Genomic DNA, 115,343 nt, shown 5'->3' with positions numbered 1-115,343 from the left:
TCTGTCCGTCTGACATCTCAATGATTCTATCACTCCCTTTAGCAAAATCAGGATCGTGTGTTACTGTAATAATGGTCTGATGGTTGTCGTGGGCAATCTGTTTGAAGATATTAAACACAATCTCTGAATTCTTCTTATCCAGATTACCTGTTGGCTCATCACCCATAATAATGGTCGGGTCGTTAATCAAAGCACGGGCTATGGCTACTCTTTGTTGTTGCCCGCCCGAAAGTTTCGAGGACTGCTTCCGTGCATGGCTTTCCATATCCACTAACTTCAATTTCTGGTAAGCGCGTTCTTCTACCTCTTTGGCTGAATATTTCCCTAATTTCAGCGCAGGAAGCATTACATTCTGCAATACGGTAAATTCGGGTAGCAAGAAATGGAATTGGAATACAAAACCTAAGTGTTCGTTCCGAAAAGCAGCCAGCTGGTCTTGTGATCTACCCGTGAGCTTCTCTCCGTTCATTTCCAATACTCCTTCATAATCAGTATCCATTGTCGAAAGGATATACAGAAGCGTAGATTTACCGCAACCCGATTTGCCAACTAAAGACAAAAACTCTCCTTTTTTGACATCAAATGATATATTTTTCAGAACCTGAAATTTTTCTGGTTCGTAGAAATACTTGTTTATATGACTTGCTGATAAGACTTTCATTGGTCGTTACTAAATAACAATTATTAATTTTTTAATTTGTCCCACACGCCGTCCACTCCTTTTTCCAAAGGAGCGGAAACTATAACTGTATAATCTAACCTCTTAATATCGCCACAGGGTCTATTTTTGCCGCTTTCCGGGCTGGCATGTATCCGGCCAGAATAGTTGTGATTACTCCAAAGGCAAGCCCCATCATATAATACTTGACATTGAAAATAACAGGAAAGGTTTTCACATCTAAAAAATCACCAGCGTTAAATGGCGTAATTGATAACAGATAACTCAACGAAAACCCTATCATCAACCCTAATAAAGCTCCTAATACACCAATAATGATTGATTGAATCAGAAAAACGGCTACAATATCTTTACCGCCAAAACCTGTGGCTTTTAATATGGCAATGTCTTTCATTTTATTAATTACGTTCATATTCATGATATTGTAAATACCAAAACCTGCCACAACCAGTAGTGTGATAGATACAATAACCACCATCGCATTACGTATCTTATCGCCTGTCATAAAAGCTGAGTTTGCCTCTGCCCAGTCCTGAGTCTGATAGCCATACTGATTTTTTAATACTTTAGCATAGTCAATAGCAGCCTGGGAGTCTTTCATTTTGATGTGAATATCCGTCACATAGCTTTTATCTTTCTGCAAAATCTCTTGTACCATCGACATATTTGCATAGCACCTTACGCCATCCACTGTCTGAATACCAAAGCCGTAAATACCTACAACTTTCACTAATTTGAGATTTCCTGTCGGTGTAGTAATAGTTAATTTATCGCCTATTTTTACATTGAGGTTTCTGGCTAAGATAGCCCCCATCAGAATACCATTAGGATTCGAAAGCAAGGCTTCCATGTTACCCGATTTAATACGTCGCTTGATGCTATAAAGTTTATCTTCTTTCAGAATATCCACCCCGGCAATCTGTCCGGCAACCGGTATCGGCCCTTTATTGAAAAATACCTGTGAGCCTATCTGTGGAGAAACACCCAGAACGCCAGGGTCTTTTTCGATATTAGCCACTATCTGTAAGCCGTTTTTGATATTAGCCAGTTCGTTTTTAGGCAATTGATGGTGAATCACGTTAAAAGCCGTTGGATTGGCTTCTTCTATCAGGCTTGGGTGATTACTCGTAATTTCTTTATAGATTCTTACATGAGGCGTGGCATCAAGGGCAGAATCTTCAAGAAACTTATTAACACCCTTGATAAATGATATCATAACAATAAACATGGCAATACCAAAGGTTACTCCTAACATGGCAATCAGGGTCTGCCGTTTTTTGGTAAGCAAATGCGTTTTTGCTATTTGAAGAGATATTCGTATGTTCATCTGTTTGCTGTTAAATATCCGCAATGCTTAGTTTCCTCTTACAATCACTGACTTGTCGGTTAATCCGCCTTTTACTTCTACGAGGTCAAGATTTTCTACCCCCTTAGTGATTCTGATTTTCTTTTTATCACCGTTTTCTTCAATCCAGACCGAATCTGTTCCTACCAGATAATTTTTGGGGATTGTCAACACATTCTGATTCTGAGAAATAATAATATTACCTTCTACAGTCATACCGTAATAAGCATTAGGTTTGTCGTCTGCAAATTCAGCATCTACCCTGAAAGTCTGGTCGGCTTTATTTAGTTTTGGGTAAAGCTTGCTTACTTTTGCTTTAAATACTTTATTTTTATAGACATCTATTTTTATCAGTACCTCCTGTCCGGTTTTTACTTTCGAGAAATCGCTTTCATCAATAGCCAACTGCGCATAAATCTCGTTAGCATCGCCTATCAGAGCTATCTGCTCACCCCTTCTCACCAATTCGCCTTGCTTTTTATAGATTTCATAAATCTTTCCGGCTTCAAAAGTTTTGATTCTGAAATTATCCCCCTCTCGGGCATTGACACGGAAGTTAGATTGAGAATTCTGTAAATCTACATACAACTGGCTTTTGGTTCTTTGCAGTGCCTTCTGGCGGGCAAGCACATCATTTTTCGAAGTCTGGAAAGCCAGCTCCGCACGCTCATATTCTATTTTGGTTGTTGCATTTCGGTCATATAGTTCTTTCTGACGATTAAAATTGACAGAATCGTTGGCCAGTTTTGTACGTGCGTTACGTAGCTGAGTGTTAAGTTCTGCTAACACCGGAGAATTATCACCATAATTAGTTTCTGCCTGACGCAGAATATTACTCGATGCCTCCAGACGTGCATCCTGCGATACACTCTCTAATTGAAAAATCAATTGATTTTTAGTGACCACATCTCCTTCAAAGGCTGTCTGACGTACCAAAAAACCATCGGCATTGGCTGTGAGTTTATATTCATTGGCAGGATAGATATTCCCCGAGGCATATACCGCTTCGGTCAGAGATTTATATTGAGGTGAAGTAGCCTGGTCGTTACCTTTGTTACAAGAAATCAGAAACGTTGTAGTGCTAAAAAGAAAAATGATGGTCTTCTTCATGTTTTGATGTCAATGAGACGATTTACGTGTCTTATAAAAATTGAGGAACACACCTTATTCGGTGTTCCACCATACAAATTGAGGGGTAATTTAGAAAACCATCAAGAAATTATGAATGAAACGGAAGAAAATATTCCTGAGACCAACCACAAGCCTGACGACCACCCCATAGTAATCAAATCAATTTCAGAAAACATCATTGTAGAAAACAAGCATAGTAGTATATTCGCATCAACTTAACCAATTTTTCATCCAAAGATAATTTTCATGAAAGCTTCTTTAGTAATCCGCAAATTAACGGTTCTGCTTGTATTATCAGCAATGGCATTGTTTGTTATGAACTGCTCAAAAAATGATGATGATAGCCCTGCTCCTGACGCTTCTTTAAGCACCCAGATAAAAGCAACTTGGAAAGTTAAAAACGTATATGAGAAACAAGGGTCTGCTGCCGAAACTGACCAGCTCCCTGTTTACTTGCTTTTATACCCTTGTATAAAAGATGCAAGTTTTACCTTTCAGGATAATGGTAATTTAACCGGAACCTTCAGTAATGATTGCAAACTGGCTATAGGATTAATTCTTGGAGGTAGCGAAAATTTAAAATACGAAATTAAAGATAATAAGCTTATTATAACCGCCAGTGGTAATACTTCAACTTCTTTTGACTTGTCTTTCAGTGGTAGTGATATGATATTAGCTGCAACAACTTCGGGCGTTACAAGAAGAATTGTTTTTACCAAACAATAAAAATCAACGAATATAAAACAAGAACGCCAGGCAATAGTCTGGCGTTCTTGTTTTATTGCTTTATAAGCAACCTTCCATGCCAACAAGAAAGCAATGAAAAACAAAACAACCGACCGCTTGATAAATAATTATATGTCTTTTGTAACAAACATTCTTGCATAAGATAGGTGAGCCGTATATTCGTGGCAGTTTATTTTTTTTTAATCCAAAGACAATTTTTCATGAAAGTTTCTTCTGTAATCCGCAAATTTACCGTATTGCTCGCCTTGTCATCATTAGCATTAACAATGATGAACTGCTCAAAAAAAGATGAGGATACTCCTCAGGCTCAGATAGTTGGTACCTGGAAATTTTCTAACTTCTTTGTGAAAGAAGGGAATGGTCCTGAAACGGATTATTTCCCGATAGCTTTATTCGGTGCACCTTGCCTGGCTAATGTTACTTTTACTTTTAATTCAAATGGCAAAGCAACTACTTCTATACCGAATGATTGTAAAGATGTAGCTGAAGATTTTGTACCTGACGTTGACCAGGCCACTGTTGAGGTAAAAGACAACAAACTGATTGTTACTTCCTCTGGTGGCACAGAAGAAATTCCTGTTTCTTTTGAAGGCAATAAAATGTTCTGGACATTCAGTGATACTGACAATGGTGTAACTACAACTGTCAGAATGGGTTTTACCAAACAATAAAAACGCTTAAAACCAGTAGCAATAAAGCCAGACTATTAATAGTCTGGCTTTATCATTTCTCCAGTTTATTTATAATATTCCATACTAAATCTCCTTCAAAACCTTTACTCATAGCATAGCGGGCTAATTTCTGTCTCAAAACCAAGGGTTGTTTTTCGGCGCGTAACTCCCGTTTTTTCTTTTCAATCAAAGTACACAGCGTTTCTATATATTCATCCTCATCAATTTCTGCCATCCCCTCTCTGATTGAGTGTTCGGATAATTTACGGGCTTTTAATTCATACAGAATCTTTGTCCTTCCCCAATGTTTTACCCGAAACTTGCTTCCGGCAAATATTTTAGCAAACCGCCCTTCGTTCAGATAATTTTCTTCTATCAGATAAACAATCATCTCATTGGCTTCATCCCCTTCCACACCCAGTTTTTGTAGTTTTTCACGTACTTCTGCCTGTGTACGTTCCTGATACGCACAGAAATTGGCAGCTTTTACGAGCACATCTTTCCGAATAATCATAGCCTTATAAGGTCTGCATCAAACTCAGTTTTTTATAGAACCCATCCTGAATTTTAAGTAAATCTTCATGCGTGCCACGTTCGATAATCTCCCCTTTATGAATCACTAAAATCTCATCAGCGCTCTGGATAGTACTTAAACGATGGGCAATCACTAAAGTTGTGCGGTTTCGCATCAGATTCGTCAGGGCATTCTGCACTAATTTCTCTGATTCCGTATCTAAGGCTGAGGTAGCTTCATCTAATACCAGTATCGGAGGGTTCTGCAAAATGGCTCTGGCAATAGACAAACGCTGGCGTTGCCCACCAGAAAGTTTGGTACCTCTATCGCCAATAACAGTCTGATACCCTTCAGCCTGTTGCTCAATAAAATCGTGCGCATTGGCAATTTTTGCAGCCTGTATTACTTCTGACTCTGATACATTTTTACCGAAGGCTATATTATTGAAAATGGTATCATTAAACAAAACAGCTTCCTGTGTTACAATCCCCATCAAATCACGGAGCGATTGCTGCGAGACCTTTTTCAGGCTAATACCATCTATCAGAATTTCTCCCGTTGATGGGTCATAAAACCTTGGCAAAAGGTCGGCAATGGTCGATTTTCCACCACCTGATGAACCCACCAAAGCAATGGTTTTGCCTTTGGGTAATGTAAAATTAATATCCTTCAGTACCTGAATATTTTCATCATAAGAGAAGTTTACACCTTTAAAAACTACTTCACTTTTGAATGATTTTATTTCCAATGCATCAGGGGCATTCCTGATTAAAGATTCGCTATCTATTAAACTCAAGACTCTTTCACCAGAAGCCAAACCCCTTTGTGCCGAACTAAAGGCATTAGAAATATCTTTTGCCGGACGCATCACCTGTGAGAAGATAGCTATATAGGTAATAAATTCTGCTGCTTCAAGGCTTGAATCATTAGAAAGAATCAGTGAGCCTCCGTATAACAGAATACCAACAACCACAAATACTCCCATGATTTCAGAAAAAGGAGAAGCCATTTCACGCCTTGCAGCCAAGCTGAAAATTGCCTTACGATAACCCTGGTTTTCTTGTCTGAATTTTTCGGTCACAAAATTTTCAGCTACAAACCCTTTCACAACCCGCATGCCTCCAAATACTTCATCCATCAGGCTAATCAGATTACTCAATCTTTGTTGCCCTTCTCCGGCATTATGCTTCATTTTCTTAACTAAAGTGGCAATGAAAACCCCAGAAACAGGAATAACCAGAAGTGCAAAAAGAGTGAGATTCCACGATATAGCAAACAAAGAATAGATATACGCCAGAAACAAGAATACTTCTTTGGTAGCTGCCGAAAACGTATTAGCTATCGAGTTTTCAACTTCCTGCACATCTGTCACGATACGTGAAATCAGGTTGCCTTTGCGTTCATTACTGAAAAAACCTAAATGCAGGTGAATGGCTTTATTGAATACTGTCTGGCGTAGATTAGCCACCATGTTAGATTTGAAATTCTCTAAAAGCCTGATACTGATATATTTGAATACATTTGATAATATAATTGTAACAGCCACAGTACCGCACACAAACTGTAAAGCCCCTTGCTTTCCGTATTCTTTCAGAAATGTAGCAAAATAGAAGTTAAACTCCTTGATAGGGTCAAAACCAGAAGTAGGTTTCAGCATTTCGCCTAATTGCTGGGCATCAACCTGATCAAAAAGTACTCTGAGCAAAGGTATTAGTAAAGTAAAATTCAGTACGCCAAAAATACTTGCTAACAAAGAAGTAATCAGAAAAGGAACAACAAAATTTCCTAAAGGTCTGGCATACGAAAGTAATCTGAGGTAGTTCTTCATTGAGGCTCACATCAACTCTTTTTTCAGAGTTTCTAAATACTACAATTTTAAAAGCAGCAAAGTTCGGAAAGAAGCAAGGATAATACCAAGAAACAATTTGAATTAACACTAAAAAAACGACTGTGATCAATTAAAGACATTTTTCAATTACCTACGCAACTCTCTTATTTAAAAGTCCGTAATAGGTTTATTAATCATCTAAAAGCGTTTATTAGCCATGAAAAAAATTCTTATGATTGCCTCTATTCTTTCAGTTATGTTCGTTGCCTCATGCAAAAAAGAAGAGGTAAATTCTAATGAAGTGAAATTCGGTGCTTCTCTTTGGGGTGCAGAGGAAGTTCCGGCTGTTACTACCAATGCCACAGGTACTTTTGATGCCACCTACAACAAAGAAACCAGGATTCTGACTTATACGGTTACTTATACAGGTATAACTCCTACTGCCTGGCACATACACAAAGGGGCCGCAGGTGTGGCTGGCCCGGTTGTTTTCAATTTCGGACAAACGTTTACCTCTCCTTTCAACGCTGCGACAGTTGCTCTAACCACTGACCAGGAAACAGACTTAATGAATGGTATGTATTATGTAAACATCCACTCATCAAAATCCCCTTCCGGCGAAATCCGAGGGCAACTTTTGAAAAAGTGAGTTTTATAAAGCCCATCGCATCACACGATGGGCTTTATTTTTACATCAGCCTGATTTTTCATCTGCAAAACCCCATGCCCCTTGCCCTCTGCTATTTACACCTGCTTGGTTTTCCATTTTCCCCTTCTGAATACAAAAATGGCAATAACAGCCAGTATTGACTCGCTGATAGCTATTGACCAGAATACACCTGAAGGCCCCCAATCAAGCACTTTCGCAAAAAGGTATGCCAATGGTATTTCAAGAGCCCAGAAGCAAATCAGATTCATGATAGTTGGTGTTCTGGTATCGCCTGCTCCATTCAATGCCTGCCCGATCACCATCCCATAACCAAAGAAAATATAGCCCAGACAAATAACCTGAAGGCACAGTACACCTGTTTCAATTACTTTAGGATTATCGTTAAAAATACTGATAAATTCCCTCGCAAAAACAGAAAAAATAATACCTATCAATAATAAGAATCCCATATTATAAACAGCAGTTCGCCAGACTGATGCTTCTGCACGTTCTGGTTTTCCGGCACCTAAATTCTGCCCTACTAATGTTGAAGCCGCATTTGACAACCCCCACGATGGAAGAATAGTAAATACGATGATTCTGATCGCAATGGTATAACCTGCTACTACATCGCTTCCGAAACTTGAAAGGATGCGAGTCAGGAAAATCCAACTGGCTGACTGGATCAGGAATTGACCCGTCCCCCCTGCTGCAATATTAATAAGACTTTTCATCACTTCTCCATTAGGCGAAAACTGGCTTTTTTCAATCTGCATATTGCCATTTCCTTTAAGAATGGCATATAACTGATAAACCACCCCAATAGTACGTCCAATAGTAGTAGCAATGGCCGCCCCCTCCACACCCATTCCCAGTACAGGAATCAATAGAAAGTCCATACTTATATTAATAAAATTGGCCAGGATAATAGACCGCATGGCAGTAGATGCATCGCCTGCACCACGTAAAGCACCGCTTAAAGTATATAACAGAATAATAGACGGACTACTCGCAAAAATAATACGCGTAAAGCTTGCACCTTTATCAATCAGATGTTGGTCGCCACCCATTAGACGTAAAATATCTTCAGCATACACAAAACCTAATATACCCACGATTACCCCAAAAATTAATGAGATAATGATTACCTGAGCCATAGCCACTCCGGCTTCTTTTTTATTGCCTTCTCCTACACGACGAGCTACAACAGCAGTAGCAGCTGTACTTAAGCCAATAGCCACTGAATAAATTAACGTTAGCACTGATTCTGTAAGCCCTACTGTAGCTACACCCTCAACGCCCACATAACGAGCCACAAAGAATGCATCAACAATGGCAAAGAGCGATTCTCCCACCATTTCTAAAATCATAGGCACTGAAAGGAGGAAAATAGCACGATTGATGTTTAATTCTGTATAGTTTTGTTCTTCGCCACGAATGGCTTGTATCAACAAGTCAAAAAATTTCCGCATGGAATCAAATAGTTTACAGCCAATAAAAAACGGCACAATACCGCCTGTTGGCTGATATAAATAATAGTTCTAATGAAAGGATATAAGAGATAATAATACCAAAAGTTAATAATGTAACTTTGGTAAACAGAGAGAAAGAAAATTGTTCGTCCTTAACGGATACGAACCAATGCGGACATATACATGGGCTTTTTCAGTTTTACAGCGCAAAGATAGACTTTTGCTTTTTGTGAAGCAAAAGTTTAGAAAATAAAATTTCGTATATACTAATCAAATAAAAGCGTACACCTTCGTAGTTGATGATGTACACTTTTGTTCAATATGATTCAATTAATACTATACCTTTAACTCTTTAATCAACTTCAAAGCATGGCCAACAATAGTAGTAACCTCAGCAAAATTTTTACTCGCCAATACCTCTTTAGGCACTAATTGTGACCCGATTCCAACAGCGGTTGCCCCTGCACCAAACCATGCTTTCAGACTTTCACTTGTAGGAGATACACCTCCTGTTACCATCACTTGTACATCAGCCATCGGTCCTTTTAATGCTTTTACAAAAGCAGGCCCTAATACCTCACCCGGAAATATCTTGATAAATTCTGCTCCGGCCACACGGGCATTATAAATTTCTGTAACGGTCATTACTCCCGGCATCCACGGAATACCTGCTTCCTGACAAACCGCGCCTACTTCGGGATTCATGATTGGGGCTACAATAAAATTTGTACCCACCTCTATGTATTTTTTAGCAGTAGCTGCATCGTAGATAGTACCAATTCCTAAAATCATTTCAGGCATTTCGGTTTCAGCTATACGAATTAATTCCTTGAAATTAATATAAGAATTTTCAGTACGATTCGTAAACTCAAAAACCCGCACACCAGCTTCATAACAGGCGCGTAATACGCCCAGACAAATGTCAAGGTCATTGTGCGTAAATAAAGGAACCAGACCTGTTGCCTGTACTTGTGCCAAGGTTGCATTTTTATCAAATCGTGCCATTGCTATCCTGAATGCTTAGTTTTTTTGTAAATTCTTTGTATAATTAACGTTTTAAACGACCTGATTTGTCACCCCCCATTACAGATTCTACTTCGGGTACAGTTACTAAATTCTGGTCACCTTCAATCGTATGTTTTAATGCGCCTGCCGCTACACCAAACTGTAAAGATTTAAGATCATCCTGTAATACTATTTGTCCATAAATAAAGCCCCCTAAAAAAGCATCACCCGTACCGATTCTGTCTACAATATGGGTAATATCCTGATAGTCGGTTTCTATCAGTTCTTCACCTGTCCACATTTTAGCATTATACTGGTTATGCGAAGCACTTACCTGCACACGATCAGTATCAATTACTTTCTTTATATTCGGATACGCCTCCATCAGCATTTTACAGGCCTCTACAAATTTACCTTTTTCGGCTGTCACTTTCATTGAGAATATTTCTTCAATGTTCTTCCGGCTTGCCAAAATAATATCAGAGTAAGATGCTAATTCGGGTAAAATATCTTGTGGGGTCTTGCCGTACTTCCATAAGTTACTGCGATAATAAATATCTGATGATACAGTTATACCCAATTTCTTTGCGGTTTTTACAGCCTCTAAGCAAGCCTTAGCTGCGCCTTCTGACAAAGCCGGAGTGATACCACACCAGTGAAACCAGTCGGCGCCTTTCAGAATCTCTTCCCAATCAAACCACGAAGGGTCAAGGTTGGCAAAGGCAGAGTCCATGCGGTCATAGACTATCTGGCTGGCTCGCATCACAGCACCGGTCTCTAAGAAAAAAACGCCAATTCTATCGCCTTGTAGTTTTACATAAGAAGTATTTATGTCTAAAGAACGTAAATAAGCTTTTGCTTTTTGTCCCATCAGGTTATTGGGGAAGCAGGTTACGTGAGTAGCGTCAAAGCCAAATTTCACTAACGATGCCCCTACGTTCATTTCAGTACCACCAAAGGTTGCATTGAATGATTGAGCCTGCTCAATTTTCTGAAAATTAGGAGTCGACAGACGAAGCAGTATTTCTCCAAAGGTTACGATTTTAGGCATTTTCTTATTGTGCTGTATCGGTATAGTAAATCTTATTCCACAAAGGTAAAAATTAATCCTACTTCTTAAAGTAAGTACGGGTAATCCCCAACTCTAATCCCCTTAATTCGGCCAATCCACGTAAACGTCCAATGGCAGTATATCCAGGATTCGTTCGTTTACCTGCATTCAGGTCATCAAGCATTTTATGGCCGTGGTCAGGTCTGAAAGGTAGTCTTATATCCTGCCGTCCTTCATCTACTCTTCTTTGCTGTTCAGTAAGTAAGGCTTTCATTACTCTAAACATATCTACATCACCCGTCAGGTGGTCTGCTTCGTAGAAATTCCCCTCAGCATCTCGTTTAGTAGCACGCAAGTGAATAAAATTAATTCTATCACCCAATCTATCCACCATTCCCACAAGGTCATTATCATCTCTTACACCATAGCTGCCAGTACAAAAGCATAACCCATTATATTTGCTTTCAGCAGCGTTTAAAAGTGCTTTAGCATCAGCTTCGGTACTCACTACACGTGGTAAACCTAAGATCGGATAAGGGGGGTCATCAGGGTGAATAGATAATAAAATCCCATTTTCTTCTGCCACTGGAGTAATAGCTTTGATGAACAAATATAAATTTTGTCGGAGCTCAGTATCACCAATATGCTTATAGGTATCCAGCATATCTCGAAAAGCCTCTATTGTAAAGCTTTCTTCACTACCTGGCAATCCGGCAATGATATTTCTGGTGAGTCGGTGAATTTCAGCATCAGTTGCTTTCTCAAACCATTCTTTTGCTTTTTTGAGCTGGTTTTCAGAGTAAGATTTTTCAGCATCTCTTCTTTTGAGAATGTGTACTTCAAAAGCACAGAACTCATTCATATCAAACCTAAGGGCAGTTGAACCGTCAGGCATTGAGTAATCTAAATCTGTACGTGTCCAGTCAAGAATTGGCATAAAGTTGTAGCATACAGTATCAATGCCACAACTTGCCAGATTTGTCAGGCTTTCTTTGTAGTTTTCGATGTATTGTTTGTAGTTACCTGAAGCCTTTTTGATGTCTTCATGCACAGGTACACTTTCTACCACCGACCAAGTAAGACCGGCTTTTTCTATCTCTGCTTTTCGGATTTCTATTTCAGATTTTGTCCAGACTTGTCCGTTTGGAATATGATGAAGAGCCGACACGATTCCTGTAGCACCTGCCTGTCTTACATCAGATAAACTCACAGGGTCGTTCGGGCCGAACCAACGCCAGGTTTGCTCAAGAGCCATAAGTATAAGGTTGAAATGTTATGATGCAAAATTAGGTTTTAGTACCTAAGTCTTCAAATAATATTCTGTTAAAAATAAGTACTTTTTTGACAGCGATGAGACTTATTTTCTTATAAAATAAGACAATTATTGTACTCAATAAATTCAAAATATAATTTTACAAAGAAAATAAAGAATTTTGATTTTTTTTTGAGAGAATATTTGGATAAAAAAAAATAAGACTGCACCTTTGCAGTCCCAAATCACAACGGGGATATGGGAGTTTAGCTCAGCTGGTTCAGAGCATCTGCCTTACAAGCAGAGGGCCGGGGGTTCGAATCCCTCAACTCCCACACTGATAATCAAGCACTTAGCAGTAATGTTAAGTGCTTTTTTGTTCTTGTTGCATAACAATTGAATAATCTCCTTAATTTAGAATTAGCCCAAAAATCTATGGGAATGATCCGCAAAAACTTTGTTATTGATAACTTTCACTTCGTTTGGTCTGCTTTTCTCCAGTAAGCAATTGTTGCAAAATAACCCATAGTTCCAGTTAAAATCAGAATTGAATAACTATAGTTGTTTAACAGTTTTTTGTATTCACCTCCTGCTCCGCTGAAAAGGCCCGGAATAGACCAGGGAAAATACGTTCCGTACCCGGTTGCTGCAATTATTTGAGAAAATACAAGAGTCAGAGCTACAAATGCCAAAGGTGCAAGATAACCTTTACCCCATATTGCAAATAAAGCAATGGGAAACCCCACTATAATTGTCATAAAGGCTGTGATGAAATAGTCGTTTAATAATAAAAAAATACCCCGAACATCGGTAAGAGGTAAACGCAAAATAGCTGCGATCAGAAATCCAATCAGAAGGTTAGATAGTACAAGAGCTAAACACCATAATACATATACAACAAATTTAGCATTTAATATTTTTGTTCTTGATGTTGGCAAGGAAAGTAAATCTTTTGCAGTACCTTCAGAATATTCTCTTCCAAAAATCCAACTGGCCACAAAACCAAATACTAATACACCCCCAACAGCTACAGCTTGTGTTAATAAGCCCATGTATGATTTCCAGTTAGCTTCAAAGTTCATGGCATTTGCTTTCAAGGCAAGGCTACCTGCCTTTGCTAATGCATCAGTGTCCTGAATAATCAGAATAAAAACACCCCCGATAACCGGAGCAATTCCGAAAGCAATAAAAGTACCCCAAAGCATATTTGAGTTTCTATTCTTGATTATCTCTGCCTGAAATGCCCGTATCTGATATTTCATAATTCCTTAGTTCTGATTGTTCTTAAAAAATACATTTCTAAATCTTCAATAAATAAATAAATTTGCCTGGGGGGCAATTTTTTTTCAACTAATAATTGTGAAATAACCTCGGGGTTAGCAATAGCGTCAGCACTCATAATTTCTATTTCTTCCTTCAGGTTTAATTCAGCAATATAATTTACATCAGTTAATACATTTAATGCAGCTGAATTATCAGTTGTTTTTACAATTAACTTTTTAGTAAGCTGTCTTGTAAGTTCATCTGTTGCAAGCTCCTTCACTATTCTTCCTTCATGGATGATACAAATTCGATTAGCAAGTTTTGAAATTTCTCCAAGAATATGGCTTGAAAGAAAAATAGTTGATCCTTCATTTGCAAGGGCTTTAAGCAGTTCTCTGACCTCTACGATACCTTCTGGATCCAACCCATTAATTGGTTCATCTAAGATCAGAAGTTTAGGTCCATGCATCAGAGCCTTTGCCAATCCGAGTCTTTGTTGGTTGCCAAGTGATAATTCTTTTGCTTTTTTTTCTTTATATTTCGTCAATTTCAACTTTTCTATAATACTGTCAACCAGGGATTCATTTTCTAAGCCTCTGAGTTTGTAATAAATTTTCAGATTTTGAGTTACCGTAAGATTTGGGTAAGCATATGGCGTTTCGACCAAATACCCTACATCATTCCATAGATTAAAACCCGAATCAAGCTTTTTCCCGAAAAGCATTATTTTTCCATTATCAGGTTTTATCATGCCCAAAAGCATTCTTATCAGGGTTGTCTTTCCAGCCCCATTTAGCCCAAGAAACCCATAAATTTCACCCTCCTTAACATCTAAAGAAATATTATCTGTCGCCTTGGTTTCTCCGAAAAACTTTGTCAGAGAATTGGTTTGAAGGACTGTTGTCTGGTTATTCATAACTATTATTTTCTTCTTTTTTACCCGCAATTCCCGTCTTGAAAATTTCAATAAACGGTTTAGCTACATTTAATATTTCCTGCTCAGGTAGGTTATAAAATGGTTTTTGATTTTTTATATTCTGACGAAAATCCAGTTTATGCTTTAATTCGAGGTATTCTAAAATTGTAAACTGCATTCTATAAACCAAAAAAGAAATGGCTTCTATATCAATATCTCTTCTGAATACATGGTTCTTAAAAGCTTCTGAAACTAATGGCTTAACTGCCTCTAATGCTTTTAATTTTACTGTAAGTTGAATATTTCCGATTTCATCATTGTTTTTTTCCTGCATTACATTATACAGAAATGCACTATGTAAAGGGAATCTTTTATCAAACTTTGCCTTTGCTTTGAGGTGTTCTATCATTAATTCAAAAAAATCAGTCGGTTTTACAGTTATAGCTTCCTGATCATTCTTCAATCTGGTTTGAATACAATGGTCAAGCAAGAAAAAATATAATGATTGTTTATTTTCAAAGTATCTGTAAAAACTCCCTTTAGCGAGGTTCAGCCTTGAAACAATATTTGAAAGTGAAGCAGTTTGATATTCATGAAGTGCAAACTCTTCGAGACAAACAGAGATGATTTCTGTTTGCCGTTCTATTGATAGATTATTAAAAGTTTTTAAAGCGACCATACATTAGCGACTATACAGTCGCTAATGTAGTTCAATATTTTTTTGTCGCCAAGCTTCCCTGCTATTTTTTCTGTTTTTTTTTATTTAATGAACTTAACTAAGGTCTATCCTGCAATTATCTCTGTTCATCAAAGATGATATAAAAAGTAACGATACTCGTGTAATTATTTTCTTGACTTCCTGTCAGTCCAACCAGAAACAAAAGGTTTCGGGTAATCTGCTTTTGCTGATTCTTTACAATGTTTCCTACGAACTTACCTACTATATCAATTTGTCATCAGCTATCATAGATAAGTACAAAGTAACTATCAGTTTTTCCTTTCTTTTCCAGGCCCATACCACCATTTTTCTCTTGAGTCCGTCTATGCTTTAGAAAACCGATAAATTTTTTAAAACAATCACCAATATGAATAGAAGAGGATTCGCGGTAGTCAGTTTATGGCTGACAATAGTTTTAATTTTTCACTCCTGCAAAACTGATGACATATTAAAAGCACCCGGTATTTCTGCCCTTAATTGTTCAGATGCCACATTTTCGGCAACGGCCACAAGTGGTGTATCTTACACAGGTACTGCCAGTGTACCTTATTCGGGAGGAAATGGTATTGCTTATCCAGCCGGAACAGCCGTGGCTTCGTCAGGGGTAATGGGCCTTATAGCCACTTTATCAGAGGGCACACTGGCTACTGGAAGTGGTGCAGCCAGTTTTGTTATTACAGGCACACCTAACATGGCCGGAACAGCAAGTTTTTTAATAGAATTAGGCGGACAGTCATGTATATTAGCCTTACCTGTTGTTCAATCCAAAGCCAGTATTTCGACCTTAACAGGTAGTATTTCGCCAGCCAGTGGCACAAGCGGAACTGCTTATACAGGTACTCTTACCTTAGATTATACCGGGGGGAATGGTGGAACTTATGATGCATCTACAGCCTCATCAACAGGTGTTGAAGGTCTGACAGCCACTTTAACAGCGGGAACATTGACTAATGGCTCAGGTAAACTCACCTATGCTATTTCAGGCACTCCTGCCTCAGCAGGTACTGCTACCTTTAACATTAGTTTTGGTGGGCAAACTTTTACTGTCACCTTAACAATAGCTACAGGCACTACAGGCACGGCCAATCCTGCTAAAGATACCGTCGTGATAGTCTATTCAGGTACAAGTGCGGCCGTCAATAATGCCTTTGCCAATGATGGCGTAAATGTAGCTGTAAGCGGTGCTGATGTAATCGTAACCTCCAAAAACACAACTAAAGAGATAGTATATCTTTTATCGGGTAATGCCACAAAAGGTAGTTTCAAGATTTATAGCGACTATAAATTTAATATTACCATGAAAGGCGTGAGCATTACCAATAGCACAGGACCGGCCATCAATATTCAATCAGGTAAAAAAGCTACAATTAATGTATTGAGCGGCACAACTAACAACCTGACCGATGGTACAACCTATGCCACAAGCAGCGAAGACCAGAAAGGGGCATTCTTTAGTGAAGGTCAACTGAGTTTTATGGGCACAGGTACACTGAATGTAACCGGGAATAACAAGCATGGCATTGTATCCGACGATTATATTGCCATTAGTGAAAGTAATATTATTATAAAATCGGCAGTGAAAGATGGTATCCGCGCCAACGATTATGTTACGATGGATAACGGCACATTAAATGTAACAGCATCAGGCGATGGGATTGTTGCTGATGAGGGCTATATCACTATCAACGGGGGCTCGGTAACTGTCAATAGTGTAGACGATGGCATCACCGCCGCTTACGATGGTACAGATACCTCAATTACTCCTTATGTTTTAATAAAAGGAGGAACAATTAAAGTAAGCACAACCGGAGATAAAGGGAATGCCATTAAAAGTGCCAGTTATACTTCAATAGGCACTGCCGATGCTGTAACCCTGAACGTGACTGGAAAAGGTGCAAAAGGAATCAAAACTGATGGAGACTTCAACTTATCGGCAGGGACAGTAAAAATCACGGTTTCAGGTGCTGCCTATTATGTAACTGCTGATGCCGACATTGCTGCCTCTGCCGGAATCAATTGCGATAAAAATTTAGCGATCAAAGGTGGGAATCTCAGTATTACTAATACGGGTACAGGCGGAAAAGGTATCAGTGTAGATGGTACCGCAACCATTAGCGGAGGCACAATTACAATTTCGGCCACAGGTAGTACTTATACTTATACCAGTTCTATGACCAGTGAGGCCAAAGGCTTTAAAAGTGACGGAGCCTTTACTATCACAAATGGTGAACTGAATATTGCGGCTACCGACGATGGCATAAAATCAGAAACCTCAGTTACTGTAAGTAATGGTACTATTAATATTACAAAATCGAAAGAAGGAATAGAAGCACCTATCATTACATTTGATGGCGGTATAACTAATGTCGTATCTTCAAATGATGGTATTAATGTAACAAAAGGAATCGTTAAGGGCGGAACAGAATCGAATGATGGAAGTAATCTGTTTATCAATAACGGGATTATAATCGTGGCTGGCAGCGATGCAATAGATAGTAACGGAAATATTACAATCAAAGGCGGAACAACCATTGTATGCGGCCCGAGCAGTTCGCCGGAAGAAGGAATTGATGTGAATGGCAATTTTCTTGTCAACGGAGGAACCTTAATTTCGGGTGGGTCAAATTCTAATATGACAAAAGCAATGGGAGCCGCCTCTGCGCAGGTGAGTATGTACCTTAAATCAGGTACCCAGTTGGCCGCCTCATCTGTAATCCATATCGAAAATGCCACTGGTACAGAAATGGTAACATTTAAGCCTAAAAATGCCGTTTCTTATTTTCATTTTTCTTCTCCGGGTTTATTAAAAAACACGCAATACAAGATCTATTTCGGTGGCAGTTACACCGGAGGGACTTTCGTAGGTAATTCATCAGGATGGGGTCTATACACCGGTGGTGCCTATTCTAATTCAGGTGGTACATTAAAAACAACCACAACTACCTCAACTACGAATACCGTAAACTCCATTACTTTTTAAGAATATAAATTAAAAAACACTAAAAAGACTGCCTCAAAAGGGTAGTCTTTTTTAATATTTTCACCTACTACACAAATTGTATAGACACTATTACACGTATTGTCCATAACTTTATGGCATAATCCCGGAGGTGCTATCAAACAGCCCCTGCTAAATCCATACATTTTACCACACACTTTTATGAAATCCGCTCAGCTTGAGTTATTCGAGCTATTCGTGAACAGAGAGGAGAAGGAGCGACGAGAGAAATTCGGGCAGGCCAGTGTTTCTTATCATCAGGCCTCCTCGATTCTAACAGCAAGTAAAGGCGCAATGGGAGATTTTGATTTTACACTCAATCCTTACTCCGGTTGCACCTTTGCCTGTAGTTATTGTTATGCCGCTTTTTTTACAAAAACCGATGAAGAACAAAATAACTGGGGGCGTTGGGTAAGGGTAAAAGAAAATGCCTTGCAATTACTGATAAAGTATAGAAAAAAGCCTCTGTACCGCAAGTCAATCTATATGAGTAGCGTGACAGACCCCTACCAACCTATAGAACGTGAATTGGAACTAACCAGAAGCCTTTTACAGGAATTTATCAAATACCATGATATCCGGCTCGTAATACAGACCCGAAGCCCTTTAGTGGCACGTGATATAGAATTATTCAAACAGTTCCGCGATATTCAGGTAAATATGTCTGTCACGACCGATACCGAAGAGGTCAGGAAAGTTTTTGAACCCGTTTGTTCTTCTATAGAAATGCGCTTAAAAGCGATTCGACAAGTCCGTGAGGCCGGGATAAACGCCTGTATCTCTCTGGCTCCTCTATTACCTATCCATAATGCCGAACAATTTGCCGACAGGCTCTTGGATACCGGCATTCAGAAATATTACCTCAACAGTTTTCACATGAACAATAGCAAGTTCGTGTCCGGCACACGCGAGGGAGCTATCAAATTAGTGAATGATTTAGGATGGAATGACTATAAACTCAACAAAACAGTAGTCACTTTAAAAGAGCGTCTGCCTGAGCTTAGAGTTGGAGGATGTTGAGCCATATGACTACTCTTCCGGCACAACTACATCAAGCGCATTAGCAATGAGTTCGACTTTCAGGCTTTGTATTTTTCCGAGATATTCTCCATCAATCTGAAAATGTACTCTCTTTTTTGTGTGCATAGATAATGAAGTAGTCTGAAAAACTTCAGTTTTATCCAAATCGTACGCTTTATGCGTAAAAATCATTTTGAAAACTTCCCGAAAGGATATTTTTTTTATCACTACCACCTCAAATAACTCATCATCCAACCGCCCAACCGGATTAATAACCGCACCAGTACCATATTTGGTGGCATTAGCAATCACAATCATTTCAGCTTCCATTTTCACCGCCTTTTTATCAATATGCATACTTATCTCCATTGTTGGATTCTGCATCAGCACTTTCAGCGAAGCTATAAAGTAGCCCCACATACCCCTAACCTTCTGATTATTAAACCTCTTCATAGCATAGGCATTAAGCCCAATATCACTTAAATGAATACAGAGTTGACTATTAATATTGGTTAAATGGATTTTCTTTGAATAACCCTTAGCTATTACATCCAGCGCATTGTGTGCATTGATCTTAAATTCAGCGGCCATTCCGTTGGCTGAACCTGCCGGAAAAATCCCTAATTTAATATGAGTATTGAGCAGGCATTCGGCCACTAATTTGATGGTTCCATCGCCTCCCACGCCCACTACCTGCTCAGGAGCAAATAACTTAATCTGTTCTTTTATGGTTTCTATATTACAGTTTTTTGTCAGCTCATAAATTTGAATAGCATTTGGCTTTGATTTAAAATAATCTGTTATTAATTCAGTCCGGTTTATGTTATTTCTGCCAGAAACAGGATTGACTATAAATAGAATCTTAGAATTAGTTTGTGTCATATGGGAAATAAAAATTCAGACGCTTTCGTAAAAGTATATCATGGGTACGGGCACACCCATAATCTGGTTGTGTATGGCCATGTGCTGACAGGAAAACCAGCCAGGCCTGATAAATTTAGTGATAATATTCTCACAAATCTGGTACAGTTAGTCAAACTGTTTTTTGTAAAACCATTAGCCAACGTTCGTGTAAATCTACAATGGGGTAATCAACAGTTATACAGCTCAACCGAATCTGATGGTTTCTTTAAATTTGAATGGCAATCCGACACCGAAGTAACTGCCGGATGGCATGAGATAACTATTCATGTAGTAAATGAGCAAAACGAACGAATTGTTTCAGGGCAGGGTAAAATTTTTGTTCCACACTCAACCCAGTATGGTTTTATTTCGGATATTGACGATACCGTTCTCGTTTCTCACTCGGCCGATACGGGCAAAAAACTACGTACCATGTTTACTAAAAATCCCCGTAGCCGCAAAACTTTTGCTGATGTAGTCAAGTTTTATCAGTTGCTTTCATTGACACACACAAGCCCCGATTTACTCAATCCATTCTTCTATGTTTCAAGCAGTGAGTGGAATCTTTATGATTATCTCAATGAATTTTTTAAGCATAACGACCTCCCTAAAGGTGCTTTTCTGTTAAATCAGATAAAAAAGTGGTATCAGTTGCTTAAGACAGGAAAAACCAAACATGAAGGAAAACTGACACGGGTAATCAGAATTTTGCAGGCATTTCCGAAACAGAAATTTGTCTTGCTCGGCGATAACTCACAAAAAGACCCCGAAATTTATATGACCCTTGCCAATAAATACAGCGAACAGATTGCAGCAATCTATATCAGAAATATTAGCTTGGAAAAAGAAATTGCAACCTTAGAAATGCTGAATACTATTACAAACAAAAATATTCACACCTGCCAGTTTAAGCATACAGATGAGGCTATTTTGCATGCGAGGGGGGTTGGGTTGTTAAGGTAGGGAGGTATGGGGTATATCATGAAGTAAATCTTCTCAGATATTCCCCTCTTTCAGTAAAACCTTTTTTGCCTAACCTCTTCTCTTTTGAATAAATGGTTAAATTTCTGCTATTCTGATTGGATATTGGGCACTGGGGTAGGTATCGGTTTTAAGGTAGTTATTTACAAAAAAGGGTTTGTTAAGAAACAGTAGGTAAAATTCGAAACTTACTTCAAAGCTTTTCGTTCCCTCAAAGTCTGCAGTGTTTATAAGCCAAAGGACTCTCAGGGCAAGGGTTGATGCGAAAAGTTTAATAGATTAAACACCAATTTAGATTTTTATTGCTGCTCTTATAGCTCAAGGCACGGCAGAGTCCCCTTGCTTATCGCTTTTGCATGCGCTCACAGGAGACTCTGCCGGGGCAAATTATCCGTATTGGCTTTTGCCAAACAGACCAATTCTTCTCCCCAACAGTTTGATTATCCCAAAAACATCTCCAGATACTTTGAAAACATAATCAAAAACCGGAAATTTAGAATATCAGTCTTGGATAACAATTCACAATAGCCCTCCGCATAACAACTATTAAAATGAAGAAAAAGAAAGTCAGAACCTGCAAAGAATTAGCCTATATAAAGGTAACCGGAAGTAGTAGAGCCGTATTTAAAAGAGTGATTGGCTATACCTACCAACAAATAGTTTCGGAGTTTGTCAAAATAACAGGGGCTAAAACGTTCCCAGAAAAGGTTACCAATATGGTGGGAACCTTTTTGAAAAAAGAGTCTATGATAGCAAAATTGAGTAAAATGTAACCCAAAAAGGTTACCAATACTGTGGGAACCTTTTAAAAAAAAGAGGCTATGAAAGCAAAAGTCAGTAAAAATGAACTCCAAAAGGTTACCTGTACGGTGGTAACCTTTATAAAAATAGAGGATGTGAAAGCAAAAATCAGTAAAAATGAACTCCAAAAGGTTACCTGTATGGTGGGAACCTTTTGGAAAATAGCGTCTGTGAAAGTAAAAATCAGTAAAAATGAACCCCAAAAGGTTACCAATATGGTGGGAACCTTTTTGAATGAGGACAGCCCTGGTTTAAATAAGTTCCAATCCGTCGCTATTCATTTTTTCCTTATCTTCGCAAAAAAGTTTTCAACAAACAACACCTGAGAGAATTCTATGAAACGAGCGTTTTGTCTTTTGCTTTCCCTTTTACCCTTGCTGGCTTATACCCAAAAGCCTTTAAGTAATGAAGTTTTAGCCGCTATCAACCAGATTGATACCAACCGTATTAAAGCCCATGTAATATATCTGGCCGATGATAAACTAAAAGGCAGACAGCCCGGCAAAGAGGGGTATATGATGGCAGTAGAGTATATAGAGAAGCAATATAAAGAAATTGGCCTGCAACCTGCCGGAGAAAACGGCACCTATCTGCAAAAAGTAACGCTGAGAAAAAGCAGATTGAATAAAGATAAAACAGCATTAGTCCTGACTCTGCCTAACGGTGATAAAAAGCCATTGTCATTAGGCAGTGATTTCTATGTGTACCCACACCCCGAAAAAAAATCGGTCGACTTTGATGCGCCTTTAGCTTTTGTAGGCACAGGTTTTGATGCGCCAAAAATCAATATACAGGATTATAAAAACCTCGATGTAAAAGGCAAAATTGTGATTATCCTTCGTAAAGTACCTGATAATCTTTCGGCCAATGTGAAGTTGCATTTGCAGTATCCGGCTACTTTGCAGGAATACGCCGCAAAAAACGGAGCTATTGGAGTCTTGGTTTGCAACTATACTACCAATACGGTTCAGTTCAGAGCAATCACCAATAATATGTCGGTCAATGGTATTGGGGCATCTATTCTGCCTGATGGCAAGAGAGCCAGTTCGGCCTCCGCTTACGGCGGCAAGATACAGGTAGCAGGCGGTATAACAGTAGCTTTATTGAAAGAACTGATGCAGGCTGAGGGCGAAGATTTAGATACAATCTGGAAATCGTTAGAAAAAGGTGAATATGTGAGTAAAACCCTGAAAAGTGTCATTAGCGGGCATTATGAATCGAGTTTTGATGATATTGAAAGCTACAACGTAATAGGTAAGTTCGAAGGCTCTGACCCTAAACTGAAAAACGAGTTTGTGATTCACTCAGGCCACCTCGACCATGTCGGCGTTGGCAGACCAGTGAATGGAGATTCTATCTACAATGGGGCGCATGATAATGCCTCGGGTGTAGCCTGTGCATTGGAGATTGCCCGCGCTTACTCAAAACTAACTACTAAACCAAAACGTTCAATCGTATTTGCCTTAATGACAGCCGAAGAATTAGGGCTGTTAGGCTCGGGCTATTTCACAGCTTTGCCCACTTTACCAAAAGATAAAATTGTAGCAGACATTAATACAGATATGCCTACCTTGATTGCACCTTTAGAGTCGGTAGCACCGCTCGGGGCCGAACACAGCAGTTTGCTGAAAATAGTAGAAGAGGCCGCCAGTTATGTAGGCTTGAACGTAGAACCTGACCCCGACCCGACAGAAGGACGTTTTGTAAGAAGCGACCAGTATAATTTTGTAAAAGCGGGTATTCCTGCACTACATATCAAATACGGCTACAAAAAAACCACAATTGAGAAAGATTTAGCTGCTAAAGTGAAAGTATGGAGGGAAGCGAACTACCATAAACCGTCTGACGAAGTAAATGATTCTTTCGTATGGTCGGCAGGAAAGAAATATGCGCAGGTAAACTTTCTGGTAAGCTATCTGGTAGCACAGAACCCAGATAGACCCACCTGGAATAAAGGAGATTTTTTTGAGACAAAGATAGGAAAATGATACTTTTGTAGTATCGAACAATATAATCAGAACTAATGGCTCATCACTGCTACTTTAATGGCAAAATAGGCTCGGCAGAGCAAACCAGTGTGCATATTACTGACCTTGGGCTTCTGCGGGGCTATGGTCTTTTCGATTACTTCCGTACCTATAATGGGCGTCCGTTTCAATGGGATTGGTATTGGGAAAGATACGAGCGTTCGGCAAGGCTTCTCAGATTACCCAACCCGGTTCAGAAAGAAGAAGCCTACAAGATAGTAATGGAGTTGGTAGAAAAGTCAGGTCTGGAAGATTGTGCCATTCGTTTTATACTCACAGGTGGTTATTCAGAAGATAGTGTATCGAGTAACAGTCCGAATTTATTGATTATCAGCGAAGATATACACCCTGTGAAACCTGAAGAATATCTGAATGGGATAAAGGTAATTACTTATGATTTTGTAAGAGATTTGCCGGAGGTGAAAAGCACTGACTACAAGCATTTCATGATATTGCAGCAAGATATTAAAGCGGCAAAGGCCTCTGATGTGCTATTCCACAAAAATGGCTATATCAGCGAACTGAGCCGAAGCAATGTTTTTATATTTAAAGGCGATACTTTGATTACCCCTGATACAGATATTCTAAAAGGCATTACCCGCCGGACAACATTAGCCTTAGCAGAAGGGCATTTCAAAATTGAAGAAAGAGGGGTGACATTCACCGAATTATTAGAAGCCGACGAGGTATTTACAACCAGTACTACCAAAAGAGTATTGCCTATTACCAGGGTAGATGACCATGTTTTAGGCTCAGGACGTATAGGGCAAAAAACACAGTTTCTATTAGACCTGATTAATGAAAAAGTAAAAAATTGGTAAAATTTTAGTTTTTTTCTTTGGCACTCTTGCTTCATTAATCAGAAAATACTACTTTTGCACTCACATTTCAGGATTGACCCATAGTATAAGGGTAGTACAACAGATTTTGGTTCTGTATGTCTAGGTTCGAATCCTAGTGGGTCAACAACAAAAAGAGGTAGTTATTTGATAATCAAGTAATTACCTCTTTTGCTTTTATAGATTGTAAAACAGGAGAACAAACGTACTAAGCAGAATCCGACAGTATTCAGGATTCGGACTAATGATAACAATTCTTCATCTTAAAATATCAGATATGAAAAAATTAGTTTTAGCAGCAATATTGAGTAGTTTAGTAAGTGCCGCTTATTCTCAAACCGATACCCTTACTACTGATAAAGTAGCGGCTTATGTTGACAAACAAGTAATCGTGAAAGGCGTAGTAGCAGGTGCCCGACGTTTTGAAACAGGCGAAAGAGCTCCGCTATTACTGATAAACTTGGATGAAGCCTATCCTAATACTCCACTGACAGTTGTATTATATAAAGAGGTATTAGAAAAAGCTACTATCAACGAGCAGGAATTAACAGGTAAGAAAGTAGTAGCCAGCGGAAAAATAAGTGTTTACAGAGGCCGCAATCAATTAGTGATTGAGAAATTAGAGGATTTGAAGATTGGAAATTAATCTATTACGATTTTAAAAAGGCGATGCATTTAAAACAACAAAGCCACAGCTATTCCAAACTGTGGCTTTGTTTGTATGAAACCCGATATTTCTAACCAATCATTAAAGACTCTCTTCGTCTCATTTTACCTGCCGGAATACCGAACATCATTTTAAAACGACGACAGAAATAAGCTGTATCCTTATATCCTACTTCATGACCAATGGCACGGATACTTTTCTTAGAAGTACGAAGTAATGTTACCGCTGCTTCCATACGCTGATACTCGATATAATCCTGTGGATTAATACCAGTCAGCATTTTAAAGTATTGACCTACATAATCTTCCGATACGTTAGCCACGTTGGCTAATTGCTTGTTAGACAAATCACCGGCCAGGCTATTTTTTATATAAGTAAAGATGTCAATCAGACGTGGGTCTTTGAAATAAGTACTATTGGTTGCCAGTTGCTCTACAAACATTCTGTGTTTTAAGATATGGCGCACAATCTCAATAACTATTTCTTCGGTTTTATTTCTGATTACCCGTCCACGACCAACTTCATCTGAAAAATCTTCTTTCAGAATATCATGAATTAATAAACCAAGTTTTGAGTGCTGCTTTATAAAGAACGGCGGAATATCTAATGAAGTAAAGAAGTTAACAGAGTCAAAAACTTTCGCTTCAAAAGCTATTAAGCCAAATGAATTAGGCACTCTACCAACATTCGACGAATCGGTCATGGTTTCCCAATAACTCTCGCGACGAGTCATAAACTCTTCGAACGAAATATTTTTTGGTTCCCCTGCGCCATAGGTAATTGTAGCGGCTTTTCCGCCGGGTATAAAAAGCAAATCGCCGGGTTGTACACGTTCATCATTACCCGCCAGTTTCACATCACCATCATATAATATAAGAATAGTGTTTTCAACGTCATACACATTTTTAATCTTGACAGTTTGCAAAATTCTGATATGGCGTGCTTTGGCAAATTTTACACCAAGAGATTCGATAATCTTATTGTAATCTTCCATTTTATAGGAGCATTTTCGTGATAGCTTAGAATTCTAAACGCAATGTATTAACTAATATTGGACAAAACTAATATTTTCTCGTTTTTTTTCAAACAAATAAAAAATAAAAGATGTTCCTTTAGTTATATTTTTTTACAAAAATCAGTACATTTTTCTCAAAAAAGTCTAATTTAATTTATATGTATGTACATGAGCTTTATTGTATTTTTAAGTAAAATTCCAATATTTTACCCCCATTCTATACAAAAAAAGGCTCAAAAAGAGCCTTTTTTAATACAATGAATTATAAGTTTTGTGCTACTGACTCATTAATCATTTCAGGATTTCACGAGCAATTACCAGTTTTTGTATTTCAGAAGTTCCCTCATAAATCTGAGTAATCTTTGCATCACGCATCAATCGCTCTACATGGTATTCTTTCACATACCCATATCCGCCATGAATCTGTACTGCTTCTGTAGTGGCCCACATGGCTACTTCGGAGGCAAATAATTTTGCCATTGCCGCAGCTTGTATAAAATCCTTATGTTCGTCTTTCAAACGTGCCGCCTTATATACCAATAAGCGAGCCGCTTCTATTTTTGTAGCCATTTCAGCCAGTTTAAACTGAATAGCCTGATGTTCGCTGATAGTCTTACCAAAGGCTTTACGTTCTTTAGAATATTTCAGTGCCAACTCATAGGCACCTGCCGCAATACCCAATGCCTGGGCCGCAATACCGATTCTACCGCCATTTAGAGTTGTCATGGCAAACTTGAATCCGAAGCCATCTTCGCCTATTCTGTTTTCTTTAGGCACTTTTACATCAGTAAACATTAACGAATGTGTATCTGATGAACGAATACCCATTTTATCTTCTTTCTTGCCAACTACAAAGCCATCCCAGCCTTTTTCTATAATCAATGCGTTTATGCCTTTGTGTTTCAATTCTACATTAGTTTGCGCTATTACTAAAGAAACCGAAGATGTACCACCGTTTGTAATCCAGTTTTTTGTACCATTTACAAGATAATGGTCTCCCATATCTACAGCTGTAGTACTTTGCGAAGTGGCATCAGAGCCGGCTTCTGGTTCTGATAAGCAGAATGAACCAATGATTTTTCCACTTGCAAGAGGAGTCAGATATTTTTGTTTTTGTTCTTCTGTTCCAAAGGTCTCTAATCCCCAGCACACTAAAGAGTTATTTACAGACATCACTACCGAAGCCGACGCATCTACTTTAGAGATTTCCTCCATCGCCAATACGTATGAAACCGTGTCCATCCCACCACCTCCATATTCAGGCGATACCATCATGCCTAAAAATCCCAACTCTCCCATTTTTCTGATTTCTTCCGTCGGGAATTTAGAATGAGTATCACGCTCAATTGCGGTAGGGAGTAGTTCAGTTTGGGCAAATTCACGAGCGGCTTCTTTTACAGCTAAATGCTCTTCTGTTAAATTAAAATTAAGACCTTCTATTGTTGCGGCTGCCATTGATTTATAGTATTTGATTGATGGTTTGTGATAGATTTAACAAATATAAACAAGAGAAGAATAGTATGCAAGCATACTATAATACAGTTAATGCAGAATTAATTTCAGTTGATGGTTCTGTTATAACAGAAAACCACCCAATTAATTGAGTGATTTGGTAAAAATGTGCTTCAGATAGCTAAGCTTATCAGATTAGCTGTTAGATTCTCTATCTTATAAATCTTTCAGGATATTCTTTAAAACTGCCTGTGCCGACCACTCTCTGTTAGCAGCTTGCTGAATAACCACCGATTGATTATCGAGCACCCAATCAGTTACTTTCAGATTTCTACGTACAGGTAAGCAGTGCATAAATAAACCATTGTTGGTCAGTTCCATTTTTTGCTGTGTAATCATCCATGAGGTATCCTGGGTCAGAACTTGTCCGTAATGCGTATATGACGACCAGTTTTTACCATAGACAAAATCGGCATCTTTCAAGGCTTCGTTCTGGTCATAGATTATTCTGGCATTCCCAACAAATTCTGGCGCTAATTCATAGCCTTCCGGGTGGGTAATTACAAAGTCATAGTCAGTCTGGTTTACCCATTCGCAGAAAGAATTAGCTACCGCCTGTGGTAGTGGCTTAAAATGAGGCAGCCAGGTTAAAACTACTTTAGGTCGTGCCACTTTCTTGTATTCTTCTATGGTAATCAAATCGGCCAGAGATTGACATGGGTGACGAGTAGCCGATTCAAGATTCACAATAGGCACACCTGCATATTGCACGAATTTCTCCATCACAACCTCCTGATAATCAGCCGCGCGGTCTTGTAGTCCGGCAAAAGCTCTCACAGCTATTATATTGCAATAGCTGCCTATTACAGCAGCTGCTTCTTTTACATGTTCTGCTTTATCGCCATTCATCACCACACCATCTTCCATTTCCAACTGCCAGCTATCTTGCCCTACATTCATAATCATCACATTCATACCCAGATTTTCGGCTGCTTTTTGTGTACTCAGGCGTGTTCTTAAACTCTGGTTAAAGAAGATTAAACCTATGGTTTTGTTTTTCCCCAATGCTTGCTCGGCGAAAGGTGCTTTTTTCTGACGAATTCCTTCATTTATTAATTCCTGAACATTCTCAACATCTTTCAACGAAATAAAATTTCTCATCTTTCTTTGGTAAATAATCGGATACTACAATTAACGATATAACAACTGTCTATCAACTTTAGCGGGCAATGGCCCTAAAGTATTTAATTTCAAAGCGGCAATATTAGCGCCGGCTCTGGCACATATTTCGGGCGAAAATCCATCAATATAAGCTGTCAGAAATCCTGCCCAATACGAGTCTCCTGCACCTGTTGTATCTATCACTTTTATTTTCTTTCCCTCGATTAAAATCTTCGATCGCCCCTGGTTGCTCGATACGATACTCCCTTTACTTCCTAATGTAAAACATATCAGTTTTGCTCCCCAGGAATGAAAATCTGCAATGGCTTCATCCGGTTCGACAGGCCTGTTGTAGAAACGTTCGACATCATCTTCACTCATTTTCACAAAAGCCCCATTGGCTACATAGGCTTTTACAATTGCATGCGCATTGTTTCTGTCGGGCCATATTTGCGGCGCATAGTTTAAATCTATACTTAGCTGACAATTGTGCCTGGCGGCCCTTCCTGCCGCCTCTACAATGCTCTCCTGCGCAGGATTTCTACTTAATGCGAAACAGGTAGTATGAAAAACTGATACATTCTTCAGTAAATCATCCGATATATGCGCCGATTGAATCCGGCAGTCGGCTTCACGGTAAGTAATAAAATCAGGTGTTCCTTTCGAGCGCGAAACCACTACTATGGTAGTAGGGGCTATATTATCAATTACTACGTAAGCAGTATCAACTCCTGTTTCCTTAACCTTATCTATCAGATAAGTTCCAAGATTATCTTTACCTACACAAGAAACAATGGCTGTCTGATTGCCTAAGCGGGCCATATTAGCTGCCAGATTCGATGGGCTCCCTCCCTGAAAACGCTGAAATTTTTCTGTGGTAAGCAGATTATCTGTCAGGTCGGTACCAATAAAATCAGCCAGCAATTCTCCAACGGCCAGAAGGGCATATTTTCTCTCGCTCATAGGTCACGAAATTTGCCACAAATATGGCTATTTGAAAAACAATAACAAGAAGCTATTGATTTAATTTTTTAGTCAATAAGAACAATGGGTAACTGATAACCAGGAAGATTAGCGCATAACCACTACTCTCGATGTCCTGATACACGGCCCCTGTCAAAAACAAGAGAGAGATGATAATTAATAGCCATGGTATAAACGGATAACCTATTACTTTATAAGGTCTTGGCAATTCTGGTTCTTTTTTACGCAACATAATTAAGCTGGCGAATCCGGCAATGTAGCATAATACAAAAAAGAAAACGGCAATATCAGAGAGTTTCTCGCAAGTATCTTTCCCACTTAATATTAATAGTATAGAGCAGATTCCGGTTAATGGCATTGCAATAGCTGGTGTACCACCACTGTTTACTTTTTGTGCGGCTTTAAAGAAAAGCCCATCTCTACTCATAGAATAAATAACCCGTGGTGAAAACATAATCTGGGCATTCAGAATACCGAAAATAGACAGCGTAAGAAAGAAAGTAACTACCATTGCCGATTTTTCGCCAAATATGAGCTTAATGGCATCTGAAGCCGCCAATTTTGAGTTAGCCAACACATCCATCGGCATAATATATAAGATTGCTATATTAACCAACAGATAAATAGCCACAATAACTAATACACCACTAATCATCGATTTTGGCAAATTTTTGGCAGGGTCTGTATTTTCTTCTGAAAAATAGGCGGCTGTATGCCATCCATCAAAGGTATAAAATACCGATTGCAGAGAGACGATTAGCCCGGTCAATAAAGCCGGTTTGCTTACTCTTTCAGTAGTAGCTATCAACTCAGTATTTTTTACATCTCCACCATAAACGAAACAGATTAGCACAAAAGCAAATAAACCAACTGCCTTCAAAAAAGAAAGGATTTCCTGCGAACGCCCTGCTGATTTAGTACCCAACCAATGGAACGACATCAACAAAATCAAAATAGCTATTGCCATAAACCTGATTACAGGTTCTGTATCTGGCAACATCAGTGCAATAAACTCACTCATGGTATAAGCTCCGAATCCGAGTGCGGCTACTGTACCCATCCAGCTTGTGATACCCGTAATAAACCCCACATAATCGCCAAAGGCTCTGCGGGCATATATATACCAGGCTCCTGCTTTGGGAATGGCTACTCCTAACTCAATAGCACACAAAACTCCTAAAAAAGCATAGATGCTCACCAGAAACCAAACCAACATAATAAGTGAAGGATCACCGAGGTTAGCAGCAATAGGGCCGGGCTTCCGTAAAATACCTGTACCGATTGTTCCACCAATAGTTACTGCTATACCAAAACCAACACCAAGAAGTTTGAGAAGTTCACCTTTATTTTTTTCAGGGGCCATGCTTTCGTTTTATTAATTTTAACGAATATAGCAATTAAACAAATAAATGAAACAAATAGAAGAAAAACAAGATTTAGCTTTTCTGAAATAATGCGCAGAAATAATAATAGGTTAGCACGTAAATCAGTAAAAGTCAATTCATTAGGTTTGAAAGATTTTACTTATAAAACGTTAACAAAAATTAGTTTATTTTGATATTGCTGAAAAATTTTATCATCAGGTCTTAAACAATTGACAATGCTATAAAAACAAAAAGATCGAACCAAGCGTTTCGACCTTTCCCATAAACCATCTATTTAACTAAGGTAAAAAAAGTGTATATAACATCAAAAATTATATCAAACGCAAAAAATCTATCTACTCATAAAATCATCTCTTTGATGAAACCTTTGGAATCACTGTTAAATCAGTGATTTCCAAAGGTAATTTTTTTCATCATAAGTTACAGTATAGGTTAATTGATGCAAATATATGCAAAAAAATAATATGATGCAAGCAAATATTGCAAAATTTTGCAATATTTGCAAAATACTTTGCAAAACTATGCTTAAAGAAGAACGACAATCGCTCATTTTAGAAAAACTTACCACCGACAAGAAGATTAATTTCAACGATTTAAGTAAGTTTTTAAAGGTTTCCTACGATAGTATCCGACGTGATATTATTGAACTTGAAGATAAAGGGCTGCTGAAAAAAGTTCATGGCGGTGCTGTTATCAATTCTTATCTGCCATTGGTTAGTGACTCAAAAAAAGGAACCGGTGGGAGCGAAGAAATAGGCATATTATCGAAGAAAGCCCTTACTCTATTTGAAAACCACCAGACTATCATTATGGATGGCGGCACAACTAATTTCTTTATGGCACAACAATTGCCAAAAATGCTGGAAGCTACCGTTGTAACCAATAGCCCTGCTTTAGCTATGGTATTAAATGACCACCCCACACTTGATGTAATCCTGTTGGGCGGAAGCTATTTTAAACGCTACCAGATTACCTTAGGTACTGAAGTGTATCATCAACTAGAACACATTAATGCCGACTATTATTTTATGGGAATTAACGGGGTTGACGCAGAAAAAGGTTTAAGTATCAGGCATTACGAAGAATCTCTGATAAAACAGAAAATGATGCGTTCGGCCAAGAAAACTGTCTGTTGTGCCATTGAAGAAAAACTACATGTGAAGGAAGCCTATAAAGTGTGTGATTTTGCAGAAATAGATTATCTGATAACACATCTGAACCCGACTGACGAAGCTTTGCAAGCATTTCAGAACAAAAGAGTGGAGATAATATAAAAAATCTCATCTCTGGCTCTTTCTGCCGATAGGACAAATCCTTTGCAGAAGAATCAGAGATGAGATTTAACACTATTCTATTTACACATTAGATTCTTACTCTTACAGCAAGCAAGAAATTAGCTCCCGCTTGTGGGTAGTAAAAGTTTTCAGTAACCACCTGTCTATCATATATGTAGCTATAAGTATAGCCATTAGACTCATATAAATGGTTGAAAACGTTATTGGCTAATAAGCTAAAGGTGATTTCTTTAACAATTTTTGGCCTGATTGTATAGTTGGCTCGCAAATCGTTGACAAAAAAGGCATTCAACTTACGGTTATCGTCTGAGGTATTGTCCATATATTGTTTTCCTACATATTTTGACAACCAGGCGAATTCCAGGTTTTTAACGGGCGAATAAGATAACTGCCCCCCTGCAATTACATTTGGAGAGAACGAAATATCGGTTTTGGCAAAACTATTAATTTTATCAGCCTCACCATCATAATTCACAATGGTTTCAGTAAAGTTTTTAATCTTGTTCTGGCTGAAGGTTGCATTGGCATTCAGACGCCACTGTGTGGCAAACTTCCAGTTAGCAACCAGCTCAACTCCTGCCCTATAGCTTTTCGGCACATTAACCCGAATCGCCTCTCCGACACTATTTACCTGCCCTGTTAATACCAACTGATTTTTATAGTTCATATAATAGAAGTTTCCATCAAAACTGAATGTCTGGCTTGCCCATCGGTAACCGGCTTCCAAATCTTCTAAATGCTCAGCCTTAGGTGCTTTTACATTATCTATAAAATCAGTACGATTAGGCTCTTTATTTCCTACTGCATACGAAGCATATAATGACGCTTGTGAATTTAGCTGATAATTCAGCCCCAGCTTAGGGTTAAAAAACTCAAAAGAAGTATTACGGGTAATATCCTGCAATTTGTCTGCAATACCCTTCCTATCGTATCCTACTGTACGGTACTGAATATCGCCGAAAAGATTAAATTTGTCGGTTACCTGATAGAATATTTTGCCAAAGATATTAAAATCGGTTTTGATAGAACGACTTTGATACCACCGATAATCGTTTGAAGGCAACATGGCAAATTTTGTCCAGATTACTTCGCCGAAATGATGCCCATCATAACGGTTCCATGCGCCACCGATATTGGCTGATAATTTTTTATGGCTTTGGTAATCGAATGAATATGTGATTCCATAAAAATGATTATCCAGCCATTTTCTTCGTACCAGGTCGGTACTTGATATGGTATCTCCACCAATAGTTACATCAGGCAGATTATACCCAGCCAAGTCGGCTGCTTCTTTAAACTCTTCATAATACCCTTTACCTCTGGTATAATGTAAAGTAGGGTTGAATGTCCAATGGTTAGTCAATTTAAAAGAAGATATCAACTGATAATGATCTTGCTGATAATTATCAACCTGATTAGGATAGGTATAAGTGTTATATCTGCGATCAGTTTTCAATAAATTTTCAGGTACTCCATTCCACGACTGATAGGTAATTTCTTTGCCTGAAAAGACATTGAACCTGACAAAATTGCTTTTGTTATAATAGCCCGCAGAAACATAGAAAGATTTCAAATCTGAACTGGCTCTATCGACATATCCATCCGATTGTAATTTTGATAAACGAGCATCTACCACAAAATGGTTATTTAACAAACCTGTGCTTGCCAGTACATTTGCTTTCATTGTATTAAAAGAACCATACGAAAGATTAGTCTCTCCAAAAGCTTCTCGGTCATACCCTAAAGTATTGATATTCAAGCTCGCACCGAAAGCCCCTGCACCGTTGGTTGAAGTGCCTACCCCACGTTGCACCTGAATGCTTTGCACACTTGAAGCAAAATCGGGCATGTTTACCCAATACGTACCTTGTGATTCAGAATCGTTATAAGGAACACCATTGAGAGTGATATTAATGCGAGTAGGGTCTGAGCCTCGGATACGGATACCTGTATATCCTACTCCGGCTCCGGCGTCAGAGCTAACTACTACTGAGGGTAATTGATTAAGTAAAAACGGCATATCTTGCCCCAGATTCTGCTTCTTGATGTCTCGCTGATAGACATTCGTAAAGGCCATACCAGTTTTTTCGTTGGCACGGGTAGATTTTACCACCACTTCATTTAATTCTTTGATTCGGGTAGAATCGTCTTGAGCCCAAACGTAAATAAAAACCGCATGACATAAGATAAATACCGAAATAGTTTTTCTAAGGAATTTTTGTTGTTTGATAAGAATTCTTAGAACATTTTTTGTTAATTTTTTCATTGCATAACGAAAACTTTAACAAGGTAAAGGAGTAAAATCTTGTGAGCCAAAACGGCTCTTTGGTGAAACAAAATTTTAATTGGAAATCGTAAATAGTTCTGTAGCTGCGCACACTATAGTACTATTCTCTCTCCCTTCGGCAGAATTACCTGCATCAGGTTCGATGGGTATAATCTCAGCCCGTTATATTGAGGCACCCCTTTTGAGATAAGTTTTGCAAAGAAAACGTTTTTTAAGGAAAACTTGTTTATATTAGTGAAAAGAAATTTATACCTTACCGAAATTATTGATAATTGAGAGTCAAAAGTAGGTAAATGAGTGTGGTATAGATTTTGTGTATTGTTTTATTAAAATCAGGAGAGATTATGACTCAATTTATGGTGGAATTTGATTTGCCAGTACCTTTTCCAGAAGGTTTCATTGCCAAAATTCCCTATCAACGAATTGCTGTAAATCAATTGTTAGAAGAGGGAAAACTACAATCATACGCGCTATCGTCTGACAGAAGTCGACTCTGGTGTATTGTGAATGCTCAAGATGAATTAGAAGTAATGGATATCATTGCAGAATTTCCATTAATTGATTATATGCGCCCAACTATTACAGAATTGATGTTTAATAATTCTGTTGTAATGAAAGTGCCGACTTTTTCATTGAACTAAAGCTACGTGGTCTACTTCAGGCCACGTAATACATATTATCTGCTAACCGAGCCCATGCCGAATTTTCTTGTTACCAAAAATTTAGAACTTCCTGACGATTACTCAATCATTGAACTTGATGGCCATAAAACGCTTACTTTAAGGGGGTTTTATGAAGAAATAGGCGATGCCCTTGCTTTTCCGGAAGAGTTTGGTTTTACCAGCGAATCGCTTGATGAAATGCTAAGTGATTTATCATGGCTGGAAGACGATAAAATCGTTGTCTATATTTCCCCGTCTAACCAGTTCATAGAAAAAGAACGTAATCCCGAAAAAATAGGCACTCTGCTCAATCTTCTGGATGCCATTTGTGAAGATTGGCGCTGGGAAGACGATAGTGAGGATTTGCCAAAGAAAGAACTCATCTTTGCTTTTGCAGATAGCCCCCGCATCCGAGAATTGTTAGACAAACAGGAAATCAGCTACCGAAAAGATACCAAATGAATTTCTTCCTGAGAAAATGGCAGTCGGGCGATGAACAATCATTGGTCGAAAACGCCAATAACTACAATATCTGGAAAAACCTGAAAGATATTTTCCCGCATCCTTATACCATTACAGATGCGTATGAGTGGGTAAATATCGCTTCAGATTCAGCAGAGAGCTTTGCTATTGAGGTAGGCAACAAAGCAGTGGGTGGCATTGGCATCTTGCTGAAAGATGATATTTATAGAAAAAACGCCGAGATAGGTTACTGGTTAGGCGAAGCCTACTGGGGCAACAAAATTATCTCAAGCGCAATATCTGATATAGTCAATTATACTTTCGCCAATTATGATGTTTATCGCATTTATGGTGGCGTATTTGAATATAATACCCCCTCAATGCGAGTGCTCGAAAAAGCAGGCTTTGAAAAGGAAGCTATCCTGAAAAAATCACTTACCAAAGAAGGAAAGCTCTATGACGAACATATTTATGCCAGATATAGGGGTTGATTAAATCCCCTCTATCTTAATATGCTTCGTTTCCAGATATTCATAAACCGCATTTCTTGAAAGTTCTACGCCATAGCCCGAATCTTTCCAACCTGCGTAAGGCGCATAATTAGTATTTACAGCACCATTATTGATACATACTGTTCCGGCCTCCAATTGCTCACCTAAAAGCATACTGGTTTTAAAATCTCTTGTAAAAGCATACGCTACCAGACCATAGTTCGTATTATTCGCTTTTTCAATCGCTTCATCCAATGTTTTAAAAGTCTCTATTGGTACTACACAACCAAAGGTTTCTTCCTGCATGACTTTCATTGTTGCATTGCAGTTATCCAGGATAGTTGGCAGGAAATAATGGCCTTTTCCATATTGCTCACCTTCAGGTGCTCTGCCACCTGTCACTAATGAAGCACCTTTGCCAATGGCATCTTCTACGTGCTGTTTTGAAGTCAATACACCATCCGCTGTAGCCATTGGACCTAAATCTACTGACCCATCACTCACCCCATCACCAATAGTCAGTTTTTCAGCATGATTTTTCAATTCTGCTACAAATTGCTGATGTTTGGATATGTGCACATATACTCTATTGACACTACTACAAGATTGCCCCATATTTCTGAATCCCTTGTAAGCCACTACAAATGCCGCATTCTTTATATCTGCATCTTCACAAACAATGGCAGGGCATTGCCCTCCTAATTCTAAAGATATTTTCTTTAAGTATGGTGCTACTGTTTGCATCAGTTTTTTACCTGTTTCGGTAGAGCCTGTCATAGCTACTTTTTTTACGAGAGGGTGTTTTGCAAGACTATCGCCAACTACTGCCCCCTGGCCCGTTACTACACTAATAACCTTAGCCGGAATTCCTCCCTCAACCAAAGCCATACAAAAAGCCATCGGCGATAGCGGAGTAACCGTTGTAGGCTTTACCACCACCGAACAACCTACCGCTAAAGCAGGCCCTAATTTCCATGATAAGAGCGAAACCGGATAATTCCATGGAGTAATCAAAGCACATACCCCAACCGGATAATATTTTACCATTGAAAACAACCCTGCTTTCTCTGTTTGATTAATATATCCCTCTACTCTTACCCCCTCCGCTGCAAAATAATCTAAGGTATCGCAAGAACCGATAATTTCTGATTTAGACTGATTGAAAGGCTTGCCCTGTTCTAAAGCCATAAGCATACCAATCCGGTCAGCCTGGGTACGCACATAAGCCGTAGCTTTTTTAATAATGCTCTCCCGTTGGTAAGCTGTCAGTTTCGACCATTCTTTAAAGCCTATCTGCGCTGTTTTTACGGCTTTGTTTACATCTTCAGTGGTTGCCCGTGCAATAGTAGCAACGGCTTCACCATTAGCCGGAGATTTAATAGTTAATGTAGATTCATCTGCTGCCTGATTTGATTTCCCATCAATAAACAATCCCCATGTTTGCCCTTTCACCTCAGCTATTAATTCAGTATTCATAGAATATCTTACAAATTAGGTTTAATACTTACTTTCAAAGCCTCGCCCGACTCCATTAAGGTAAATGCTTCGGTGATTCTGTCTAAAGGTAAAATATGAGTAACTATCTTATCGGAGGGAAAATTCTTCTTTTGAACCAAGGCGGTAGCCGCCTGAAAATCACTCATTTTCTCTGAATAAGAGCCACTAATCCGCAATTCTTTATAATGCAGGTGGTTGGTATTCAATGTAGCAAAAGGATTTGTTTTTGGTAATCCACCAAAGAATTCAACTCTTCCTGCTTTTCCAGCTATTTCAAGGGCTTCAACCTGAGCTTGCGCTGAACTGACAGCTACTATTACTACATCGTATCCTAAGCCTTCTGTCAATTCAAGGGCTTGTTGCAAATGCCCATTTTCTTTATCCACCTTCACCACATGATCAATATCAAATTGTGTTGCTTTTTCTAAGCGGGTTTGCATCACATCATATATATCTACCTGTTGTGCCCCCTGAAAACGGGAAACCAGCGCATGCATCACACCAATTGGCCCCGCACCAATAATAGCTACTTTATCCTTTAATCCAACTGCTAATCTTCCTTGTCCATGTGCATTAATCACGCAGCCTAAAGGCTCGGCCAGGCTCAGATATTCTGAAGGTATTTCTTCGTTTACCTTAAACAATTGTTTCCGCCGAACAGCCTTCGACGGAACTTTCATATATGTTGCAAATGCTCCATCTAAATGATAAGACATCGTAGTTCGATTCTGACATAAATTCTCACGCCCGGCTTTGCAATATCTACATTCTCCACAAGACAATACAATGTACATCAACACTCTATCGCCCACTTTTAAATCTGTATCAGAGCTTCTTGACTCTATTACTCTCCCACAAAATTCATGGCCTAAAATACGGGGAGGTGTGATTTTCATATCTCCGTGCCGATAGGTTCGTAAATCTGTTCCGCACACATTACAGGCTTCTATTTCAAGCAATACCTCCCCGTCTTCCAAACCTGGAATATTTACTTCTTCTACCAATATTTCTTCTTTTCCGCGATAAACTGCTGCTTTCACTTTGTTGTATTTTAATTGATTTAAATTGATGAAAGGGTTATAAATACAAAAGGTTCCCACCATATTGGTAACCTTTTATGGTCTGCTTTGGTCACCTTTCCTGCCCATCATTTCTTCTATACCTATAGTTGTTATGTGGATTGTAATCAAGACTTGTTGTCCCTGAACAGGCTCTGCTAAATTTCTGACTTAAGTCTGTGTTTTCAAAGTATCCGGGAAAGTTTTTGATATAATTGAACTGTTAAATCTATTTCGTTCAACTAATTAATTTTAATAATTCTTAAACCTAACTTGTCTATACAAGTTGGAGTTGCAAATGTAGCTACACCTAAAAGGATAGACAAGTTTTTCAGGAAGAAAATTTAATAAAAATGACTTTCTGAAATAGGATAATCTGAAAAAAGAGTAGTAAAAATAGACTTCGTTCGATAAAAATTTTGCTTTTCATAGATTAGTATTATCTTTTTTTCGATAGTTTTGGAGAATATACCATAACAAACATCTAAAACTCAAATATCTACATATCCATGAGTAACTCACTTTTTCGCAGGAAAGATGTCAACAAAGCAATAGAAGAATCAAAAAAAGGCAATGACGGACACTCTCTGGCTAAAATTCTTGGCGTAAGAGACCTGACTACCCTCGGGATTGCCGCCATCATTGGTGCCGGAATTTTCAGTACCATTGGTCTGGCAAGTTTTAATGGTGGCCCTGCGGTATCGCTCCTGTTTGTATTTGTTGCGGTTGCCTGCGTTTTTACCGCTTTGAGCTATGCACAATTTGCCTCAATGGTGCCTGTGAGTGGTAGTGCCTATACTTATGCCTATGTATCTTTCGGAGAAGTCCTGGCATGGATTATCGGCTGGGCTTTGATTCTCGAATATGCTGTTTCTAATATGGTGGTAGCCATTTCGTGGTCAAGCTATTTTATTTCCATGCTCGAAGGCTTCGGCATTCATTTCCCGATGTGGCTGGCCACCGATTATACCTCTGCCAAAGAAGCCTTTGAAGTGGTTATTGCCAACGGAAAAGATATTACAGAGGGCCAAAGAATATTGGGCAAAGCTTTTCAGGATGCCCCGGATTTTGGTTTTACCAAATTGATTTTCAACCTGCCTGCCGGATTGGTAACGGTTCTGATTACCTCCCTCTGTTATATTGGTATCAAGGAATCACGCAATGCGAGTAATATATTAGTTGCGCTTAAATTAGGGGTTATTTTATTGGTAATTATCGTGGGCGTATTTTATGTAAAACCTGAAAACTGGTCTCCTTTTGCACCAAATGGTGTCAATGGGGTATTGAGTGGGGTTGCTTCGGTTTTCTTTGCTTTTATTGGTTTTGACTCTATTTCTACTACTGCTGAAGAGGCCAAGAATCCGCAGAGAGATTTGCCAAGAGCCATGTTATTGTGTTTATTGATTTGTACGGTTTTATATGTACTGATTACTACGGTATTAACCGGAATGGTTAATTATAAGGAATTAAATGTTGCTGACCCTCTGGCTTATGTATTTTCAAAGGTTGGTTTTGATTTTGTTGCCGGGGTTATTTCGGTAAGTGCCGTAGTAGCTATTACAAGTGCGCTATTAGCCTATCAAATCGGGCAACCTCGTATCTGGATGACTATGAGCCGCGATGGGTTGTTAGGTAAAAAGTTTGGTGAGATTCACCCTAAGTTTAAGACTCCAGGCTTTGCTACTATCATCACAGGTATTTTAGTGGCAGTTCCTTCGCTTTTTTTTAAAATGAGCTTCTTTGTTGACCTTACCAGTGTGGGTACATTCTTTGCTTTCATATTGGTTTGTGCGGGGGTTTTATTTTTAGATGCTAAAGGACTAAGCAAAGATGCTAAATTTAAAATTCCTTATCTTAATGCCAAATACTTTGCAGTACCTCTACTGCTTGTTGCTTTATATCTTACCTATAAAGAAGGAAACGTAATGCAACATTTAGAAGAAAAACCGCTGCTTTTTGTTTTCTGGATAGTATGGTTGGTGTTGGCCGTTATGAGCTTCAAATATAACTTTTCACTATTGCCTGTATTGGGTATTTTAACCAATCTGTATCTGATGACCGAATTAGGTTGGTCTAACTGGCGTATGTTTATCATCTGGATGATTATCGGTCTGGTAATATATTTTGCTTATGGCTATCAAAATAGTAAATTAGCGAAGAAATAATTGCATGCGATGGATAGATAAAATTGCCTGGCTCTATATCAGAGACCGTAAGGTTTTAAGCACGCGAAGCAGAGGGAAAGATACCTTGTATTTTCCGGGGGGTAAGCGTGAGGCAGGAGAAAGTGATGAAGAAGCTTTACTTCGGGAAATAAAAGAAGAATTGACGGTTGACCTGATACCCGAATCTCTGCAATTCTTAGGAAAATTTGAAGCACAGGCTCATGGACACCCTAAAGGTATTATGGTTATCATGACCTGTTATCAAGCAAATTATCGGGGAGAATTGAAAACCGATTCTGAAATTGAAGAATTAGCCTGGTTGACCTATGCAGATAAAGATAAAAGTTCTGCCGTTGACCAGCTTATTTTTGACCACCTGAAAAATCATAATTTCATCGATTAACTCAAGAATATGCTTAACCATTATGATTCGGCATACAAAGACATCTTTTTAAGCAATACTTCGTTGTGTTTTTTCGTCGTAGCTGCTTGCTACGTCTACAAAACACGCCTTGTCTTGCTCAAAAATCTGTTCTTTTCAGCCAGAATAACCATATTCAAACATATTCTATAAATCCTAACCCCTAATTAAATTGGCAAATTTTAAGAAAGAAATCCGCTTGTACGATGCTGTGATGCTCGTGTCAGGGTCTATGATTGGCTCTGGAATCTTCATTGTAAGTGCTGATGTGGCGCGTCAGGTTGGCTCTACTGGTTGGTTATTAGCCTCGTGGCTATTGGCTGGCGTACTGACCATGATTGGTGCCTTATGTTATGGTGAATTGACAGCCATGTTTCCGCACGCGGGTGGGCAATACGTTTTTCTGCAAAAAGCTTATGGCAAACTTACTGGTTTCCTGTATGGCTGGTCATTCTTTGCAGTAATCCAGACGGGCACGATTGCAGCAGTAGCAGTAGCATTTGCTAAATATTCGGGTGTCCTATTTCCTGATTTCATTAGCGATAAACACGAATTTTTTGCTATTGGTGATTCTTCTTTCAAACTCACCTCGCAACGTTTACTGGCTATTGTCAGTATTATTATATTGACTTATGCTAATACCAGAGGGGTAAAGGAGGGAAAAATTATTCAGAATATTTTCAGCACAACCAAATTAGGTGCTATTGCTTTACTTATCATTTTAGGTTTTATATTAGGTGCGAATGCTGATGTGATTTCTCAGAATTTCTCTCATATGTTTGAAGCTTCAAGCACTATCAGAATAGGTGATGAGTGGGTAACAACTGCCATAGGGGGCTTTACGATTATATTAGCCTTAGGCGTAACACAAGTAGGGACTTTGTTTTCGAGTGACGCCTGGAATGGCTTAACCTTTGCCGGAGACGAGGTGGTGGAGCCAAAGAAAACGATTCCAAGAGGCCTGGCGATCGGAACAATGGTTGTAACAGTTCTGTACCTATTAATGAACGTAGCTTATTTGTGTATTCTGCCCCTGAAAGGAGACCCTAACGGTGCTGATGTAATGAGTAGAGGTATTCAGTTTGCCAGTGAAGACCGCGTAGCTGCCGCTGCCGCTAACCTGATTGGTGGGCAAGGGTTTTCGATTGTGGTTGCCTTGTTGATTATGGTATCTACTTTTGGGTGTAACAATGGGTTGATTCTTTCTGGAGCCCGGGTGTATTATACAATGGCTAAAGATGGTTTGTTCTTTAAAAATTTTGGTAAGCTTTCAGATAGATCTGTACCTAAAAATGCACTTTGGTGGCAGTGTTTCTGGGCTTCTTTCTTATGTTTAACGGGCAAATACGGCGACTTATTAGATTATCTGATGGGCGTTGTGATTCTGTTCTATGCGTTTACTATATACGGGATATTTATCCTGCGCCGGAAGATGCCTGATGCTGAACGCCCAATCAAAGCTCCCGGCTTCCCGGTTATTCCGATGCTATATGTAATTATAGCCTCTGTTATTGTGTTAATATTAATTAAAGAAAAACCACAGTTTACTTATCCCGGTTTAGGGATTGTAGCTATCGGGATTCCGGTTTATTTCTGGTTTAACCGACAAAAATAAAAGTTTGTTATATGACTCAAACGCTCTTTCTTTGCAAAGGAAGAGCGTTTTTTATTATTATTTATGAGAAAAATTCTGTTTTTTGACACCGAAACTACTGGCTTACCTCAAAATTATAATGCCCCTATCAGCGCAGTTCATAACTGGCCGCGAATGGTGCAGTTAGCATTTTTAGAATATTATGAAGACGGCTCGTTAACGAATCAGCACAATTATATTATCAAGCCAGAAGGTTATGTGATTCCGGCCGATGCCACCAGGATTCATCGTATTACTACCCAGCAGGCATTGGCTAAAGGGTATGACTTAGCGCAGATACTTAATTTATTTCATCAGGTAATCAGTGAGTCTGCTATTCTGATCGGGCATAATATTGCGTTTGACAGATCTATTGTAGGTGCGGAATTTATCAGAAAAAAGATAGATACAAATGCTTTACTATCTAAGCGCAGCTTTTGCACCATGAAAGACAAAAACATTGTGAATTTCTGTAAGATTCCGGGCAAATTTGGCTTTAAATGGCCGACTTTGGAAGAGTTACATTTCAGGCTTTTCAATGAGCAGATTACCGAAGCCCACGATGCAAGCATTGATATTGAATCTACTGCGAGATGTTTTTTTGAATTACTGAAGCGGCGGGTGGTGAAATAAAAAATGGCGAGATATTATCTCACCATTCTTTTTACCTTATAAATTATCTATTCTTAAGCATACACATTCAATGCAGAAGCCACTTCACGTACGCCTATCATCATCATATTAGATAAGTGTGTACTCACGTTCTCTGCAAAACCTGAGAGCTGGGTTAAATCACTGCCCCAAAGTTCTTTGTTTGCCAATACTTGTTGTACTACCTCATCGGCTGAATGATTTTGCCATACCTGATAAAAATAAGCAGCTGCATCGCACTGAATCGGGTAATACTCATCTCCTTTTTTGCCAAAATATTTGCCGTTTTCTTCTTTTACTGCTTTCATAAACAATAAATAAGCAGCAAAACCCCGGGCAAAATATTGGGGTACAGTATTAAATTCCTTGTAATAATTCAGTAATAAAGGGATATTCCGCATACGCATCTTCATGGTGTATTGCAAAGTAATGCTTATCCATTGATGCTCTAAGTATGGGTTACGGAAGCGGTCTAATACCTCTCTGCCATAACGTTGACAAACTTTTGCCTGTATCTTGTAAGGGATTGCGGGAACAATCTCGGTTGTCATCAGGATTGTGATAAATTTCTCAGTAAGTTCATCTGCCAAGGCTTCTTTTACAGTCTCAAAGCCAGACAAATATGCCATGCCACACATGAGTGTATGTGTACCATTTAGCATACGCAATTTTAATTCGCGATACTGCTCTATATTTTTCTCAATTTTTACTCCCTGGTCGGCTTCATGGAAGGATAAGACATCTTTTACTTTTTCATCTCCCTCAATCGCCCATAATCTATATACTTCGGCAATAGTCAATAAGTTATCCTGATAGCCCAATTTTGCCTCTAATTCTTTCAGACTCTCTCCTTTGGGTTTACCTGGCACGATTCTATCTACCAACGAATTGCAAAAGCTATTGTCTTTCGTAACCCACTGTACGAAACCATCAGATAGTTGGTTGAAGGCACATAGTTGCAGAACAATTTCTTTCAGCTTATCACCGTTGCCAACTATCAGTTCTGTCGGAATTATCACAACACCCGAAAGCCCTGCCTGAAATCTTTCGTATAACCAGGCTGTTAATTTAGCCGGAAAAGACAAAGGAGGAGATTGGCTGATGCTTTCTTCTACATATTGCAAGCCTACTTCGGTAGTATTAGAAATGACTATGCTGATTTCAGGTTTTTTGGCAGTTGCCAGAATATCTGCCCATTGGCTTTGTGCAGATAAAACCCTGCTGATTGCCGCAGAAATGATGTTTTCTTCTTTGGCAACACCTTTGTCGATTCCTCTTACACAGATAGTATAAAGATTATCTTGTACGGCAAAAGCATCTGCTCCGCCTGAGTCGGTTGATTTAACAACAACAATTCTACCATTAAATATACCTTCTTTATTGGCTTTGTCAATAAAATAATCACATAAGCCACGAAGTAAAACACCTGTACCAAATTGTAAGACTTTTTCCGGGAGTTGCGTTAAAGAAGGGTCAGAGAGTAAAGATTGATTAAGTTTCATTAAAGGTTAACGTAAAATAGATTGAATAGAACAAAAATAGAGAATCATATAGCTTATATCAACTAATATTCCATTTAATTCTAATACTTTTTTGCGATAGGTTTTGTTTTCATCAGGTTTTTAGATGTTATTGACTTAATTTATAACCTTTTATCAAATTCAGATTTGGGTGTAAGCCCGAAAACTGATAATTTCGCTTTCAAATAAACCGTAAAAAATAAAGAATGGAACAAATTCTAACAACCGCTGCGTTGACAAGTATAGTAACACTTACACTTTTAGAGATCGTATTAGGAGTAGATAATATTATTTTCGTTTCTATTATATCTTCTAAACTCCAAAAAAATGAGCAAGGAAAGGCACGTCGCATAGGACTTATCATGGCTATGGCTATTCGTTTGGGCTTACTTTTTGTGTTGGGTTTCATTTTAGGTTTAGAAAAAGAACTATTTAACCTTGAAGATATTGGGTTGCCATTCAACATTGGCTTTAGCGGTAAAGATCTCATTCTGTTAGCAGGTGGTATTTTCTTATTATATAAATCAACTTCGGAAATTCACCAGAAACTGGAAGGACATGAGGAGAATGTATCGGGGAACAAAACAGCAGCCAAACTCTCAAAAGCTATTATTGATATTGCAGTTATTAACCTTGTTTTTTCGATCGACTCGATCATTACTGCTATTGGTATGACGGATAATATTATTGTGATGGCAGTTTCAGTAATATTGTCAACAGTGGCCATGCTTTTATTTGCAGGTGGTGTAGGCGAGTTTGTAGAAAGACACCCTACTGTGAAGATGTTAGCCCTGGCTTTCTTGGTTATGATTGGTACTCTGTTAATAGCTGAGGCATTTAAAGTACATGTACCTAAAGGTTATATTTACTTCTCTATGGCTTTCTCATTCTTTGTTGAGGTATTGAATATAAAAATGCGTAAAAACGCTAAACCTGTTGATTTACACGACGAGATAAAATAAGCTGAAAATTACAAGGGGGAGTGATTAAAATATATATTTGTGTAATCATTCCCCTGAATATACCCTGATGCGAGGTTTTTTAAAACTATTGTCCTGGCTTTATACTGCCTGGTGTCTTTTCTGGTTCTTACTCATTTTCTTTTTACTTTTTCCAATTGTCTTTATCAGTCTGCAAAAAGAAGAGTGGAAAATCATGGTTCATTATTGCAACCGTATCTGGGGACGCATCTTTTTTTTTATGGCGGGTATGCCTGTCAAAATTACTTATGAATCAAAACTTGACTCTAAAAGAGCATATGTATTCTGTGCTAATCATTTCAGCTATTTAGATATTGCGCTGATGGGAGCCATTATTAAAAACTACTTTGCATTTTTAGGCAAAAGTTCAGTAAAGAATGTCCCGTTGTTTGGTTATATGTTTGCTAAAGCGCACATTCAGGTGGACAGGAGTGATAAAGGAAGTAGAACCAAAGCATTGACGAGGTCAATTAAAGCGCTTAAATCGGGCCGGAGTATTATGATTTTTCCTGAGGGCGGTATTCATACAACTGATTTTCCACAGATGGTTCAACCCTTCAAAGACGGTGCTTTCTCTATGGCTATCGAAAATCAGGTACCTATTGTACCTATCTCTTTATTAGATAACTACAAAGTAATGCCTAATGTGCTTATGAGGTGGCATCCTATCAGGGTTATTTTTCATACCCCTATCGAAACCAAAGGCAAAACCAAAAGTGATATTGAAACGATCAAAAAGCAGGTGTACGATATTATTCAGCCTACTTTAAATAAATATAAGGATTAGCTGTACATTTGTAGTAGCAAATAACTATGATTTAATTCTGATAAAGAAGCAGAAAATATCAGCATGAAAATAGAACAACAGACTGTAAGAAAAATAGCGCATCTGGCGCGATTGGAGTTATGCGAACAAGAGGAAGCTAAAATGGTAGAGGATTTATCTAAAATTTTAGACTGGATGGATCAGCTGAAAGAATTAGATACCACCGAAGTAGAACCGCTTACCCACATGAGCGAAGAAGTGAATGTTTTCAGAGAAGATGTAGCTATGAATCAGCTCTCGCGTGAGAAAGGGCTAAAGAATGCACCAAAGCAAGATGGTGAGTATTTTTTAGTGCCTAAAGTAATTGAGCAATAATCAATGTATCTGATGACGTGCGGCTTTTCCGAAACAAAAAAGACTAATGGCTAATAAATAATGGTAAGTATCTATATTATCAATAATAGAGTTAGCCATAAAGCTTTTGTTATAAGTGCCCATAACCAGGGCTATAACTGCTAAAATCAACCATGCTCCTACCGAACGCTCTCCTTTAATTAATGCCCATATCCCCAGAATTAAAACTGCGGGTACACAAACAGTCAGGATAGCATTTAGAAGGTGTAGATTGTCTGTTAATCTTACTACTGCGAAGGCTACAAACCCTAAAGCTACTGCAATGTAAGCAAAATTGACCGGAACTGGCTTTTTTAGTACTAAAAAAAGCGTAACAAATACGAGACTGAAACCTCCTACGGTTCCTGCCAGATGCTGAAAAAATTCTGAGATAATTAAGGGGTAAGGTGAGAAACCGAGGAAACGAAATGCACCGAACAGTGCTGCTACTGTTACTGATAATACAAAAGCCTCCCAAAGCAGACAAGCTACTAAATCAAGTTTGAATAGATAGCGAAAGAAAACAAAAAAGCCAACTAAGGCTAATACGAAGTCAGAGATAGCATGAGAGAGTTCCATAGTTAACAACACAGCATAAAGTGGGAAATGAATAGAAACGGGAAGTATCACAGTAAATACCTCCCTTAATATTGCAATATCAAAAACACAAGCTTGCTGCACCTAATAACCCGGCATCGTTACCTAAAGTTGCTTTCTTGATATTTAATGTTTTGATATAATATGGTGTCAGCCAATATTCTAATTGTTTGTTGACGGCAGGCATGATGTAATCGAATGATGCTGACAAGCCTCCTCCAATCAGAATAGTTGTAATATCAAGGATTCTGATCATTGAAACCAGACCACTACCTAACATTTCGCCTACTTCATCAAATACTTTTTGCGCCAATTCATCGCCTTCGCCTGCGGCAGCTACCAACCCGGTAGTTGAGATAGTGCCATCATCCGGCAATTGAGTTTTACCTGGATAATCCTTTCTCATGCTATTGGCTAAGTCAAGTAATTCGTTTTTACCTATATTACGTTCTAATACTTTACCATGTTTGGATGGGATATGGCCAGGTTCCATAGCATTACCTCCACCGCCTTTAAACACCAGTTTATCTATAATAGCTGCGCCACCGATACCGGTTCCTAAAGTAATCATGATATAGTCTTCCGGGATATCACCTTCGCCGAAGTAGTATTCGCCTAATGCTGCTGCATTGGCATCATTTTCTAAAAAGAAATCATGATTCGGGAAACGCTCTTTTAAATCAGGGATAATAGGAATACCGTTAATTTCTGGTATTGCTGTAATTTCAATGAGGGTTGAACGGTCTCTTGTAATGAGACCCGGAACACCAATACCTACTTTCTGAACATCCTTATTTTCGAGTAATTGAATTGCTATGGCATCGCCCAAGCGTTCTACAAAATGTCCTGATTTTCGCCAACTTGCTGTATCGTGGCTATAAAAATTAGAAAGTTTACCTGTTTCTGCTTCTACAATGCCCATTTTGACATTTGTGCCGCCAATATCAATTCCCAAATATTCAGTTGCCATTTATTATAGTTTTGTTATTTTATTCGGTAAGTATCTATAAAATCTATTTTAAAACAGGTTTTTTTATATTTTCCTCAAAATTAAAAATAAATCTCACTTCAAGACAATTTGAGCAAGGAAATATTGTATTTCTGCATTAAATGTCTATAAAATCGGTTACAGGAGATAGTTCAAATTCCATTCCAAACAATTCGCTTATATGTCTTTTCAGTTTATCTGCCACCTCTTCTACTTCAATCAGCCGACCTAATTCTAATGCTATTGAAGTTACGGCTTTATCATCAATGCCACACGGTATAATGTTATTAAAATAATTCAGGTCAGTATTTACATTCAGTGCAAACCCGTGCATAGTTACCCATCGGCTCGATTTTACCCCCATTGCACATATCTTTCTCGGATTTTTCTGTTCTTTGTAATCTACCCAGACACCGGTCAGTCCCTCAATTCTACCTGCATCAATGTTATAATCGGCCAACGTTCGGATAATACACTCCTCTAAAAACCGCATATAGCGATGTATGTCTGTGAAGAAGTTTTCCAGATCGAGAATAGGATAACCAACCAGTTGTCCGGGTCCGTGATAAGTTATATCACCCCCACGGTTAATTTTATAGAATTTTGCTTGATTGATTGAAAGGCTTTCTTGGTCGAGTAAAAGATTTTCTATTTTTCCGCTTTTCCCAAGGGTATATACGTGCGGATGCTGGCAAAACAAAAGATAATTATGCGTAGAAAATTGAGTCTCTGGTTCCAGGTGTCTGTTTTTTACTTTAATATCTATAATCTCAGCGAAGAGTTTTTCCTGAAAATCCCAGCCCTTCTGGTAGTCAATTAGCCCTAAATCAATAAACCTTACTTTTTTATTAAGAATATTATTCATCAGTTTTGTAACTTTGTAGTATGAATACAGGTGCAAATGTAACAATCAGGTGCGGTACAGTTGCTGAATGTGTAGCTATTTCTCAATTAATTCCGGAATTTTCTGATGGAATTTATGATGAGAAAATCTACGAAACCCGATTATTCAACACCAAATCTCTGATTTTAGTTGCTGTTGCCGGAGACACCCTTGTTGGTTTTAAAGTTGGGTATAAAAGAGATAATGATGGTAGCTTCTATACTTGGATGGGGGGTGTATTACCCAATTACCGGAAACAATCTATTGCACAACAATTGGCCGATGCACAGGAAAGATGGGTAAAACAGGAGGGTTTTAATGCTATTGTGATGAAAACCCGTAATCGTTTCAAAAGCATGCTCTTATTTGCCCTCAAAAACGGCTTTAATGTAGAAGAAGTAGAACAAAAAGGTGCGATTGAAGATCATAGGATTATTCTTCGCAAAAAATTAAACAATAAATAATATACAATGATTTATCCTATTGTAGCCTACGGCGACCCTGTGTTAAGAAAAGAAGCCCGTGATATTGTTCAAGGCGAACTTGATATAAAAAAACTTGCTGATGATATGTTTGAGACCATGTATGCCGCGGCAGGTGTGGGTCTTGCAGGGCCACAGATTGGTTTAGACCTCCGTATTTTTGTAGTTGACGGAACCCCCATCAATGAAAGCGCGGAAACAGAAGAAGACATTGACCAATCATTAGTAGGGTTTAAAAAAGTATTTATTAACGCCGAAATTTTAGAAGAAGAGGGTGAGGAATGGGCGTATGAAGAAGGCTGTTTGAGTATCCCTGGTATCCGTGCGGATGTGTATCGTCCTGAATACGTAACTATCCGCTATTTTGATACAGATTGGGTAGAGCATACTGAAACCTACGAAAGTATGGCAGCCCGTATTATTCAGCATGAATATGATCATATAGATGGCATTTTGTTTACCGATCATCTGACGCCTTTGAAAAAACAAATGCTAAAGAAAAAATTAGCCAATATCACTAAAGGAGATGTAGACGTAGAGTACCGCATGAAATTCCCTAAATAATATCCTAAGCATTCATAAGATGTCCGAACAAAACGCTTCTCGTCCCGATTTAAATGTTACACTCGTACAAACCAATATTCATTGGGAGGATGCAACCGCTAATATGGCGATGTTGGAAGAAAAGATTTTCGGCATTTCAACCCCTACCGATTTAATCATACTGCCGGAAATGTTTACCACCGGTTTCACTATGGCTCCGGCAAAGGTAGCTGAACCGATGAACTTGCACACTACCCGCTGGATGAAACAAATGGCTGCCCAGGCAGGGGCAGTAATAACAGGCAGTATTATTATTAAGGAAGATCATTATTATTATAACCGCCTTTTATGGGTAAGCCCTGACGGTGAAGTAGATTCTTATGACAAACGACACCTTTTCAGAATGGGGAAAGAGAATGAAGTGTTTACCGGGGGCGATAAAAGGATTATCAAAAAACTTAAGGGTTGGAAAATCTGTCCGCTTATCTGCTATGATTTACGTTTCCCTGTCTGGAGCCGAAATGTTGACTTAGCCTATGATCTGCTGATTTATGTAGCCAACTGGCCGCAGGTAAGAATGTATCCATGGGATTCACTCTTAGTTGCAAGAGCTATCGAAAACCAAAGTTATGTGATTGGGGTTAATAGAATGGGCCTTGATGGTAATAATATAGCTCATGCGGGTCATTCAGCAGTTATTGATTTTGCTGGTCAGGTGCTTTTCCGTGAAATTAATAATGAAGTGATACATCAACATTCTATCTCCAGAACTGCCTTAGACGTATTCCGTCAGAAATTCCCTGCTTATATGGATGCTGACAGTTTTGATATAATGTAATTAATCATAAAGTGGTGCGGGCTGAAAACTCGCACCACATTTATTGACTTACGAATACAGGCTTAGCGTTTTTGACAGCAAACTTCACTTTATATTTTTTCAAAATTCTTGAAGCAATTATGCCTACTACTACTCCTGGTAAAACCCAGGTCAGAATAAAAACGAATGAGGGAGTATTTTTTGGCATATACCTTGGCACTACATTCACAAAGAAAGCAGTTAAAGCCGCAGAATAAGCCCCCATCATTTTACCACCATGCCCCAAAAACCAGTGCATTTTCTCAGGTTTCTGAAAACCCAGATATACTTTCAAATCTCCATAGGCATTTACCAGACAAACTACACCAAAAATGGCAAATAAGATAGCCATTCCATTGAATCCGACAGGATTCATAAACCCATAAACTGAATAGCCAATCATCACGATTCCACAAATGCCTACACCCCAGGCAGCTATCCAGTCAGTCAGTTTCGGAACAATCGCTTTTTTCATGCTCAATAATCTTTTGCCCGAAAAAGTCGGATAAAAACTGATAACCCCTATTGTGAGGAAGAACTGATACTTTAATTGGCCTGGGTAGATAATAAAGAAAATAATAGTAGTAATAAATATTCCCATCATCGACCAGTAAAATATTCTGCCGCTTAAATTATGTATTCTTTTACCTTTCGGGGCAATCATGGCTACTAAGCCACTTGAAAGCGATAAAAAACCACAGATTATGTGTATAACCAAAAAGAAATTAAATAGTAGCTTTTCCATAGTTTTGTCTGTTTGAATGTTGATTAATCAGGCACATGAATCGAAAAATCAGAAAGCCATTAAGCCTATAGCTATCGTTTTATTTTCGTTTAAATCAAAAGCGCATTGCTCAAATGACGGAGGTCCCATCAGCATTGTCACATTCGAGAAACCAAAGGGTTCGGCTGGCATTTCACCATTCATATCCAGTTGCTTATTATCGTTCAGATCCTGATATAATACAATGGCATATTTACCTTCTAAAACATTATCAAATTTTAAAGACATCTCGCCTTCGGGTGTGACTTCTGCTATGGCTGATTTGATGCCCCCTCCTCTTGGAAAGGCGTTTGTATCATTAGTAATTGAGGCATAAATTTTGCCATGGCGTTGTTGCATTCCTTTCACTACTACTGTTACGCTATACTTGCTTTGTGCAAAAGAAAAAGTAGTGATGAATCCTGAAATAGTTATTAGTACGATTGATTTTATCAGATTTTTCATTTGTGTTATAGTTTTTGTTTCGATGACACAAATGTATAGTGACCGGCAAATAATAGTCAAATGAAAGGGCTGACTATCAAGCCTTTGGGGAGTTTGACAAAAGATAGGGAAGAATGGCGTGTTTCAGGGGAGAATGACAAGGGTGGTGATCAGGATTTCATCATCAGAGGTTTTCAAAATTATCGGATAAAATCTAATACTTACCTAAAGCAGAGACAAGGCAATGCCCTGTTTTTACTAATCCTGACATTTATACTGCGTTTATTTGAGAAAAGTTTATTAGAAGCACTATTTAAACCTCTCGACAATCTCTGAATATTTCCGGGCAACCGGAACGGTTAAATCAATTGATTGTAAATGTAGTTTATAGCCTTGGGCATTGCCCGTTACTTTCCCGACTTTATCAAGATTAACTATATAAGACCGATGGCAACGGACAATATCAGGTAGTTGTATCTGCGCTTCCAAACGTGTCAGGCTACTTCGGAGTAGCTCTTTTTGAAGTACGTTATTCTTCTTATAATAAACAGTTGAATAGTTATCTGAAGATTCTATGAAAAACAAATCATCAGGATTTATCTCTACAATATCTTTTTCATTTTCGGCAATCAGTTTAATCGGACTTGTGGCGTTCTCCTCTTGCCTTGTGGTTTCATGCGGCTGTACGACTATGGTCTGATTATACTTTTTAAGCTGAAGGATATAGTTGGACATTACTCCAAATGAAATCGGAATCAGTCCAATTAATGCCACAATCAGGAACATAATAATAAAACCTAAAGGTGTAAGCGGCAGGTAATGAAAGAAGACTTTTGAATAGAACATATTGGCACAGGTAATAAGCAAAAGCAGACATAATATATCTGCTATTTCTTTCCATACTAACCATTTTTGTTCATTGAAAAACTCTGGAAAAAGCAAGGGCAAAATTAACCGATTGAATGAAGTGCATATACTTACAATAGCACCAAAACCAATAAGCACCCATAATTTATGCGGATGTTGCCATTCATTCAGACCAAAGGGCTGAAAAATGATAAAAAATAAAGCGACGCCTGTTCCTTCAATCAGACTTTTGCGTAAGCAAACGCCCACGGACTTATGCGGAAAAGGATAAGGTTGCTGTAATATTTTAAACATTAGCGGAAACTATCGGCAATTGTTTGAATGAAATGCTGAACAATAGGCGGGTAAGTAAGAATTAAAAAGACAACACCCCAAAGAGCACCCCACATATGAGCTGTGTGGCCTATATTATCATATTGTTTCTGAGCCATATATCTTGAATATAACAGATACAAAATTCCGAATATCCAGGCCGGAATAATAGGTGGAAGAGGAATAAAGCCCATTTTTGCCGTAGGCTGAAACATAATAAAAGCAAACACTACTGAGGCTACACCGCCTGAAGCCCCTAAGGCATTATATCCTGAATTGTTTTTCTTAGTAAAAGTGTCTGGTAAATTAGCCACGATAATCCCTAAAAGATACAGCAGAATGTAGAAAAAATCGGCTTTATTACCAAATATCTGACGAAAATAGGCTTCTACCCCCTCTCCAAAAAGATAAAGGCTAAACATATTGAAGAACAAATGCCCGAAATCACCATGTAAAAAACCTGAGGTAAGCAATCGCCACCATTCATTTCGTCTATGCACCGTATAGGGGTTCAGAATATATTGATGCATCAGGCGACCGTTATTAAATGCCGCAATGCTCACAACTACTGTAATAGCAATAATAATTACCGTTAAAGACATATTTTTCTAATTTTCTCGTTCTATTAACATTTCTATCAGGTCAAGCAAAGGTTTTTTTCTATCGGTTGTTGCTGCCAATTTCTCCAAATCACTTAATCCATCAGTAAAAAATTTATTCATTTTATTTTCAGCCATTTGTTTAATACCTAAAGCATCATAAATCGCTGTAACTGCTTTTACTTTCTCATTTTTGTCAAATTCTTTGGCAGAAAGCCAGTATGCCAGTTCCTTTTCTTCTGGTTTGCCTTTGGCTTGCTCCAGTGCCTCTATAAGCAGAAACGTTTTTTTGTTTTCGATAATATCTCCGCCTACCTGTTTACCGAATTTCTTAGGGTCGCCATAAACGTCTAAAATATCATCTTTTAACTGAAACCCTATGCCCACATTTGTTCCTATTTCATAGAGTAATTTAGTATTGGTTTCTCCTGCATGAGCAATCATGCCACCCAACTCTAAGGCAAAGCCCAGAAGAACTGAAGTTTTGAGGCGAATCATATCAATGTATTCTTCTTCTGTTACATCATTACGTGAGGCAAAGTTCATATCTAACTGCTGCCCCTCACAAACTTCTGCGGCTGTACGGTTGAATCTTCTGATTACCTGTTTAAAAATTCCATCATCAACCGCCGTCATTAATTCATAGGCACAAACCAACATGACATCACCTGAAAGAATAGCAATATTAGGGTTCCATTTTTCATGTACTGTAGATTTACCGCGGCGCAACGGAGCAGCATCCATAATATCGTCGTGCATCAGCGTAAAATTATGAAAAACTTCTACACCAAGGGCAGGTTTAATGGCATTCTCCCAATTATCAGAAAAAATATTTGTGGCCATAACCGTTAGCAAAGGGCGCATTCTTTTGCCACCTAATGACATCAGGTATTCAATCGGCTCATATAATTCAATGGGGGTTTCGCCATATTTAGTGCGGGCAATTTCCTGGTCAATTGCTTTAAGAAAATTCTCTAAAGACATCTATATTATATTCATTGAGCAACAAAATAAAAAAAACTTGGCAAGACTACCAAGTTGTAATTTAAGGGATCGTGTCAGACAAATAAAATAACATATATAAATGACCTTACTACTCAACCCTTATATACTTCTGAATAGCCTTTACTACTGTGTCTTTTATGAAAGGCTTAGTAATGTAATCGTCCATGCCTGCTTCCAGACATTTTTCTTTTTCGCCTTTTACTGTTCCGGCGGTAAGGGCAATAATGGGTATTCTGCTTTTGCCGTTTTCTATTTCACGAATAGCTAAGGTGGCTTCCAGACCATTCATTTCCGGCATTTGCATATCCATAAAAACAATATCAGGAGCTTCTTTTTTGAAAATATCAACCGCTAATTTCCCATTTTCAGCCTCTAAAATACGCCCATTCGGGAAGACTGATTTAAAGATTGTCCGGGCGAAGAGCATATTCACTTTATTATCTTCAACAATCAGAATCGTAAGGTATCGCTCATCTACGTATTGTGCTGATTTGGGGGCTTCTGACTTCTGACTTTCTTCAACTACTTTGGTTGCGATTTTTGACATCCCCTCAAATACTTTCTGAATCGTTACGGGTTTTACCAAACGTTGCCTTATTTGTAGTTTTTCAGATTCACTATTTATATATTCGTGGGCATGAGAGCTATACAATAATATGATGGGCAGTTTGTCGGCATTAAACTTTGGTTTTTGTCTGAGTATGCGAACTGTATCCAAGCCATCTAAATAAGGCATGTGGTAATCTATAATCAACAAGTCAAATTTTTCACCTTTACCTAATAAATCTATTACCTGCTGCCCGTTCTCTACTTCTTCGTAGCTGATATTCCTCAGATCAAGCATACTTTTCAAAAGCGAACGGTTGGTTCTGTTATCGTCGGCAACGAGCACCCGTTTAAAAACATCAAGATTTTTCCATTCATCTACTTCTCCTGCTTCTGACCTCAGGTTTAGGTCAAAATAAAATCGGGTTCCCTTATTTACTTCGCTTTCTACACGTAGCTTGCTTTGCATCAAAGCTAATAGTTTATTAGAAATAGTAAGACCTAAGCCTGTTCCGCCGAACTTACGGGTTGTAGAGGAATCTTCTTGTAAGAATGCCTGAAATATTTTCTCCTGATTCTGCGGAGCAATTCCAATACCGGTGTCTTTTACTGAAAACCGGAAGCTATTATAATTACTTTTAATATCACCCAACATCTCAACCTTCAATTCTATCTCCCCTGCTTCTGTAAATTTTACGGCATTACTCAGCAGATTTACTAAAATTTGCCTTAAACGCACCACATCAACCCATATATAGCGTGGAACATTGACCGGAATATTCAGCAATACCTCTAAGCTCTTCTGGCTTGCCTGAAAGGTGATCATATCAGCTACCTGGCTCATCAGTTCATGAATATTCGTCTTTTCTACCACTATTTCGAGTTTACCTGCTTCAATTTTTGAGAAATCCAGTATGTCATTGATAATGTCGAGCAAAGCATTGGCTGACTGGAAAACTGTAGACATATACTGTTGCTGAGTGCTATCAAGTTTGGTTTTCATTAATAAATCAGTAAAACCAATTACTCCATTTAATGGTGTTCTGATTTCATGGCTCATGTTGGCCAAAAACTCTGATTTGGCTTTAGCTGCCTGTTCTGCCTCGCGGCGGGCTTTTCGGAACGAATACACAAATCTATGAGAGAGGATAAGTGTCTGAAAAAGAATAAAGCCAAAATATCCAAAAAACAGGTAATACGATGAAGGGCGTAAATAGCCAAAGTAACCTAATATATTTAGCGTGACTGCCAGTCCGATAGAAAACATACTTAATAACGCAAAGACGGATCCCTTACGCTTACGAATTACTGCAATAACAGACATATAGAAATTATATGCCACAAAAAACAATATAATAAAGAAAAATAACTGCGATACATAAGAGATAATATAAGTTGGTGCGAAAATCAGCAAAGCTATATAGAAAAGACTTATATACCCTACTCCCATAACAAATCTACTATTGCTTGCATAAAGCGACCTTACAAATCGGGTGAAGAGGTATATACAAAAGAAGATGGTGAAATACTCAAAGAAAAAAGTGATTTTGAAAGGAATGTTCGGAAAAACCTGATGGAGATAATAAATCTTATCAACACCTATTAACCGATAAATATAAAACACACAATACAGTGCAAAAAATACAACTACGGGGTCTTTTTGTCCTAAGAAATATAACCCGAAGAATATCAAGGCAACCATCAGCAGGATTCCTGTCAGAATCAGGGTAATAGACAATTCAGTATCCCACAGGTCTTCTGTATAATTGTTGCTCCCTAAAATGATTGGTTGTGAGAACCCACCCCTGTAATGATCGAAATTAGCTACCTGCATCACTAACTGCAAAGTATCGGATTGCGCAAGATAAAGCTTTTTGATAGGCAACCAGTGTGGTTGGTAGGCTTCTTTAGTGGTGGCTACCACACCATTATGTGCAAACAGATCGCCATTAATCCAGAGTTTGTAACTGGAATAAGGAGCAGGAATGAAAAAGGAAAGCTGCGGATTCTTTTTATGATCAATATAAATTTTTAAAGTATAGGTAGCATAGCCAAAGGCTTTAAAAGGTTTGCCTAATTGCTCGTGCTTGTTCCAGACATCGGTAAAAGGGATATAATAATCGGGTTTAGTAGTTGCTATCTGCTCAGGGCTTAATAGTTTTTGCCAATAAAAAGCCCATTCACCTGATAAATCAACGTGATTTTTTGTATTCTCGAATTGAATGGCTCTTACATCTGCTTCACCTTGTTTAAACGACTGCGCAAAAGAAACAGATGAATATAGCATTAAGAATAAGACCAACAATATAGGAGAGATGCACAGGAAAGCATTCCGTAAACGGTATGTTAAATATCTATGCAATAGGTTCTTAATGTCCATCTTTAAATCCAGCCACCTTTAGATGAATAATTGTATGAAAATCATAAATATATAGTAGGGTAAATCAGGCTGGCTTAACCTTTTACCTTTAGTTGTAATATTTTTTGTTATACTGGGTTGTTACTCCCGAAATTATAAAAAATCTCAATAGAGACTCACAATCCAAGCCAAAATGTTTCTTAAAAATACTTGCTTAGAACATAATTTGAGCAACAAATGTGCCTAAAAGAAATAATTGTCAACGAAATACTAAAGCATTAATCATAAAATCATTCAAATACTGATTAAGTGGATACAATCCAATTCTTTAAGGGCATGATATTATTATTCATCAATTAAATATTCGGTAGTTACCTGATTTTTTTCGTTTTAATAACGTCAAAATTAAAAGCCCGATAATCAGATTATCAGGCTCATTTACTACTTCATTTTTATCAACTTATAGCTAAAGTCTATACACTTTGCCATCAAGCTTCATTTCTTTTAATTTGTTTTTTCCGCCTATACAGGCGCCATAGCATTCCTGCTGAATAAAGCCTATGCCCGACGCCAGCCAGATAGCATGTTCATCATCAGCCATTGGTGGAATATCAAAATAGAAACGATAACAATTTTTAATTTCTTGTCCACCTATCTTAATTGTTTCGGTTTTGCTGGTAAGTTTTACTGTATAATCTCTATATTGCCAGGTATCATTTACGTCAGCGTTCAGGTCAAATATCACTGAGGTTTTTCCCTGATAGTATTCTATAATTTTATCCCCTTCGTTTCTGACATACGAAGTATCATGGCTTTGCATAATGGCATAGTACGCTTTACCATCAAAAACTTTTGTCTCAGTAATTTCCCTTAAACCAAAGGTATCTAAGTTCCAGTAATTTCCAACAGCTAAAGGCAGATAGGCATTCGTTAATTCGCCTAACGGAACGACCTTGTCCTTGCAAGCATTCAATACTAAGCAGGTAATAATGCCGCAGAAGCCGAATAATTTTTTCATAAATTATATCAGATTAGGTTTGAATAAATATTGCTTTTAACTGTGTGGAAACCGTAATCCCATCCTCTTCCCTTCCTCAGCAATGTGAGGAAGGGAATAAGAAGTGGGTTCTTAAAATTACTGAGCAGCAGTAACTTCTGTCAGGTTTACTTTTACGCCTGTGTAATAAAGCGTAGTTGTAGCTTCAAAGCCTGAATCTGTTCCTACTATTACCCAAAGGTTACCGTTAGCATCTGATTTACCTGTAAACTCACCAGTTCTTTTGATGATTTTGTATTTGTTTTCGGTTGTACCATTAGCTATATTACCAATCACTTTCATGTCCTGACCGCTGGTTGCCTGTTGCATTTTTTTGATATTCATCTCATAGCTCTTCGTAGTGGTATTTGCCACTTTCTTAGGTTCGATTGATGTCAGACCGATGCCCATATACACGCTTTCAGCCGGAGAGCCGCCTACACCAACAGAACCATCCGGTGCATTAGATGCAAACTCAACCTCAAATGTTCCTTTGTAAGTCTGACTGGCTTTTAGACCTGTCATCTTTTTGGTTAGAAACATAAACAAATCATCGCTATGATTATTACCCGAAACACGGAAACCTTTCTTCAATGTATCTAAAGGCGCTGGTAATTTTGCATCCTTTTTAGTTGATAATTCATAGAATGTTTCCTCACCTACCGGATAATCCGCAAAATCTGCACTCCAACCCGTTGTTGAAACATTAAACTGGTCATTTAACGATAGTTGTGGGGTGGTGGTTTCCTCTTTTGTACAAGAGAATAAAATAGCTACCGAAACGAGACTTAAAACGATTTTTTTCATTAATTTTTCTTTGGTTTATTTCCTACATAGATTCAGTTGAAAAAAAAATAGTTGGAATTAATTTTAAAAAACTGTTCAGAAAAAACCCTATCTCCCTGATTTTCAGGTGGATAAAAATCTAAAAAAACACGAAATTTTATTTTGTTGCGTGTAATTGAGCAGGCTCTTATGTGCTGTTGGCCTTATATTAATTCATTAGTTTTTCCTGGTAGAATCTATGTTAAAAGATTCATTTAATGGTATTTTATTTAATTATTGATGGCATCTTTTGATTTGTTTATCTGACAAACGTTTTGTCTGTAGCGAACACAAGGTTTGCTATTCAGTAAATCAATCAATGCCTATAATTCGAAAATTTTACCGGCATTTCTATTTTAGAAATTTGATTTCGATGTAAGAAGTTATTTGCTGTTATTTCGGATCAATCTCATATCTTAATTTATTGGCTTTAAAGCATTTATCTGCTTAAAACTTATCTAATATGAAAATGTGGTTGTAACTTTGCCCATTATTGTCATAGTATTGATTTTTTGTTTAATGAAGATGGTTGTACCTTATAAAGAAAAAGAAGCAGGAAAACGTGAGCAAATTGCAGAGATGTTTGACAACATTTCTCCTAAATATGATTTGTTAAACCGTTTGTTAAGTGTTGGTATTGACGTTTGGTGGAGAAAAAAAGCCATTTCGATGTTGCGTTCGGCCAAGCCTAAATTCATTTTAGATATTGCTACCGGAACCGGTGACCTTGCCGTTGAGGCTGTTAAACAACTGAAGCCTGAAAAAGTAATAGGTGTAGATATTTCGGAAGGTATGCTTGCTATGGGCCGAGAGAAAATGAAGAAGATTGGCATGGAAAATGTGATAGAACTCAGAAGTGGGGATTCGGAGAAATTACTGTTTGACAACAATACTTTTGATGCTGTCATCGTTTCTTTTGGAGTAAGGAACTTTGAGAATTTAGAGAAAGGGCTCACCGACATGAACCGGGTAACAAAACCCGGCGGTACTTGTCTGATCATAGAATTCTCGAAGCCTAAAACACCTATTATCAAGCAGTTATATTGGTTCTATAATTCTACTATCGTACCTTTAATCGGGAAACTCATATCAAAAGACAAAGCAGCTTACAGTTATCTGCCCGAGTCGGTTAAGGCCTTTCCTGAAGGAGATGATTTTCTTCGGGTTTTTGAAAAAGCCGGATTCACAGAAACGAAAAGTGTGCCGCTTACTTTTGGCATTTGTACGGTCTATCTTGGTAAGAAAAAGACCTGAGATTGCTATTGATTAATAGATGTAACCTTTTCTTAAAGTTTGAATGAAAAATATTAAGGTCTCCTTTTCACGTAATTTAACTTCATCATTAAAAAAGACCATCCTTGTTTCTAAGGGCTGTTTGATTCTATCTTTTGTAGCAATGCACTCTTTATCGGCCCAACAAAACAAACGGCTGTTTCAGGGAGATTATGATGCTAAAACCGTGAAATTCGGCTACTTTTTAGGCTTACCTTATACCAATTTCAATATCAGATTTAATAATTACTTTGTCAATAGGGATAAAGTTTATGCTATTACTTCACCCGGCACTATTGGTCTGAAAATGGGTGGATTGGCTAATGTACGCCTGAACGATTATTTCGACTTCCGTGTTCTGCCTACAGTAGCCATTTATGGAAGGAAATTAGAATATCGCTTTGCAGAGACTGATCCGTCAGACCCTGACAATGTAGTGGGCTTAGGAGAGAAAAAAGAATTGCGTGAAACTGCATGGTTTGAGCTACCGGTGATGCTAAAATATAAGTCGGAACGGAGAGGGAATGTACGTATGTATATTTTTGGAGGGCTACGATATGCTGTAGAAACCAATGCTGTAAACAGGAGAAATCGTCAGCAGTTTACGACCCGAACCAATGATTTTAGTATTGAATATGGTACGGGTATTGAGTTTTTCAGGGAGTACTTCAAGTTTTCGCCTGAAATCCATTTTTCTCATGGCCTTATTAACTTAATCAATCCTGCAACTGCGGCAGGCACTGCGATTGGTGGCATAGATAAACTGACCACTCATACAGTTACTTTATATATTTCATTTGAATAAATTATGAAATACGTTGCCATATTTCTTGTGCGTTTGTATCAGGCCGGGATTTCTCCCTGGTTTCCTGCCTCCTGTCGCTATACGCCTACCTGCTCCCAGTACTCGGTTGAGGCATTTCAGAAATATGGTTTTTTCAAGGGTTTATTACTCACTGTCAAGCGCATTGGCCGCTGCCATCCATGGGGTGGTCATGGATATGACCCCGTTCCATAATCCTCAGAATTTACTATATTTGCAAATCTTCTTCATCAACTATTGATTTTGAATCTGTTTAAACTTATTTCTTTCGACTACAAATGGCAGGTTTTCGATTATACTTCAGAGAAAATTTCGTACGTAGTTCTACTACGTCCTCAATTTTCTTTTCGTCTAATCGAAAACCTGCACATTTTCATCATTAAATAAAAAGTTTAAACAGGTTCATTTGTATTATATCAAGAATATTCTTGAAATTTCCTTTAATTATTGAAAATCAAGAGCTTAGCTCATTTTTACTACTAAAATAGTCTGTAAATTTGAGTTTGCAACAAAACCTCCCTAAAGCAATGACTCTCGAAGAGCGTAAGTTTCCAATCGGTAAATGGACACCCGAGAATAGCTATTCTGACGAAGCAATAGCTCAGAACATCAGCATTATTGAGCAATATCCGGCTAAGTATGAGCAATTGACAAAGAGCCTCTCCGCAGATGAGTTAGCAAAGTCGTATCGTGAAGGAGCATGGAGTATCCACAGTTTGGTGGTTCATATCTCAGATATGCACATCCTGCATTTTGCCCGTTTCAAACAGGCACTATGTGAAGATAATCCGCAAGGCTATGGCCCGAATATCAATGGCTGGGCCAATAATCCCGAAGTACCCAGTGTACCGCTGGCTGATGCACTCCTGTTACTGGAAGCTACCCATAAACGATGGACACATTTACTAAAAACGATGTCCTCCGAAGATTTCAGCAGAACTTTCTTTCATTTAGGCCGACAGATGAACCTGACTTTGGCGCAAGCCTTACACATGGCGGCATGGCATTGTGTGCATCATTTAGGGCATATTCAGATTGCTTTGGAGAATCCCGAATAAATATTCGTATCAATCAGACTTTTAACATCAATACCTATTATCGAGTTTTTGATTCATGACTAATAATCCTTATTTTATTATAGATTTCGACAGCACTTTTACGAAAGTTGAAGGGCTGGACGAGTTAGCCAATATCGCCCTGGCAGGCAATGCCAATCAGGAAAAAATTGTAGGCGAAATCAGAAAACTGACCGAAATGGGCATGAATGGCGAGATTTCATTTTCTGAAGCCCTGAGCAGAAGAATTGATTTACTGAAAGCCAATCGTGTGCATATTGATCAACTGGTGGATTTCCTGCATACCAAGGTATCAGACTCTTTTCAGAGAAATGAAAAATTCCTGCGTGAATATGCGGACAATATTTTAGTGGTTTCGGGTGGTTTTAAAGAGTTTATTGTACCTGTTGTAACAGAAATGGGGCTGAAACAAGAGAATGTCTATGCCAATACTTTTCAGTTTGATGATGAGGGTAATATCACAGGCGTAGACGATACCAATGTATTAGCCCATGAAAAAGGCAAGGTAAAACTTCTGGGCTCATTAAACCTGGATGGTGATGTATATGCCATTGGCGATGGTTATACCGACTACGAACTAAGAGCCTCGGGTTTAGTAAATCGTTTTTATGCTTTTACAGAAAATGTAGAACGTGAAAAGGTAATTGCCAAAGCCGACCATGTAGTGCCATCCTTAGACGAGTTTCTATATTTGAATAAACTGCCTCGCAGCCAGTCATATCCTAAGAGCCGTATCAAAGTGCTTTTATTAGAGAATGTGCATCCTGTGGCTGTAGAATCGTTTAAATATGAAGGTTTTGATGTAGAGTTTCATAAAGGTGCGATGGACGAAGCTGAACTGGCAGAGAAAATCAAGGGTGTATCTATTTTAGGGCTTCGTTCAAAAACCAATGTTACCAGAAAGGTTTTAGAAAATGCCGATAAACTGATGATTATTGGTGCTTTCTGTATTGGGACTAACCAGATTGATTTAAAAGCGAGTATCGAAAAAGGTATCGCCGTTTTTAATGCCCCTTATAGCAATACCCGTTCGGTAGTAGAACTGGCTGTTGGGGAAATGATTATGCTTATCCGGAATATCTTCGAGAAAAGCATTGGTATGCATGCCGGCAAGTGGGATAAATCAGCTAACAATAGCTTTGAAGTACGTGGTAAAAAATTAGGGCTGATAGGCTACGGACATATCGGCACACAGTTATCGGTTATCGGTGAGGCATTGGGTATGGAGGTATATTTCTACGACATTGTAGATAAAATGCCTATCGGCAATGCCAAGAAATGCCGCTCATTGGATGAGGTACTTCGAGTAGCAGATGTAGTGAGTATGCACATTGATGGCCGTAAAGAGAACATCAATATTTTTGGCAAACGTGAGTTTGAGTTAATGAAAAAAGGATCGATATTCCTGAATCTGGCCCGTGGCCATGTGGTTGATGTACCTGCTTTGGTAGAAGCTATCAAAGAGGGCAAAGTAGCAGGTGCCGGGGTTGATGTATTTCCGTACGAGCCTAAGACCAATAACGAAGAGTTTATCAGCGAATTAAGAGGTCTGCCAAACGTAATTCTGACGCCACATATTGGTGGAAGTACCGAAGAGGCCCAGGAAAGCATCGGGCATTATGTACCAGAACGTCTGTTGGAATTCATGAATAATGGTAGCACGACAGGCAGTGTCAATTTCCCGGAATTGCAATTGCCGTTATTGAAAGATTCTCACCGTTTATTGCATATTCATAAAAATGTACCGGGTATATTGGCAAAAATCAATAATATCTTTGCTAAACATTCAATCAATATCAACGGTCAATACCTGAAAACCAACGAGAAAATCGGTTATGTAATTATGGACATTGATAAAGGCTATACCGACGAGTTTGTGCAGGAGATTAAGGATATTGAAGAGACGATTAGGTTCAGGATGTTGTATTGATGGTGTATCACGATTTAAAAAATTATCATAAATCAAAAGCCCTGAAAGAAATCTTTCAGGGCTTTAATTTTATAATCTGATATTAACTATCAATCCTTTTTATCATAAATCGGGTCATACTGTAAGCCGTATTTATCTAATACGTCTTGCGGTACACCTTGCCAATCATTTGGGGTATTACCCATATATCCTAAATCATCGAAGCCCATACGGGTTGTATAGAAGCCTGTTACTGTCAGATTACGGATTTGTGAGAAAAACGCTGCCCCATGGCTGAATTCCGGTTTTACATCATCCGGGTACGCAATATCTTCTACTATCTCGATACGCTGTGCAGGCGTAATCTGTCCAAAAGATTTACCGAAGCGTTTGGTGCTATGGTTATCCAGCCATCTCAAACCACCTCTGATAGGTGTCTGATACTGTGGCATATCTTTTACAATAAACTCGATAAAAGCAGGCACACCTGCTTGTGTAGCACTGCCCGACTTACCTTCTGCCGGAATTATGATATCAGCTAAAATTCCGATAGTAGCCAACTCTGCCACAGTCAGGAATTTTTCAGCCATTATCTTTTTATCTCTCTCTATTTCTTCCGGAATACGCGCTGGGGTGGTTTTAAACGGCTTCGGGTCCGGTGGTGCTGCTACGAGGTCGGTGGTTGGTAAAACAGCCATTCCCAACGAGCTCAATGAAAGTGCTTTTAATGTGTCTCTACGTTTCATGTCTGGAAAATGGGTTTAAAGGTTTTTCGCTTTTCTCTGCTCAATGATGTAATCTGAAGTACGCCACGAACTGGCAAGGATTGTCCAGGTTACGTTTTTATCCCCCTGCGATACGAATGGCGCCGCATCTACTACAAACAGGTTCTTTACATCATGCGCTTGTTGCCAGCCATTGAGAGCCGATTTTTTAGGGTCATTGCCCATACGAACAGTTCCTACTTCGTGAATGATTTCACCCGGTTGAGCCAAGCCATAGTTATTACTTGCATCAGGTTTTCTACCCATCGGAATCCCCCCCATTGCATGGATAATCTGCTCGAAAGTATCCTGCATATGTTTGGCTTGTTTTATTTCGTTTTCGCTCCATTTATAGTGATAACGTAACGTTGGGATACCATATTTATCTACACTATTAGGATCAATCTCACAATAGTTTGACTCTAATGGAATAGGTTCTCCGCGACCTGCCATGCCGATATAAGCACCATATGTACGACGAATATCGTCTTTCAGACCCAGGCCATAACCACCTGCTTTTTTCTTATTGCCGTTTTTGTCGGTAATCAATCCGTTTACACGTTCAATACCCATACCAAAGCCAAAGCCCGGCATCCCCATACCGCCACCATACTCAATATGGTAACCACGAGGAAAATCAAGTTTTTTGTTATCTACCCACCATGGCGTAAATACGTGCATACCCCCTACACCATCTTCATTATAGCGTTTACGATCCATCAAAGCAGGGATAAATGCCGAACGGCTTGCACCTGTTGAGTCGTTCAGGTATTTACCGATTACACCGCTATCATTGGCTAAGCCTCTGGCAAATCTTGGCGATTTAGAGTTAAGCATGATACGGGCGGTTTCGCAGGTACTTGCTGCTAAGATTACAATTTTGCCTTTTACTGAATACTCTTTCAAATCAAGCTTGTTTACATACGAAACACCCGTTGATAGTCCAGTATTAGGGTCTGTCAATACCTCTCTTACCATCGCATTGTTAATCAGTGTAAGGTTACCTGTTTTAGCCGCAGGGATACATAATACTGATGATGACGAGAAATCGGCATAAGCCTGACAGGCTCTGCCACATTGAGCACAGTAGAAACAAGCCCCACGTGAATCGTTAATAGGTTTGGTAAGCATCGCCATACGAGATGGGATAACCGGAATACCAATGCTTGTAGCTGCTTTTTTCAACATCAACTCATGCAGACGTGGTTTCGGCGGAGGCAGGAAAATACCATCCGGTTCGTTACGGATACCTTCTTTAGTACCAAACAAACCAATCAATCTATCAACTTTATCATAATACGGTGCGTAATCGTCGTAGCTGGTAGGCCAGTCATCACCGATACCTGTTAATGAGCCTCTGCGGAAATCATCAGGGCCGAAACGCATCGAAATACGTCCCCAGTGGTTGGTTCTACCTCCCAACATTCTTGAACGGAACCAACGGAACTGAGTACCGGGCATAGCTGAGTATTGTTCGCCTTCGATGTCCCAGCCTCCCCAGGCAGCATCAAAATCACCAAACGGACGGGTGCGGGTACTTGCGCCACGACGAGGAGATTCCCAGGGATTTTTTAATTGTGTGATGTATTTAGGATCTGCTGGGTCGAAGTAACCGCCCGCCTCTAATAAGCAAACCTTTGCACCTGCTTTAGTTAGTTGGTATGCTGCCATACCTCCTCCTGCACCAGAGCCTACAATTACTACGTCATAGACCTTCGGTTGCTCTTTGATTTCAAATAGGTTCATGTTTAACCGGTCGTAAATAGAAGATTAAAAAATATTTCGAGTTTAAAAGTAGTACTTTTTTTACAAAAAAAAAGACCAATCAGTAGGCAAATTTTCTTTTGCGCAACATATATAAAATAATTCCAAATAAAATCACAACTACTAAAGGCAATGCAATGTTGATAATCTGCCATTTGGTGCGCTCATCACGCGTGCGTAATTTATCTAACGGGCGAAGTTTTACCTCTTTGCCACGGGCTTGTATAACCCCATTTTCATCAATCATATAATCAATGGCATTCATCACAAAGTCTTTATTACCAAATACGTGTTGGGTGGTTTTATCAAAACCCAATGGCAATGGATTACCCGTTTTAGGGCTTAAATCATTCACAATCAAGTCACCATCAGAGCAAACTAACATTTTAGTAGGCACGCTCTCAGCCTTGAATGATTTATATTGCGGGTCAGAAGGTAACAAACGATTTTTGTATAAAGATTCAAATTTTCCTTCCAATAAATAAGCTACAGTTTTTACACCACCATTATATTCATCCTGCTGGGTTTCTGTATGCGCTTCGTTATAGGTAACCAGTGCCGGGGCATTCAATACCTTGGTATAAGGGGTAGTCATTAATAAAGGTATCTTATTTACACCTGCTGCCTGCACCGTATCAATAGAGGCAACATACTTACAGAAAATCAAATCAAGGTTATTCGTAATCAGGCTTTTGCCAAAGTTGTTGATAACAGGGTAATATCGATAAGGAATCGGCTGTATATTCGGTCTGTCTCCCATATTCCCTACTACCATTGGTATAGCCGCAGAGCTTGCGCCATCTTTTACAATATTACTATTGATTCTGACGCCATATTTAAAGAATAAATCAGTCAGATTCAATTCTAAAGGCTGTGCAAAAGTACCTTCCAGACTTACTGAATCTACTTTGAGGCCATCAACAAAGAACAAAGCCCTGCCCCCATTCATCACATACTGGTCTATTTTGTATTTGGTACTATCATCAACCGGAAGAGTAGGCTTAGGCAGAATCAAAGCATCAAGCCCTCCAAAAGTAGGCGATTGTTTGGCATCTATGATGAATAAATCGTAACGCTCCTGTAAAGACGTAATCAAATCAGCAAAGCTGATAGGTTTCAGATTAGTAAACTCAGCCAATAAACCAATTTTCTTTTTCTCCTTCAAAGTCAACTTACGAATGGCAGTTGCCAGTTCATACTCTACATTTTCGTATGATTGGTTCAGTTTTTCTTGTGCCGTTCTCCCTTCCGTTCCTTTCAACAATTGCACTGGTACTTCTTTGCCCTCATAACTCACAGAAGCATATGGGAAAACAATATTCTCCACCTGACGGCCACCTTTAGTATCTATCACTCTTGAAGGTTGCATACCTTTTTTCATCAACTGGGCATAAAAGTCTTCCCGCTTTTTGGTATCGCTTTCAGCACTTGGGTCAATCGAACGAAACTCAATTTTAGTACCACCATATATCTGAAATTCCTCTAAAGTTTCATTGACAGCACGTTTCAGTCTTTCAAATCCGCCCGGTAATTCATCCCCATCCAGATATACCTTTATCAATATCTCTTTATCCAGATTTTCTAAGAGACTTTTTGTAGCATCAGAGATAGAATAGCGTTTTTCTTCGGTGAGGTCCAGGCGAAAGAATACAAAAGAGGCCAGTACATTTAGCAAGACAATTCCGCCAACAATAGCGAGGATTTTTATAAATTTACTTTTCATTAAGATAATCAGGGAGAACCTTTCTGTTTATTTTGCCAAAAATAAGATATTCATTCATCTCTTCCACATGTAAACATACTCTAATATGAAAACAGCCACATATTGGGTTGAAAAATACCATTTGCAGGCACATCCAGAGGGTGGATATTTTGCTGAAACGTATCGTTCGGCCGAAATCATTCCGCATGATGCTCTTCCTAAACGTTTTGAGGGAGAAAGAAATTTTAGCACAGGCATTTATTTTTTACTCGAAAGCCATCAGTTTTCTGCATTACACCGTATCAAGTCTGATGAAATGTGGCACTTTTATTACGGTTCGCCTTTGAATGTCTACTATATAGATAATCAAGGGTTTGTACAGACAATCAAATTAGGAGACAACCCAGAAAACGGAGAAGTTTTTCAGGCGGTAGTTCCGGCAGGTGTATGGTTTGGCAGTAAACCTGCCTTATCAAATAGTTATTCGCTGGTGGGCTGTACTGTTGCGCCAGGTTTTAGCTTTGCTGATTTTGAAATGGCAAGCCGGGAAAAACTAATGCAAGAGTACCCCGAACATAAAGAGATTATCAACATTCTGACTACTCAATAAAAAAAAGTGCAGGTTTCTTAAACCATTTGCACGATTATTTACCTTTGTACTGATATTTGTTTTTAATAATTCTTAATTATTTGTTGAAATGTTACAACGCCCTCAATCACTTTTACTGCTTCTTACTTCTATCTGTATGATTTTGTATTTAGCCACTCCGGTATGGCATAAGGTAGGTGTAGGAGAAGAAGCGATTTTGAATCCTTATTTTTTATTACACATGAAAGGCACGCTGGCCGAAGTAAACAAGCCTGTTTATTATCTGGCGATTCTGGCGGTACTTTCAGCAGGTACATCGCTTTTTACTATTTTTCAATATAAAAATCGTGTTCGTCAGATGCTTTTTGTAGCGCTTAATTCTCTTATTGGAGCTGCGTTATTAGGAACAACGGTTTACCATATTCAGTTTGAAGCGACCAAGTTTTTTGCACCAGACCAACAAGGAGAATTTGGTATTGGCTTCTGGGCTGCCTTTGTCGCTTTGGTATTCAACTGGATTGCGAATCGTTTGATTCGTAAAGATGAGAAAACTGTAAGAGACGCTGACAGAATGAGATAAAATTTCTGTACATACGTATCTAACCTATTATTACCTTGAAAATTGCCATAAAAACACTCAAAATCACAGGTCTTGTTATCCTGACGTTGGTTTGTCTGATTGGGGTTTATCTACTCTCTGCCTACGTTTTATCAAGAATAAGCGTAGATAGAGAAAGCCAGACCCAAAGTGATGTTCCGGTCTATATTCTGACAAATGGGGTGCATACAGATTTGGTTGTACCTATTAAAAACGAACAGATTGACTGGAGCCAGGAGGTGAAGTTTGTCAATACAACTGGTAAAGACAGTTTGTTTGAGTATGTGGCATTTGGCTGGGGAGATAAAGGTTTTTATTTAGAGACACCTACCTGGGCAGATTTGAAAGCCAGTACTGCGTTTAAAGCAGCATTTGCGCTGAGTACTTCTGCCATTCATGCGACTTTCTACAAAAGCATGAGAGAGGGAGCAGATTGTGTGAAGATAAATATTTCTAAAGAACAGTATTCCAGACTCATCAAATATATTCAGGAAAGCTTTACAACCGATTCGCAGGGACATCTGATGTATATTCAGACCAATGCGAATTATGGTAAAGAAGATGCTTTCTATGAAGCAAAAGGCAGTTATCATATCTTTCATACCTGCAATACATGGGCTAATAACGGGCTGAAAAGCTGTGGACAAAAAGCCAGCCTCTGGACACCTTTCGATACCGGAATTTTTTATCAATACACATCTAAATAAATAACAATATGTATCAAAAACCATCAGCAGCCTTTGTAGGGGCATCTTGGGTAGCATTAGGAGCCGGAATGGTCGGATTTCTGGTTGGCCTATGGCGCTCAGAGATGCTGCTTAATGAAAAAGGCTATTATTTTGCAGTATTAATGTACGGTTTATTCTCGGTTGTATCTGTTCAGAAGAGCGTAAGAGACCGCCTCGAGGGTATTCCTGTAACTGATATTTACTATGGTATCAGCTGGTTCTCTACCATCTTGTGTATAGTGCTACTGGCCGTAGGTCTCTGGAATGCCACCTTATTACCAAGTGAAAAAGGCTTTTATGCTTTCGCTTTCTTATTGGCATTGTTTGGCGCTATTGCCGTGCAGAAGAATACGAGAGATAGCACTCAGGGTAGTGGTAGTGAGAAAAGAAATTCTTAGTAAAACGGCATTAAATCCCTACGGGATTTAACTCGCATTTAAAGAAAAAGGCCAAATCAATTGATTGATTTAGCCTTTTTCTTTATTTCTATAACTTATGTACTAAACACGTTTACTGATATTATCATACATCTGTGTTAATGTTTCTTTCAAATCATATTTCCAGGTCCATTCAGGGTAGTGAGTTTTGAACTTGGTAAGGTCAGAAATATACCAGATATGGTCTCCGCTACGGTTATCTTCTGCATAGCTGAAACTCATTTTGTTTCCGGTGATTTCTTCACAAAGCGCAATTCCTTCCTGCATTGAGCAGTTAGCAAAACGGCCACCACCTGCATTATATACTTCACCCGGACGAGGGGCGTTATAAAAATGCCAGAACATATTCACTAAATCCCAGCTATGGATATTGTCACGTACCTGTTTGCCTTTGTATCCGAAGATAGTATAGTGATTTCCGGTAATGGCGCATTTCATTAAATAAGCTAAGAAACCATGTAGCTGTGCACCTGAGTGATTAGGGCCAGTTAAACAACCTCCACGGAAAACTGCCGTTTTCATGCCAAAGTAACGACCATACTCCTGTACCATCACATCGGCCGCTACTTTCGAGGCTCCAAAGATAGAGTGTTTCGAGTGGTCGATTGACATCAATTCATCAATACCATTTTTGTAATAAGGGTGAGTCTGGTCAATTTCCCAACGGGTTTCTAATTCTACCAATGGTAAGTAGTTTGGCGTATCACCATATACTTTATTAGTAGAAGTAAAGATAAATACGGCATCAGGACAATGCAGACGGGTCATTTCAAGCATTACTAAGGTACCATTGGCATTTACTGTAAAATCAGTAAAAGGCTCACGGGCAGCCCAATCGTGGCTTGGTTGAGCAGCTGTATGTACAATCAGTTTAATATCATTACCGTATTCCTGAAATATCTTACCGATTTGTTCTTCTGAACGAATATCTGCGTTGTAGTGCTTGTAATTGCTGAATTTTTCTTCCAGACGATTACGATTCCAATCTGTTGAAGCTTCCGAACCAAAGAAATAAGAGCGAAGATTATTATCAATACCTATAACCAAGTCAAATTTTTCTGCAAAAAAGGCTACCGATTCACTACCTATCAAACCTGCCGAACCTGTTACTAATGCTATGTTCATTTTGGGTTTTTTGTTTTATTTACGAAAGTGTGAAAAATAAAAATAGGCATATTACAAGCACGCAATAGCTAAGATGCTATCATGACTGTAATTTGCCTATTTGATGAGCTATGAATTAAGCTCCGGTTTTCCCATACAACTTTTCACGAATCTTGTTTGCTTCCGCCTCAAGTTCTGGTTTGGCCGTATATTTATTCTTTAATTGTCTCGCCGCAGAATCGGGGCTTACACCATAAACCCACTCATCTCCTTTGCGGACATCTTTTTGCTCTATATTATTATTATTCTGATACTTGCATGAAGTTAATGAAACTGCAACTACTGCAAATACTAACACGCTTAACTTTCTCATGTTAAAAATGATGTTCTTTAAATTTGCACAAATTTAAGTTCATGAATCCAAACTGCCAAAATAAATTGTATTTTTTAAATGCCTAAATTTTATTTATCCAGTAGATTTAATAAATTTACACATGGCACAATCACAAGAAGAAAAATTACAGAAAAGCCTCACGCCTACCTTATTGTGGGGTTTAGGGGTAGGTTACGTTATTTCAGGCATGTATTTTGGCTGGAATTTAGGGCTCGAAAAGGGCGGCACACTGGGTATGGCTATTGCCACCATAGTAGTAGTTATTTTATATATCACCTTTTCGTTAAGCTACGCCGAACTGGCTTGTGCTATCCCGAAAGCAGGCGGTGCTTTTGATTATGCCAATCGGGCATTGGGCAAAAAATGGGGATTTCTGGCAGGTATGTCTCAGAATATTGAGTTCCTTTTTGCCCCTCCGGCCATTGCTGTAGGTATCGGTTCTTATTTCAATGTTATTTTTCCTCAATTTTCAGTCACGGCTATTGCCATTACAGCTTATCTACTCTTTACTTTATTAAATGTATTAGGTACTCATTTAGCCTCTACGTTCGAACTGGTAATTACTGTGCTGGCAGTCTTGGGTATGATTATTTTCTGGATAGTCGTATTCCCTGATTTTGAAGTAAAAAACCTGAGCATTAATCCATTACCTAATGGTTGGGCTGGGGCTTTTGCGGCTTTGCCTTTTGCTATCTGGTTTTTCTTAGGCATTGAAGGGCTGGCCAATGTAGCCGAAGAATCGGTGCATCCACAAAAAGACATTACCTGGGGTTTTGGCTCTGCCATGACTACCCTGGTTATACTTTGTCTATTTACTTTTCTTGCAGCAGTAGGCGTAAATGGTTGGGAAGGGATTGTTTTCAAGGCTGACGGAAGTACTTCTGACTCACCACTACCAATGGCTATGGGTAAAGTAATAGGTAATAGCAGTGTGATTTACCAGATAATTGTTGGCATTGGTACGTGTGGATTGATTGCCTCTTTTCATGGTCTGGTGTTAGCTGCCGGACGTTCAACTTTTGAGTTCGGGCGTGTGGGTAACGCCCCTGAATTTTTAGGCAAGGTTCATCCAAAATTCAAAACTCCAGCCAATGCTTTATTACTGAATATGGTCTTAGGAATAGCAGCCTTGTTGAGTAATTCTACTGCCGACATAATCATTCTTTCGGCTTTTGGTGCTTTAACTATGTATATTTTTTCGGTTGTTTCTCTATTAGTTTTACGAAAAAAAGAACCTGAGTTAAACAGACCTTTCCATGTGCCATTGTATCCGCTTTCTCCGATTGTAGCTTTAGTGATTGCTTCTATTGCCTTGCTGGCAATGATTATTTATAATCCTATGCTGGCACTTGTCTTTTTTGCTATATTAATTGGGAGTTTTTTACTGGCAACTGTGCTGAAGAGGGTGTAGCATTATATTTCGATTTTTTAAATCTATAAAATGATAAAAGCGCTCAATGAAGCATTGAGCGCTTTTGAATAAATAAACACTTCTACACCCTCAAAAACACCTTCTTATCATACATAAACTTCAAAAATAACCATTTAGCAGCAATTACCCCTGCGGCAATCACTACGCCATAATAATTTTCTCCCATAATATCCCCCAACCATTGAAATAAGCCCTTAGAAGTATAATACCAGTTAATGAATCTCCCTGACATATAAATCAAAATAGAGTTTGTACCAATAATCATGAAGAAATATGCCCAACGTCGGAAACCCAATACATCAATTACATAATAGAAAATAGCTAAAAGCAATAAACTACAGCCTCCCACATAGAGTACGAATGAACTCGACCAGAGGTTCTTATTAATTGGAAAGAATAAATCCCAGAAACCGCCGATTATCAGACAAACCACCCCGGCAAGTGCTAATGATGGTGCTTTACGGGCTTTATCCATTGGATTGTTTTTCAGGAAATTGCCTGCAAAAATCCCTAACAAACCTGTTCCGATAGCTGGAATAGCTGATACCAATCCCTCAGGGTCGTGAATATCTCTGTGTAAGTGCCCTGGAAGAATACTTCTGTCAATCCAGGAGGCGAAGTTGCCTTCCATAGTTAAATCTCCCATGGGAAAACCCGGTGCAGAAGTAAATTTTAATAATAGCCAATAGCCAATCAATACTACCGCAAACCAGATATACTGGAATCTTTGACTGGCATATAAATAAATGATAGAAGCAAACATATACGCTATCCCTATACGTCCTAATACACTTGGGAAACGCACCTCTGCCAATGGCTTAATGTGTAAGCCATTATTATAGATAATCCCGAATAGTACCAGGATAAGCCCACGTTTCACTACGCGCATTAATAATTTGGATTTATCCGTTCCTTTTTCTAAATCACGGCCGACAGAATAAGGGGTAGATACGCCAGACATAAACAGGAATAGCGGAAAAATAAGGTCATAAAAACGAAAGCCATTCCAATCTACGTGCGAGAGTTGGGTAGCTATCCAGGTAGTTGCCGGGTGATTAGTAGCTTCAGCTAATTCATGGAAAAAATCTTCTGCACCCATTATCCAGAACATATCAAAACCTCGTAGTGCATCTAACGAATAGAGTCTTTGTGAAGAGGAGCTTTCACTCATTTTTTTAGGGCTTAGGTTTAAAACTTAAATGTACACATTTTACTAAATTCTTATACATTAAAAAAGATATTTATGACTACTATATTCTTAGATTAATAACTGCTCATTTTGAAGTGTTGAATGCAAACGTTTTAAATCTATTCTCATTTTTTTGAGTCTTGCTTCAAAGTCTAATATATCTTTTATTTGTAGAAAACTATTATTTACCCATGCTAATCAGACTTGCTACTCCAGCCGATGCACCTCGCCTGCGCGAACTGTCAGAAATTACCTTCCGGGATACTTATACTACCTACAATACACCCGAAAATATGGATAGACACGTAGCTAAAAATTTCACACTACAACAAATAGAAACAGAATTGCATGACTCAGCCAATCAATATGTTGTTTGTGAAAATGAGGGTGAATTGATAGCTTTTGTTAAGCTTGTGAAGAATCATTCAACGAAAGGATTGACCGAAAAAAAAGTAGTAGAAATAGAGCGGATTTATGTATTGAAAGCTTTTCACGGACAACAATCAGGCAGAAAACTAATTGATTTTTGTACGGATTGGGCAAAAGAGCAAGGCTTTGAGATAATATGGTTAGGTGTTTGGGAACATAACCCCAATGCCATAAAATTTTATGAAAAGATGGGTTATGTACGATTCGGAGAACATACTTTTACATTAGGCGATGATGTGCAGACAGATTTTGTGATGAAGAAGTATATAAGATAGATTTAACTTATGCTCATTTATACTTGGTAGTCATGTGCTTTCGACCGTGCGGCGGCCGCTCAAAGGCATTATCCTAAGAATTGAAAGCACTAAGTAATTACACAAAAAATCATCCCTACTCCGGTATCTCCATCCTGATACGCCATTCTTTAGGTAGATAATTATTGATTCTATCGCCTATCAATTTCATAAACCCTAAGTTTAAGCCTTGGTAATGAGCCAATAGCCAGCCTTTTGGTTGATGGGATAAATCAACACCCAGATTTTCTTTTTTAAGAAATTTCAAGGCATCTTCTTTTGAGAGTTCAACTGCTGGCAAATCTTTAGCTATAACAGTGCTTAAAGCTAAATCATGGCTTGGAATAAAATCAGTGCCTTTGAACTGTCCGATTTCTAAGCCTGAGGAACGCTTATGTAATGCTCTAAAAATTACCGAATACTCATTACTTAAATTAGCCGGAATAGCTACTATCTGTCCATCAGGTTTTTCATAGTATTCAAAGGCATTAGGTATTTCTAACCATTCTTTCAGTACGTCTATTTTTTTTTGAGGTAATCGGTTTAACTTAATTTTTCCTCTTGCCTCCTGTTTCTCTCCTCTGGTTTTTCTGAAAACTGATATATAAAAGCCTTCTCCACGTACTTTATGCGGGAAAAACTGATAGCCATATTTCTTTTCTACAATTCCCCAATCGGCAGGTATTTGTAATTTTATATGCTCAAAATCTGCTACCTGTGTCAGCCATTGGGCATTTAATTCATTCTCCTTTTCATTATAAGTACAGGTAGAATAGCACAGAATTCCTCCCGGAGCAACCAGCATAGCTGCTGCCTGCAAAATTCTTTTCTGACGGGCACTGCATAATTGCACACTATTCTCTGACCATTCGTTCATGGCATCGGGGTCTTTTCTGAAAAGCCCTTCTCCTGAGCATGGGGCATCAGTCAAGACTACATCAAAGAAACCCTCTAAATCAATCATTTCCTCTGGGTCATGATTACTCACTATATAATTCGGGAATCCCCATTTTTCCAGATTCTCTTTTAATACACCTATTCTGCTTTTAATTACCTCGTTGGCAACTAACAGGCTATTATTATTTAATAAGGATGCCAATAAGGTGCTTTTACCCCCTGGAGCAGCGCACAAGTCCATTACTCTGAGCGATTTCGAAGTATCAACTGTCTGTCTGATGGCCTCTGCTACAAACATTGAAGATGCCTCCTGTACATAATAGGCTCCGGCATGAAATGCTGGGTCGAGCGTAAAAACTGGTCTTTCCGCCAGGTAATGGGCATTCCGGTGCCACAAAACATTACCATTTGTTATAACGGGTTCTGAGGTCTTTTTCCTGTTATTCAGTCTGATAGTAACAGGTGTCGGTTCGGCCAGACTTTCTACAAAAGCCCGGTATTCTTCTCCTAAAATGTGCTGCATTTGCAGCGAAAATGCTTCCGGTAATTTCATTAACTTTTCGTTAACAACAATTCTGCAACGCTGCCAGTCTAAACGACATCTTGCTTACACAATCATTATTTTCATTTAAAAATATCTGCCTATTGCAAGACCAATACTCATTTTTTACACAAATTTATAAAACCTGAATTAAAAATGAGAACCATTTTCAAAACACTTGCATTGTTGCTAATTGCTCACTTATCATTCGGCCAAACTATACAGATAGGTGCACGAGGCGGAGCTAACTGGTCGACCATGACTAAATTCGACTTAATCGAAAACATTACGCCTACTTTCAGGCTCATGCCTTCAGGCGGAGCCGCGTTTTTTGCTGAATTTCCGATTACTGAACAGTTTTCTATCAGACCTGAATTTGCCTATACCCAGAAAGGTTTTCTGGTGAAAGAATCGCTAAATATGAGTGGGACAGAATTTCTGGGAGTAGATATTCCTATCGGCGGAACCTTAGCCTTTAAAACCAATTATATCGAACTACCTGTTTTAGCTAAACTTAAATTAGGCGACCCTTCGCTACCGCATGGGTATTTAATTATTGGTCCGTCTGTCGGGTATATGACCGATGCTAAAGCAATCATTCGGGTACTTGGTCTTTTTCCACTAAAACCATCTATCGGCACAGATTACTTCCATCGTTTTGAACTAAGTGGCGTTGGAGCTTTGGGTTTTGAAGTTCCAGTTGGTAATGGGAATATATTCATTGAAGGCCGCTACCAACATGGGTTTTCAAGAGTATTAGATATTTCTTTATTAGAATTGCCTGTTCGTAATCGGACGGTAGGTGTTTCGGCAGGTTTTTCATTCCCAATCGGGTATCGCGAATAAAAAGAAAGCCCCTCATGAGAGAGGGGCTAATTTTACTTAAACACCGAATCAAAATCGTGCGACAAATTAGATTTGTACACGTTTGAATGATGTAACTTTCAAACCTTTTTGTGTATTTTCAAGTAATTGAGCAATATTGATAGAGTTATCTTTTACAAACTCCTGGTTCAACAAAGTATTTTCTTTGTAGAATTTACCCAATTTACCCATCGCAATTTTCTCTAACATTGCTTCTGGTTTACCTTCCTGACGAGCGATATCCATACCGATTTCAATTTCTTTTTGAACAATCGCAGGGTCTACATCATCCTTATCCAGACCTACTGGTTTCATAGCAGCAATTTGCATGGCAATATCTTTACCAACTTCTGTTACATCGTTACCTTGAGTATTGCCAAATGCTACTAATACACCCAATTTACCAGTTGAGTGGTTATAAGAAACAACCTGGTCTGCTTCTACTTGCGCATAATCAGTAATTACTAATTTCTCACCGATTTTACCTACCAGTTCAGTAATGCTTTCGGCAACTGTACGGCCGTCTGCTAAAGCAAAAGCCAATAAAGTTTCTTTATCTTTTATGTTGTTAGCCACACCAGCCGCAAGAATATCATCGGCTAATGTACGGAAAGCCTCTACTTTAGAAACTGGTTCAGTTTCACAAGCAAGTGCTAATATAGTAGCGGTTTTGCCGTCTTCGCTTACATTTGTTAATACAATACCTTCTTTGGTCTCGTTGTCAGCACGTTTAGCTGCTACTTTCTGACCTGCTTTACGAAGAATCTCTACGGCTTTTTCGAAATCGCCTTCAGCTTCTGTTAAAGCTTTTTTGCAGTCCATCATACCTGCTCCGGTCATCTGACGGAGTTTATTTACATCTGCTGCTGTAATATTCATGTTTTTATAAAATATAAAGAGTTTCTAAAAAGATTTAATCAATCAAAACATTGATTTTTGATAAAAAACCGCTAAGGGCTTCTATTCGGGGTGCAAAATTACAAGTTTTTTTGTTAAAACCAAAGCGTAATCTTTTTAGAAAAAGAATTTATATATTGCTAATATGGGATGCTATTGTGGAAATTTCTCTGCTACCATTACAGCGAATGAAACGTGAGGTAATATGTATTGATTTCAATCACAAATTCGAGAAAAGAGCGGCTAAAAACACAACGACAATTATACCTAATAATAGTAGTGCGGCCCCTAAAACAATACCAATCACAGCTAAAATCCTTTTGGATGTACTTCTTAAGCTGATAATACCTGTAATCATAGCTGCCAAACCGAGAACAATACCTATCCAACCGCCAAAGAGCAATGCTACTATGCCTACTAATCCAAGAATCAGAGAGACTATGGCTAAGGTATCATCCGAATTTGATTTAGTTTTGCTAATATCTGTAGAAGTAGCTGATTTTTCAGAGACATATTTAGACAATTTATTGAGTTGCCGGAAAGTCTTTACTTTCTGGATCAATGTTAGTTTTTTCTTACCAGTTAAATCCAGATTAAGTGGTTTTGTTGCATCTAAAGCTGGTTTTTCTGTCTTGGGGGTTACTTCAGTTTCTACTATTATAAGCGCCTCGTTATTAGCAGAAACATTTTCTGTAGGCGGAGCAGGTAATTCAATTTCATCATTTGTTACTGTAGCATCAGTAGGCTTTACTTCTGAATTTGTTGTTGTTATTCTGGCTTTTTTAAGATTGTGTGAATAATCGGCTTGAAAACCATTCTGAAAAGAAGCGTATTGTTTTTTCTGGCATGACATCAACGAAAGTAAAAAAAAGCTAAAAAGGAAAAGGAGAGTTTGCTTCATGATTGGTAATAGGTTTTAAATTGAAAGATTATACCGGATTTTACTAAAAACAATATTCGCAACAAAATGTTAGATTATCTGCTGTAATTGTGTTCGTTAGCTTACCAAGTCATAAACTAACGCCGCTATCCGTAACGGGCTTTATTGGTTTTCTTGAGTGTATCTTTTATCTGTCTATTATTATCAGATTGTTTTATTCGTAAACCAACTTGTTTAAGCCTGAAAAAAGCTTTATTCATCTACAAAAACCTATTTTTTGTCGACGACAGCCAAAATCCGCTAAGTAAATTTTATTAAAAAATATTTCTGAAAAAACTCGTTTTTTTAAAATAGCATAGTATATTGCGAACATAATAAAAAACTATTCTTTTGACCATTTTAAAACCATTTAAGTAAATGAAAGGAAAATTATCTATTATCTTCGCAACAGCCATTTCTTTCTTCTTTGTAGCTTGCCAAAAGAAACAATATGCGTATGTTCAACAAGGGAAAGTTGACACTTATGCCTATACTCAAGCGCCAAAAGCAAAGGTGGTAGAAGCGACTCCAACTGCGGTTGAAAATGCCCCAGTTGTTGCTTCAGAAGAAATTGCTACAGCAGCTATCGTAAACCCTACAGAATCACTGACAGCATCTAACGATGTTACTACTCCTCAAGTTGAAGCATTGAAATATGATGAAAAAAGCATCAATGCTGAGTTTGAAAAATTAAACAAACTGGAAGAATATGTAAATACCAACGAAGGTACTACATTGGCCGATGTACAGGATTCTGAACTTACTAAAGATTTGAAACTGGATACTAACGTAACTTCAACAGTTGCCGCAGGTGATCTTCCATTAAACATTCCTGCATTCTGGTGGGGTTGTGTATTGGGCTTAGTAGGTGTATTAGTTGTGTATATCGTAACAGACCAAGACAAAGATCAAACTAAAAGAGCATTGTATGGCTGTTTAGTTTGGGTTGGTGTATGGTTATTGTGGTGGATTTTCGTTGTATTAATCGGTGGCGGAAGATTCTTCTTTTAATTAATATAAAATCGATATTGGAAAGCCCAACCGCTTGTTGGGCTTTCTTTGTTTAAGTACGTACGGAATAATGAAAAAATTAGCTTTTTTAATCTTTCTCTTTAGTTTTCAATACTCTTTCGGACAAGAGTTTTTTCGTCTGAAAGCCGATGTTTCTATCAAAGATAAATTGTCTACTGGTGCCTATCGCCTCACTGTGGGAAAAGTTTATTATGATAAACCCACAATGGGTCTTGTTTATAAGCTGCATTTCCCACAAGAAGAAACTATTATCATTAAAGATACTACTTTATACAGACTAAATAAAAAAGACTCATTGCTGGCTTCACAGACGGTTACCATCATGAATGAGTTTTCTATATTTCACTTATCGTTATCTGGTAAACTGGCCGATTATGGTATTAATTCAGGCAAAGTAACCGGCGTGTACAAGATAGAAAAAGTAGAGAAAGATGCTAACGGACGGGTAATTACAACCTGGAAAGTGGTAGAAAAACGGTTGCTGAAGATTCTTGGTAAAATAAAAATGGCTAATATTGACAAAAAATTGGATGCCATTGCGTTTTATGATGTATCGGATAAACTGCTGAGCCAGCAATTTTTCAAGGATTATGTAAATGTGAAAGGTGTCGTTTTTCCACAACAGGTTACGCAGATTTCTTATAATTCTGATGGCACACAAAATATCCAGCAGACAACCTATAAAAATATTGTTATCGATGAAAATGGCGAAGATACTATCTACAATCACTCTATCCCTGTTGCTGCTCTGCCTAAATCAGGCAATAGCCCAAAGTAAAGACGAAATAAGCCTTCATAGAAACGTAATACAACAAGCACCTAAAAGAGTGTATAAAGAGGCAAAGGGCAATAAGAATGAAGTTGAGTATGTCTTTTCAGGTCTTTTCCTGTTTTATAAAACATTCTTCTCATCGCAGGATTTAACAGTCTGTACCTTTACACCTTCCTGTTCTGAATATGGTATATTATCTGTGAAAAAATATGGAGTTGTAATGGGGGGAATCCGAACGATGGACAGGCTGACCCGATGCAATGGTTTAAGCCCTATGAAGTATGAGATTGATATAAAGGCCAAGTTGTTGATTGATAAACCTTAGAAACTGTTTGAGTTAATCTTATTGAATGAAAAAAGTCGATTTTTGTTCAATACTGCGCTTTAAAAATCCTCATTTAGCGCTGCTAAACTCCGGTTTTTAAATCTTGTCTTGAATCAAAAATCGCCGCGTCGGCGGACCGCTCTTTTTATTTTCAAAATTTAACTCAAACAGTTTATTAACCCTGATGAAAAAAACCTTATTACTACTTTTTATTATACTGAAATTCTTAAATTCTACAGCACAAGACCTTTACAACTACGATAATTCTAAAAAATTTGCCGAATATCTCTCTAAATCTGGTCAGTATGAATTAGCTACGCGTGAGTATGAGCGTTTGATTTTCATGCTCCCTCAAAACGATAGCCTTAAAACCTCTCTTTTATCTATGTATCGTCGTTCGGGCAAATTAGATGAGGCATTATTAAGAGGCAGGCAATTATATCCTGATATTACTGTAATGACCTCCCCTTCTGCTGTTGAGTATAGCCGGAGTTTATTACTAAAAACCGATTATAAAACTGCGAGAGAATTCTGGTCCTCTAACACAAAATTATCTCAGCCAGATAAAATAATTTTATCTGCTACTTCTGAAATTCTACAGGATGATTATACGGCCGCGAACGAAATTCTATCGGTCTTAAAAGACGAAGACCATAAGTTAGCAGCAGATTACAAAGCTTTGGCCAGTCAGGCAGTTAAAATTAAAAGGAAGAGCCCTGCCTTAGCTGGTATCATGTCAACTATTGTACCGGGTACTGGGCGTTTTTATACTAAAGACTGGAAAGACGGTATCGTTTCGATGTTTTTTGTGGGCACTATGGCATTTCAGTCTATCAGAGGATTCAACAAAAGCGGAGTAAATAGTACGCGTGGCTGGATATTCGGAGCTGTTGGTTTTGGATTTTACTTAGGTAATATTCATGGCTCCGTAGTTTCTGCAAAGGGATATAATAAAAAAAGCCATCAGAGTATCAGAAACCGAATAGATAATCTGTTTAACAGCTATTTCTGACTCTCTAATCCAAAACTTTTCTCCTTACGTATATTTTACAGGAATTTATGATAAGATATTTAAGCATACTTATTTTGTTTATCCCTTTGCTGGTTCATTCGCAAGACCTGAAAGAAACATTTGATTTTGCGAACGAACTTTACGATAAGAAAGATTATTCAGGTGCAGCCAACACCTATCGAAGAGTGATTTTTTTTGACAAACAAGAGGAGTTCCGAAAACGGTGCTATAAAAACATTGCTGATTGCCTGTATGCTACCCAAAACTATGAAGAAGCAGCAGATTACTATGAACTGGCATTTTATCAGCAAAGAACTGATAGTACAAAAGCAGAGGTATTATTCAGAAAATTATCCTGTTTTTTGATTTTAGGTAATTTTGAGTATGCAGAAATTGAGCTGGTAAATATTCCTGATAAGCTGACAGATGAACAACAAAGGCGAAAAACTTTTTACTCGGCTATTCTGCACTTTTCAACTGAAAAGTACGATGAATCAAAAAAAGAGTTTTTAACCCTGATTGAGCCCAATAATTCAGAAGCCAGACAAAAAATTGAACAATTATTTGTAAAGAATGATAAAATCAGTCGTTTAAGCCCCAAAAAGGCAAAAGTTTTAAGTATTATTCTTCCGGGTTTAGGGCAATTTTATGCAGGAGATGTAAAGAACGGGTTTAATTCATTGTTATTAACTGGTGGGGTAGTTACATGGGGGATTTTAGCTGCGATTGGTAGCCCAGCACCGCTTGATATTTTTATAACAATGGTGCCGTGGTTTCAGCGATATTATATGGGTGGATATAAGAAAGCTGAAGTTATTGCCGAAAACCAGAAAAAGAAACGGAGGTCGAAGGTTTATAACCAGATTTTAGATGAGGTTTCGCAATAAGGGTTGTTACAGTTGGCATTTACAATTAAACCCTCATTTTCGACCGTTTAATATATTTTTCATTCAATTCATGTCAAAAAATAGTGTCAGAATATTTTACATTATCTAATTTTCGGCTTTCAAATTAAAAATCGTTGTTATGAAAAAATTACTTACCATTACTGCTGTTGCAATGCTTTGTTGCATTTTTGCAGAAAACACACAAGCTCAGGCATTTCAAAAAGGAACAAAAAATCTGAATGTGGGTCTTGGATTAGGATACGGAGTAGGCTTAAACGCTTCTGTTGATGTAGGGATACATGAATTAATAAGCGTAGGTGCTATCGGGGCTTTCTCTTCAAGAAATTACAGTTATTATCTTGCAGATAATTTCCGTGTAACTTATATCGCTATTGGTGCCAGAGGAGCTGTGCATATAGGCAAGTTTGTGAATGAAGCACTAAGCATTGATGATGATAAGTTTGACCCTTATATTGGTTTATCAGGAGGGTTCAGAATGGTAAAGTATAACGATGCTTATTCTACTTACTATGGTGGCACAAGTGCCGGTATATTTTTCGGGGGGTATGCAGGGGCTCGTTATTACTTCAAGGATAAATTAGGTGTATATGCCGAGGCTGGCTTCCCTTATACTTCTTTAGGTATTACACTGAAGTTCTGATATGTATTGCTATTAATTGAAGAGGAGGGTGCACTTCAGCTCAACCCTCCTCTTTTGTTTTACAATTATTGTAATTCTCTTATTCTGATATTTCTGAATGACACCATATCGCCATGATCTTGTAAGGCGATTTTGCCTTTGGCGTGTGGTTTGGCGTACTCCCAGGTTGGAAATTTACTTTTGGCTACCATTGAGTGCCAGTCGGTACTACCATATTCATATTCTACTACTTTCTCGCCATTCAGCCAATGCTCAATATGACCGTCTTTGATAATGATTTTCCCCTTGTTCCATTGTCCGGCAGGTTTTACGATGCTGAAATCTTTTGGCGGTTGCAGGTCGTAGTTAGAAGCTGTTTTCTGTGTATCTTTCAATTTAGCCGGATAATTGGCATCGTCAATAATCTGATATTCAGGACCCGACATATAGCTTGATTCCTGATCGAGCGTTTCAATTACTTTATAAATCACTCCACTATTACCTTTTGGTGCTGCTTTAAAGTCAAACTCCAGTTCGTAGTTTTCATATTCTTTGTCTGATACGAGGTCGCCACTACCGCCGTGAGTCATCAGCACGCCGTTCATTACATGCCAGCCTTTCACTTCTTTTGCTTTCCATGTATGCCAGCCGTTAGTAGTTTTTCCATCAAATAATTTAACCCATTTTCCTGTTTGCGCTGAGGCGTTGAGCGCACAAATAGTTAAAGCAGAAATCAATATTTTTTTCATTGTCAGATATTAGGTTGATATATAGTGAAAATTTGTACTAAGAAACGAAATTTACACTTTAAAAATTAATTTTCTTCTATAAAAAACCCACAGAATAATAAACCATATAAGTACATAGACCAAAGCTCCTGCTAAAGAAGCATTCTTAGGTTCGCTGAAATGTGGAGCAATGCCGTAATTATACATCCATGAGATTAAACCGGGGCTTTCTTCAGCGGATTTGTCTGCCACCGGAATTTTTATCATATTCAAGACACGTGGAATGATCCCTGAAAAGAAAAATACTACCATCGGATTCACACCAAAAAACACAAAAGGTTTAGTCCAGAAGTCGAAGCGTATCACGTCTATCAGAAAATACAGAATACCCAATACCAATAATGCCCATCCGGCAGTGAATAATACAAATGAACTTGTCCAGAGTGCCTTATTGATAGGGAAAATCATACCCCATAAGAATCCAACCAAGAGGCATACGGCTCCGGCTACAACCAGATAAATGGTTTTCTTGTTTTTTTCAAAATTATTAGTGAGCAAAGTACCCGTCAGTACACCGGCTATTCCCGTTCCGATAGCAGGTATAGTACTTAAAATTCCCTCAGGGTCCCATGTTTTTGAGGTTGCCCATAGATGCCCCGGCAACAGAAAATTATCTAACCAAGCAGCCAGATTAGTGCCTTTTTCGACATTGGCCGCACCCACACCGGGTACAGGTACCAGTGTCATCAAAGCCCAATAGCCTAACAAACATACCAGCCCTATAATGATTTGAGTAGTAGTGTTGGTAGTGGCATACAAAAAAGATACAATCATATAAACCACGGCAATGCGTTGCAATACCCCCGGAATACGTACTTCTTTGAAGTCTTCGGCCACAAATGCTAAAAGCATCATCAATATAAATAGTCCTGCAGCTATGAAAAACTGTCTCCGTTTATCATACTCGCCTAACAAGGCCATAGTAATCAGAGCAGTAAAGCTTAAGCGAATCAGCATCAATGGTATGCCAGCCAGTGAACCTATATGTATTTTGGAGAAAAAATTGAGAAACAGACCTAAAAGAAAAATCCGTAGTGTGCGCGTGATTATCCGCTCAAAAGTAGAAACATCAAACCTTTTTATAGGCATTGATAAAACTGTAGAGATACCAACAATGAAAAGGAAAAATGGAAATACCAAATCGGTAGGTGTACAACCATGCCATTCGGCATGTTCAAGTGGTGGATAAATATTGCCCCAATCACCTGGATTGTTGACAATTGTCATAAGCATGATGGTCATACCTCTGAGAACGTCTAATGACGTCAGGCGTTGTCTCATTTTCTGGTTAGGTTTATTTTGATGGCAATTTACTAATTATCTGATTGATTTTGTTGCAATTCGGGTCTTTTATCCATTCTGACGACAGCAAGCAAAGAAATTTTTGTAGTTTTGAAACGTCAGTAGTAAAATTGAAAAGTTTCGCTGCCGAGTATCAGAGAATGTTAATTTCTGACTTCTGATACTATTAAGTTGCTCTTTAAATAATTATTCTATCATTCAAAACTACCCTCAAGGGGGCCTTTAATATGCAAATTGGAATTGTTGGTCTTGGTAAAATGGGTTATAATTTAGCCCTCAATTTACGTAATCATGATTACGAAGTAATAGCACAGGATGTGAATGCCGAGTCGGTGAGCAAAATAGGCGAAGAGGGCGGTATTATTCCAGCCAATACATTAAAAGAGGTATGCGAAAAACTGACAGGCAGAAGAGTTGTCTGGTTGATGGTGCCAGCAGGAAGCATTGTTGATAGTGTAATAGAAGAACTACTGAATTACCTTTCGCCCAACGACATCGTGATTGATGGTGGCAACTCTCATTATAAAGAGTCTGTGAAACGTTATACATATCTGAAAAGCAAAGGAATTGATTATTTAGACTGTGGTACCAGTGGTGGTACCAGTGGCGCTTTGCATGGCGCATGTACCATGATTGGCGGAGATAAAGAAACATTTGAATATGTTGAACGTGTATTTAAAGATATATCCTTAGAAAACGGGTACCTCTACACCGGAGCATCCGGAAGCGGGCACTTTGTAAAAATGGTGCATAATGGCATTGAATATGGAATGATGCAAGCCATTGCCGAGGGTTTTGAGGTTTTTGAACGCTCGGAATATGATATTAACTTTGAAGCGGTGGCTAAACTTTTCAATCATGGCTCAGTAGTAAGAAGCTGGTTAATGGAACTGACTGAGAATGCTTTCAGAAAAGACCCGCATCTGGATGCTATCAAAGGTATTATGCACTCATCGGGCGAAGGTAAATGGACACTCGAAACAGCCCTTGATTTAGGTGTGCCAACACCCGTAATTGCTTTGTCTTTGTTGATGCGTTATCGTTCGCAACAGGAAAATACTTTTTCAGGAAAAGTAGTAGCCGCATTGAGAAACGAATTTGGTGGACACGCCGTAGAAAAAGCGAATTAAGATTTTTGCATGGAAGAACTATTGTATGAATATTTTGTGGGTATTGATATTGGCACTACCGCCACCAAAGCTGTTGCTTTCGATAAAAACGGGAATGTGCTGAACCAATTCAGTAGTGGCTATGGCATGACCCACCCACATCCGAACTGGAGCGAACAAAATCCTGAAGAAATCTATGAGGCTTTTCAGAAGTCACTGAGTGTGATTGTCAGCTCATCTACAGCAGCGAAAAGTATTGTGTCTTTCTCATCGGCCATGCACGGGCTGATAGCAGTTGATAGTAATGGCAAACCACTAACTAACCTGATATTATGGGCTGATAATCGGGCCACAGAGTTGGCTAACCGATTGAAATCAACAGATACCGGGCAGGAATTATATCATCGCACAGGTATTCCAATACACCCCTTTTCGGTTTTCAGCAAAATATTATGGCTGAAAGAAAATGAACCTGAGATTTTCAGCAAAACTCATCAGTTTATTGGCATAAAAGAATATCTATGGTTCAGATTATTTGGTGATTATACCATCGATTACTCATTGGCCTCGGGTAGCGGCCTGTTTAATTTCAGAGAATCAAACTGGGATACGCTGGCATTAGAAACGTTGGGAATTTCAGCAAAGCAATTACCTGAGTTAGTTCCGACTACATATATTCAAAAAAACGATAAGAATCCGAATCTGCCTTTAGTCAACTACGTGATTGGTGCAGGTGATGGTCCTTTAGCTAATCTTGGCTCTGGCGCTATGAATCCCGGACAAATGGCTTTTACAATGGGTACGAGCGGGGCAGTAAGAATGTGTATGAGCCAGCCTTATACGGACCCCAAAATGCGGACATTTAATTTTTGTCTTTTTGAAAACCAGTATATCATTGGTGGAGCCACTAATAATGGTGGAATAGTGCTACAATGGCTTGAAGAACAAATACTGGCTTCCAAAAATCCGATTGCCAAACTGATAGAAGAAGCGCAGAAGTTAGAAATAGGCAGCGAAAATCTTTTGTTTCTCCCATACATTTTAGGTGAACGAGCCCCTGTCTGGAATGCAGAGGCCAGAGGTGTATTTTTCGGATTAAGCATTACGCATACACAGGCACATATTGTAAGGGCTGTAATGGAGGGTTTAATACTGAATATGTATTCTATTGGTAAAATACTAATGGAACAACAGGATATTCATACTATTTATGCCAGCGGTGGTTTTGCCAAAAGTGATTTCTGGTTACAATTGGTAGCTGATGTTTTTCAGAAAAAAGTGGCTATCTGTGAAACCGTTGAGGGTTCAGCCTGGGGAGCGGCCTTATTAGCCATGCGGGCACTCAATATGAAAGAGGCCGCTAATAGTGTGGCTGAAGGAAAAGTATTTTTACCCAACAAGACCGTTGCTGAAAGATACAACCAGTTGCATCATAAATTTGAAAGGCTTTATGAAAAGCTGAAAGATGAATTCTGATTGTGTTGTGAGCCGGGCGATGGTCGTTTGAATCTTGCTGTTTTCTATGACGATTCTAAAAGTTATGATATAACTACCCTCTCTGAAAAAGCAATTTGAAATTATGGTAGATACCTGTATTCTTAAAAGTAAAATGCTTGTGCGAAATAAAATTAACTACAAAGCTCATTCCCATACCAAAGAAGTGAGAAATCAATCCAGCAATATCAATACTTTTATTCAGGATAAGTTGCTCTTTGCCAAAAATACCCCATTCATCTAAGAAGTACTTACAATAGAATGCTCCTTTTACTGTAATAAATCCTGATACAAAAGAAACCAATAAGAATTTTATGCCTTCTCTGAATGAGTTTTTAGAATGGCGTTGATTAAAGGCAAAGATTTTAGTGAGGAAGAAGCCAATAATAAAAGCAATGATATAGCCCGTAGCTATTGATAACTCAAAAGAGAAACCGAAGAAATCCTGGGTAAGAGAGCTTACAATTAACTGAATGATTACACCCGAGCAGGCGATTAAGAAATACGAAATCAGTTCTTTATATCTGGCAAGCTTGCCTTCTAATTTTATCACTTTTGTTTCTTTACTTTTTGATTAGTTCACTCTATTAGCAATAGAACGACAAAAGTAAGAAAAATTTATGAGGTGGGTATATTAAATATTGTTAACTGCTTACATGCGGGCGAACGTCTCGTTTGCAATTACTAAAATCGAAAAAGCTTTAATAAAATCTTTCTATCTGAGTATTACTGCGAACGAGACGTTCGCGCCACAAATTTAGTACCTCCAGCTTTTCAGATCAGCTCCTTTAGGCGCAGTTTTCTTTACTTCTTCTGCCCATTTTGGCACAAACATACGATGATAGCGTAATCTTGAAATAGCATTCGGTTGGGTGTGGTCTCCGTTCCAGCAATGTTCGGCTCTGTCGCCATAATCTACTTCTCCATCGTATGAAGGGTTTGATAAACCCTTGAGCATATCTTCTGCCAGATACACAGCATTATTCAGGTAGTAGTTATCCATATCTCCACAATAAATATGTATTCTACCCTTCCACTTTTCACCGTTTTTAGCCCAGTCTCTTTTCAGGATGTAGGCTAAATCATAATTTTCTTTCCAGTAGTTTGCTACTTCTTTATCTATCACACCTGTTTCTTTATCCCAGATTCGCTTAGGATACCCGTCTTTACCTACAGGCGAATAAACTGCTTCCCAGATGTCGAATTGCTGGCCACTACGTGTCTTTGTACCTAATGCCAATTCCCGCATATTCATTTCCTGTACTGTGGCTGATACCTGCCCAAGATAATCTCTGTGTCCGGGCTTGGCTAATTTTTTGAACTGGCTATCATACCAGTAGGCATTTTTATCTTCGTAGATGTTTACGGTTGTAAAGGCTCTGAAATCAATCGGGTCAGGGCAAGCCGCGTAACAACCATTATATTGGTCAGGATATTTTACCTGCACAGCCAATGCCTCCCAGCCACCTGTCGAGCCGCCGTAGGTAAATCTTGCCCAACCTTCGCCAATACCTCTGAATCTTTTTTCTATCTCAGGAATCAGTTCGTAGGTAATGGCATCGCCGTATGGCCCGATATTCTCTGAGTTTACGGCATAAGAATCGTCATAGAACTGGCAAGCATGCTGAATCTCAATGGCAAGTACACGTGGAAAATCTTTACCTGTCCACATTTTATAAAAATCATAGGCTTCCTGCTGTACTATTTTGTTATAGCCATAGAGTTTAAAACGCGCATTATAATCATCAGTTTTTAGATTTTCATCTGGTGGAACAGTCCGGAAGCCATCAAAATCATCTGGAAAATGGCCATGAAAGATAGCTAAAGGATACTTTACATCTGGATGTTCGTCAAACCCCTCAGGTAGCAGAATATGTGCCCCTAAATACATAGGCCTGCCCCAGAACTCAGTCAGCAGTTTACTTTGAATCTTAATATGTTTAATATACTTGGTATCCTTCGGCTCTTCAATCGGAGGTATTATCTGATCTAAACTTAATTTTACTACCGAAGCACTTTTAGGGTCAAATTTTATTTTGACAGGTTTTGAGTAAAGATTGCCCGGTGCTCTGTTCCATTGTTGCCCTTCTCCTCTATCCATTGGCATTTTTACAGTATGCCCGTCTTTACGATGAAAGGTTTCATATTTATGTAATAGCACCTGTACATAGTATTCTCCGGCAGGTATTTCTTTCATAGATCTCTTGGGGTAGCCAAATCCATTGGCATTATTCACTATCTTGGCCTGAGCACCATTCCAGTTTTCAGCATCTATGCCAAATACCAGTTGGGTGTTCAGGGCGTCGGTTACATCAAAGCGTGGCTCTCTGGTAGCATTAGTTGAGAGCATTACCAATAGCCTGCCATCTAATAAACCTTGCTGATTGGGTGCTGTAATAGAAAACTGTGTCTGTGCAAAGGCACCTGCCGATAAAAGCAGAAAAGCCCAAATGAGATTTTTCTTCATGAGAGTTTAGTTTAGTAATGTATTTGTCTGTTAATGGTGTTGCTTGCCATACTTTTTCAAAGCAGTCTGTACATCCATTTTCGGGGCGCGAATAAGGCCGTTGCCTGTTTTTTCTCCGGCTTTTATATCAATATTATGAATATCGTATTCTTTTCCGCCTAAATCAAGCATGATTACATCAAAAGTAAAAGCAGTTTCGGTATTAGCTATAAACCAATGGATATTATTTTTTTCATCTGAAATTGATGAACTACTGCCTACTTTAGCCGTTTTCTCAATGGTGGGTTTTATAAACAGGTTTTTATCGTCTTCGTGCACTTTATCATAATGTTTCAATGCAAATTCTCCTTTTAAAACCAGATGAGCCGACGACATATTAGAATGCCCATGAGGAATAATGGCGCGGTCTTTTTTCATCCCAAATATTTTCTTGATGAATACCGTCTTTTCAGGTAAGCCATCCAGTTTTGGGAACATAATCATTTTGGTATTGACACCTAAATCGGGATACTCAAAGTTTCTGGTTAGCGTTTCAAAATCTATGAATTTCAGCATTTCATCTAATGGTATATGATTGAAAAGTTTCTCAACCTGACTTTGCCAGAGTACCGGAGAAATCTTTTCCAGTTTTAAATCATTACAGATTTCACTCAATTGCTTTGCCCAATGGTTGGCAATAGGAGCTACCGGCCTTGCAAAAGCCTGTGAGCTAAAAAGGCTTTGCAGAAGAAAATAGTTGAGGGCTGTACCCAGCATTTGTTTACCAAAATCCCGTCTGTTTTGTGTTTCCATTGATTTACTTTTCTTTAGGTGTATATTGGTTTGCACGTATGTTTTTTTCTGCAAGAGTTACAATTTCTATAATTCTTTTCTTGCGGGTTTCTTCTTGTCTGGCATTGAGCAGCCATTCTAAAATACTTCTTTTTACCGACCTGGGAAAGGCATCAAAATAAGTCTTTGCTGTCCGGTTATTATCTAATGCTGTTTGTAAATCTGCTGGATTTATCAGGTTTTCAACATCGTCAAGGGCTGTCCAGTAACCATTCTCTTTGGCAAAATCAATTATTTTTAGCCCTGCCTCTGTCATTAAGCCTGTCTCTATCAGTTTTTCAACTTTAGCTTTATTCACTCTGCTCCAATTGCTTTTAGGGTTACGCCTCGCAAAAAACTGATAATAATATTCTTCATTACCGCTTTTAATTGAGCTATCAACCCACGCAAAGCAAAGTGCTTCGTCTACTGCTTCATCATACGAAACACTGGGTATCTGGCTTTGCTTTTTATAGATTTTAATCCAGACATTCTTTTCTTTATCATGATTCTCCATCAGCCATTCTCTCCAGGCCTGCCGATTCTCAAAAGTTAATGCATTTGTATAATCGTTGCCTGCCATCGCCTATTCTATTTAATAATTGGAAGTTTAAGACTATTAATGATTGTTGACAAACAATAGATTTTCTATCGGCTTTTACCTAAGCCGTATCATTAGCGTAAGTCAGAAAAGAGAGGCTCATCGGTTTGTGTGTAACTGTATTGAGGTAGAGATACCTTCAACAAATATACTTATCGTTTAGCAAGGCAGAAAGTACAAACGCAATTTTAATTTTACGTGTTTTTAGGGTAGTATGGCTTTTAAAAATAATCTCTTACTTAAATAGTTCTTTCTTCGATAACGGAATTTCCTGATTACCTAATATCACACTTTTAGAGTTATATTTGTCAATTTTATCTTTATTTACTATAAAAGCCCGGTGGGTTTGAATGAATTTTGTAGCTGGCAGCGTCTCTATAATTTGTGAGATGGTCGAACGGGATTTATACGTTTTCTCATCAGTATGAAAGAGTAAATAGTTTCCCTCTGATTCGATATAATTGATTTCTTCTAATGGCAATTCGACCTTATATTCTCCATCTTTTACCAGAATGGCGGGCTTAGGTCGGTCTTCCTTTGCCGATTTGATGATTGCTAATTCGACAGAGGCGATTAAATCACTATTTTTGAAAGGTTTTGTCAGATAAGAATAGGGCGAAGTGGCCACCGCTTCACTGATAATTCTGGCGTTTTCGTAGGCGGTAAGATAGATAAACGGGACTTTTTGTTTATTTTGAATAAGTTGTCCTAAACTAATACCATCTATTTCACCATCACCGAGATTGATGTCGAGAATGGCAAGGTCAACGGATTCTTTATTGAGAATTGTCATTGCCTCGCTGGCATTTTTTGCTTCTACAACCTGATATCCATTTTCCAGTAAAATTTTTTTAGTCAATCTTCTGTTCAGAAAATCATCTTCTACAATCAAAATTACTGTTGAATTCATTTTAAAAATAAATTTTCAGTTCAAAACCTTTTTTGGAATTTGTTTCAATATTGCCATTCAGTTGGTCTATCAATCCTTTCATGATTTCTACGCCAAGCCCTTTTGTTTCTACATTTATAAAATCAAAACCTTTACCATTATCAATATAATGTAAACATTTCTTTCTTGAAGCTTCGTCCTCAATAATCTCGATATTCATAATGCCATTATTCTGGTTTTTGAAGGCATGTTTCATGCTATTGCTTATTAATTCTACAATAATTAAACCCAAAGGCAGAGCCTTTGATATAGGCAACGTTTTGATTTTACAGGTAACAAACAAACTTACATTTTTCAGTTTGTTATCATAGGAGTTTTTGACAAGCTCTGAAAGGTCTGTTATATATCTTTTCAAATCAACATCATTGACACTGTCATTCAAATCCAGTTTTTTATGAAGCAGCGCAATTGAATGAATCCGGTTCTGGTTACTCTTAATCAGGTCATCAATATTACTATGATTAACCGACTCTTTCTGAATTTCCAGAATACTGATAACGTATTGCAGGTTGTTTTTTACCCGGTGCTGCAATTCAGAAAGAAGAATCTGTTTTTGCTCAATCGTTTTTTCAATTTCTTCTTTCTGAAGACTTATTTCTCTGTTTTTATCTTGCAGAATAGCATTGCCTTTTTGTTTCTGACGATTATTTCGTAAGAGGACTAATGTCAGAAATCCTAAAAAAACAAGGAATCCTATGAGTGCGTTCTGTCTGATTGAGTTATCGTAATCTTTTTTTGCTGCTTTTAAATCAAGCTCATGTTGTTGTATGGCGCTTACAATGTTCTGCGTCTGAATAATTCTTGTGGTTGTGTAAAGGCTGTCATTGGCTGTATTAAAAATTTTCAGATACGTAATAGCTTTTGACGGATTTGTACGTTCATAAATCTGAGCTAAAAGTTTTGCTGCGCTGGCCGTGAGAACCAGGTTTTTGAATTTTCTGCCGCCATTTAAGGCTCTTTCAGCATAAAAAATAGCTGAGTCAGGTTCATTTATTGCATAAAAAACCCCTGCTAAATCAGCCGACTGTTCTGATTCTAAAAAAGAATTACCTACTTTATTCGAAAAATTAATAGCAGTTTTTAAGTATTGCAGTGCCGGATTATAGTTTTTTCGTTTTTTTTCTACTCTTCCCATAATCGCATTTGCATACGATACTTCGAGCGGTACATTCAGTTTTCTGCAGTTAATATCTACTATCCTGGCATAGTACATGGCAGAGTCTAAAACATTCAGGTTTTCGTAAACCTCACCAATATTATGGTATATCAGCCATTTTCCATTATTCGGAAGAGAATTAATCTGAGGATGATGATAGGCTTTCAGCAGCCATTCTAACCGATGTTTGCTATCCTGCTGTTTTTCGTAAACAAGTGCTATCAGATTGTAAAATACCAATTCTAATGAGGGGTATTTTGTCTGGCTTAACTGCAAGCCTTCATAAGCTGCCTGCATACCGTTTTGCCAGTCGCCGGTTATGGTTAATACAAAACTTAAAGCCTGTAAAGAGATAAGTTCACCATAAGTATAATTAAGTTTCCTGGCAAGAGTAATTGCCTGGTTTGCATATTGAACCGCCTGGTTAGGCGCTGTCATTGTATAATACCTTGCCAACCGCCATGAATTGATAACTGCATTGGTGTCTTCTACAAATACAGCCAATTCCTGCTTTAACCCAACCACCTCTTTTGTACTTAAATTAAGCGGTTGCCCAAACCCGGGTATAGTTGTGAAGATTAAAATTGAACCTATTAATTTAATAATCAATTTCATGAACCGTTGATTTATAATAACGCCTTTACGTCACCTTCCACAGATTTTCGCCGTTGCCGGGGTCATATAAACAGACCGCTACGCTAAAATATCAAAAAAAGGCAAAAATTTTATAAGCTTTTGAACTATCTATCAACGAAAACAAATTGTCATTTTATTACGACAAGTATAAATTGATTATAGATATTAAAGCTATCTATTTGCTGAATTTCCTTATTTATACCATAAATATCCTGCCCTAACACAGAATAACTGATCAAAGGTATCAATTAATAGAAATCATATCTGCCAAGCATAAGATAACCTAAGATAACGAAGTGTGAATATACAAAATAACTTTGTTTCTCTGTTTTCAATTCTGGTATTCTCGAGCTATTTTATGCCTGAGAATACCAGAATTGAATTGGTTATTGGGGTTTAGATAATATATTGATGTTGCTTATTTTATTCTTCCAGTTAGAATCTGCAACCCAGTCTGAAGTTAATTCAAGGCTTTTGCCATTATTAGGGCCATTTTCGTAGATAACAATTTTATAACCGGCGGGTACTTTGATAGAGTTAATTTTATCGTTCCACGCCATATTGCTTGCAGCAGACCAATTACCGGCTATATCAAGTTTTTCGCCTGTAAAATTAGTTGATTTATAGAGACCAATCATATTTGGCTCAACCGAGATATAACTTATTCTACCCCCAAACGTGGCATCTCCCTTCCAATCTGAGTATAATACTTTGCTGTTACCGGCTGGTTTTCCTCCATTAACATGTTCATAAATAGTTACTTTATACCCGGCAGGTATTTTGATAGACATCGTTCTATCATTCCAGGGTGTGCCAACTGCCGACCAATTACCTGAAACATTCAGGCTCTCTCCTCCAAAATTGGCTGATTTATAAACGGTTATCTGAGCCTTCAGATTTGTTATACCAACAAATACTAAGGCCATGAAAGATAATGCTACTTTTGTTTTCATTTTTTTATTTTTTATAAGGGTACGTGATTTTTGCCTACTCTAAAACAGCATTTTCGGCTTCCTGCTTTATTGATACAGCTAACCTACTTATTAGATACAGACCAGTAAAATTTCCGGGATAGAAACCCGATTTCAGGGATAGATTGAAGCATTCACTCATTAAAAGTGTATAAAAGGCTATAATAACCTTATAGAGGCTATAGATGGAGTCTTTTATTTTAGTTGTCCTATTTTAAAGATTACAGGAAGAGTTTCGAGGCAGACCCGTTTATCCCGGACTGATAATGGCATAAGACTTTGAAGAAATTATAAATTGCTTATACAAAAGCAGAAAAAACAGTAAAGTATGTACTAAAAAAAAGATACAGAATAAAATTCGGGAAGGCTAAAAAAAACTGAAACATTACTGACATACTGTTGTCAATGGGTGGTAGTACCTTTGTTATGGAAATAATAAAAGACCTTAATTATGGAACTATTAACAACTCTTCAATGGATTTTAGTAGCGCTTTTTGTAGGGCCTACTTTTTATTACGGTTATGTAAAAATGATTGCAGAACCTGCTAAAATCAAAAAGTTTTCAGCGTGGGGCTATCCGATAAAAATAATGCAGGTGATAGGTGTAGTAGAGATCATCGGAGCTGTATCTATTCTTTTCCCCGAACTCCGCCTGGCTGGCATTGCCATCTGGACAGTTATATTAACCGGAGCTGTTTTTACTAATATCTTGCATCGTGAACCCAAAAAGGAATTATTTACTGTGCTGACTGTGTTGGCACATCTGACGCTTATTCTGGCCTTGAATGTCTGGCTAAGTACTACTATCAAATAAAACAATTAATCCACGCAACTATTAAAATTAATCCACACACACCGCTACCTTTTCTATACATCTTTTTAAAAAGCTATACCTACTCTATAAACAGAAGAGGTGTCCGTTTGGACACCTCTCTGAAAAATCTTAAGCAGCAACGTTTGGTTCTTTAATAGCCAATTGCCCACAAGCTGCATCAATATCTTTCCCTCTACTTCTCCGCACATTTACCACCACTCCTTTATCTTCGAGAAATCTGGCGAATTTACCCAGCTTATCTTCTGTGGTATTCACAAAGTCAGCTTCAGAAATAGGGTTATATTCTATTATATTTACCTTAGCGGGTACTTTCTTAGTAAATTCCCAAAGTTCCTTAGCATCTTGTAAAGAGTCGTTGAAATCGTTGAAAACGATGTATTCAAAAGTAATACGGTTACCTGTCTTTTTGTAAAAGTAATTCAATGCCGTCGCCAGATTTTTCAATGAGTTTGTTTCATTGATTGGCATAATTTCATTACGCTTCACATCATTGGCGGCATGGAGAGATAGAGCCAGATTAAACTTTACTTCATCATCGCCTAATTTCTGAATCATTTTGGCTATACCTGCCGTACTTACTGTGATACGCTTGGGCGACCATCCGAGACCATCAGGCGAGGTAATCCGATTTATAGACTCTAAAGTATTAGTGTAATTAAGGAGGGGTTCTCCCATGCCCATATATACTATATTGGTCAGTGGGGCCTGATAGTGCTGTTCGGCCTGTTCTTTGATTAATACAACCTGGTCATAAATCTCAGCAGCATCTAAATTTCTCTTGCGGGGCATATAGCCTGTTGCGCAGAACTTACAGGTAAGCGAGCAACCTACCTGTGATGATACACAGGCGGTCATTCGGTCATCTGCCGGAATCAACACCCCTTCAACAAGGTTACCATCAAATAAACGGAAGCCCGACTTAATGGTTTTATCGTTCGATACCTGTTTTCTCAGCACCGACACGGGTCTGATTTCAAATTTCTCTTTTAACAGGTCTCTTGTCTTTAATGAAAGGTTGGTCATTTCATCAATACTCCTCGCCGACTTCTTCCACAACCACTCTGAAATCTGTTTTGCACGAAAACCCTGTTCGCCATTTTCTGAAAGCCATGTTTTCAGTTGGTCAACAGAAAGCTTTCGTATATCTTGTTTTTCCATATTTTCTTCAAGTATTTTGCAAAGTTCTGAAATATTCATGGTTTTTACCAAAATCTATGGAATTATCATGTTAGAACCCCGGTTTATTTAAACAATAATTAAAGATTAGAAGTTTTGTCGCTTGAAAAGAATTAACAAACCCATGAAAAGATTTTTAAATAAGGTTGTCTGGATTACAGGTGCTTCATCGGGTATCGGAGAAGCCACCGTTTATGAATTTGCGAAAGAAGGTGCCAAACTGGTTATTTCTGCCAGAAGAGAGGAGGAATTGCTACGAGTAAAGAAAAACACGAACCTGCCAGAGGCTGATATATTGGTATTGCCTATTGATGTAGAAAAACAAGGGGAATTTCCGGCCAAAGTAAATCAGGTAGTAAAGCACTTTGGCACTATTGATGTCTTATTTAATAATGCTGGTATTTCTCAGAGAAGTTCGGTTTTAGAAAGTGATATGGAGGTCTATCATAAAATTATGGAGATTAATTTCTTTGGAGTAGTAGCTCTCACAAAAGCTGTATTGCCCATTATGCTCAAACAAAAAAGTGGGAGCATTGCCGTTACCAGTAGCGTATCTGGCAAATTAGGCACGCCTATGCGATCGGGTTACTGCGCTACCAAACATGCTCTACATGGTTTTTTTGATTCATTAAGGGCTGAAGTATGGAAAGAAAATATCAATATCACTATCATATGCCCAGGCTATATACGTACCAGCATTTCTATCAATGCCATTTCGGGCGATGGTAGCAAACATGGGAGAATGGATCAAAATCAGGCTACTGGCATATCGCCGGAAGATTGTGCCGAAAATATTGTTAACGCCATAGCAAAGGGTAAGGAAGAAGTATATATCGGGCGCAAAGAAGTATTAGGTGTTTATTTAAAACGGTTTTTCCCACGCATACTTTCTAAGATTATGAGAAACCAAATGCCCAAATAATATTCTGTCATAATCAATTTCTGTAAAATCTTTGTAAACACAGGAGCTTTTCCGATACTTCATTTTTCTAAGAATAATCCTATGTTCTTAGGCTATTAGTATATTTCTTTGTAAAAAAAATCAAAAAAAAACTTTTTTTTGATTGAAATTATGTTTGGAATTAAAAAAGTTATTAATTTAACGTTTCAATATGTGGCCTAACACACATATCCAAACTAAATTAAACTTAAAAACAAACTAAACAAACTGTATGAGGAAACTTCTACTTGCCTGCATGATGCTGGTATGGGGTAGCTATGCTTATGCCCAAAATGTCAATGTAACTGGAAAAGTTACGGCTGATGACGGCTCAGTTCTTCCTGGTGTGAGTGTCGTGGTAAAAGGCACAAATCAAGGTGTACAAACAGACGCAAATGGTATTTACAAAATCTCTGCAAAAAAAGGATCTTCCCTTTTATTCAGCTTTATTGGTTTTGAATCTCAAAATGCAACTGTCGGTAATTCTACTACTATTGACATCACATTAAAAAGTGATGCTGCTCAATTAAATGAAGTGGTTGTAACCGCCCAGGGTATCCGTAAAAACCTTAGAGAGGTTGGTTATGCGTATTCTAAAGTAACTACTGAAGATGTAACAGTAGGTCGTTCTCCTCAATTAGCTCAGGCCCTTTCAGGAAAAGTAACAGGCTTGGCAGTTTACAACGTTAACAATAGTGTTGACCCATCGGTAAAAATCGTATTACGTGGTTTCCGTTCATTAACAGGAAATAACGAAGCCTTAATCGTTGTAGATGGTATGCAGACTACCTCTACTGTATTAGCGATGATTAACCCTAATGATATTGATAATATCTCTATCCTGAAAGGTGGACAGGCCGCTACATTGTATGGTTCGGCAGGTATTAACGGTGCCTTGGTTATTACAACCAAAAGAGGTTCTAAAGGTAAAATCAAAGTAGGATACTCAAACAGTACAAACTTTGAGCAAATCAGTTTTTTACCTGAATTCCAGGAAAAATACGGTTCAGGCTCTCACTATTATCCTTCGTTTGGTTCAGCGGGTTATAGCAACGACCCACTGGTACGTATGAAAGGCAACTGGCGTGCTTATGAAAACCAACAATACGGTGACCCTTTTGATGGCACAATGCGCCAGTTGGGCCGTAGTGCTGAAGATGGTACTACTAATATGGTAAAATATTCTCCTGTTGATAAAATGCGCCTGAAAGCATTTGATACCGGTGTTTCTATGAATAACCAGATCAACTTCCAGGGTGGCGATGAGAACAGTAGTTTCTATATGTCATTAGAAAATCAGAAGATTCAAGGTATTGTTCCGCATGACAAAAGTGAAAGAACAGGTGCACGTATTTCTTCAACCAGAGAATTCAATAAATTATCTGTTGGTTTTACTGCAAGTTATACGCAAGCACAATATGACAGAACTTCTTCTGACTTCTATAATGACGTAATTAACCAGCCAGCCAACCTTCCACTAATGGATTATCGCGACTGGCAGACCAATAAATTTGCGAATCCGAACGGTTTCTTTAACGATTATTATAATAACCCATATTTCAATGCGGATAATAACCGTCAGGTTTACAAAGATGCTAACATAAGCGGAAACCTGAATGCTACTTATAAAATCACGCCTTGGGCTACTATCAGTAACCGTTTGGGTATCATGAATAACTCACGTACTCAGAAAAACCGTACTGGCAAATTCTTATATTCTGACTACGCTAAAACAAAAGCATTTATTGCAGACCCATTCTTCCGTGATGGTGACGGTACCGGTATCTATCGTGCAATTACCGATATCTTAGGTTCGGTAACTGATTATACAAAAACTGAAAACGTATTAAACAACGAGTTCCAGATATTATTAGAAAAAGACTTTGGTCCGTTTGCCAATAAATTAATTCTTGGGAATAGCTTATACCAACGTTATATTAAAGAAATAACGGTAGGTTCAAGCTCAATTGTAGTACCGGAAGTGTATAACGTTTCGAACCGCCAGGGTGAGTTAGGTGGTGGTGAAGGAAACTATTTACAACGCCGTGTTGGTTACTATGCTGACTTAACAAGTAATTTCAAAAACTGGTTGATTCTGAACGGTACTTTCCGTTATGACCAGACTTCTTTGTTCTACAAACCGACCCGTCCGAAAAATCTCTGGTCATATCCTTACTATGGTGTTGCCTTGTCGTTCATCCCAACAGATGCGTTCCCGTCTTTGAAAAGCAATATATTGAACTATGCGAAATTGCGTGTAAACTACAACAAAAACGCCAACGACAACATTCCGTTCTATGGTTTGGACTTAACGTATCCTAATGGTGCGAACTTCCCTTATGGCAATACAGTAGGCTTAACAGTAGGTAATACTTTGCCTGATGCTAACCTGAAACCAGAAACCGTTACCTCTGCTGAAGTTGGTGGTGAGTTCCAGTTGTTTGATAACAGAGTAAACATTGACGTATCGGCTTATACGCAAAATTCAAAAGGACAGGTAATCACAGTAAAAGTTCCTAACTCAACCGGTTTCCCTAACTTGTTGATCAACGTTGGTGAAACTAAAAACTGGGGATATGAAGCTGAGTTTAAATATTTGATTTCAAGAGGAAGCAAGTTCTCCTGGGATGCAAGTGTGAGATACTCATACAACGATAATAAAGTACTTGAGTTATATCCTGGTATCAACGAGTTCTTAGTGAGTGGTTACTCTTATGCTAATACAAACGTTATCAAGGGTTCACGCTTTCCGATGTTGAAAACAGATGGTTATCAGTATGCTCCAGATGGCTCTGGCTATCGTTTAGTAAATGCTACGACAGGGTATCCGTTGCGTCAGACAGCCTTGACACCAAGAGGTGGTACATTACCACGCCATATTGTTGGTTTAGGTTCAAGAATGAGCTATGGTGATTTTGCCTTTACATTTAATTTCGAGTATCGTGGTGGTAACTATATGTATAGTGACTTAGGACGCCAAATGACCTTTACAGGTTCTGGTAAATGGACAGATAACAGAGAGAACCAAATCTTCCCTAACTCAGCTTACTTAAGCTCTGACGGAAAAGTTGTACCTAACACAACTGTGTATGTTCGTGAGCCTGAATACGCACTATGGGTTGATAACTATCGTTTAATTTCTGAAAACTTTGTAAACAAGGCGTGGTTTATCAAATTACGTGATGTAAACCTTTCATATAGTGTTCCGCAAAGTATTCTTTCAAAAACAAAGATTTTCTCAGGTGCAAGTATTGCTTTGTATGGTCGTAACCTGCTTACAATCGTAGACAAAATGAACTTCTATACTGACCCTGAGTATAGCTTTACAACAGGAAACGGTTTGGGTATCAATAACACTGGCCAAACACCTCCGGTACGTCAGTATGGTGTGAACCTTAACCTTACATTTTAATCAACAATACAATTGACTAAACATGAAATTAAAATCATTATTTATATCAGCATTGGTTGTTTTGGTTGGTAGTAGCTGTAAAGAATCATACTTTGACATCAACACTAACCCAAACTCCCTCCCAACTGCATCGCCAAGCTTTATATTTACAAATGCAGTAAATGTAACGTCGACTAACATGCTTGCTTACAATGAAATCGGCTCTTACTGGTCGGGTCAATGGACACAAGGAAACGGGTATATTATTAATACAGCGCAATTTGCTTATAACTTCACGGATGGTGATTTCAATTACTGGGATGGTATTTATGATAACCTTTCTGATTATGAATACGTAATTCAGAATGCCGATGCCAATAATCAAAAATACTTCAAAGGCCCAGCAAAAGTAATGAAAGCCATGACCTATCAGCACTTAGTTGATATGTATGGTAATGTGCCTTATTCAGATGCTTTAAAAGGAACTGCTTCTTTAGCTCCTAAATTTGATGATCAGAAGACTATCTATGATAATTTAATTAAATTATTAGATGAGGCAATTGCTGACATGAAAGCAAATCCGTTTGCGAGTGCATTTTCAGGTTCAGATATTGTGTTCAGAGGTAATCTTACCAAATGGACTCAATTTGCTAACTCTTTAAAATTGAGAATACTGATTCGTCAATCAAAAGTTGCCGGAAAAGAAGCTTTTATCAAAAGTGAAATTGCTAAAATTTTAAGTGAAGGCTCTGGGTTTATCACTGGCGAAGAAGTTGGTGTTGGTGGCTCATTCTTCTATTTAGCTACTGCAGGTAAATTGAATCCGGTGTATGACCGTTGGGGTTATGACGCCAATGGTGCTAAAAGAGCATTGAATAACTATCCTCGTATTACAGAGTTTTTTATTAATAGTCTGAAAGCATCTGGCGATACTTTACGTATGAAAAGAATTGCCTATGCTAATAGCGGTGAAAATGGTAATGTACCTGGCACAAGTCTCCTGAAAGAAGTTTCTACCAACTACAGAGGCACTCCGTTTGGTGTAAGTTCTGGTTATTTACCTGCTAATACTGTACCTCTTGGGCCAAGTTTATTAGTAAAAGGTGAGTATAACCGTCCTTATATTATCATGACGGCAGCTGAAGTTCAATTCTCATTGGCTGAAGCGAAACAAAGATTCTCTGATTTAGCTCTACCTAAAACTGCACAAGAGTATTTTGAAGAAGGTATAGCTCAATCGTTCCGTGTATTAGGTGCCGGAGCAGCAAATGCAGCAGTTTATAAAGGAAGTGGTGTTGTAAATTATGACTGGAATGCTTCTCCTGATAAGTTAACTGCTATTGCTATTCAGAAATGGATTGCCCTGAATAACTTCAGTGGTTTTGAGGCATGGACAGAATACAGAAGAACTAACCTTCCGGTTACTCCTCAAAGTATTCAGATTATTGGCGAAACCAAACGTCCGCTTCGTTTCTTCTATCCTAATACAGAAGGTGGCTCAAACACAGCTAATGTGAAAGCCCAGGGAACTGTCGATGTATTTTCAACAAGAATTTTCTGGGATGTTGATTAATCAATATTCAGATATAGTTTTTAAAAAAGGACCTCCTTCGAGGTCCTTTTTTATTGTTTACTACTTGATAAGTCTCATTTTTTATCGATAAAATGGATTATTCAGACATTTTATTTAAAAAACACGATCAAAATTATTTATGCTAATCTTGTCGAAAATTGTAAGAAGACAGTCGCTTAATTTGCGATGTTCATCGCACCAGATATTTAATTTTTTTTAAAAAGTTTCCGTTTTATCAGAAAAAGACTCTAACTTAGCATTAAAGTACAATTAATATTGTATAAAAAATTAATTAAAACAAACTAACGAACTGTATGAGGAAACTTCTACTGGCCTGCATTATGCTGGCGTGGGCGAGCTGCGCTTTTGCCCAAGACGTGAATGTAACCGGAAAGGTTACTGCTGATGACGGATCTGCTCTACCTGGTGTAAGTGTTGTGCTACAAGGCACCAACAAAGGTACACAAACTGATGCTGATGGTAATTACAAAATTGCTGCAACTAAAGGATCTTCTCTTTTATTCAGCTTTATCGGCTTTGAGACGCAGACTATTCCCGTAGGCAATATGTCGGTAATTAATGTAACATTGAAGAGCGACGCCGCTCAGTTGAATGAAGTTGTGGTAACGGCTTTGGGTATTTCTCGTGAGAAAAAATCATTGACTTACACAGCCCAAAGTATCGGTTCAGAAAAGTTAACTGTATCACGCGATGCAAACGTAGGTAATGCCTTAGCGGGAAAAATTGCAGGGGTACAGGTATTGGGCCAATCTGGTGCTAAATTTGGCTCGCCTAATATCCGTATCCGTGGGGTAAACTCTCTGACAGGTGGTGATCCATTATATGTAGTAGATGGTACACCTGTAGGTAGTATTGCAGACGTAAACATGGACGACGTTGAAAACCTTACTGTGTTAAAAGGACCATCTGCAACGGCTCTTTATGGTAACCGTGCTTCGGGTGGGGTAATTGTTATCACTACCAAACGTGCTAAAGCAGGTGAAACCACGTTTACAATCAACCATAGTACTACTATGGACAGAGTAGGTCTTTTACCAAAATATCAGAATGAATATGGTGGTGGTTATTCACAGGATTGGGATACATTCCAGTTTAATCCTGCTATTCACCCTGCTGCCTGGTCTTCTTTTGACGGACAAAAAATACTGGATTATTCAGCTGATGAAAGCTGGGGACCACGTTTAGACGGCTCACCGCACCGTTCGGCTTTCTCGTGGCAGCAAGGCCCTGAGTTCGGGCAACTGACTCCATATGTGGCTTCGCCAAACAACGTAAGAGATTTCTTTGACAAACCATTCAGCCATAATACTAACTTGTCTTTTGCCAAAGGTGGTGAAAACTTCCAGAGCCGCGTTTCTTATACGCACTTAGACAATAAAGGTATTATTCCGAATAGTAAGCAGATGAAAGATTATATCAGTGCTAAAAACACTTTTAATATCACCAAAAAATTTGCTGCAACACTTGATATTACCTATTCGGCTACACGTGCCAGAAATGTACCTGCCGACAACTATGGTTCATCAGGTAGTACTACGGGAAGTTTAGGTTTACCGACTGGTGTTCCTGTGGCAACAGTTGGATATAATCAGACTATCGGTTCTTTCAACCAATGGTTCCAACGCCAGTTAAAAATAGAAGACCTGAGAAACTACAAAAATCCTGATGGTACATTCAGAAGCTGGAATATCGGTGGCCCGCTTGATCCTAAACCAAAATACTGGGACAGCCCATACACCCAAATGTATGAAAGTACAAACCTGAATAATAATGACCGTATTTATGGTAGTTTTGGCTTAAGCTATAAAATCTTTGATTTCCTTACAGCGTCAGTTACTACTCGTAGAGACTGGAGAAACTACTATGGTGAAGGACGAATTGCTTCGGGTACATTAAATGCTGGTGGATTAGGTGCGTATGCAAACTATGCTACTACAGGTTATGAAAACAATCATGAGGCTTTGTTAGCATTAGATAAATCTTTCGGCAAAATCTCGGTAGTGGCTAATGCCGGTGGTAACATCAGATATTCTAAAACTACTGTGGTGTCGCAGGCAACTGTGGGGGGACTTACAACTCCTGGATTCTATAATATAGCGGCATCAAAAGATCGTCCGGCTGTTTCAAACAGCTTGTTTGAAAGACGTGTAAACAGTTTGTATGGTAGTTTAAGTTTAGGATATGATAATACTTATTTTATAGAAGGTACTATCCGTAACGACTGGTCGTCAACGCTTCCTGTAGCTCATAACTCCTATATTTATCCGTCTATTGGCGCAAGTATCGTGGTTTCTGAGTGGATACCTAAAAACAGTGTATTATCATTTGCTAAAATCAGAGGTAGCTACGCTCAAGTGGGTACTGATGTAGGCCCGTATAATATTTATCAGGTTTATACTACCGGTAATCCGTTTGGCTCTAACCCAACACAATATTTGCCAACCCAATTGCCAAATGCCGATTTGAAACCGGGTCTTTCGTCAGCTTATGAAGGTGGTATCGACCTGAAATTTCTCAATAACCGTGTTAGCTTAGAGTTTACTGCTTATAAAAACAATAACAAAAACCAGATTCTTCCTCTGACAGTTCCTGCTGCCAGTGGGTACTCTTCTACGCTTATCAACGCAGGTTTAATTCAAACACAAGGATTTGAATTACATATTGGTGCTACTCCTGTGAAAACCTCATCAGGATTTACCTGGGATACTGACATCAACTTTGACCACAGTACTTCAAAAATTGTTGAATTGGCTGATGGTTTGACCAACTACCAGTTAGGCGGACCAACCTGGAGAACGCTGACAGTAAATGCACGTGTAGGTGAGCAGTGGGGTCTTTTAGAAGGAAAAGGTTATGTAACTAACGATAAAGGTGAAAGAGTAGTTGGACCTGACGGACACTATTTAGTGAAAGATACCAAACCTTTAGGCTCGGTACTTCCTAAATTCAAAGGTGGATTCCTGAACGTGTTTACATACAAAAACTTCTCTTTGCGTGCTAATATCGATTTCATTGTTGGTGGTAAATTCTTCTCGACTACCCGTATGTTTAATGCGTATGCAGGTCTGGCAGCTGAAACAGCTGGTTTGAATGAATTGGGTAATCCAAAACGTGACCCTGTTGCAGATGGTGGTGGTATCTTATTACCGGGTGTAACTGCTGATGGTAAACCAAATACGGTTCGTGTAGAAACACAATCATTCTACGAAGATAAAATGTTTGCTTTCAATGAAGCCTGGATTTATGACCAGACTTATGTAAAATTAAGAGAGGTTGCTTTAGGTTATAATGTTCCTAAATCTTTATTCCATGGAAAAGTATTCAAATCGGCTAAAATCGGTTTAATTGTACGTAATCCTGTATTGATTTATAGTGCTGCGGGTGGTGGTATTGATATTTCAGAAGCAGAAGTTTACTGGACAGAAGGTGGCCAGTTGCCTCCGGTTCGCTCATATGGTATCAATCTTAATTTAGGATTCTAATTATTAGAGATTCGGCAATAATTCTTTCTTTTTACCGTTTAAAGTTATTGTCGCTAAATACTATTAAAAAAATGAAAAAAATAACAGCATACAAATCATTAGCAGTGGCTCTGAGCTTAGCAATTGCCACTACTTCGTGCGATCCGGGTGATTTTGGCAATATGAACATCAGCCCAAACAACCCATCAACCCCTAACACAGCAGGGTTTCTGACAGGTGCTTTGCGTAATATCGGGCCTATGACCACGGAGATGGTTCCGGCACTTTATACGCAGCAATTTGGTGATGTAACTTACATTGAGGATTCTCGTTATAAAACCATCAATTTTAATTTCAATGGTTTTTATACCGGCCCATTAAATACATACCAGGCCATTATCGACCTGAATACCAATCCTGATACAAAAACTACAGCAGCGGCAAATGGCTCAAATAACAACCAGATTGCTATTGCCCGTATCGCTAAGGCATACACCTATATGTGGATGACCGATCGTTGGGGGGATATTCCTTACTCTCAGGCTTTGAAGGGTAAAGAAAATTTCAGCCCGGCTTATGATACCCAGCAGGCAATCTATACAGATCTGTTTAAAGAACTGAAAGAAGCACAAGCACAGTTTGATGGTGGAACAGCCGTAAAAGGTGATATTCTGTTAGGTGGTAACGCTACCCGCTGGAAGAAATTTGCCAATACATTACGTATGATTATGGCACTTCGTTTATCGAAAGTTGACCCGGCTAAAGGTAAAGCTGAATTTGCTGCTGCAATGGCAGATGGCCCGTTGGCATCAAATGCTGATAACGTGAAATATGGGTATCTGGCGGAAGCTAACAATGAGCACCCTTTGTATAATAACTATATTACAGCTAACCGTAAGGATTTTGCTGTAAGTAGTACTTTTATGAACTATCTGACTAAAACCAATGATCCTCGGATTCCGGGCATGGCAGACCAGAACATTCTACAAAAATATGTAGGTGTGCCTTATGGTGTATTCCCACCAACATGGAAAGCACAAGATGTGTCGTTGGCGGCGAGTTCAATACGTCAGCAAAATTCACCTGCTAATGTAGTAACTTATGCTCAGGTATTGTTCTCTGAAGCAGAAGCTGCTAAATTGGGCTGGATTTCAGGTGATCCTAAAGCACTATATGAAAGTGCAATCAAAGCCTCTATCCAACAATGGATTGGTGCAGCGGCTACTGATGCTGTTGTAGATGCTTTCTTGCAACAACCTGAAGTAAAATATGATGATGCCAAAGCGTTGGAACAAATTGCTACACAAAAATGGGTATCGTTATTTTATCAAGGCAATGAAGCATGGGCTGAGTGGCGTCGTACAGGTTACCCCATGTTAACCCCGGCAGCTAACCCACTGAATCCGAGCGGACAAATTCCTCATCGTCTGGCGTACCCTGTTACAGAACAAACACTTAACAAAGCCAACTATGATAAGGCCGTAGCTGCTCAAGGACCTGATACTCAGGATACAAGGGTATGGTGGGATAAAAAATAAGCATAATTACCGAAACACATATATCGCAAAGAGGCAGTCAATAGGCTGCCTTTTTTGTTTTCAGGAATATAATTTAGAAAAAATTAATGCTTATAACAGCTCTCTATTAGAGCTAAAAAAAATACCTAATTTGAATTTTATAAAAAGCTTATAGTCAATTAGATACAAAAACATTTTTTAGTATTTTATTGAAAATATTCAAACTTGTTCTTTACTTTTTTTAAAAAAAACTGTTGTTTTTTGAATTTTCTCTACATTATTTTTGTAAAATGATTACTCTAACAAGGGTATTTTTCCAGTAAAAACAAACTAAAAACCAAACAAACGATTATGAGGAAATCTCTTCTACCAAGCCTTTTCTTGGTGTTGTTTTGGAGCGTGCAGGTTTTTGCACAAGACAAAACCGTATCCGGCAAGGTTACATCATCTGACGATGGTTCTGTTCTTCCGGGTGTGAGTGTTACAGTAAAAGGCTCTACCAAAGGTACAACAACAAATGCAGAAGGTGTCTACAGCATTACAGTACCAAGCAATGCCACGCTTACATTCAGTTTTATTGGCTTTGTGACACAACAAGTTCAGGTAAATAACCGTACTGTTATTGATTTACAATTGGTTTCTGACGCTCAGGAGTTGGCTGAAGCTATTGTAGTAGGTTATGGTACAACTTCTAACATCAAGAAAACAGGTGCTGTGGGTGTTGTAAACTCTGAGAAAATCGAGAATACTCCATTTACCTCTGTTGACAAAGCTATTCAAGGTCGTGTGGCAGGTTTACAATCTGCTGGTGGTTCTGGTCAGCCTGGTTCAATCCAGAATATCCGTATCCGTGGTATTGGTTCAATGACTGCTGGTGCAGACCCACTCTATGTAGTTGATGGTGTACCTATTAACTCGGGTGATTTGACAAGAAATACCACAACTGCAAATGCTTTAGCAGGTATTAACCCTAACGATATTGAGAGTGTTTCGGTATTAAAAGACGCTGCTTCGGCCTCTATCTATGGTTCTCGTGCTGCCAATGGCGTTATTCTGATTACTACCAAGAAAGGGAAAGCCGGTAAAACCAAAATTCGTTTTGATACTGAAGTCGGGGTAGCAAATATTGCTTATTTAAGTGATGCTAACCGTCCGTTAACGAGCTCAGAATGGCGTGAATTAACTGCCGAAGGTATTGTAAATGCAGGTATTGCCTCTGATATTACCGCAGCAGGAGCTTTAGTAGATCAGAACTTCAGAACTAACAATGGTGTAAATACCAACTGGTTAGATGAAGTTACCCGTACAGGTACTCAGCAACAATATAACCTGTCTGCAAGTGGTGGTAACGAAAAAACACAGTTCTACTTCTCAGGTGGTTATTTCAAACAAGAAGGTACGGTTATCCAGTCACTTTTCAATCGTTATACAGGTAACTTGAACCTGACTAACAAAATAACTGATAAATTGACCCTGAAAGCAAACCTGATGCTTTCTTCTACTGGTCAGAAAGGCCCTGGTACAGGTGGTTTGTTTGCCAATCCTGTCTTAACAGCTTATTTCTTATTGCCATCATACTCTCCAAGAAATGCTGATGGCACACCAAACATTACCGGCCCGGACTTCCCTGCAGGTGCTCTTTTCAACCCGGTTTCTATTGCCGAAATGGACAAAAGAAAAACATCTGGTATGAAGGGAATCTCAACTGTGGCGTTAGAATATCAGGTATTAAGAGATTTGAAACTTTCTTCTAAAATTGGTTTAGATTATAATAACTACGAAGAAGACGTTTATAACAACCCATTTGCAGGTGATGGTAGAAATGATGGTGGGCGTGCATCAAGGTTATATACCCGTTATTTCAACTGGGTATGGACAAACTTAGCTGATTATACATGGGATATTACTAAAAACGATGATTATGTATTGAATGTAATTGCCGGATATGAAGCTCAAAAATCGCAACAATATTTCTCAAATGCAGTTGCTTATGGTCTGCCAGCAAACTTAAACATCATAGTTCCATCAGCAGGTTCGGTATATAACTCAGCTGTTGGTTCGAATAGTGATTACTCTTTCGCATCGGCTTTGGCAATGGCAAACTTCTCGGTGCAAAACAAATACGTTTTATCAGGTAGTTTCCGTAGAGATGGTTCGTCAAGATTCGGTAGCAATACAAGATATGGTAATTTCTGGTCTGTAGGTGGTGCATGGAATATTCATAAAGAAGCATTTATGACTGATCTTACCTGGATTGACCAATTGAAGTTAAGAGCGTCTTATGGTGTAAACGGTAACGCAGCAATTGGTGATTATGACTGGCAACCTACTTATGCTTATGGTGCAGGTTTCAACTATTTAGGTGCAACTGGTAGTGGCCCTAATGCCGTAGGTAATGTAAACCTTACGTGGGAAGAAAACCGTCCGCTGGATATAGGTTTTGATGCGACTTTATTGAAAAAACGTTTGAATGTTACGGTTGAGTGGTACACCAGAAAAACAACCAACCTGTTGTTAGATGAACCATTATCAAGAACAACCGGATTTACCAGCTTTAAAAACAATGTTGGTTCATTACAAAACCAGGGTGTTGAGATTGCTCTTTCAGGAACACCATTGATTTTAGGTGATTTTACATGGGATGCCAGTTTCAATATTTCAATGAACAAAAACAAAATCCTGACACTTGTAAACAATGCTGATCAGGTAGCAGGTGCGTTTATCAGAAGAGTGGGCGAAGATTACCAATCATTCTATGTTAGAGACTGGGCAGGTGTTGATCCGGCTACTGGTGCGCCACAATGGTGGATTGACCAGACCCGCACTGAAAAAACCAGTACCTACAACAGTGCCAAACAATTTATTGTAGGTTCAGCAACACCAAAAGCATTTGGTAGCTTAGGTTCTACTTTTGCCTATAAAGGATTAAGCCTTGATTTCTTGTTCTACTACAACTTCGGAAACATGGTACGTGACAGCTGGGCTAACTATACACAAAGTGATGGTTATAATGCAACATTTAACAGAGTAGCTATTCAGTTGACAAGATGGCAGAAACCTGGTGATGTTACTAACGTTCCAAAATATGTTTACGGTGGTTCAAGCGCCTCAAACTCTTTATCAAGCAGATATTTATATGGTGGTGACTATATCCGTTTAAGAGACATCTCATTTGGTTATACATTACCTTCAAATATTGTTTCAAAAGCGAAATTGAGCAATGTGAAGCTATATGTAAGAGGAAGCAACCTCTGGACCTGGGTAAAAGACAAAAACTTACCTTATGACCCAGAGACTTATATCAACAGTTCTACCAACTTAGATATTTATCTTCCAAAAACGTTTACAGGTGGTTTACAAGTCGCGTTTTAACACAAAATTTCTAAAGAATTATCATGAAAAGATTCAATTATAAAATAGTAGTCTTGGGAGTTCTTATGACAGGTTTTCTTTCTTCTTGTAAAGAATCCTTCTTAGAGCTATCTCCTTATACTCAAGTTCCGAACGAAGCGGCAGTTGCCACAGAAGCTGACTTATTGGTGGCTTTAAGAGGAAATTATGCACAGTTGAGAAGTGCTAACCTTTTTGGCCGTACGATTCCGGTTATCGGAGATTTAGGTGCAGACAATGCCTTTCTTTCTTCAAGAAACTCAGGCCGATATTTTGCATTTGACCAATATGTAATCACTACTGCAAGTGCTGATTATGAAGGTTACTGGAATAATGCTTATTCAGCTATACTAAGAGCAAATAATATCATTGATGCAAAATTGACTGAGAATGCGAACGTAAACCAATTGAAAGGTGAAGCATACGCAATCAGAGCTTTATTATATTTCAACTTGCTTCGTAGTTTTTCAAAATCAGGCGACGCAGCTTCTGAAGGAGTGCCTATTGTATTACATTATGACCCTACATTGAAACCAAAACGTAATACTGTTCAGGAAGTTTATGCACAAATTCAGTCTGACTTAGATAAGGCTTATGCCTCTATGAC

General features: G+C 38.4%; 107 protein-coding genes, 2 tRNA genes and 1 riboswitch (2 of these 110 only partly in view). Of the genes, 57 read left to right on the top strand and 52 right to left on the bottom strand.

The features are described from left to right. From H1R81_RS16365 to H1R81_RS16355, 3 genes are all read right to left on the bottom strand, one after another. Positions 1-661, bottom strand: partial view of an ABC transporter ATP-binding protein gene (locus tag H1R81_RS16365; RefSeq protein WP_181841814.1) — the 5' portion only. The gene continues 14 nt to the left of window position 1, outside the view; 661 of the gene's 675 nt are visible here — the first part of the coding sequence; its start codon is at positions 659-661; its stop codon lies off the left edge, out of view. A gap of 94 nt (positions 662-755) precedes the next feature. Then, entirely contained in the window at positions 756-2,006 is a 1,251-nt protein-coding gene (locus H1R81_RS16360; protein WP_181841813.1) for an ABC transporter permease, read from the bottom strand. Between the two features lie 27 nt (positions 2,007-2,033). After that, the gene (locus H1R81_RS16355; protein WP_181841812.1) at positions 2,034-3,134 is read right to left on the bottom strand and encodes an efflux RND transporter periplasmic adaptor subunit; all 1,101 of its coding nucleotides are present in this window, start codon (positions 3,132-3,134) and stop codon (positions 2,034-2,036) included. A gap of 111 nt (positions 3,135-3,245) precedes the next feature. On the opposite strand from H1R81_RS16355, the gene H1R81_RS27630 reads away from it, so the two are divergent. The 3 genes from H1R81_RS27630 to H1R81_RS16345 all read left to right on the top strand — a co-directional run bounded on the left by H1R81_RS27630 (position 3,246) and on the right by H1R81_RS16345 (position 4,573). After that, complete coding sequence (locus H1R81_RS27630) at positions 3,246-3,374, top strand: hypothetical protein (protein WP_255463141.1); 129 nt, start codon at positions 3,246-3,248, stop codon at positions 3,372-3,374. Positions 3,375-3,401: 27 nt separating this feature from the next. Then, positions 3,402-3,881 (top strand): lipocalin family protein, encoded by a 480-nt coding sequence (locus tag H1R81_RS16350; protein WP_181841811.1) that lies wholly within the window; start codon positions 3,402-3,404, stop codon positions 3,879-3,881. Positions 3,882-4,102: 221 nt separating this feature from the next. Then, the gene (locus tag H1R81_RS16345) at positions 4,103-4,573 is read left to right on the top strand and encodes a lipocalin family protein (protein WP_181841810.1); all 471 of its coding nucleotides are present in this window, start codon (positions 4,103-4,105) and stop codon (positions 4,571-4,573) included. Positions 4,574-4,625: 52 nt separating this feature from the next. Here H1R81_RS16345 and H1R81_RS16340 read toward each other — a convergent pair whose 3' ends face one another. Further along, positions 4,626-5,087, bottom strand: a complete 462-nt coding sequence (locus tag H1R81_RS16340; protein WP_181841809.1) for a regulatory protein RecX — start codon at positions 5,085-5,087, stop codon at positions 4,626-4,628. Positions 5,088-5,091: 4 nt separating this feature from the next. Then, positions 5,092-6,915: an ABC transporter ATP-binding protein gene (locus H1R81_RS16335; RefSeq protein WP_181841808.1), complete on the bottom strand. Its 1,824-nt coding sequence runs from the start codon at positions 6,913-6,915 to the stop codon at positions 5,092-5,094. Positions 6,916-7,132: 217 nt separating this feature from the next. Here H1R81_RS16335 and H1R81_RS16330 point away from each other — a divergent pair, with 217 nt between their 5' ends. Continuing rightward, entirely contained in the window at positions 7,133-7,564 is a 432-nt protein-coding gene (locus H1R81_RS16330) for a CHRD domain-containing protein (protein WP_181841807.1), read from the top strand. Positions 7,565-7,659: 95 nt separating this feature from the next. On the opposite strand, the gene H1R81_RS16325 is transcribed toward H1R81_RS16330, so the two are convergent. The 4 genes from H1R81_RS16325 to uxuA form a co-directional block, all read right to left on the bottom strand. Beyond that, on the bottom strand, positions 7,660-9,036 hold the full coding sequence (locus tag H1R81_RS16325) for an MATE family efflux transporter (RefSeq protein WP_181841806.1): 1,377 nt from the start codon (positions 9,034-9,036) through the stop codon (positions 7,660-7,662). A gap of 336 nt (positions 9,037-9,372) precedes the next feature. Next, entirely contained in the window at positions 9,373-10,041 is a 669-nt protein-coding gene (locus H1R81_RS16320) for a bifunctional 4-hydroxy-2-oxoglutarate aldolase/2-dehydro-3-deoxy-phosphogluconate aldolase (RefSeq protein WP_181841805.1), read from the bottom strand. A 43-nt stretch (positions 10,042-10,084) separates the two neighbouring features. Then, positions 10,085-11,092, bottom strand: a complete 1,008-nt coding sequence (locus H1R81_RS16315) for a sugar kinase (RefSeq protein ID WP_181841804.1) — start codon at positions 11,090-11,092, stop codon at positions 10,085-10,087. Positions 11,093-11,150: 58 nt separating this feature from the next. Next, a complete protein-coding gene (uxuA, locus tag H1R81_RS16310) occupies positions 11,151-12,347 on the bottom strand; it encodes a mannonate dehydratase (protein ID WP_181841803.1) in 1,197 nt (398 codons plus the stop codon). 257 nt (positions 12,348-12,604) lie between these two features. Between uxuA and H1R81_RS16305 the strand changes: the two genes are divergently transcribed. Continuing rightward, a tRNA-Val gene (locus H1R81_RS16305) sits at positions 12,605-12,679 on the top strand. Between the two features lie 138 nt (positions 12,680-12,817). On the opposite strand, the gene H1R81_RS16300 is transcribed toward H1R81_RS16305, so the two are convergent. The 3 genes from H1R81_RS16300 to H1R81_RS16290 are packed head-to-tail and all read right to left on the bottom strand — an operon-like array spanning position 12,818 to position 15,202. Further along, positions 12,818-13,606 (bottom strand): ABC transporter permease, encoded by a 789-nt coding sequence (locus tag H1R81_RS16300; protein WP_181841802.1) that lies wholly within the window; start codon positions 13,604-13,606, stop codon positions 12,818-12,820. Then, positions 13,603-14,523, bottom strand: a complete 921-nt coding sequence (locus tag H1R81_RS16295; protein WP_181841801.1) for an ABC transporter ATP-binding protein — start codon at positions 14,521-14,523, stop codon at positions 13,603-13,605. The genes H1R81_RS16300 and H1R81_RS16295 overlap by 4 nt, the downstream gene beginning before the upstream one ends. Then, the gene (locus tag H1R81_RS16290) at positions 14,516-15,202 is read right to left on the bottom strand and encodes a TetR/AcrR family transcriptional regulator (RefSeq protein WP_181841800.1); all 687 of its coding nucleotides are present in this window, start codon (positions 15,200-15,202) and stop codon (positions 14,516-14,518) included. Before H1R81_RS16290 ends, H1R81_RS16295 begins: the two co-directional genes overlap by 8 nt. 406 nt (positions 15,203-15,608) lie before the next feature. Between H1R81_RS16290 and H1R81_RS16285 the strand changes: the two genes are divergently transcribed. Then, a complete protein-coding gene (locus H1R81_RS16285; protein ID WP_181841799.1) occupies positions 15,609-18,221 on the top strand; it encodes a carbohydrate-binding domain-containing protein in 2,613 nt (870 codons plus the stop codon). Between the two features lie 180 nt (positions 18,222-18,401). Continuing rightward, on the top strand, positions 18,402-19,259 hold the full coding sequence (locus H1R81_RS16280) for a radical SAM protein (RefSeq protein ID WP_181841798.1): 858 nt from the start codon (positions 18,402-18,404) through the stop codon (positions 19,257-19,259). A gap of 9 nt (positions 19,260-19,268) precedes the next feature. On the opposite strand, the gene H1R81_RS16275 is transcribed toward H1R81_RS16280, so the two are convergent. Next, positions 19,269-20,141 carry a diacylglycerol kinase family protein gene (locus H1R81_RS16275; RefSeq protein WP_181841797.1) on the bottom strand — a complete coding sequence of 291 codons (873 nt, stop codon included), beginning with the start codon at positions 20,139-20,141 and terminating at the stop codon, positions 19,269-19,271. Between H1R81_RS16275 and H1R81_RS16270 the strand changes: the two genes are divergently transcribed. The 7 genes from H1R81_RS16270 to H1R81_RS16240 all read left to right on the top strand — a co-directional run bounded on the left by H1R81_RS16270 (position 20,142) and on the right by H1R81_RS16240 (position 25,456). Further along, complete coding sequence (locus H1R81_RS16270; RefSeq protein WP_181841796.1) at positions 20,142-21,125, top strand: App1 family protein; 984 nt, start codon at positions 20,142-20,144, stop codon at positions 21,123-21,125. A gap of 569 nt (positions 21,126-21,694) precedes the next feature. Then, a complete protein-coding gene (locus H1R81_RS16265; RefSeq protein WP_181841795.1) occupies positions 21,695-21,916 on the top strand; it encodes a hypothetical protein in 222 nt (73 codons plus the stop codon). A gap of 48 nt (positions 21,917-21,964) precedes the next feature. After that, positions 21,965-22,270: a hypothetical protein gene (locus H1R81_RS16260; RefSeq protein WP_181841794.1), complete on the top strand. Its 306-nt coding sequence runs from the start codon at positions 21,965-21,967 to the stop codon at positions 22,268-22,270. A gap of 9 nt (positions 22,271-22,279) precedes the next feature. Further along, positions 22,280-23,932, top strand: coding sequence for a M20/M25/M40 family metallo-hydrolase (locus H1R81_RS16255; RefSeq protein ID WP_181841793.1), 1,653 nt, complete (start codon positions 22,280-22,282; stop codon positions 23,930-23,932). A gap of 35 nt (positions 23,933-23,967) precedes the next feature. Continuing rightward, the gene (locus tag H1R81_RS16250; RefSeq protein ID WP_181841792.1) at positions 23,968-24,792 is read left to right on the top strand and encodes an aminotransferase class IV; all 825 of its coding nucleotides are present in this window, start codon (positions 23,968-23,970) and stop codon (positions 24,790-24,792) included. 74 nt (positions 24,793-24,866) lie between these two features. Then, positions 24,867-24,937: transfer RNA gene (locus tag H1R81_RS16245), tRNA-Gln, on the top strand. Positions 24,938-25,087: 150 nt separating this feature from the next. Continuing rightward, positions 25,088-25,456, top strand: coding sequence for a hypothetical protein (locus tag H1R81_RS16240; RefSeq protein ID WP_181841791.1), 369 nt, complete (start codon positions 25,088-25,090; stop codon positions 25,454-25,456). A gap of 91 nt (positions 25,457-25,547) precedes the next feature. On the opposite strand, the gene H1R81_RS16235 is transcribed toward H1R81_RS16240, so the two are convergent. The 5 genes from H1R81_RS16235 to H1R81_RS16215 all read right to left on the bottom strand — a co-directional run bounded on the left by H1R81_RS16235 (position 25,548) and on the right by H1R81_RS16215 (position 31,452). Then, on the bottom strand, positions 25,548-26,471 hold the full coding sequence (locus tag H1R81_RS16235; protein WP_181841790.1) for an AraC family transcriptional regulator: 924 nt from the start codon (positions 26,469-26,471) through the stop codon (positions 25,548-25,550). Positions 26,472-26,783: 312 nt separating this feature from the next. Beyond that, positions 26,784-27,947 (bottom strand): acyl-CoA dehydrogenase, encoded by a 1,164-nt coding sequence (locus tag H1R81_RS16230; protein ID WP_181841789.1) that lies wholly within the window; start codon positions 27,945-27,947, stop codon positions 26,784-26,786. A 213-nt stretch (positions 27,948-28,160) separates the two neighbouring features. Beyond that, the gene (locus H1R81_RS16225; protein ID WP_181841788.1) at positions 28,161-29,105 is read right to left on the bottom strand and encodes an N-acetylornithine carbamoyltransferase; all 945 of its coding nucleotides are present in this window, start codon (positions 29,103-29,105) and stop codon (positions 28,161-28,163) included. Positions 29,106-29,135: 30 nt separating this feature from the next. Next, a complete protein-coding gene (locus H1R81_RS16220) occupies positions 29,136-30,068 on the bottom strand; it encodes a carbohydrate kinase family protein (protein WP_181841787.1) in 933 nt (310 codons plus the stop codon). Positions 30,069-30,120: 52 nt separating this feature from the next. Then, the gene (locus H1R81_RS16215; RefSeq protein ID WP_181841786.1) at positions 30,121-31,452 is read right to left on the bottom strand and encodes an APC family permease; all 1,332 of its coding nucleotides are present in this window, start codon (positions 31,450-31,452) and stop codon (positions 30,121-30,123) included. A 543-nt stretch (positions 31,453-31,995) separates the two neighbouring features. On the opposite strand from H1R81_RS16215, the gene H1R81_RS16210 reads away from it, so the two are divergent. Beyond that, entirely contained in the window at positions 31,996-32,748 is a 753-nt protein-coding gene (locus H1R81_RS16210) for a DeoR/GlpR family DNA-binding transcription regulator (RefSeq protein ID WP_181841785.1), read from the top strand. Positions 32,749-32,836: 88 nt separating this feature from the next. Here H1R81_RS16210 and H1R81_RS16205 read toward each other — a convergent pair whose 3' ends face one another. Next, positions 32,837-35,035, bottom strand: a complete 2,199-nt coding sequence (locus tag H1R81_RS16205; protein WP_181841784.1) for a TonB-dependent receptor — start codon at positions 35,033-35,035, stop codon at positions 32,837-32,839. 113 nt (positions 35,036-35,148) lie between these two features. Then, a riboswitch (TPP riboswitch) is annotated at positions 35,149-35,246 on the bottom strand. 154 nt (positions 35,247-35,400) lie between these two features. Between H1R81_RS16205 and H1R81_RS16200 the strand changes: the two genes are divergently transcribed. Genes H1R81_RS16200 through H1R81_RS16190 form a run of 3 tightly spaced genes read left to right on the top strand, consistent with a single transcriptional unit; the run spans position 35,401 to position 36,671 of the window. Further along, positions 35,401-35,697, top strand: coding sequence for a muconolactone Delta-isomerase family protein (locus tag H1R81_RS16200; protein ID WP_181841783.1), 297 nt, complete (start codon positions 35,401-35,403; stop codon positions 35,695-35,697). A gap of 54 nt (positions 35,698-35,751) precedes the next feature. Then, entirely contained in the window at positions 35,752-36,180 is a 429-nt protein-coding gene (locus H1R81_RS16195; protein WP_181841782.1) for a barstar family protein, read from the top strand. After that, entirely contained in the window at positions 36,177-36,671 is a 495-nt protein-coding gene (locus H1R81_RS16190; RefSeq protein WP_181841781.1) for a GNAT family N-acetyltransferase, read from the top strand. The genes H1R81_RS16195 and H1R81_RS16190 overlap by 4 nt, the downstream gene beginning before the upstream one ends. Here the strand turns inward: H1R81_RS16190 and H1R81_RS16185 are convergent, their stop codons facing one another. Together H1R81_RS16185 and H1R81_RS16180 are read right to left on the bottom strand one after the other, a co-directional pair. Beyond that, on the bottom strand, positions 36,672-38,147 hold the full coding sequence (locus H1R81_RS16185; protein WP_181841780.1) for an aldehyde dehydrogenase family protein: 1,476 nt from the start codon (positions 38,145-38,147) through the stop codon (positions 36,672-36,674). It abuts the gene before it with no gap. 8 nt (positions 38,148-38,155) lie between these two features. Beyond that, complete coding sequence (locus H1R81_RS16180; RefSeq protein WP_181841779.1) at positions 38,156-39,208, bottom strand: alcohol dehydrogenase catalytic domain-containing protein; 1,053 nt, start codon at positions 39,206-39,208, stop codon at positions 38,156-38,158. 527 nt (positions 39,209-39,735) lie between these two features. On the opposite strand from H1R81_RS16180, the gene H1R81_RS16175 reads away from it, so the two are divergent. The 4 genes from H1R81_RS16175 (at position 39,736) to H1R81_RS16160 (ending at position 44,078) form a co-directional block, all read left to right on the top strand. Then, positions 39,736-41,391 (top strand): amino acid permease, encoded by a 1,656-nt coding sequence (locus tag H1R81_RS16175; RefSeq protein ID WP_181841778.1) that lies wholly within the window; start codon positions 39,736-39,738, stop codon positions 41,389-41,391. Between the two features lie 4 nt (positions 41,392-41,395). Then, positions 41,396-41,794: an NUDIX domain-containing protein gene (locus tag H1R81_RS16170; protein WP_181841777.1), complete on the top strand. Its 399-nt coding sequence runs from the start codon at positions 41,396-41,398 to the stop codon at positions 41,792-41,794. 190 nt (positions 41,795-41,984) lie between these two features. Further along, on the top strand, positions 41,985-43,427 hold the full coding sequence (locus H1R81_RS16165; protein ID WP_181841776.1) for an APC family permease: 1,443 nt from the start codon (positions 41,985-41,987) through the stop codon (positions 43,425-43,427). 63 nt (positions 43,428-43,490) lie between these two features. Next, the gene (locus H1R81_RS16160) at positions 43,491-44,078 is read left to right on the top strand and encodes a 3'-5' exonuclease (RefSeq protein ID WP_181841775.1); all 588 of its coding nucleotides are present in this window, start codon (positions 43,491-43,493) and stop codon (positions 44,076-44,078) included. 53 nt (positions 44,079-44,131) lie between these two features. Here H1R81_RS16160 and H1R81_RS16155 read toward each other — a convergent pair whose 3' ends face one another. After that, positions 44,132-45,598, bottom strand: coding sequence for a tagaturonate reductase (locus H1R81_RS16155; protein ID WP_181841774.1), 1,467 nt, complete (start codon positions 45,596-45,598; stop codon positions 44,132-44,134). Positions 45,599-45,822: 224 nt separating this feature from the next. Between H1R81_RS16155 and H1R81_RS16150 the strand changes: the two genes are divergently transcribed. The 3 genes from H1R81_RS16150 (at position 45,823) to gatC (ending at position 47,737) form a co-directional block, all read left to right on the top strand. Beyond that, positions 45,823-46,578 carry a TerC family protein gene (locus tag H1R81_RS16150; RefSeq protein WP_181841773.1) on the top strand — a complete coding sequence of 252 codons (756 nt, stop codon included), beginning with the start codon at positions 45,823-45,825 and terminating at the stop codon, positions 46,576-46,578. Between the two features lie 88 nt (positions 46,579-46,666). After that, the gene (locus tag H1R81_RS16145; RefSeq protein ID WP_229251141.1) at positions 46,667-47,383 is read left to right on the top strand and encodes a 1-acyl-sn-glycerol-3-phosphate acyltransferase; all 717 of its coding nucleotides are present in this window, start codon (positions 46,667-46,669) and stop codon (positions 47,381-47,383) included. Positions 47,384-47,446: 63 nt separating this feature from the next. Beyond that, the gene (gene gatC, locus H1R81_RS16140) at positions 47,447-47,737 is read left to right on the top strand and encodes an Asp-tRNA(Asn)/Glu-tRNA(Gln) amidotransferase subunit GatC (protein ID WP_181841772.1); all 291 of its coding nucleotides are present in this window, start codon (positions 47,447-47,449) and stop codon (positions 47,735-47,737) included. Here the strand turns inward: gatC and H1R81_RS16135 are convergent, their stop codons facing one another. From H1R81_RS16135 to lipB, 3 genes are all read right to left on the bottom strand, one after another. Further along, positions 47,738-48,334: a DUF6962 family protein gene (locus tag H1R81_RS16135; RefSeq protein ID WP_181841771.1), complete on the bottom strand. Its 597-nt coding sequence runs from the start codon at positions 48,332-48,334 to the stop codon at positions 47,738-47,740. A 79-nt stretch (positions 48,335-48,413) separates the two neighbouring features. Beyond that, positions 48,414-49,322, bottom strand: coding sequence for an ROK family protein (locus H1R81_RS16130; RefSeq protein WP_181841770.1), 909 nt, complete (start codon positions 49,320-49,322; stop codon positions 48,414-48,416). 136 nt (positions 49,323-49,458) lie between these two features. After that, on the bottom strand, positions 49,459-50,205 hold the full coding sequence (lipB, locus tag H1R81_RS16125) for a lipoyl(octanoyl) transferase LipB (RefSeq protein WP_181841769.1): 747 nt from the start codon (positions 50,203-50,205) through the stop codon (positions 49,459-49,461). A gap of 20 nt (positions 50,206-50,225) precedes the next feature. Here lipB and H1R81_RS16120 point away from each other — a divergent pair, with 20 nt between their 5' ends. The 3 genes from H1R81_RS16120 to H1R81_RS16110 are packed head-to-tail and all read left to right on the top strand — an operon-like array spanning position 50,226 to position 52,086. Beyond that, a complete protein-coding gene (locus tag H1R81_RS16120; RefSeq protein WP_181841768.1) occupies positions 50,226-50,687 on the top strand; it encodes a GNAT family N-acetyltransferase in 462 nt (153 codons plus the stop codon). Positions 50,688-50,693: 6 nt separating this feature from the next. Continuing rightward, entirely contained in the window at positions 50,694-51,269 is a 576-nt protein-coding gene (gene def / locus H1R81_RS16115; protein ID WP_181841767.1) for a peptide deformylase, read from the top strand. A 19-nt stretch (positions 51,270-51,288) separates the two neighbouring features. After that, positions 51,289-52,086 (top strand): amidohydrolase, encoded by a 798-nt coding sequence (locus H1R81_RS16110; protein ID WP_181841766.1) that lies wholly within the window; start codon positions 51,289-51,291, stop codon positions 52,084-52,086. 40 nt (positions 52,087-52,126) lie between these two features. On the opposite strand, the gene H1R81_RS16105 is transcribed toward H1R81_RS16110, so the two are convergent. Together H1R81_RS16105 and H1R81_RS16100 are read right to left on the bottom strand one after the other, a co-directional pair. Beyond that, the gene (locus tag H1R81_RS16105) at positions 52,127-52,849 is read right to left on the bottom strand and encodes a hypothetical protein (RefSeq protein ID WP_181841765.1); all 723 of its coding nucleotides are present in this window, start codon (positions 52,847-52,849) and stop codon (positions 52,127-52,129) included. A gap of 48 nt (positions 52,850-52,897) precedes the next feature. Continuing rightward, complete coding sequence (locus H1R81_RS16100; RefSeq protein WP_181841764.1) at positions 52,898-53,332, bottom strand: DUF2141 domain-containing protein; 435 nt, start codon at positions 53,330-53,332, stop codon at positions 52,898-52,900. A gap of 60 nt (positions 53,333-53,392) precedes the next feature. Between H1R81_RS16100 and H1R81_RS16095 the strand changes: the two genes are divergently transcribed. Then, entirely contained in the window at positions 53,393-53,647 is a 255-nt protein-coding gene (locus H1R81_RS16095) for a hypothetical protein (protein WP_181841763.1), read from the top strand. Here the strand turns inward: H1R81_RS16095 and H1R81_RS16090 are convergent. From H1R81_RS16090 to H1R81_RS16065, 6 genes are all read right to left on the bottom strand, one after another. Beyond that, entirely contained in the window at positions 53,621-54,472 is an 852-nt protein-coding gene (locus H1R81_RS16090) for a LytTR family DNA-binding domain-containing protein (protein ID WP_181841762.1), read from the bottom strand. The genes H1R81_RS16095 and H1R81_RS16090 overlap by 27 nt on opposite strands. Then, positions 54,472-55,092: a rhomboid family intramembrane serine protease gene (locus H1R81_RS16085; RefSeq protein ID WP_181841761.1), complete on the bottom strand. Its 621-nt coding sequence runs from the start codon at positions 55,090-55,092 to the stop codon at positions 54,472-54,474. Before H1R81_RS16085 ends, H1R81_RS16090 begins: the two co-directional genes overlap by 1 nt. A gap of 6 nt (positions 55,093-55,098) precedes the next feature. After that, the gene (locus tag H1R81_RS16080; RefSeq protein ID WP_181841760.1) at positions 55,099-56,073 is read right to left on the bottom strand and encodes a polyprenyl synthetase family protein; all 975 of its coding nucleotides are present in this window, start codon (positions 56,071-56,073) and stop codon (positions 55,099-55,101) included. A 109-nt stretch (positions 56,074-56,182) separates the two neighbouring features. Further along, the gene (locus tag H1R81_RS16075) at positions 56,183-58,927 is read right to left on the bottom strand and encodes a response regulator (RefSeq protein ID WP_181841759.1); all 2,745 of its coding nucleotides are present in this window, start codon (positions 58,925-58,927) and stop codon (positions 56,183-56,185) included. Positions 58,928-59,465: 538 nt separating this feature from the next. Further along, positions 59,466-60,017: a hypothetical protein gene (locus tag H1R81_RS16070; protein WP_181841758.1), complete on the bottom strand. Its 552-nt coding sequence runs from the start codon at positions 60,015-60,017 to the stop codon at positions 59,466-59,468. A 117-nt stretch (positions 60,018-60,134) separates the two neighbouring features. After that, positions 60,135-60,842, bottom strand: coding sequence for a hypothetical protein (locus H1R81_RS16065; RefSeq protein WP_181841757.1), 708 nt, complete (start codon positions 60,840-60,842; stop codon positions 60,135-60,137). A 537-nt stretch (positions 60,843-61,379) separates the two neighbouring features. Between H1R81_RS16065 and ubiE the strand changes: the two genes are divergently transcribed. The 5 genes from ubiE (at position 61,380) to serA (ending at position 65,961) form a co-directional block, all read left to right on the top strand. Then, on the top strand, positions 61,380-62,114 hold the full coding sequence (gene ubiE, locus H1R81_RS16060; RefSeq protein WP_181841756.1) for a bifunctional demethylmenaquinone methyltransferase/2-methoxy-6-polyprenyl-1,4-benzoquinol methylase UbiE: 735 nt from the start codon (positions 61,380-61,382) through the stop codon (positions 62,112-62,114). 142 nt (positions 62,115-62,256) lie between these two features. Beyond that, positions 62,257-62,937, top strand: a complete 681-nt coding sequence (locus tag H1R81_RS16055; RefSeq protein WP_181841755.1) for a porin family protein — start codon at positions 62,257-62,259, stop codon at positions 62,935-62,937. 3 nt (positions 62,938-62,940) lie between these two features. Further along, positions 62,941-63,150, top strand: coding sequence for a membrane protein insertion efficiency factor YidD (gene yidD, locus H1R81_RS16050; protein ID WP_181841754.1), 210 nt, complete (start codon positions 62,941-62,943; stop codon positions 63,148-63,150). Positions 63,151-63,482: 332 nt separating this feature from the next. Next, positions 63,483-64,013 carry a DinB family protein gene (locus H1R81_RS16045; RefSeq protein WP_181841753.1) on the top strand — a complete coding sequence of 177 codons (531 nt, stop codon included), beginning with the start codon at positions 63,483-63,485 and terminating at the stop codon, positions 64,011-64,013. 55 nt (positions 64,014-64,068) lie between these two features. After that, a complete protein-coding gene (serA, locus tag H1R81_RS16040; protein WP_181841752.1) occupies positions 64,069-65,961 on the top strand; it encodes a phosphoglycerate dehydrogenase in 1,893 nt (630 codons plus the stop codon). Between the two features lie 89 nt (positions 65,962-66,050). On the opposite strand, the gene H1R81_RS16035 is transcribed toward serA, so the two are convergent. From H1R81_RS16035 to gldG, 3 genes are all read right to left on the bottom strand, one after another. Further along, positions 66,051-66,686 carry a gluconate 2-dehydrogenase subunit 3 family protein gene (locus H1R81_RS16035; RefSeq protein ID WP_181841751.1) on the bottom strand — a complete coding sequence of 212 codons (636 nt, stop codon included), beginning with the start codon at positions 66,684-66,686 and terminating at the stop codon, positions 66,051-66,053. A 15-nt stretch (positions 66,687-66,701) separates the two neighbouring features. After that, positions 66,702-68,450, bottom strand: a complete 1,749-nt coding sequence (locus H1R81_RS16030; protein ID WP_181841750.1) for a GMC oxidoreductase — start codon at positions 68,448-68,450, stop codon at positions 66,702-66,704. 79 nt (positions 68,451-68,529) lie between these two features. Next, the gene (gldG, locus tag H1R81_RS16025) at positions 68,530-70,191 is read right to left on the bottom strand and encodes a gliding motility-associated ABC transporter substrate-binding protein GldG (RefSeq protein ID WP_181841749.1); all 1,662 of its coding nucleotides are present in this window, start codon (positions 70,189-70,191) and stop codon (positions 68,530-68,532) included. Between the two features lie 85 nt (positions 70,192-70,276). Between gldG and H1R81_RS16020 the strand changes: the two genes are divergently transcribed. From H1R81_RS16020 to yiaA, 4 genes are all read left to right on the top strand, one after another. Further along, the gene (locus H1R81_RS16020; protein ID WP_181841748.1) at positions 70,277-70,780 is read left to right on the top strand and encodes a cupin domain-containing protein; all 504 of its coding nucleotides are present in this window, start codon (positions 70,277-70,279) and stop codon (positions 70,778-70,780) included. Positions 70,781-70,868: 88 nt separating this feature from the next. Then, on the top strand, positions 70,869-71,339 hold the full coding sequence (locus tag H1R81_RS16015; protein WP_181841747.1) for a DUF4293 domain-containing protein: 471 nt from the start codon (positions 70,869-70,871) through the stop codon (positions 71,337-71,339). A gap of 35 nt (positions 71,340-71,374) precedes the next feature. After that, positions 71,375-72,064 carry a TIGR02117 family protein gene (locus H1R81_RS16010; RefSeq protein ID WP_229251140.1) on the top strand — a complete coding sequence of 230 codons (690 nt, stop codon included), beginning with the start codon at positions 71,375-71,377 and terminating at the stop codon, positions 72,062-72,064. Positions 72,065-72,072: 8 nt separating this feature from the next. Beyond that, positions 72,073-72,483 carry an inner membrane protein YiaA gene (gene yiaA / locus H1R81_RS16005; RefSeq protein ID WP_181841746.1) on the top strand — a complete coding sequence of 137 codons (411 nt, stop codon included), beginning with the start codon at positions 72,073-72,075 and terminating at the stop codon, positions 72,481-72,483. Between the two features lie 102 nt (positions 72,484-72,585). On the opposite strand, the gene H1R81_RS16000 is transcribed toward yiaA, so the two are convergent. Together H1R81_RS16000 and H1R81_RS15995 are read right to left on the bottom strand one after the other, a co-directional pair. Beyond that, positions 72,586-73,647, bottom strand: coding sequence for an NAD-dependent epimerase/dehydratase family protein (locus tag H1R81_RS16000; protein ID WP_181841745.1), 1,062 nt, complete (start codon positions 73,645-73,647; stop codon positions 72,586-72,588). A 115-nt stretch (positions 73,648-73,762) separates the two neighbouring features. Then, the gene (locus H1R81_RS15995; RefSeq protein ID WP_181841744.1) at positions 73,763-73,999 is read right to left on the bottom strand and encodes a hypothetical protein; all 237 of its coding nucleotides are present in this window, start codon (positions 73,997-73,999) and stop codon (positions 73,763-73,765) included. A gap of 121 nt (positions 74,000-74,120) precedes the next feature. Here H1R81_RS15995 and eat point away from each other — a divergent pair, with 121 nt between their 5' ends. Continuing rightward, the gene (gene eat / locus H1R81_RS15990) at positions 74,121-75,431 is read left to right on the top strand and encodes an ethanolamine permease (RefSeq protein ID WP_181841743.1); all 1,311 of its coding nucleotides are present in this window, start codon (positions 74,121-74,123) and stop codon (positions 75,429-75,431) included. Between the two features lie 82 nt (positions 75,432-75,513). On the opposite strand, the gene H1R81_RS15985 is transcribed toward eat, so the two are convergent. Continuing rightward, a complete protein-coding gene (locus H1R81_RS15985; protein WP_181841742.1) occupies positions 75,514-76,623 on the bottom strand; it encodes an acyltransferase family protein in 1,110 nt (369 codons plus the stop codon). 209 nt (positions 76,624-76,832) lie between these two features. Here H1R81_RS15985 and H1R81_RS15980 point away from each other — a divergent pair, with 209 nt between their 5' ends. Then, on the top strand, positions 76,833-77,345 hold the full coding sequence (locus tag H1R81_RS15980) for a GNAT family N-acetyltransferase (RefSeq protein ID WP_181841741.1): 513 nt from the start codon (positions 76,833-76,835) through the stop codon (positions 77,343-77,345). Positions 77,346-77,460: 115 nt separating this feature from the next. Here the strand turns inward: H1R81_RS15980 and H1R81_RS15975 are convergent, their stop codons facing one another. Continuing rightward, complete coding sequence (locus H1R81_RS15975; protein ID WP_181841740.1) at positions 77,461-78,813, bottom strand: methyltransferase RsmF C-terminal domain-like protein; 1,353 nt, start codon at positions 78,811-78,813, stop codon at positions 77,461-77,463. A 144-nt stretch (positions 78,814-78,957) separates the two neighbouring features. On the opposite strand from H1R81_RS15975, the gene H1R81_RS15970 reads away from it, so the two are divergent. After that, a complete protein-coding gene (locus tag H1R81_RS15970; RefSeq protein WP_181841739.1) occupies positions 78,958-79,647 on the top strand; it encodes a porin family protein in 690 nt (229 codons plus the stop codon). Between the two features lie 66 nt (positions 79,648-79,713). Here H1R81_RS15970 and tsf read toward each other — a convergent pair whose 3' ends face one another. Both tsf and H1R81_RS15960 read right to left on the bottom strand, forming a co-directional pair. Continuing rightward, entirely contained in the window at positions 79,714-80,544 is an 831-nt protein-coding gene (gene tsf, locus H1R81_RS15965; protein ID WP_181841738.1) for a translation elongation factor Ts, read from the bottom strand. 238 nt (positions 80,545-80,782) lie between these two features. Beyond that, positions 80,783-81,463, bottom strand: a complete 681-nt coding sequence (locus H1R81_RS15960) for a DUF4190 domain-containing protein (protein WP_181841737.1) — start codon at positions 81,461-81,463, stop codon at positions 80,783-80,785. Positions 81,464-81,859: 396 nt separating this feature from the next. Here H1R81_RS15960 and H1R81_RS15955 point away from each other — a divergent pair, with 396 nt between their 5' ends. The 6 genes from H1R81_RS15955 (at position 81,860) to H1R81_RS15930 (ending at position 86,170) form a co-directional block, all read left to right on the top strand. Next, positions 81,860-82,492, top strand: coding sequence for a hypothetical protein (locus H1R81_RS15955; RefSeq protein ID WP_181841736.1), 633 nt, complete (start codon positions 81,860-81,862; stop codon positions 82,490-82,492). Positions 82,493-82,562: 70 nt separating this feature from the next. Further along, positions 82,563-83,291 carry a hypothetical protein gene (locus H1R81_RS15950; protein ID WP_181841735.1) on the top strand — a complete coding sequence of 243 codons (729 nt, stop codon included), beginning with the start codon at positions 82,563-82,565 and terminating at the stop codon, positions 83,289-83,291. Further along, a complete protein-coding gene (yidD, locus tag H1R81_RS15945) occupies positions 83,254-83,610 on the top strand; it encodes a membrane protein insertion efficiency factor YidD (RefSeq protein WP_229251139.1) in 357 nt (118 codons plus the stop codon). Before H1R81_RS15950 ends, yidD (H1R81_RS15945) begins: the two co-directional genes overlap by 38 nt. Before the next feature lie 184 nt (positions 83,611-83,794). After that, positions 83,795-84,622 carry a lipopolysaccharide assembly protein LapB gene (locus H1R81_RS15940; RefSeq protein ID WP_181841733.1) on the top strand — a complete coding sequence of 276 codons (828 nt, stop codon included), beginning with the start codon at positions 83,795-83,797 and terminating at the stop codon, positions 84,620-84,622. A 47-nt stretch (positions 84,623-84,669) separates the two neighbouring features. Then, positions 84,670-85,509 (top strand): tol-pal system YbgF family protein, encoded by an 840-nt coding sequence (locus tag H1R81_RS15935; protein ID WP_181841732.1) that lies wholly within the window; start codon positions 84,670-84,672, stop codon positions 85,507-85,509. A 139-nt stretch (positions 85,510-85,648) separates the two neighbouring features. Next, positions 85,649-86,170: a hypothetical protein gene (locus H1R81_RS15930; protein WP_181841731.1), complete on the top strand. Its 522-nt coding sequence runs from the start codon at positions 85,649-85,651 to the stop codon at positions 86,168-86,170. 65 nt (positions 86,171-86,235) lie between these two features. Here the strand turns inward: H1R81_RS15930 and H1R81_RS15925 are convergent, their stop codons facing one another. Together H1R81_RS15925 and H1R81_RS15920 are read right to left on the bottom strand one after the other, a co-directional pair. Continuing rightward, positions 86,236-86,898 (bottom strand): DUF1080 domain-containing protein, encoded by a 663-nt coding sequence (locus H1R81_RS15925; RefSeq protein WP_181841730.1) that lies wholly within the window; start codon positions 86,896-86,898, stop codon positions 86,236-86,238. 51 nt (positions 86,899-86,949) lie between these two features. Beyond that, positions 86,950-88,218, bottom strand: coding sequence for an acyltransferase family protein (locus tag H1R81_RS15920; protein WP_181841729.1), 1,269 nt, complete (start codon positions 88,216-88,218; stop codon positions 86,950-86,952). A 248-nt stretch (positions 88,219-88,466) separates the two neighbouring features. On the opposite strand from H1R81_RS15920, the gene gnd reads away from it, so the two are divergent. Further along, positions 88,467-89,369 carry a phosphogluconate dehydrogenase (NAD(+)-dependent, decarboxylating) gene (gene gnd / locus H1R81_RS15915; RefSeq protein ID WP_181841728.1) on the top strand — a complete coding sequence of 301 codons (903 nt, stop codon included), beginning with the start codon at positions 88,467-88,469 and terminating at the stop codon, positions 89,367-89,369. Positions 89,370-89,378: 9 nt separating this feature from the next. Further along, entirely contained in the window at positions 89,379-90,824 is a 1,446-nt protein-coding gene (locus tag H1R81_RS15910; protein ID WP_181841727.1) for a gluconokinase, read from the top strand. A 73-nt stretch (positions 90,825-90,897) separates the two neighbouring features. On the opposite strand, the gene H1R81_RS15905 is transcribed toward H1R81_RS15910, so the two are convergent. The 7 genes from H1R81_RS15905 to H1R81_RS15875 all read right to left on the bottom strand — a co-directional run bounded on the left by H1R81_RS15905 (position 90,898) and on the right by H1R81_RS15875 (position 98,414). Beyond that, on the bottom strand, positions 90,898-91,395 hold the full coding sequence (locus H1R81_RS15905; RefSeq protein ID WP_181841726.1) for a GtrA family protein: 498 nt from the start codon (positions 91,393-91,395) through the stop codon (positions 90,898-90,900). A 204-nt stretch (positions 91,396-91,599) separates the two neighbouring features. Further along, positions 91,600-93,309: a hypothetical protein gene (locus H1R81_RS15900; RefSeq protein ID WP_181841725.1), complete on the bottom strand. Its 1,710-nt coding sequence runs from the start codon at positions 93,307-93,309 to the stop codon at positions 91,600-91,602. Positions 93,310-93,339: 30 nt separating this feature from the next. After that, positions 93,340-94,101: a hypothetical protein gene (locus H1R81_RS15895; RefSeq protein WP_229251138.1), complete on the bottom strand. Its 762-nt coding sequence runs from the start codon at positions 94,099-94,101 to the stop codon at positions 93,340-93,342. Between the two features lie 4 nt (positions 94,102-94,105). Continuing rightward, positions 94,106-94,702: a YdeI family protein gene (locus tag H1R81_RS15890; RefSeq protein ID WP_181841724.1), complete on the bottom strand. Its 597-nt coding sequence runs from the start codon at positions 94,700-94,702 to the stop codon at positions 94,106-94,108. Positions 94,703-94,955: 253 nt separating this feature from the next. Beyond that, complete coding sequence (locus H1R81_RS15885; RefSeq protein ID WP_181841723.1) at positions 94,956-95,630, bottom strand: LytTR family DNA-binding domain-containing protein; 675 nt, start codon at positions 95,628-95,630, stop codon at positions 94,956-94,958. A 1-nt stretch (position 95,631) separates the two neighbouring features. Next, positions 95,632-97,440, bottom strand: a complete 1,809-nt coding sequence (locus H1R81_RS15880; RefSeq protein WP_181841722.1) for a sensor histidine kinase — start codon at positions 97,438-97,440, stop codon at positions 95,632-95,634. Positions 97,441-97,847: 407 nt separating this feature from the next. Beyond that, a complete protein-coding gene (locus H1R81_RS15875; RefSeq protein ID WP_181841721.1) occupies positions 97,848-98,414 on the bottom strand; it encodes a beta/gamma crystallin domain-containing protein in 567 nt (188 codons plus the stop codon). A 469-nt stretch (positions 98,415-98,883) separates the two neighbouring features. On the opposite strand from H1R81_RS15875, the gene H1R81_RS15870 reads away from it, so the two are divergent. Next, positions 98,884-99,246, top strand: a complete 363-nt coding sequence (locus H1R81_RS15870; RefSeq protein WP_181841720.1) for a DoxX family protein — start codon at positions 98,884-98,886, stop codon at positions 99,244-99,246. A gap of 129 nt (positions 99,247-99,375) precedes the next feature. Here the strand turns inward: H1R81_RS15870 and rlmN are convergent, their stop codons facing one another. Beyond that, positions 99,376-100,464: a 23S rRNA (adenine(2503)-C(2))-methyltransferase RlmN gene (gene rlmN, locus H1R81_RS15865; RefSeq protein WP_229251137.1), complete on the bottom strand. Its 1,089-nt coding sequence runs from the start codon at positions 100,462-100,464 to the stop codon at positions 99,376-99,378. Between the two features lie 103 nt (positions 100,465-100,567). Between rlmN and H1R81_RS15860 the strand changes: the two genes are divergently transcribed. From H1R81_RS15860 to H1R81_RS15830, 7 genes are all read left to right on the top strand, one after another. Beyond that, the gene (locus tag H1R81_RS15860; RefSeq protein WP_181841719.1) at positions 100,568-101,365 is read left to right on the top strand and encodes an SDR family oxidoreductase; all 798 of its coding nucleotides are present in this window, start codon (positions 100,568-100,570) and stop codon (positions 101,363-101,365) included. Positions 101,366-101,615: 250 nt separating this feature from the next. Then, entirely contained in the window at positions 101,616-104,795 is a 3,180-nt protein-coding gene (locus H1R81_RS15855) for a SusC/RagA family TonB-linked outer membrane protein (protein WP_181841718.1), read from the top strand. 22 nt (positions 104,796-104,817) lie between these two features. Beyond that, entirely contained in the window at positions 104,818-106,347 is a 1,530-nt protein-coding gene (locus H1R81_RS15850; RefSeq protein WP_181841717.1) for a SusD/RagB family nutrient-binding outer membrane lipoprotein, read from the top strand. A 314-nt stretch (positions 106,348-106,661) separates the two neighbouring features. Next, entirely contained in the window at positions 106,662-109,850 is a 3,189-nt protein-coding gene (locus H1R81_RS15845; protein ID WP_181841716.1) for a SusC/RagA family TonB-linked outer membrane protein, read from the top strand. 71 nt (positions 109,851-109,921) lie between these two features. After that, positions 109,922-111,367, top strand: coding sequence for a SusD/RagB family nutrient-binding outer membrane lipoprotein (locus H1R81_RS15840; protein WP_181841715.1), 1,446 nt, complete (start codon positions 109,922-109,924; stop codon positions 111,365-111,367). 330 nt (positions 111,368-111,697) lie between these two features. Next, entirely contained in the window at positions 111,698-114,718 is a 3,021-nt protein-coding gene (locus tag H1R81_RS15835; protein WP_181841714.1) for a TonB-dependent receptor, read from the top strand. A gap of 23 nt (positions 114,719-114,741) precedes the next feature. Next, positions 114,742-115,343 carry the beginning of a RagB/SusD family nutrient uptake outer membrane protein gene (locus H1R81_RS15830; protein ID WP_181841713.1) on the top strand. The gene runs 796 nt beyond the window's last position, so 602 of the gene's 1,398 nt are visible here — the first part of the coding sequence; the start codon lies at positions 114,742-114,744; the stop codon falls past the right edge of the window.

The sequence above is a fragment of the Emticicia sp. BO119 genome (assembly GCF_013912375.1).
Lineage (GTDB): Bacteria > Bacteroidota > Bacteroidia > Cytophagales > Spirosomataceae > Emticicia.
Note: the sequence above shows the minus strand (reverse complement) of the source record. Positions and strands in the feature narration are given on the sequence as shown.

Excerpts from the sequence above, each read along its gene's own strand:
- H1R81_RS16290 (WP_181841800.1), bottom strand. The coding sequence starts at position 15,202 with ATGGTCGCTTTAAAAACTTTTAATAATCTATCAATAGAACGGCAAACA.
- H1R81_RS16225 (WP_181841788.1), bottom strand. The coding sequence starts at position 29,105 with ATGAGAAATTTTATTTCGTTGAAAGATGTTGAGAATGTTCAGGAATTA.
- yidD (WP_181841754.1), top strand. The coding sequence starts at position 62,941 with ATGAAATACGTTGCCATATTTCTTGTGCGTTTGTATCAGGCCGGGATT.
- H1R81_RS16215 (WP_181841786.1), bottom strand. The coding sequence starts at position 31,452 with ATGGCCCCTGAAAAAAATAAAGGTGAACTTCTCAAACTTCTTGGTGTT.
- H1R81_RS27630 (WP_255463141.1), top strand. The coding sequence starts at position 3,246 with ATGAATGAAACGGAAGAAAATATTCCTGAGACCAACCACAAGCCTGAC.
- H1R81_RS15875 (WP_181841721.1), bottom strand. The coding sequence starts at position 98,414 with ATGAAAACAAAAGTAGCATTATCTTTCATGGCCTTAGTATTTGTTGGT.
- H1R81_RS16175 (WP_181841778.1), top strand. The coding sequence starts at position 39,736 with ATGAGTAACTCACTTTTTCGCAGGAAAGATGTCAACAAAGCAATAGAA.
- H1R81_RS15985 (WP_181841742.1), bottom strand. The coding sequence starts at position 76,623 with ATGAGTGAAAGCTCCTCTTCACAAAGACTCTATTCGTTAGATGCACTA.
- H1R81_RS16350 (WP_181841811.1), top strand. The coding sequence starts at position 3,402 with ATGAAAGCTTCTTTAGTAATCCGCAAATTAACGGTTCTGCTTGTATTA.
- H1R81_RS15925 (WP_181841730.1), bottom strand. The coding sequence starts at position 86,898 with ATGAAAAAAATATTGATTTCTGCTTTAACTATTTGTGCGCTCAACGCC.
- H1R81_RS15860 (WP_181841719.1), top strand. The coding sequence starts at position 100,568 with ATGAAAAGATTTTTAAATAAGGTTGTCTGGATTACAGGTGCTTCATCG.
- H1R81_RS16325 (WP_181841806.1), bottom strand. The coding sequence starts at position 9,036 with ATGCGGAAATTTTTTGACTTGTTGATACAAGCCATTCGTGGCGAAGAA.
- H1R81_RS16020 (WP_181841748.1), top strand. The coding sequence starts at position 70,277 with ATGAAAACAGCCACATATTGGGTTGAAAAATACCATTTGCAGGCACAT.
- H1R81_RS16320 (WP_181841805.1), bottom strand. The coding sequence starts at position 10,041 with ATGGCACGATTTGATAAAAATGCAACCTTGGCACAAGTACAGGCAACA.
- H1R81_RS15885 (WP_181841723.1), bottom strand. The coding sequence starts at position 95,630 with ATGAATTCAACAGTAATTTTGATTGTAGAAGATGATTTTCTGAACAGA.
- H1R81_RS15920 (WP_181841729.1), bottom strand. The coding sequence starts at position 88,218 with ATGAGACAACGCCTGACGTCATTAGACGTTCTCAGAGGTATGACCATC.
- H1R81_RS16065 (WP_181841757.1), bottom strand. The coding sequence starts at position 60,842 with ATGAAAAAAATCGTTTTAAGTCTCGTTTCGGTAGCTATTTTATTCTCT.
- gnd (WP_181841728.1), top strand. The coding sequence starts at position 88,467 with ATGCAAATTGGAATTGTTGGTCTTGGTAAAATGGGTTATAATTTAGCC.
- H1R81_RS16085 (WP_181841761.1), bottom strand. The coding sequence starts at position 55,092 with ATGTCTTTAACGGTAATTATTATTGCTATTACAGTAGTTGTGAGCATT.
- H1R81_RS15940 (WP_181841733.1), top strand. The coding sequence starts at position 83,795 with ATGAAAAAAACCTTATTACTACTTTTTATTATACTGAAATTCTTAAAT.
- gldG (WP_181841749.1), bottom strand. The coding sequence starts at position 70,191 with ATGAAAAGTAAATTTATAAAAATCCTCGCTATTGTTGGCGGAATTGTC.
- H1R81_RS16340 (WP_181841809.1), bottom strand. The coding sequence starts at position 5,087 with ATGATTATTCGGAAAGATGTGCTCGTAAAAGCTGCCAATTTCTGTGCG.
- serA (WP_181841752.1), top strand. The coding sequence starts at position 64,069 with ATGACTAATAATCCTTATTTTATTATAGATTTCGACAGCACTTTTACG.
- H1R81_RS16130 (WP_181841770.1), bottom strand. The coding sequence starts at position 49,322 with ATGGCAACTGAATATTTGGGAATTGATATTGGCGGCACAAATGTCAAA.
- H1R81_RS15980 (WP_181841741.1), top strand. The coding sequence starts at position 76,833 with ATGCTAATCAGACTTGCTACTCCAGCCGATGCACCTCGCCTGCGCGAA.
- H1R81_RS16300 (WP_181841802.1), bottom strand. The coding sequence starts at position 13,606 with ATGAAATATCAGATACGGGCATTTCAGGCAGAGATAATCAAGAATAGA.
- H1R81_RS15900 (WP_181841725.1), bottom strand. The coding sequence starts at position 93,309 with ATGAAGAAAAATCTCATTTGGGCTTTTCTGCTTTTATCGGCAGGTGCC.
- H1R81_RS15975 (WP_181841740.1), bottom strand. The coding sequence starts at position 78,813 with ATGAAATTACCGGAAGCATTTTCGCTGCAAATGCAGCACATTTTAGGA.
- H1R81_RS15960 (WP_181841737.1), bottom strand. The coding sequence starts at position 81,463 with ATGAAGCAAACTCTCCTTTTCCTTTTTAGCTTTTTTTTACTTTCGTTG.
- H1R81_RS15845 (WP_181841716.1), top strand. The coding sequence starts at position 106,662 with ATGAGGAAACTTCTACTGGCCTGCATTATGCTGGCGTGGGCGAGCTGC.
- H1R81_RS16355 (WP_181841812.1), bottom strand. The coding sequence starts at position 3,134 with ATGAAGAAGACCATCATTTTTCTTTTTAGCACTACAACGTTTCTGATT.
- H1R81_RS15870 (WP_181841720.1), top strand. The coding sequence starts at position 98,884 with ATGGAACTATTAACAACTCTTCAATGGATTTTAGTAGCGCTTTTTGTA.
- H1R81_RS16095 (WP_181841763.1), top strand. The coding sequence starts at position 53,393 with ATGAAAGGGCTGACTATCAAGCCTTTGGGGAGTTTGACAAAAGATAGG.
- H1R81_RS15855 (WP_181841718.1), top strand. The coding sequence starts at position 101,616 with ATGAGGAAACTTCTACTTGCCTGCATGATGCTGGTATGGGGTAGCTAT.
- H1R81_RS16265 (WP_181841795.1), top strand. The coding sequence starts at position 21,695 with ATGAAGAAAAAGAAAGTCAGAACCTGCAAAGAATTAGCCTATATAAAG.
- H1R81_RS16030 (WP_181841750.1), bottom strand. The coding sequence starts at position 68,450 with ATGAACCTATTTGAAATCAAAGAGCAACCGAAGGTCTATGACGTAGTA.
- H1R81_RS16075 (WP_181841759.1), bottom strand. The coding sequence starts at position 58,927 with ATGCTATATTCATCTGTTTCTTTTGCGCAGTCGTTTAAACAAGGTGAA.
- ubiE (WP_181841756.1), top strand. The coding sequence starts at position 61,380 with ATGAAGATGGTTGTACCTTATAAAGAAAAAGAAGCAGGAAAACGTGAG.
- lipB (WP_181841769.1), bottom strand. The coding sequence starts at position 50,205 with ATGAATAATATTCTTAATAAAAAAGTAAGGTTTATTGATTTAGGGCTA.
- H1R81_RS16210 (WP_181841785.1), top strand. The coding sequence starts at position 31,996 with ATGCTTAAAGAAGAACGACAATCGCTCATTTTAGAAAAACTTACCACC.
- H1R81_RS15840 (WP_181841715.1), top strand. The coding sequence starts at position 109,922 with ATGAAAAAAATAACAGCATACAAATCATTAGCAGTGGCTCTGAGCTTA.
- H1R81_RS16345 (WP_181841810.1), top strand. The coding sequence starts at position 4,103 with ATGAAAGTTTCTTCTGTAATCCGCAAATTTACCGTATTGCTCGCCTTG.
- H1R81_RS16360 (WP_181841813.1), bottom strand. The coding sequence starts at position 2,006 with ATGAACATACGAATATCTCTTCAAATAGCAAAAACGCATTTGCTTACC.
- H1R81_RS16275 (WP_181841797.1), bottom strand. The coding sequence starts at position 20,141 with ATGACACAAACTAATTCTAAGATTCTATTTATAGTCAATCCTGTTTCT.
- H1R81_RS16190 (WP_181841781.1), top strand. The coding sequence starts at position 36,177 with ATGAATTTCTTCCTGAGAAAATGGCAGTCGGGCGATGAACAATCATTG.
- H1R81_RS16280 (WP_181841798.1), top strand. The coding sequence starts at position 18,402 with ATGAAATCCGCTCAGCTTGAGTTATTCGAGCTATTCGTGAACAGAGAG.
- H1R81_RS16220 (WP_181841787.1), bottom strand. The coding sequence starts at position 30,068 with ATGAGCGAGAGAAAATATGCCCTTCTGGCCGTTGGAGAATTGCTGGCT.
- H1R81_RS16250 (WP_181841792.1), top strand. The coding sequence starts at position 23,968 with ATGGCTCATCACTGCTACTTTAATGGCAAAATAGGCTCGGCAGAGCAA.
- H1R81_RS16285 (WP_181841799.1), top strand. The coding sequence starts at position 15,609 with ATGAATAGAAGAGGATTCGCGGTAGTCAGTTTATGGCTGACAATAGTT.
- H1R81_RS16200 (WP_181841783.1), top strand. The coding sequence starts at position 35,401 with ATGACTCAATTTATGGTGGAATTTGATTTGCCAGTACCTTTTCCAGAA.
- H1R81_RS15850 (WP_181841717.1), top strand. The coding sequence starts at position 104,818 with ATGAAATTAAAATCATTATTTATATCAGCATTGGTTGTTTTGGTTGGT.
- H1R81_RS16235 (WP_181841790.1), bottom strand. The coding sequence starts at position 26,471 with ATGGAAGATTACAATAAGATTATCGAATCTCTTGGTGTAAAATTTGCC.
- H1R81_RS15835 (WP_181841714.1), top strand. The coding sequence starts at position 111,698 with ATGAGGAAATCTCTTCTACCAAGCCTTTTCTTGGTGTTGTTTTGGAGC.
- H1R81_RS15890 (WP_181841724.1), bottom strand. The coding sequence starts at position 94,702 with ATGGCAGGCAACGATTATACAAATGCATTAACTTTTGAGAATCGGCAG.
- H1R81_RS16105 (WP_181841765.1), bottom strand. The coding sequence starts at position 52,849 with ATGGAAAAGCTACTATTTAATTTCTTTTTGGTTATACACATAATCTGT.
- H1R81_RS16100 (WP_181841764.1), bottom strand. The coding sequence starts at position 53,332 with ATGAAAAATCTGATAAAATCAATCGTACTAATAACTATTTCAGGATTC.
- H1R81_RS16045 (WP_181841753.1), top strand. The coding sequence starts at position 63,483 with ATGACTCTCGAAGAGCGTAAGTTTCCAATCGGTAAATGGACACCCGAG.
- H1R81_RS16195 (WP_181841782.1), top strand. The coding sequence starts at position 35,752 with ATGCCGAATTTTCTTGTTACCAAAAATTTAGAACTTCCTGACGATTAC.
- H1R81_RS15995 (WP_181841744.1), bottom strand. The coding sequence starts at position 73,999 with ATGAGAAAGTTAAGCGTGTTAGTATTTGCAGTAGTTGCAGTTTCATTA.
- H1R81_RS15895 (WP_229251138.1), bottom strand. The coding sequence starts at position 94,101 with ATGGAAACACAAAACAGACGGGATTTTGGTAAACAAATGCTGGGTACA.
- H1R81_RS16260 (WP_181841794.1), top strand. The coding sequence starts at position 21,965 with ATGAAAGCAAAAGTCAGTAAAAATGAACTCCAAAAGGTTACCTGTACG.
- H1R81_RS16240 (WP_181841791.1), top strand. The coding sequence starts at position 25,088 with ATGAAAAAATTAGTTTTAGCAGCAATATTGAGTAGTTTAGTAAGTGCC.
- H1R81_RS16170 (WP_181841777.1), top strand. The coding sequence starts at position 41,396 with ATGCGATGGATAGATAAAATTGCCTGGCTCTATATCAGAGACCGTAAG.
- H1R81_RS16000 (WP_181841745.1), bottom strand. The coding sequence starts at position 73,647 with ATGAACATAGCATTAGTAACAGGTTCGGCAGGTTTGATAGGTAGTGAA.
- H1R81_RS16335 (WP_181841808.1), bottom strand. The coding sequence starts at position 6,915 with ATGAAGAACTACCTCAGATTACTTTCGTATGCCAGACCTTTAGGAAAT.
- H1R81_RS16330 (WP_181841807.1), top strand. The coding sequence starts at position 7,133 with ATGAAAAAAATTCTTATGATTGCCTCTATTCTTTCAGTTATGTTCGTT.
- H1R81_RS15880 (WP_181841722.1), bottom strand. The coding sequence starts at position 97,440 with ATGAAATTGATTATTAAATTAATAGGTTCAATTTTAATCTTCACAACT.
- H1R81_RS15910 (WP_181841727.1), top strand. The coding sequence starts at position 89,379 with ATGGAAGAACTATTGTATGAATATTTTGTGGGTATTGATATTGGCACT.
- uxuA (WP_181841803.1), bottom strand. The coding sequence starts at position 12,347 with ATGGCTCTTGAGCAAACCTGGCGTTGGTTCGGCCCGAACGACCCTGTG.
- H1R81_RS16055 (WP_181841755.1), top strand. The coding sequence starts at position 62,257 with ATGCACTCTTTATCGGCCCAACAAAACAAACGGCTGTTTCAGGGAGAT.
- H1R81_RS16035 (WP_181841751.1), bottom strand. The coding sequence starts at position 66,686 with ATGAAACGTAGAGACACATTAAAAGCACTTTCATTGAGCTCGTTGGGA.
- H1R81_RS15935 (WP_181841732.1), top strand. The coding sequence starts at position 84,670 with ATGATAAGATATTTAAGCATACTTATTTTGTTTATCCCTTTGCTGGTT.
- eat (WP_181841743.1), top strand. The coding sequence starts at position 74,121 with ATGGCACAATCACAAGAAGAAAAATTACAGAAAAGCCTCACGCCTACC.
- H1R81_RS16150 (WP_181841773.1), top strand. The coding sequence starts at position 45,823 with ATGGAACAAATTCTAACAACCGCTGCGTTGACAAGTATAGTAACACTT.
- H1R81_RS16185 (WP_181841780.1), bottom strand. The coding sequence starts at position 38,147 with ATGAATACTGAATTAATAGCTGAGGTGAAAGGGCAAACATGGGGATTG.
- H1R81_RS16120 (WP_181841768.1), top strand. The coding sequence starts at position 50,226 with ATGAATACAGGTGCAAATGTAACAATCAGGTGCGGTACAGTTGCTGAA.
- H1R81_RS16015 (WP_181841747.1), top strand. The coding sequence starts at position 70,869 with ATGTTACAACGCCCTCAATCACTTTTACTGCTTCTTACTTCTATCTGT.
- H1R81_RS16135 (WP_181841771.1), bottom strand. The coding sequence starts at position 48,334 with ATGGAACTCTCTCATGCTATCTCTGACTTCGTATTAGCCTTAGTTGGC.
- H1R81_RS16295 (WP_181841801.1), bottom strand. The coding sequence starts at position 14,523 with ATGAATAACCAGACAACAGTCCTTCAAACCAATTCTCTGACAAAGTTT.
- yiaA (WP_181841746.1), top strand. The coding sequence starts at position 72,073 with ATGTATCAAAAACCATCAGCAGCCTTTGTAGGGGCATCTTGGGTAGCA.
- H1R81_RS15970 (WP_181841739.1), top strand. The coding sequence starts at position 78,958 with ATGAGAACCATTTTCAAAACACTTGCATTGTTGCTAATTGCTCACTTA.
- H1R81_RS16255 (WP_181841793.1), top strand. The coding sequence starts at position 22,280 with ATGAAACGAGCGTTTTGTCTTTTGCTTTCCCTTTTACCCTTGCTGGCT.
- H1R81_RS16270 (WP_181841796.1), top strand. The coding sequence starts at position 20,142 with ATGGGAAATAAAAATTCAGACGCTTTCGTAAAAGTATATCATGGGTAC.
- H1R81_RS16080 (WP_181841760.1), bottom strand. The coding sequence starts at position 56,073 with ATGTCTTTAGAGAATTTTCTTAAAGCAATTGACCAGGAAATTGCCCGC.
- H1R81_RS15950 (WP_181841735.1), top strand. The coding sequence starts at position 82,563 with ATGAAAAAATTAGCTTTTTTAATCTTTCTCTTTAGTTTTCAATACTCT.
- rlmN (WP_229251137.1), bottom strand. The coding sequence starts at position 100,464 with ATGAATATTTCAGAACTTTGCAAAATACTTGAAGAAAATATGGAAAAA.
- def (WP_181841767.1), top strand. The coding sequence starts at position 50,694 with ATGATTTATCCTATTGTAGCCTACGGCGACCCTGTGTTAAGAAAAGAA.
- H1R81_RS16090 (WP_181841762.1), bottom strand. The coding sequence starts at position 54,472 with ATGTTTAAAATATTACAGCAACCTTATCCTTTTCCGCATAAGTCCGTG.
- tsf (WP_181841738.1), bottom strand. The coding sequence starts at position 80,544 with ATGAATATTACAGCAGCAGATGTAAATAAACTCCGTCAGATGACCGGA.
- H1R81_RS16315 (WP_181841804.1), bottom strand. The coding sequence starts at position 11,092 with ATGCCTAAAATCGTAACCTTTGGAGAAATACTGCTTCGTCTGTCGACT.
- H1R81_RS16155 (WP_181841774.1), bottom strand. The coding sequence starts at position 45,598 with ATGAAACTTAATCAATCTTTACTCTCTGACCCTTCTTTAACGCAACTC.
- H1R81_RS16160 (WP_181841775.1), top strand. The coding sequence starts at position 43,491 with ATGAGAAAAATTCTGTTTTTTGACACCGAAACTACTGGCTTACCTCAA.
- H1R81_RS16205 (WP_181841784.1), bottom strand. The coding sequence starts at position 35,035 with ATGAAAAAATTAACAAAAAATGTTCTAAGAATTCTTATCAAACAACAA.
- gatC (WP_181841772.1), top strand. The coding sequence starts at position 47,447 with ATGAAAATAGAACAACAGACTGTAAGAAAAATAGCGCATCTGGCGCGA.
- H1R81_RS16230 (WP_181841789.1), bottom strand. The coding sequence starts at position 27,947 with ATGGCAGCCGCAACAATAGAAGGTCTTAATTTTAATTTAACAGAAGAG.
- H1R81_RS16110 (WP_181841766.1), top strand. The coding sequence starts at position 51,289 with ATGTCCGAACAAAACGCTTCTCGTCCCGATTTAAATGTTACACTCGTA.
- H1R81_RS15930 (WP_181841731.1), top strand. The coding sequence starts at position 85,649 with ATGAAAAAATTACTTACCATTACTGCTGTTGCAATGCTTTGTTGCATT.
- H1R81_RS16070 (WP_181841758.1), bottom strand. The coding sequence starts at position 60,017 with ATGAAAAAATTATTCGGCTTCTGCGGCATTATTACCTGCTTAGTATTG.
- H1R81_RS15955 (WP_181841736.1), top strand. The coding sequence starts at position 81,860 with ATGAAAGGAAAATTATCTATTATCTTCGCAACAGCCATTTCTTTCTTC.